104 protein-coding genes and 6 pseudogenes (2 of these 110 running past the window's edge) are annotated in these 113,769 nt (G+C 69.0%); 64 read left to right on the forward strand and 46 right to left on the reverse strand.

The window, feature by feature from the left end:
- Positions 1-563 carry the beginning of a low temperature requirement protein A gene (locus ABZS61_RS08570; RefSeq protein WP_356417398.1) on the reverse strand. Its footprint begins 721 nt before the window's first position, so only the first 563 of its 1,284 coding nucleotides appear in the window; it begins with the start codon at positions 561-563; its stop codon lies beyond the left edge, outside the window.
- 132 nt (positions 564-695) lie between these two features.
- On the opposite strand from ABZS61_RS08570, the pseudogene ABZS61_RS08575 reads away from it, so the two are divergent.
- A pseudogene (locus ABZS61_RS08575) lies at positions 696-1,133 on the forward strand (epoxide hydrolase); the annotation flags it as partial.
- A gap of 137 nt (positions 1,134-1,270) precedes the next feature.
- Here ABZS61_RS08575 and ABZS61_RS08580 read toward each other — a convergent pair.
- From ABZS61_RS08580 to ABZS61_RS08595, 4 genes are all read right to left on the reverse strand, one after another.
- A complete protein-coding gene (locus ABZS61_RS08580) occupies positions 1,271-2,833 on the reverse strand; it encodes a mucoidy inhibitor MuiA family protein (protein WP_356417399.1) in 1,563 nt (520 codons plus the stop codon).
- Between the two features lie 8 nt (positions 2,834-2,841).
- Positions 2,842-4,932 (reverse strand): DUF4139 domain-containing protein, encoded by a 2,091-nt coding sequence (locus tag ABZS61_RS08585; RefSeq protein ID WP_356417400.1) that lies wholly within the window; start codon positions 4,930-4,932, stop codon positions 2,842-2,844.
- Positions 4,933-5,172: 240 nt separating this feature from the next.
- Positions 5,173-5,769, reverse strand: coding sequence for an RNA 2',3'-cyclic phosphodiesterase (gene thpR, locus ABZS61_RS08590; protein ID WP_356417401.1), 597 nt, complete (start codon positions 5,767-5,769; stop codon positions 5,173-5,175).
- A 90-nt stretch (positions 5,770-5,859) separates the two neighbouring features.
- Positions 5,860-6,312: a DUF6228 family protein gene (locus ABZS61_RS08595; RefSeq protein ID WP_356417402.1), complete on the reverse strand. Its 453-nt coding sequence runs from the start codon at positions 6,310-6,312 to the stop codon at positions 5,860-5,862.
- Positions 6,313-6,591: 279 nt separating this feature from the next.
- Between ABZS61_RS08595 and ABZS61_RS08600 the strand changes: the two genes are divergently transcribed.
- The 7 genes and pseudogenes from ABZS61_RS08600 (at position 6,592) to ABZS61_RS08630 (ending at position 13,750) form a co-directional block, all read left to right on the forward strand.
- Positions 6,592-7,026 carry a hypothetical protein gene (locus ABZS61_RS08600; RefSeq protein WP_356417403.1) on the forward strand — a complete coding sequence of 145 codons (435 nt, stop codon included), beginning with the start codon at positions 6,592-6,594 and terminating at the stop codon, positions 7,024-7,026.
- 5 nt (positions 7,027-7,031) lie between these two features.
- Complete coding sequence (locus tag ABZS61_RS08605) at positions 7,032-7,598, forward strand: GNAT family protein (protein ID WP_356417404.1); 567 nt, start codon at positions 7,032-7,034, stop codon at positions 7,596-7,598.
- Between the two features lie 156 nt (positions 7,599-7,754).
- Positions 7,755-8,435: a TetR/AcrR family transcriptional regulator gene (locus ABZS61_RS08610; protein WP_356417405.1), complete on the forward strand. Its 681-nt coding sequence runs from the start codon at positions 7,755-7,757 to the stop codon at positions 8,433-8,435.
- Between the two features lie 37 nt (positions 8,436-8,472).
- The gene (locus ABZS61_RS08615; protein ID WP_356417406.1) at positions 8,473-10,146 is read left to right on the forward strand and encodes an acyl-CoA dehydrogenase family protein; all 1,674 of its coding nucleotides are present in this window, start codon (positions 8,473-8,475) and stop codon (positions 10,144-10,146) included.
- 529 nt (positions 10,147-10,675) lie between these two features.
- Positions 10,676-12,040 (forward strand): hypothetical protein, encoded by a 1,365-nt coding sequence (locus ABZS61_RS08620; protein ID WP_356417407.1) that lies wholly within the window; start codon positions 10,676-10,678, stop codon positions 12,038-12,040.
- Positions 12,041-12,106: 66 nt separating this feature from the next.
- Positions 12,107-12,822: pseudogene (locus ABZS61_RS08625) on the forward strand (dienelactone hydrolase family protein).
- Between the two features lie 571 nt (positions 12,823-13,393).
- Complete coding sequence (locus ABZS61_RS08630; RefSeq protein WP_356417408.1) at positions 13,394-13,750, forward strand: DoxX family protein; 357 nt, start codon at positions 13,394-13,396, stop codon at positions 13,748-13,750.
- 143 nt (positions 13,751-13,893) lie between these two features.
- Here the strand turns inward: ABZS61_RS08630 and ABZS61_RS08635 are convergent, their stop codons facing one another.
- Together ABZS61_RS08635 and ABZS61_RS08640 are read right to left on the reverse strand one after the other, a co-directional pair.
- Complete coding sequence (locus ABZS61_RS08635) at positions 13,894-15,030, reverse strand: PQQ-dependent sugar dehydrogenase (protein WP_356417409.1); 1,137 nt, start codon at positions 15,028-15,030, stop codon at positions 13,894-13,896.
- Positions 15,031-15,423: 393 nt separating this feature from the next.
- Positions 15,424-15,858 (reverse strand): MarR family transcriptional regulator, encoded by a 435-nt coding sequence (locus tag ABZS61_RS08640; protein ID WP_356417410.1) that lies wholly within the window; start codon positions 15,856-15,858, stop codon positions 15,424-15,426.
- Positions 15,859-15,973: 115 nt separating this feature from the next.
- On the opposite strand from ABZS61_RS08640, the gene ABZS61_RS08645 reads away from it, so the two are divergent.
- From ABZS61_RS08645 to ABZS61_RS08655, 3 genes are all read left to right on the forward strand, one after another.
- Positions 15,974-17,101: an NADH:flavin oxidoreductase gene (locus ABZS61_RS08645; protein WP_356417411.1), complete on the forward strand. Its 1,128-nt coding sequence runs from the start codon at positions 15,974-15,976 to the stop codon at positions 17,099-17,101.
- Positions 17,102-17,487: 386 nt separating this feature from the next.
- Complete coding sequence (locus ABZS61_RS08650; protein ID WP_356417412.1) at positions 17,488-18,441, forward strand: GNAT family N-acetyltransferase; 954 nt, start codon at positions 17,488-17,490, stop codon at positions 18,439-18,441.
- Positions 18,442-18,876: 435 nt separating this feature from the next.
- A complete protein-coding gene (locus tag ABZS61_RS08655) occupies positions 18,877-19,122 on the forward strand; it encodes a DUF2283 domain-containing protein (protein WP_356417413.1) in 246 nt (81 codons plus the stop codon).
- A gap of 107 nt (positions 19,123-19,229) precedes the next feature.
- On the opposite strand, the gene ABZS61_RS08660 is transcribed toward ABZS61_RS08655, so the two are convergent.
- The gene (locus ABZS61_RS08660; protein WP_356417414.1) at positions 19,230-19,562 is read right to left on the reverse strand and encodes a hypothetical protein; all 333 of its coding nucleotides are present in this window, start codon (positions 19,560-19,562) and stop codon (positions 19,230-19,232) included.
- Between the two features lie 333 nt (positions 19,563-19,895).
- Here ABZS61_RS08660 and ABZS61_RS08665 point away from each other — a divergent pair, with 333 nt between their 5' ends.
- Complete coding sequence (locus ABZS61_RS08665; protein ID WP_356417415.1) at positions 19,896-20,636, forward strand: hypothetical protein; 741 nt, start codon at positions 19,896-19,898, stop codon at positions 20,634-20,636.
- 201 nt (positions 20,637-20,837) lie between these two features.
- Positions 20,838-21,434: a hypothetical protein gene (locus ABZS61_RS08670; RefSeq protein ID WP_356417416.1), complete on the forward strand. Its 597-nt coding sequence runs from the start codon at positions 20,838-20,840 to the stop codon at positions 21,432-21,434.
- Positions 21,435-21,597: 163 nt separating this feature from the next.
- Here the strand turns inward: ABZS61_RS08670 and ABZS61_RS08675 are convergent, their stop codons facing one another.
- A complete protein-coding gene (locus tag ABZS61_RS08675; RefSeq protein WP_356417531.1) occupies positions 21,598-22,116 on the reverse strand; it encodes a pyridoxamine 5'-phosphate oxidase family protein in 519 nt (172 codons plus the stop codon).
- Positions 22,117-22,664: 548 nt separating this feature from the next.
- On the opposite strand from ABZS61_RS08675, the gene ABZS61_RS08680 reads away from it, so the two are divergent.
- The 3 genes from ABZS61_RS08680 (at position 22,665) to ABZS61_RS08690 (ending at position 25,097) form a co-directional block, all read left to right on the forward strand.
- Positions 22,665-23,213, forward strand: coding sequence for a carbonic anhydrase (locus ABZS61_RS08680; RefSeq protein ID WP_356417417.1), 549 nt, complete (start codon positions 22,665-22,667; stop codon positions 23,211-23,213).
- A 204-nt stretch (positions 23,214-23,417) separates the two neighbouring features.
- Positions 23,418-24,089: a HEAT repeat domain-containing protein gene (locus tag ABZS61_RS08685; protein WP_356417418.1), complete on the forward strand. Its 672-nt coding sequence runs from the start codon at positions 23,418-23,420 to the stop codon at positions 24,087-24,089.
- 3 nt (positions 24,090-24,092) lie between these two features.
- Positions 24,093-25,097 (forward strand): MerR family transcriptional regulator, encoded by a 1,005-nt coding sequence (locus ABZS61_RS08690; RefSeq protein WP_356417419.1) that lies wholly within the window; start codon positions 24,093-24,095, stop codon positions 25,095-25,097.
- 94 nt (positions 25,098-25,191) lie between these two features.
- On the opposite strand, the gene ABZS61_RS08695 is transcribed toward ABZS61_RS08690, so the two are convergent.
- The gene (locus ABZS61_RS08695; protein ID WP_356417532.1) at positions 25,192-25,896 is read right to left on the reverse strand and encodes a 2-phosphosulfolactate phosphatase; all 705 of its coding nucleotides are present in this window, start codon (positions 25,894-25,896) and stop codon (positions 25,192-25,194) included.
- A gap of 310 nt (positions 25,897-26,206) precedes the next feature.
- Positions 26,207-26,641, reverse strand: a complete 435-nt coding sequence (locus ABZS61_RS08700) for a VOC family protein (RefSeq protein WP_356417420.1) — start codon at positions 26,639-26,641, stop codon at positions 26,207-26,209.
- Positions 26,642-26,756: 115 nt separating this feature from the next.
- On the opposite strand from ABZS61_RS08700, the gene ABZS61_RS08705 reads away from it, so the two are divergent.
- From ABZS61_RS08705 to ABZS61_RS08715, 3 genes are all read left to right on the forward strand, one after another.
- Positions 26,757-27,191 (forward strand): pentapeptide repeat-containing protein, encoded by a 435-nt coding sequence (locus tag ABZS61_RS08705; protein WP_356417421.1) that lies wholly within the window; start codon positions 26,757-26,759, stop codon positions 27,189-27,191.
- A 111-nt stretch (positions 27,192-27,302) separates the two neighbouring features.
- Positions 27,303-28,079 carry a GPP34 family phosphoprotein gene (locus tag ABZS61_RS08710; RefSeq protein WP_356417422.1) on the forward strand — a complete coding sequence of 259 codons (777 nt, stop codon included), beginning with the start codon at positions 27,303-27,305 and terminating at the stop codon, positions 28,077-28,079.
- Positions 28,080-28,251: 172 nt separating this feature from the next.
- Entirely contained in the window at positions 28,252-28,647 is a 396-nt protein-coding gene (locus ABZS61_RS08715; RefSeq protein ID WP_356417423.1) for a hypothetical protein, read from the forward strand.
- Positions 28,648-28,880: 233 nt separating this feature from the next.
- Here ABZS61_RS08715 and ABZS61_RS08720 read toward each other — a convergent pair whose 3' ends face one another.
- The 4 genes from ABZS61_RS08720 to ABZS61_RS08735 form a co-directional block, all read right to left on the reverse strand.
- Positions 28,881-29,819 carry a sigma-70 family RNA polymerase sigma factor gene (locus tag ABZS61_RS08720; RefSeq protein WP_356417424.1) on the reverse strand — a complete coding sequence of 313 codons (939 nt, stop codon included), beginning with the start codon at positions 29,817-29,819 and terminating at the stop codon, positions 28,881-28,883.
- A gap of 10 nt (positions 29,820-29,829) precedes the next feature.
- On the reverse strand, positions 29,830-31,020 hold the full coding sequence (locus ABZS61_RS08725) for an FAD-dependent oxidoreductase (RefSeq protein ID WP_356417425.1): 1,191 nt from the start codon (positions 31,018-31,020) through the stop codon (positions 29,830-29,832).
- Positions 31,021-31,195: 175 nt separating this feature from the next.
- Positions 31,196-31,882 (reverse strand): SMI1/KNR4 family protein, encoded by a 687-nt coding sequence (locus ABZS61_RS08730; protein WP_356417426.1) that lies wholly within the window; start codon positions 31,880-31,882, stop codon positions 31,196-31,198.
- Between the two features lie 233 nt (positions 31,883-32,115).
- Positions 32,116-32,535 (reverse strand): hypothetical protein, encoded by a 420-nt coding sequence (locus ABZS61_RS08735; protein ID WP_356417427.1) that lies wholly within the window; start codon positions 32,533-32,535, stop codon positions 32,116-32,118.
- Between the two features lie 357 nt (positions 32,536-32,892).
- Between ABZS61_RS08735 and ABZS61_RS08740 the strand changes: the two genes are divergently transcribed.
- Both ABZS61_RS08740 and ABZS61_RS08745 read left to right on the forward strand, forming a co-directional pair.
- Positions 32,893-33,384, forward strand: coding sequence for a DUF2975 domain-containing protein (locus ABZS61_RS08740; RefSeq protein ID WP_356417428.1), 492 nt, complete (start codon positions 32,893-32,895; stop codon positions 33,382-33,384).
- Positions 33,384-33,605, forward strand: coding sequence for a helix-turn-helix transcriptional regulator (locus ABZS61_RS08745; protein ID WP_356417429.1), 222 nt, complete (start codon positions 33,384-33,386; stop codon positions 33,603-33,605). The genes ABZS61_RS08740 and ABZS61_RS08745 overlap by 1 nt, the downstream gene beginning before the upstream one ends.
- A 335-nt stretch (positions 33,606-33,940) precedes the next feature.
- Here the strand turns inward: ABZS61_RS08745 and ABZS61_RS08750 are convergent, their stop codons facing one another.
- Entirely contained in the window at positions 33,941-34,642 is a 702-nt protein-coding gene (locus ABZS61_RS08750; RefSeq protein WP_356417430.1) for a hypothetical protein, read from the reverse strand.
- Between the two features lie 476 nt (positions 34,643-35,118).
- Between ABZS61_RS08750 and ABZS61_RS08755 the strand changes: the two genes are divergently transcribed.
- Complete coding sequence (locus ABZS61_RS08755) at positions 35,119-37,179, forward strand: phosphocholine-specific phospholipase C (protein ID WP_356417431.1); 2,061 nt, start codon at positions 35,119-35,121, stop codon at positions 37,177-37,179.
- 400 nt (positions 37,180-37,579) lie between these two features.
- Here the strand turns inward: ABZS61_RS08755 and ABZS61_RS08760 are convergent, their stop codons facing one another.
- A complete protein-coding gene (locus ABZS61_RS08760; protein WP_356417432.1) occupies positions 37,580-38,344 on the reverse strand; it encodes a crotonase/enoyl-CoA hydratase family protein in 765 nt (254 codons plus the stop codon).
- 314 nt (positions 38,345-38,658) lie between these two features.
- Between ABZS61_RS08760 and ABZS61_RS08765 the strand changes: the two genes are divergently transcribed.
- Together ABZS61_RS08765 and ABZS61_RS08770 are read left to right on the forward strand one after the other, a co-directional pair.
- Positions 38,659-39,198 carry a hypothetical protein gene (locus ABZS61_RS08765; RefSeq protein WP_356417433.1) on the forward strand — a complete coding sequence of 180 codons (540 nt, stop codon included), beginning with the start codon at positions 38,659-38,661 and terminating at the stop codon, positions 39,196-39,198.
- Between the two features lie 58 nt (positions 39,199-39,256).
- Entirely contained in the window at positions 39,257-40,255 is a 999-nt protein-coding gene (locus ABZS61_RS08770; protein ID WP_356417434.1) for a hypothetical protein, read from the forward strand.
- A gap of 98 nt (positions 40,256-40,353) precedes the next feature.
- Here ABZS61_RS08770 and ABZS61_RS08775 read toward each other — a convergent pair whose 3' ends face one another.
- Together ABZS61_RS08775 and ABZS61_RS08780 are read right to left on the reverse strand one after the other, a co-directional pair.
- Positions 40,354-40,896 (reverse strand): DUF1707 domain-containing protein, encoded by a 543-nt coding sequence (locus ABZS61_RS08775; RefSeq protein ID WP_356417435.1) that lies wholly within the window; start codon positions 40,894-40,896, stop codon positions 40,354-40,356.
- A 350-nt stretch (positions 40,897-41,246) separates the two neighbouring features.
- Positions 41,247-42,695 carry a glycoside hydrolase family 76 protein gene (locus tag ABZS61_RS08780; protein WP_356417436.1) on the reverse strand — a complete coding sequence of 483 codons (1,449 nt, stop codon included), beginning with the start codon at positions 42,693-42,695 and terminating at the stop codon, positions 41,247-41,249.
- A 412-nt stretch (positions 42,696-43,107) separates the two neighbouring features.
- Between ABZS61_RS08780 and ABZS61_RS08785 the strand changes: the two genes are divergently transcribed.
- Positions 43,108-43,728 carry a hypothetical protein gene (locus ABZS61_RS08785; protein ID WP_356417437.1) on the forward strand — a complete coding sequence of 207 codons (621 nt, stop codon included), beginning with the start codon at positions 43,108-43,110 and terminating at the stop codon, positions 43,726-43,728.
- 564 nt (positions 43,729-44,292) lie between these two features.
- On the opposite strand, the gene ABZS61_RS08790 is transcribed toward ABZS61_RS08785, so the two are convergent.
- Both ABZS61_RS08790 and ABZS61_RS08795 read right to left on the reverse strand, forming a co-directional pair.
- On the reverse strand, positions 44,293-46,056 hold the full coding sequence (locus tag ABZS61_RS08790) for a ThuA domain-containing protein (RefSeq protein ID WP_356417438.1): 1,764 nt from the start codon (positions 46,054-46,056) through the stop codon (positions 44,293-44,295).
- Positions 46,053-48,875 carry a carbohydrate-binding protein gene (locus tag ABZS61_RS08795; RefSeq protein WP_356417439.1) on the reverse strand — a complete coding sequence of 941 codons (2,823 nt, stop codon included), beginning with the start codon at positions 48,873-48,875 and terminating at the stop codon, positions 46,053-46,055. Before ABZS61_RS08795 ends, ABZS61_RS08790 begins: the two co-directional genes overlap by 4 nt.
- Positions 48,876-49,330: 455 nt before the next feature.
- Between ABZS61_RS08795 and ABZS61_RS08800 the strand changes: the two genes are divergently transcribed.
- From ABZS61_RS08800 to ABZS61_RS08810, 3 genes are all read left to right on the forward strand, one after another.
- Positions 49,331-49,501, forward strand: coding sequence for a hypothetical protein (locus tag ABZS61_RS08800; protein ID WP_351181839.1), 171 nt, complete (start codon positions 49,331-49,333; stop codon positions 49,499-49,501).
- A gap of 59 nt (positions 49,502-49,560) precedes the next feature.
- A complete protein-coding gene (locus ABZS61_RS08805) occupies positions 49,561-49,683 on the forward strand; it encodes a hypothetical protein (protein WP_356417440.1) in 123 nt (40 codons plus the stop codon).
- A gap of 365 nt (positions 49,684-50,048) precedes the next feature.
- The gene (locus ABZS61_RS08810) at positions 50,049-50,873 is read left to right on the forward strand and encodes an AraC family transcriptional regulator (protein WP_356417441.1); all 825 of its coding nucleotides are present in this window, start codon (positions 50,049-50,051) and stop codon (positions 50,871-50,873) included.
- Here ABZS61_RS08810 and ABZS61_RS08815 read toward each other — a convergent pair.
- Entirely contained in the window at positions 50,849-52,120 is a 1,272-nt protein-coding gene (locus ABZS61_RS08815; RefSeq protein ID WP_356417442.1) for an alpha-L-fucosidase, read from the reverse strand. The genes ABZS61_RS08810 and ABZS61_RS08815 overlap by 25 nt on opposite strands.
- Before the next feature lie 359 nt (positions 52,121-52,479).
- On the opposite strand from ABZS61_RS08815, the gene ABZS61_RS08820 reads away from it, so the two are divergent.
- Genes ABZS61_RS08820 through ABZS61_RS08835 form a run of 4 tightly spaced genes read left to right on the forward strand, consistent with a single transcriptional unit; the run spans position 52,480 to position 55,980 of the window.
- The gene (locus ABZS61_RS08820) at positions 52,480-53,865 is read left to right on the forward strand and encodes an enolase C-terminal domain-like protein (RefSeq protein ID WP_356417443.1); all 1,386 of its coding nucleotides are present in this window, start codon (positions 52,480-52,482) and stop codon (positions 53,863-53,865) included.
- On the forward strand, positions 53,862-54,617 hold the full coding sequence (locus tag ABZS61_RS08825) for an SDR family oxidoreductase (RefSeq protein WP_356417444.1): 756 nt from the start codon (positions 53,862-53,864) through the stop codon (positions 54,615-54,617). The genes ABZS61_RS08820 and ABZS61_RS08825 overlap by 4 nt, the downstream gene beginning before the upstream one ends.
- Positions 54,618-54,631: 14 nt before the next feature.
- Entirely contained in the window at positions 54,632-55,669 is a 1,038-nt protein-coding gene (locus ABZS61_RS08830; protein WP_356417445.1) for an aldo/keto reductase, read from the forward strand.
- Positions 55,669-55,980, forward strand: a complete 312-nt coding sequence (locus ABZS61_RS08835) for an L-rhamnose mutarotase (RefSeq protein WP_356417446.1) — start codon at positions 55,669-55,671, stop codon at positions 55,978-55,980. Before ABZS61_RS08830 ends, ABZS61_RS08835 begins: the two co-directional genes overlap by 1 nt.
- 21 nt (positions 55,981-56,001) lie before the next feature.
- Here ABZS61_RS08835 and ABZS61_RS08840 read toward each other — a convergent pair whose 3' ends face one another.
- Entirely contained in the window at positions 56,002-57,195 is a 1,194-nt protein-coding gene (locus tag ABZS61_RS08840) for an Ig-like domain-containing protein (protein ID WP_356417447.1), read from the reverse strand.
- A 190-nt stretch (positions 57,196-57,385) separates the two neighbouring features.
- Here ABZS61_RS08840 and ABZS61_RS08845 point away from each other — a divergent pair, with 190 nt between their 5' ends.
- The 6 genes from ABZS61_RS08845 to ABZS61_RS08870 all read left to right on the forward strand — a co-directional run bounded on the left by ABZS61_RS08845 (position 57,386) and on the right by ABZS61_RS08870 (position 63,900).
- Positions 57,386-58,558 carry a peptidoglycan bridge formation glycyltransferase FemA/FemB family protein gene (locus ABZS61_RS08845; protein WP_356417448.1) on the forward strand — a complete coding sequence of 391 codons (1,173 nt, stop codon included), beginning with the start codon at positions 57,386-57,388 and terminating at the stop codon, positions 58,556-58,558.
- Positions 58,555-60,216, forward strand: coding sequence for a murein biosynthesis integral membrane protein MurJ (gene murJ, locus ABZS61_RS08850; RefSeq protein ID WP_356417449.1), 1,662 nt, complete (start codon positions 58,555-58,557; stop codon positions 60,214-60,216). The genes ABZS61_RS08845 and murJ overlap by 4 nt, the downstream gene beginning before the upstream one ends.
- A gap of 79 nt (positions 60,217-60,295) precedes the next feature.
- Positions 60,296-60,979, forward strand: a complete 684-nt coding sequence (locus ABZS61_RS08855; RefSeq protein WP_356417450.1) for a response regulator transcription factor — start codon at positions 60,296-60,298, stop codon at positions 60,977-60,979.
- A complete protein-coding gene (locus ABZS61_RS08860) occupies positions 60,976-62,496 on the forward strand; it encodes an ATP-binding protein (RefSeq protein WP_356417451.1) in 1,521 nt (506 codons plus the stop codon). Before ABZS61_RS08855 ends, ABZS61_RS08860 begins: the two co-directional genes overlap by 4 nt.
- Before the next feature lie 79 nt (positions 62,497-62,575).
- The gene (locus tag ABZS61_RS08865) at positions 62,576-63,157 is read left to right on the forward strand and encodes a hypothetical protein (RefSeq protein WP_356417452.1); all 582 of its coding nucleotides are present in this window, start codon (positions 62,576-62,578) and stop codon (positions 63,155-63,157) included.
- A 341-nt stretch (positions 63,158-63,498) separates the two neighbouring features.
- Positions 63,499-63,900, forward strand: a complete 402-nt coding sequence (locus ABZS61_RS08870; protein ID WP_356417453.1) for a hypothetical protein — start codon at positions 63,499-63,501, stop codon at positions 63,898-63,900.
- 284 nt (positions 63,901-64,184) lie between these two features.
- Here the strand turns inward: ABZS61_RS08870 and ABZS61_RS08875 are convergent, their stop codons facing one another.
- Positions 64,185-64,595 carry a hypothetical protein gene (locus ABZS61_RS08875; RefSeq protein WP_356417454.1) on the reverse strand — a complete coding sequence of 137 codons (411 nt, stop codon included), beginning with the start codon at positions 64,593-64,595 and terminating at the stop codon, positions 64,185-64,187.
- A gap of 488 nt (positions 64,596-65,083) precedes the next feature.
- The gene (gene nadE / locus ABZS61_RS08880) at positions 65,084-65,914 is read right to left on the reverse strand and encodes an ammonia-dependent NAD(+) synthetase (RefSeq protein WP_356417455.1); all 831 of its coding nucleotides are present in this window, start codon (positions 65,912-65,914) and stop codon (positions 65,084-65,086) included.
- A gap of 273 nt (positions 65,915-66,187) precedes the next feature.
- Here nadE and ABZS61_RS08885 point away from each other — a divergent pair, with 273 nt between their 5' ends.
- The 4 genes from ABZS61_RS08885 to ABZS61_RS08900 all read left to right on the forward strand — a co-directional run bounded on the left by ABZS61_RS08885 (position 66,188) and on the right by ABZS61_RS08900 (position 69,756).
- Positions 66,188-66,748: a hypothetical protein gene (locus ABZS61_RS08885; RefSeq protein ID WP_356417456.1), complete on the forward strand. Its 561-nt coding sequence runs from the start codon at positions 66,188-66,190 to the stop codon at positions 66,746-66,748.
- 153 nt (positions 66,749-66,901) lie between these two features.
- The gene (locus ABZS61_RS08890; RefSeq protein WP_356417457.1) at positions 66,902-67,783 is read left to right on the forward strand and encodes an alpha/beta hydrolase; all 882 of its coding nucleotides are present in this window, start codon (positions 66,902-66,904) and stop codon (positions 67,781-67,783) included.
- Positions 67,784-68,043: 260 nt separating this feature from the next.
- Positions 68,044-69,219, forward strand: a complete 1,176-nt coding sequence (locus tag ABZS61_RS08895; RefSeq protein ID WP_356417458.1) for a serine hydrolase domain-containing protein — start codon at positions 68,044-68,046, stop codon at positions 69,217-69,219.
- A gap of 57 nt (positions 69,220-69,276) precedes the next feature.
- A complete protein-coding gene (locus tag ABZS61_RS08900; RefSeq protein WP_356417459.1) occupies positions 69,277-69,756 on the forward strand; it encodes a DUF4265 domain-containing protein in 480 nt (159 codons plus the stop codon).
- Positions 69,757-69,759: 3 nt separating this feature from the next.
- Here ABZS61_RS08900 and ABZS61_RS08905 read toward each other — a convergent pair.
- Positions 69,760-70,156 (reverse strand): annotated as a pseudogene (locus ABZS61_RS08905) (transposase); the annotation flags it as partial.
- Between the two features lie 169 nt (positions 70,157-70,325).
- Between ABZS61_RS08905 and ABZS61_RS08910 the strand changes: the two are divergent.
- A complete protein-coding gene (locus ABZS61_RS08910) occupies positions 70,326-70,811 on the forward strand; it encodes a protein phosphatase (RefSeq protein ID WP_356417460.1) in 486 nt (161 codons plus the stop codon).
- 108 nt (positions 70,812-70,919) lie between these two features.
- Positions 70,920-71,816, forward strand: coding sequence for a hypothetical protein (locus tag ABZS61_RS08915; RefSeq protein ID WP_356417461.1), 897 nt, complete (start codon positions 70,920-70,922; stop codon positions 71,814-71,816).
- 91 nt (positions 71,817-71,907) lie between these two features.
- Here ABZS61_RS08915 and ABZS61_RS08920 read toward each other — a convergent pair.
- Positions 71,908-72,072, reverse strand: a pseudogene (locus ABZS61_RS08920) (IS5/IS1182 family transposase); the annotation flags it as partial.
- A gap of 170 nt (positions 72,073-72,242) precedes the next feature.
- Here ABZS61_RS08920 and ABZS61_RS08925 point away from each other — a divergent pair.
- From ABZS61_RS08925 to ABZS61_RS08935, 3 genes are all read left to right on the forward strand, one after another.
- Positions 72,243-74,432, forward strand: coding sequence for a discoidin domain-containing protein (locus ABZS61_RS08925; RefSeq protein WP_356417462.1), 2,190 nt, complete (start codon positions 72,243-72,245; stop codon positions 74,430-74,432).
- Between the two features lie 225 nt (positions 74,433-74,657).
- On the forward strand, positions 74,658-76,832 hold the full coding sequence (locus ABZS61_RS08930) for a discoidin domain-containing protein (RefSeq protein ID WP_356417463.1): 2,175 nt from the start codon (positions 74,658-74,660) through the stop codon (positions 76,830-76,832).
- A 180-nt stretch (positions 76,833-77,012) separates the two neighbouring features.
- Complete coding sequence (locus ABZS61_RS08935) at positions 77,013-77,642, forward strand: DUF6368 family protein (protein ID WP_356417464.1); 630 nt, start codon at positions 77,013-77,015, stop codon at positions 77,640-77,642.
- Between the two features lie 234 nt (positions 77,643-77,876).
- On the opposite strand, the gene ABZS61_RS08940 is transcribed toward ABZS61_RS08935, so the two are convergent.
- On the reverse strand, positions 77,877-78,554 hold the full coding sequence (locus tag ABZS61_RS08940; protein WP_356417465.1) for a helix-turn-helix domain-containing protein: 678 nt from the start codon (positions 78,552-78,554) through the stop codon (positions 77,877-77,879).
- A gap of 180 nt (positions 78,555-78,734) precedes the next feature.
- On the opposite strand from ABZS61_RS08940, the gene ABZS61_RS08945 reads away from it, so the two are divergent.
- Positions 78,735-79,565: a class I SAM-dependent methyltransferase gene (locus ABZS61_RS08945; RefSeq protein WP_356417466.1), complete on the forward strand. Its 831-nt coding sequence runs from the start codon at positions 78,735-78,737 to the stop codon at positions 79,563-79,565.
- A gap of 116 nt (positions 79,566-79,681) precedes the next feature.
- On the opposite strand, the gene ABZS61_RS08950 is transcribed toward ABZS61_RS08945, so the two are convergent.
- Entirely contained in the window at positions 79,682-80,314 is a 633-nt protein-coding gene (locus tag ABZS61_RS08950) for a helix-turn-helix domain-containing protein (protein ID WP_356417467.1), read from the reverse strand.
- A 63-nt stretch (positions 80,315-80,377) separates the two neighbouring features.
- On the opposite strand from ABZS61_RS08950, the gene ABZS61_RS08955 reads away from it, so the two are divergent.
- The 3 genes from ABZS61_RS08955 (at position 80,378) to ABZS61_RS08965 (ending at position 82,041) form a co-directional block, all read left to right on the forward strand.
- Positions 80,378-80,668 (forward strand): hypothetical protein, encoded by a 291-nt coding sequence (locus tag ABZS61_RS08955; RefSeq protein WP_356417468.1) that lies wholly within the window; start codon positions 80,378-80,380, stop codon positions 80,666-80,668.
- Positions 80,669-81,003: 335 nt separating this feature from the next.
- Positions 81,004-81,297 (forward strand): hypothetical protein, encoded by a 294-nt coding sequence (locus ABZS61_RS08960; RefSeq protein ID WP_356417469.1) that lies wholly within the window; start codon positions 81,004-81,006, stop codon positions 81,295-81,297.
- Between the two features lie 255 nt (positions 81,298-81,552).
- The gene (locus ABZS61_RS08965; RefSeq protein ID WP_356417470.1) at positions 81,553-82,041 is read left to right on the forward strand and encodes a hypothetical protein; all 489 of its coding nucleotides are present in this window, start codon (positions 81,553-81,555) and stop codon (positions 82,039-82,041) included.
- A gap of 603 nt (positions 82,042-82,644) precedes the next feature.
- Here ABZS61_RS08965 and ABZS61_RS08970 read toward each other — a convergent pair.
- The 3 genes from ABZS61_RS08970 to ABZS61_RS08980 form a co-directional block, all read right to left on the reverse strand.
- Positions 82,645-83,193, reverse strand: a complete 549-nt coding sequence (locus ABZS61_RS08970) for a tellurite resistance TerB family protein (protein WP_356417471.1) — start codon at positions 83,191-83,193, stop codon at positions 82,645-82,647.
- Positions 83,194-83,366: 173 nt separating this feature from the next.
- Positions 83,367-84,830 (reverse strand): FAD-dependent oxidoreductase, encoded by a 1,464-nt coding sequence (locus ABZS61_RS08975; RefSeq protein ID WP_356417472.1) that lies wholly within the window; start codon positions 84,828-84,830, stop codon positions 83,367-83,369.
- 277 nt (positions 84,831-85,107) lie between these two features.
- Complete coding sequence (locus ABZS61_RS08980; protein ID WP_356417473.1) at positions 85,108-85,722, reverse strand: TetR family transcriptional regulator; 615 nt, start codon at positions 85,720-85,722, stop codon at positions 85,108-85,110.
- A 320-nt stretch (positions 85,723-86,042) separates the two neighbouring features.
- Here ABZS61_RS08980 and ABZS61_RS08985 point away from each other — a divergent pair, with 320 nt between their 5' ends.
- Both ABZS61_RS08985 and ABZS61_RS08990 read left to right on the forward strand, forming a co-directional pair.
- Positions 86,043-87,641: a GMC oxidoreductase gene (locus ABZS61_RS08985; RefSeq protein WP_356417474.1), complete on the forward strand. Its 1,599-nt coding sequence runs from the start codon at positions 86,043-86,045 to the stop codon at positions 87,639-87,641.
- A gap of 21 nt (positions 87,642-87,662) precedes the next feature.
- Positions 87,663-89,081 (forward strand): lipase family protein, encoded by a 1,419-nt coding sequence (locus ABZS61_RS08990; RefSeq protein WP_356417475.1) that lies wholly within the window; start codon positions 87,663-87,665, stop codon positions 89,079-89,081.
- 150 nt (positions 89,082-89,231) lie between these two features.
- Here ABZS61_RS08990 and ABZS61_RS08995 read toward each other — a convergent pair whose 3' ends face one another.
- Entirely contained in the window at positions 89,232-89,573 is a 342-nt protein-coding gene (locus tag ABZS61_RS08995) for a peptidoglycan-binding domain-containing protein (protein ID WP_356417476.1), read from the reverse strand.
- Between the two features lie 227 nt (positions 89,574-89,800).
- On the opposite strand from ABZS61_RS08995, the gene ABZS61_RS09000 reads away from it, so the two are divergent.
- A complete protein-coding gene (locus ABZS61_RS09000; protein WP_356417477.1) occupies positions 89,801-90,361 on the forward strand; it encodes a hypothetical protein in 561 nt (186 codons plus the stop codon).
- 135 nt (positions 90,362-90,496) lie between these two features.
- Here ABZS61_RS09000 and ABZS61_RS09005 read toward each other — a convergent pair whose 3' ends face one another.
- A complete protein-coding gene (locus tag ABZS61_RS09005; protein WP_356417478.1) occupies positions 90,497-90,991 on the reverse strand; it encodes a contact-dependent growth inhibition system immunity protein in 495 nt (164 codons plus the stop codon).
- A gap of 421 nt (positions 90,992-91,412) precedes the next feature.
- Here ABZS61_RS09005 and ABZS61_RS09010 point away from each other — a divergent pair, with 421 nt between their 5' ends.
- Complete coding sequence (locus ABZS61_RS09010; protein WP_356417479.1) at positions 91,413-91,673, forward strand: hypothetical protein; 261 nt, start codon at positions 91,413-91,415, stop codon at positions 91,671-91,673.
- Positions 91,674-91,965: 292 nt separating this feature from the next.
- Here ABZS61_RS09010 and ABZS61_RS09015 read toward each other — a convergent pair whose 3' ends face one another.
- A complete protein-coding gene (locus tag ABZS61_RS09015) occupies positions 91,966-94,182 on the reverse strand; it encodes an MMPL family transporter (protein ID WP_356417480.1) in 2,217 nt (738 codons plus the stop codon).
- Between the two features lie 310 nt (positions 94,183-94,492).
- Positions 94,493-94,693, reverse strand: a pseudogene (locus ABZS61_RS09020) (VWA domain-containing protein); the annotation flags it as partial.
- Positions 94,694-94,914: 221 nt separating this feature from the next.
- Here ABZS61_RS09020 and ABZS61_RS09025 point away from each other — a divergent pair.
- Positions 94,915-96,000, forward strand: coding sequence for a hypothetical protein (locus ABZS61_RS09025; protein WP_356417481.1), 1,086 nt, complete (start codon positions 94,915-94,917; stop codon positions 95,998-96,000).
- A 220-nt stretch (positions 96,001-96,220) separates the two neighbouring features.
- Here the strand turns inward: ABZS61_RS09025 and ABZS61_RS09030 are convergent, their stop codons facing one another.
- Both ABZS61_RS09030 and ABZS61_RS09035 read right to left on the reverse strand, forming a co-directional pair.
- Complete coding sequence (locus ABZS61_RS09030) at positions 96,221-96,544, reverse strand: nuclear transport factor 2 family protein (protein WP_356417482.1); 324 nt, start codon at positions 96,542-96,544, stop codon at positions 96,221-96,223.
- A gap of 152 nt (positions 96,545-96,696) precedes the next feature.
- On the reverse strand, positions 96,697-97,275 hold the full coding sequence (locus ABZS61_RS09035) for a GNAT family N-acetyltransferase (RefSeq protein ID WP_356417483.1): 579 nt from the start codon (positions 97,273-97,275) through the stop codon (positions 96,697-96,699).
- Between the two features lie 137 nt (positions 97,276-97,412).
- On the opposite strand from ABZS61_RS09035, the gene ABZS61_RS09040 reads away from it, so the two are divergent.
- Positions 97,413-98,075: a hypothetical protein gene (locus ABZS61_RS09040; protein WP_356417484.1), complete on the forward strand. Its 663-nt coding sequence runs from the start codon at positions 97,413-97,415 to the stop codon at positions 98,073-98,075.
- A gap of 296 nt (positions 98,076-98,371) precedes the next feature.
- Positions 98,372-99,883 carry an oxidoreductase gene (locus tag ABZS61_RS09045; protein WP_356417485.1) on the forward strand — a complete coding sequence of 504 codons (1,512 nt, stop codon included), beginning with the start codon at positions 98,372-98,374 and terminating at the stop codon, positions 99,881-99,883.
- Here the strand turns inward: ABZS61_RS09045 and ABZS61_RS09050 are convergent.
- The 3 genes and pseudogenes from ABZS61_RS09050 to ABZS61_RS09060 all read right to left on the reverse strand — a co-directional run.
- Positions 99,880-100,001, reverse strand: a pseudogene (locus ABZS61_RS09050) (IS5/IS1182 family transposase); the annotation flags it as partial. The gene ABZS61_RS09045 and the pseudogene ABZS61_RS09050 overlap by 4 nt on opposite strands.
- A 340-nt stretch (positions 100,002-100,341) precedes the next feature.
- The gene (locus tag ABZS61_RS09055; protein ID WP_356417486.1) at positions 100,342-102,699 is read right to left on the reverse strand and encodes an FtsX-like permease family protein; all 2,358 of its coding nucleotides are present in this window, start codon (positions 102,697-102,699) and stop codon (positions 100,342-100,344) included.
- Entirely contained in the window at positions 102,696-103,403 is a 708-nt protein-coding gene (locus ABZS61_RS09060; protein ID WP_356417487.1) for an ABC transporter ATP-binding protein, read from the reverse strand. Before ABZS61_RS09060 ends, ABZS61_RS09055 begins: the two co-directional genes overlap by 4 nt.
- Before the next feature lie 215 nt (positions 103,404-103,618).
- Between ABZS61_RS09060 and ABZS61_RS09065 the strand changes: the two genes are divergently transcribed.
- Positions 103,619-104,929, forward strand: coding sequence for a histidine kinase (locus ABZS61_RS09065; RefSeq protein ID WP_356417488.1), 1,311 nt, complete (start codon positions 103,619-103,621; stop codon positions 104,927-104,929).
- Positions 104,926-105,606, forward strand: coding sequence for a response regulator transcription factor (locus ABZS61_RS09070; protein WP_356417489.1), 681 nt, complete (start codon positions 104,926-104,928; stop codon positions 105,604-105,606). The genes ABZS61_RS09065 and ABZS61_RS09070 overlap by 4 nt, the downstream gene beginning before the upstream one ends.
- Positions 105,607-106,081: 475 nt before the next feature.
- Here ABZS61_RS09070 and ABZS61_RS09075 read toward each other — a convergent pair whose 3' ends face one another.
- A complete protein-coding gene (locus tag ABZS61_RS09075) occupies positions 106,082-106,972 on the reverse strand; it encodes an LLM class F420-dependent oxidoreductase (RefSeq protein WP_356417490.1) in 891 nt (296 codons plus the stop codon).
- A gap of 587 nt (positions 106,973-107,559) precedes the next feature.
- On the reverse strand, positions 107,560-108,165 hold the full coding sequence (locus ABZS61_RS09080; protein WP_356417491.1) for a GPP34 family phosphoprotein: 606 nt from the start codon (positions 108,163-108,165) through the stop codon (positions 107,560-107,562).
- A 443-nt stretch (positions 108,166-108,608) separates the two neighbouring features.
- Here ABZS61_RS09080 and ABZS61_RS09085 point away from each other — a divergent pair, with 443 nt between their 5' ends.
- The 3 genes from ABZS61_RS09085 (at position 108,609) to ABZS61_RS09095 (ending at position 110,401) form a co-directional block, all read left to right on the forward strand.
- Positions 108,609-108,941: a glycosyltransferase gene (locus tag ABZS61_RS09085; RefSeq protein ID WP_356417492.1), complete on the forward strand. Its 333-nt coding sequence runs from the start codon at positions 108,609-108,611 to the stop codon at positions 108,939-108,941.
- Positions 108,942-109,408: 467 nt separating this feature from the next.
- On the forward strand, positions 109,409-110,062 hold the full coding sequence (locus ABZS61_RS09090; RefSeq protein WP_356417493.1) for a hypothetical protein: 654 nt from the start codon (positions 109,409-109,411) through the stop codon (positions 110,060-110,062).
- Positions 110,063-110,239: 177 nt separating this feature from the next.
- Positions 110,240-110,401, forward strand: coding sequence for a hypothetical protein (locus ABZS61_RS09095; protein ID WP_356417494.1), 162 nt, complete (start codon positions 110,240-110,242; stop codon positions 110,399-110,401).
- Positions 110,402-110,523: 122 nt separating this feature from the next.
- Here the strand turns inward: ABZS61_RS09095 and ABZS61_RS09100 are convergent, their stop codons facing one another.
- Positions 110,524-111,267 (reverse strand): phosphotransferase, encoded by a 744-nt coding sequence (locus ABZS61_RS09100; protein WP_356417495.1) that lies wholly within the window; start codon positions 111,265-111,267, stop codon positions 110,524-110,526.
- A gap of 145 nt (positions 111,268-111,412) precedes the next feature.
- Here ABZS61_RS09100 and ABZS61_RS09105 point away from each other — a divergent pair, with 145 nt between their 5' ends.
- Positions 111,413-112,174, forward strand: coding sequence for a PIG-L deacetylase family protein (locus ABZS61_RS09105; protein ID WP_356417496.1), 762 nt, complete (start codon positions 111,413-111,415; stop codon positions 112,172-112,174).
- A gap of 116 nt (positions 112,175-112,290) precedes the next feature.
- Here ABZS61_RS09105 and ABZS61_RS09110 read toward each other — a convergent pair whose 3' ends face one another.
- Together ABZS61_RS09110 and ABZS61_RS09115 are read right to left on the reverse strand one after the other, a co-directional pair.
- On the reverse strand, positions 112,291-112,419 hold the full coding sequence (locus tag ABZS61_RS09110) for a hypothetical protein (RefSeq protein WP_356417497.1): 129 nt from the start codon (positions 112,417-112,419) through the stop codon (positions 112,291-112,293).
- A gap of 652 nt (positions 112,420-113,071) precedes the next feature.
- Positions 113,072-113,769, reverse strand: partial view of a hypothetical protein gene (locus tag ABZS61_RS09115; RefSeq protein ID WP_356417498.1) — the 3' portion only. The gene runs 256 nt beyond the window's last position; only the last 698 of its 954 coding nucleotides appear in the window; its start codon lies beyond the right edge, outside the window; it ends in the stop codon at positions 113,072-113,074.

Genomic DNA, 113,769 nt, shown 5'->3' on the forward strand with positions numbered 1-113,769 from the left:
AGCGGCGGTTGCGTGAATCCGACCACGACCCAACCGAGCTGGGCGGTCACGATCCAGCGGATGTTCGCCGTGCATGCGGCACGGTACGAGGGGGATTCCCGGGCGGCGCGCCACCACTGCAGCACCATCGCGATGCGCATGACGACGTATCCGAGCACCATCACGCGCAGCTCAAGGTGTCCACCCTCTTCGACTGAGTGGAACATCGCCGGCAGGCCGAGTGAGAACACGACGACGCCGATCATCTGCACCATCGTCAGCGCCCGGTCGAGCCAGTCGTCGGTACTGAAGGCGGAGGCGAACCAGCTGAAGCTGATCCACGCGACGCTGATCGCGAACATCGCCAGTACGAACGCGGTGACCGCCTGCCCCGGATGTCCCTCGGCCGCCATCTCGGCGAAATGGGAGGCCGCCGTGCCGACCGCGACCACGAAGGTCAGATCGAACAGCAGCTCCAGTGGGGAGGAGGACCGGGCGAGCTCTTCCGGGTCACGGCCCGTCATGGGCACCAGGCGATGTGCCAGCTTGCCTACGCCGGTCCCGGCGGGGTGCGCGGAGTTCATGGACGGCATTATCTTTGCCGATGCCCTGCTTTGCGATGACCCCCACGGCCCGGGGAGTCCCGGGTGTTGCATGGTCAGATCTCCCTATCCATGACGGATCTGCCGCCGGGACTCGCCAGACATCCAAGACTGCGGACAAAACCCCAGACCGCGGCCTTCGGCCTCAACGACTCGCCGGCCGGGCTCGCCGCGTGGATCGTCGAGAAGCTCCGGGCATGGAGCGACTGCGACGGCGACGTCGAGCGGCGATTCACGAAGGACGAGATCCTCACGAATGTCACCCTGTACTGGCTCACGGGGACGATCGGCTCGTCCATGCGCATGTACCGCGCGAACGCCGCGATCCCGCCCACCCAGCACGCCCGCCGGGTCGAAGTGCCCTCCGGATTCTCGCTCTTCCAGGGCGACGTCGTCCGCCCACCGCGGGCGTGGCTCGAGCGCACGACGAACGCCGCGCGCGTGACCGAGCCCCCGCGCGGCGGGCACTTCGCGCCGTTCGAGGAGGCCGAGCTCTACGCGCAGGAGCTGCGTGCGTTCTTCCGCCCCTACCGGGCGGTGGCGACGGACTGAGAGCCGCGGAGCGTGGAGCCGCCCGTCCACCGTGGCGCAGAAGCCTGCCTGCCCCATGGGCGGCGGGCAGACGGGGCTTCCGCGTCGGGCCCGCCACCGGTGCTGCGGCAATCCGCGCAGCTGAGCACGGAGCTCGTTCAGAGCCCGGTGACCTTGGCGCTCGCCGACAGCTCGTAGACAAGGGTGACCGTCCGGTGACCGTTGGGCGGGAGGGCGACGTCCCAGCGGGCGATGCCCTCGGCGTCGACCGCATCGGGCGCGGGGGAGCAGGCTTCCTCGCGCATGCGGACCTCCACCGCGGAGACTTCGGAGATCGGGAGCCGCTCCCGCAGGGCGACCACTTGGTCGCCCCGTTCTCCGGGTGCGGAGAACCGGGACAGGTGCAGTTGGATCGTGCGAGTGATGACGGTCCGCTGGGTGATTCCGGTGGAGTCGCGTGACTCCTCGGCATGCCGGACCACCCGGTGGTCGTCACAGCTGCCGAAGGCGAGCTCCACGGGGGCGCCTGGGGCGGTGAAGTCCAGCGTCCCGCGGCCGCTGAATCCGCTTCCGCGGACGAGATCCACGGGTCCGGCGAGCAGCGCATGGCCGGCCAGGTTGTCGAATCGCACCACCCGGGTGACCAAGGGGGACAGCTCGGGAGAACAGGCGTACTCACTGTGCGCGGCCGTGGTGAAGGTGGACAACGGCACGCGGTGCGCGTGGCCGTCACCGGGCACGGAGACCGGCGCAGGGGACCGCAACACCCGTGCTTCGCCGCCGTCGTCCACTCCTGGCAGGCCGAGCACCGGGGACGGACCGAGCTTCCCGATCTCCTCCTCGCGCAGCTCGATGTCGACCGTGCGGCGCTCCGCGACGGACCGGTCCGTGAGGGTCAGCCGATCCTCCCCCAGGCGCGGCGGATCGGTGGCGAGCGCCGAGCGGGCCGTCGACAGCGTCAGCCGTACATCCGACCAGTCCTCACCGGTGCGCTGCCAGACCATCGCGTCGGTCTCCAGCGTCAGCGAGTCCCCGTCGAGCACGGCACGGTAGGCGGGACGCCACAGCGCACACGGGGTGAGGTGGCTCAGGCGCAGCCCGACGGGCCCCGCAACCGCCGTCTCCACGGTCAGCTCGACATGGCCGACGAGTTCGGCGGGCTCGTCCTCGGATACGTAGAGGGCTTGCTGTGCCTCCCCGAGTTCGTCGGCCAGCGCAGCCAGCCGGGCCTGCGCGGTACGGAGTTGCTCGCCGCACGAGTCGCGCTCGCCGTCCACCCGGTCCAGTTCGCGTGCCCAGCGGGGTCCGTCTGCCTCTCCGGAGCCCGCACCCTCGCCGATCTCCCGCAGCAGATCGGCGGCGAGGTGGCCGAGGAGGTCGCGGCGGGTCTGCAGCCGGTCGCGCCGCTGTGCCAGGGCGAGCTGTTCCTCTTCGAGCGCGTGTACCCGCCGACGCAGGGCGGAGTCGTCATCGGCGTCCGGCTGCGGCCCGCGCGGCGTCCAGCTGCGGGTCAGCCGCACGTCGAGTACGGCTGCCGCGTGATCGGCGGTCAGCTCGGCATGGAGGGTCCGGTCGACGGCCATCGCGCTGACCGGTCCGAGACGCAACCGCTGGACCCCCGCCTCCAGGTCGAGCACGGCGGCACGCTCGACGTGGGCGCGATCCTCCAGACAGGTGACGGCGGTGACGGGCAGGGCGATCGGCTTCGGGGCCGTGGTCATGGGATGTGTCAGCTCCTGCGGTTGCCGCCGATGAGGGCCTTGCCGGCCGGGATCCGGATCTCGTAACCGCCGTCGAGCACGGCGGAGCCGCCGACGGGCAGGTCCACCCGCCAGACGCGGGTGCCCGGGGCATGGCTATCGGGCCCTTGGCCGTCTTCTGGTGTCGTCCAGTCGGCGCGCTCCACGATCCGGACATCCGGTTCGGAGGTGACGGGCACCCGCTCCAGGACCTCGAGGGTGATGGGCGTCGAGAGGCGGTTGGCCAACTCCACATGGACGCGGTGGTCCAGCACGGTGATGTTGTTGCGCAGGCCCGAGGTGGACTCGTGGAGGTTCGTACGCCGGGTGACCTGAACACCTTCGGCCGGTCCGAGCCCGACCTGGCAGGCGCCACCGGGGGCGACCGTGGGCAGTGCGGCCGTCAGCAGGAAGTCGTCGTCGACAGTGACCTCCACCGGGCCCGCGAGCAGCGCCTGATCGGTGGCGTTGGAGAGTACCAACGTCGCGTACACGGTCGGCTCCACGGACGGCAGGCACAGGTACTCGGTGTGCAGACCGACCGGGATCTCGCCGACGGTGATGGTGTGCCAGGTGCCGTCCGAGGGAATGTCGGCGCGGGCGGCGGGGTCGAATCGGTGGTCGAAGGAACCTGCCGACTCGCGGGGCCGCACGGAGTGCCCGGGCAGCCGCAGCGCTGCCACCGATTCGGCGCGGCGCCGGTACTCGGCAGCAACCGGGTCGAAGGGAGAGCCGGGGAACAACCGGCCCCTGCGACCGCCCGGCTCGTCCGCGCCGCAGAGTACGAGGCCGGCGTAGTCGAGCTCGGTCCCGCTCGGCCGCGGCGGACCGGCCGCCGTTACAGGCGGTGGCTGCGCTGCGGCTCCACCAGGAGCCGCGGGTGCCATGGGGGCGAGGGCAGCGAAGGGCCGGCCACCGGAACTCCTGCTGTCGCCCTGCGCCTGGACCGGCTGCGCCGAGGCGGGCATTGCCGCGCCGGTGAAGGCCTCCGGGAAGGCGCCGCCCGTACCGCCTGGGACGGGGAACGCACCGGTGGGCGCGCCGTAGGCCTGGGGTGCAGGCGGCGGTGGGGGTGGCGGAACCGGCCAGGACGGGGCGGCGACGGCGACGGCGACGGGCACTGCGGTGGTCGTGGCCGGGCGAGGGCCCGCCCCGTCGTACCCGGCGAACAGGTCTGCGAGGCCCGCCGGGGGCTCGCGCCAACCCGAAGGCGCGGACGCGGGCTGACGGCGTCCGATCCGGATCGAGCGGAGCCTCGGCAGCTCCGTACCGCGTCGCAGGTCGGCCGTGGCCAGGGCGATGGACACGTCGGTCCAGTCCTCGCCGGTGCGCTGTGCGACCGAAGCACGCAGCACCAGACGGCCGCTGCGGTCGCCCTGACGGTGAGTGAGACGGTACGCCGGCACCCAGACGGCGCCCGGCACCCCGTACTCCAGTTCCAGTTCGACCTCCGTGCCCGGATCTGCGTCACCGGTGCCTGAGGCATGGACGATCAGGAAGGCCGAGACCGTGGTCTCCACGTGTACCGACGGGGTGTCCGTGGAGGAGCGGGCGAGCCTGTCACCGGTGATGTCGAGCTCGTGCTGGATACGGCGCAGCGCCTCTTCCGACTCGCCGAGGCGGGTGTGCAGTCCCGTCAGCCGCTCCTCCACGAAGTCGGCGAGCTCCAGCCACGCGTCGACCGGGGTGCGACGGTGCGGGTCCTCCCGCCTGCGGGCCGGCGGAACCGGGTGCAGTGCCCTGACCTCGTCGATCAGCCCCAGAAGGTGCTCCCGGCGACGCTGGGCCGCCGCGTACTCGTCGCGCAGCCGCTCGACCTTGCGGTGCAACTCGTCGGGCGCGGGCGTGTCGAGCGGCTCGGCCTCGACCTCCACCCGGGCCTCACTGACGCGCACCCCTGGGGCGCCCAGAACACGGACCCGTAGCGACCCCGGGTCGAGCGAGCGGGGGAGACCTGTCACCCGCACCCTTCCGTCCGGCGGCACGCTGCCCCGGGCCAGGCGCCGGCAGACAGCGCCCTGCTCGTACACCACCACGGAATCGAGGGTCGACCCCCACCTCTGCGCTGCCTCGGCCGTCATGTCTTCCGCTCCCCCCGGTCAGTGCTGGGCGAAGCCTACGCCCGGTGGACCGACGCATTCGCGTCGAGTCCTGAGGTCGGTGGACTGCCGTTGCGTGTGGTGGAAGAGCGCTGTCCATGACCGGGGTTGCGGCGGTGACGGTGCCGGGAAAACGGATGCACGCCATCGACCAGGGAGGCGCGGTGGCGAGATCTCCTCCATGGTGCATTCCGAAGTGTGGATCCGGCCGTGCAGGTTCGTTCAAGCTCCCCTGGCGTACCCGCTGCCGAGCGCCCAGGCCTCGATGTCGCGGTAATGGATCGGTCCACGGCTGCGGCCGACGTTGCTGCCGACCAGGTGCAGGCGTTCGGCAGGCCAACGGCGCCCGGTGAATCCGGCGAGCCCTGCGGCGATCTCCACCGCCGAGGATCGGTCGCCTCGGCGCGCACGGGCCAATGTCAGGTGCGGGCGCAGGGGCCGATCCTCGAAAACAACACCGCAGCTCTTGACTGCGGTACGCACATCGGTCGCGAGCAGGTGCAGCTCGTCGAGGTCTCCGTCGATTCCGCTCCACAGCACCCGGTCGTCGAAGCTGCCGCTGCCGCGCAGTACCAGGCGAGGTGGTTGGTGGTGCGCTGCGAGTTCGGCGAGAGGCGCGCGCAGCAGCGGAACCGTCTCGGCCGGGAGCTCACCGAGGAACGCCAGGGTGATGTGCCAGTCCTCGATGCGATTCCACCGCATCTGGGCGTGCGTGTCATAGGCGGGGCGCAGCTCCCGGGCGAGTTCTTCTTTCGCGTCGTCGGGCGGGGCGAGGGCGATGAACACGCGAACGGTCGCGGGTTGAGTCTGTTCGTTCACATCGGACTTCGTACCGTATCCGGTCGGCCGATGCGAAAGCCGGGGTGGGACGCGGTGGGGCAGGGTGGGACGCGGTGAGCCTGTCTGCCGTCACTGCTCACCGGCCAGGAAGTGCCGGACACCGGATGCGAGCGTGGCCATCTGCTCCCCGGCCTCGAGCCAGGTGGTCACCGAGGCGCTCCATCCGCCGACGGCGTCGGGCCATGGGCGGACCGTCCAGGTAAGCCCGACGTGACCCCCTGACCTGAAGGCGGCCGACACCGTCAGGTCGCCGTCATCGGTCCGCCAACTCCGTTCGCCGTCCCATCCTCGGAAGTCCGCGGCGAGTTCTCCGAGGAAGGGTGCGAGGTCGCTGTCCCAGGCCCAGGCCACCACTTCGTCGACGCGGGCGGTCAGACCGGGAGCCCGCAGTTCGACGGCGTAGTGCACGGAATCCTGGTCGAAGCTGAACCGGTCGCAGAGCGTCACGCCGACGCTGAGGTTGTCCATGCTGCGGACGGTCACGACAGGCTTGCCGTCGATGCCGCGGTCGGGAGAAGTCATGCACGGAACGCTAGGTCGGCGCTGTCTTCCGCGTCATCCGACTATGGTCGCCGGCGGAGTGGAGTACGGCCTTGACGATCTCGTGGACGTGGCCCAGCGTGACTCCAGCGATCGGGATCGGCGCGACGCTCCGGTCAACCAGGGTGCTGAGGCGCTGTTGCACGTCCAGGGCACCGCGGACGTGCAGGCCGGGAAAAGGAGATCGACAGGCCCGGTTCCGCGGGTGAGTATGCGAGGGCGGTCACTCCAGCCGCCCCAGCCCAGCCGCCCGGAGGCTCCATGGGATCCAGAGACGCCGACATCGACTTCGCCTTCACCTGTCCGACCACCGTGCGCGCCGTTCTGGACGCCCTGGCTGCGGCCGGTTGGTCCGCCGTGCACCAAGGGGACCGCGTCTGGTACATGGTCAACGAGTGGGGCGACAGTGCGGCAGACCGTATCGACGACGTGCTGGGGGAACTGGACGCGACGGCGAACCAGCCGTACACCGTGGCCCTCGACACCTACCACTCGGAGGCGAAGACAGGCGGCATGCTCATGTTCCGATCGGGTCGTACGGATGCGTTCTTCCTCCCCACGATCGACCGTCGGTGCATTCCTGCGGCGCCGGAATGCAGGGACCGGTTTGCCCGCTCGGGCGCGGTCGCGTCTCAGCGCTACTGTGTCGCATTTGAGTGCATGGCCGACAGCGCCTGCAACCGACGAGAGGGGTAGGTGCCATGAGTGAGATGTGGACCGGCGAGAAGGTACGACTGCGAGGCGTCGAGGCGGATGACTGGGAGTGCTTCCGTGACCTGGCCCAGAACACCGTGGACGTCCGCAATGCCGACCAGGTCGAGCCCCCGCGCTCGGACGGGAGCTTCCGTTCCTGGACTGCTGAACGTGCGGGGCGTCCGCCGGGGGGTGAAGCATTCCGGCTGGTCGTCGAGGTGCTGGACGACGGTGCGTTCGCGGGGGCTGTGACGGTCGGAGAGACCGACACACGTGCCGGACGTTTCAGGACCGGAATCGAGATCAGCCGGAATCACCGCAGGAAGGGGTACGCGGCTGAGGCCACCGAACTGGTCCTCACCTACATGTTCGCCGAGCAGCGCCACAACAAGTGTGAAGTGGAGGTGTACGCGTTCAACGAGGCCTCCCTCGCCCTCTACCGCAGGTTGGGATTCGTGGAGGAGGGGCGGCTTCGGCAGCATGAATTCTTCGCAGGCAGCTACCACGACGTCGTTCTGTTCGGGATCACCGCCGCCGAACACTGGGACGCGCACCCGTACCCGAGTCTGCGGTGACCGCGTGCTGGTGCGGAAACTTGACCGGCATCGGCACCGACCAGCGGATGCGTTCCACATGCCGCGTGGCTCGTGGGTGAGAGAAGCTCGATGGGCGGGGAGGCCCTGCTCCGACGGATGCTGGCGTGAAGATCTGAACAGTGGTTCACTTGTTGCATGGCCTACCGCAAGACACCCGCCGTGCAGGACCGCCTCGCCGCCGCCAGGGAGCATCTGGTGGAGCAGGCGACCGCCGTCGTGGCCGATGTGGGTTGGGCGAACGCATCCGTCACCGTGGTCGCGGCGGCGGCCGGGATGTCGGTCGGCTCGGTCTACCAGCACTTTCCTTCCAAAGGTGCGCTGGCCGTCGAGGTCTTCCGCCGCGCGTCGGGACGTGAGGTCGACGTGCTCGGCAAGGTCCTCAAGGAGGGCGGCCGGGACCCGGTCGAGCGCCTCGCGCTCGGCGTAGGCGTCTTCGCCCGCCGCGCCATGGAGTCACGCGGTCTGGCCCACGCCCTGCTTGCCGCCCCGGCCGAACCGGCGCTCGGCCAAGAGCGGCTGGCCTTCCGGCGCCGCTACCGCGAGGTGTTCGCCGAGGTGATCCGCGCGGGCATCCACGCAGGTCTGCTGCCGGACCAGGACTCGGAGGTCACCGCAGCGGCGCTGACCGGCGCAATCGGCGAGGTGCTCGTCGACCCGCTGTCCGCTCCCGCCGAAGGCGCCGACGCCGACCAACTGGTCACCGAGCTGGTGGCGATGGCCCTGCGCTGCGCGGGTGCTGCCGCACCGCTCGACGCCACGGCCGACGCCAGGCCGAACGCCAGGGCCGACGCCGACGCGGACGCCGACCAACTGTGACCACGCCCGGGTACGACCCCGAGTCCGGAGGACCGTGATGACCACGACAGCAGACGCAGCACTGCGCAGCGACCCCACCGCGCGCACCCACGAGGTGACCAACCAGCCGCCGCCGCTGGTCGGCCACGATGTCGCCGACGACGCCGTACTGCTGGAGGGAGTCCGCCGCGAGGGCGCCGGGTGGTACGTCGAGGACCTGCACCGCGTAGGCCGGCTGGCCGGATCGGAGCAGGTCCAGCGCTGGGCCGAGGAGGCCAACCGCAACGAGCCGGTGCTGCGCACCCATGACCGCTACGGCAACCGGATCGACGAGGTGGACTTCCATCCGTCGTACCACGCGCTCATGGAGGTGGCGATCAGCGAAGGCCTCGGTGGCGCACCGTGGGCCGACGCTCGGCCCGGCGCCCATGTGGCGCGGGCGGCGGGCTTCATGGTGTGGAGTTCGGCCGAGCAGGGGCACGGCTGTCCGGTCTCGATGACCTATGCGGTTGTCCCCGCCCTGCGCTCGGCGCCGGAGCTGGCGGCTCTCTACGAGCCGCTCCTGACGAGCCGGACCTACGATCCCGGTCTGCGCACGCCCGCAAGCAAGAGCGGCCTCCTCGCGGGCATGGGCATGACGGAGAAGCAGGGCGGCACCGACGTGCGGGCCAACACCACCGTCGCCACCGAGCAGCCCGACGGCACCTGGCGGCTGCGGGGCCACAAGTGGTTCACCAGCGCCCCGATGAACGATGTCTTCCTGGTGCTGGCACAGGCTCCGGGAGGACTGTCCTGCTTCCTGGTTCCGCGCGTGCTTCCGGACGGCAGTCGCAACACCTTCCGCATCCAGCGCCTGAAGGACAAACTGGGCAACCGCAGCAACGCCAGCAGCGAGCCGGAGTTCGACGACACCGTTGCCTGGCCGGTGGGCAGTCAGGGGCAGGGTGTGCGGACCATCATCGACATGGTCACGATGACCAGGCTCGACTGCATCCTGGGCTCTGCTTCCGGGACCCGTGCCGCGCTCGCGCAGGCCGCCCATCACGTCAGGTACCGCTCCGTGTTCGGCTCCAAGCTGATCGACCAGCCGCTGATGCGCAACGTCATCGCCGACCTCGGCATCGAGTCGGAGGCGGCGACCACTCTGGCGCTGCGGATCGCGGGAGCGACCGACCGTGCGCAGCGCGGCGACGCGGGGGAGCGGGTGTTCCTGCGGCTGGCCACGGCGGTCGGCAAGTACTGGGTGTGCAAGCGCCAGCCGGCGGCGGTCGCCGAAGCCCTGGAGTGCCTCGGCGGCAACGGCTACGACGAGGCATCGGGGATGCCCCGGCTGTACCGGGAGGCCCCGCTCAACGGCTTGTGGGAGGGCTCGGGAAACGTCAACGCACTCGATGTGCTGCGCGCCCTGACCCGTGAACCCGAGTCCCTCGACGCCTTCAGTGCCGAGATCGAGACTGCCGCGGGTGCGGATGTGCGACTCGACGCGGCCTGGCGGCAGTTGCGCGACGAACTGGTGCTCACCGAGGACGCGGCCGTGCGCGCCCGCAGGCTGGTCGAGCGCATGGCGCTGGTGCTGCAGGGCTCCCTGCTCGTCCGGCACGCCCCGGCAGCCGTCGCGGACGCGTTCTGTGCCTCGCGGCTGGCCGGTGACCAGGGTCTGGCCTTCGGCACGCTCCCTGCCGGCACCGACCTGTCCGGCGTCATCGCCAGGCTGCCGGGGGCTGCCGGCTGAGTTCGCTTTCGTGGACCCGGGTGATCTGACGGGGCACGGTGCCGGCGCGCAGTTCGCGCAGGTCCGGGATGTGGTTGTTGAGGGTGCCGGGGGAGACGCCCAGCAACGCGGCGATCGCTGTGATCGAGCGGCCGAGGTCGGGCGTAGGTCGCGTGCGGCGCGGATGACTTCCTCGGTGGCGACGCTCGGGCGCCCGCCGACCCGGCCGCGCTCGCGGGCGGCGGCCAGGCCCTCGTGCAGCGAGGTGAAGCCGATCCCGGCTCGCGCAGTTCGGCGACCAGGTTCATGAGGTCCTGGAGGCTGCGGCCGTACCTCCGGCACCAGGCACCCCGCACCCGGCGCCCGTCAGCGGTGAGCGCGTCGAGCTGCCACTTCAACTTCTGCCCGCCGGTCGAGACTCGCGCGTATCCGAGGCTGATTTCGGTGCGGACTATGGTTCGGCGACGAGGCGGCCCGGCTCGGTCATGCCCTCACGTGTGATGGCTCCGATGGGCGGCCGTGTCAGTGGTGAGGGCTAAGGTGCGCTGTCGTGGACGCTGCTGATCTTGACTACCGGGCCCGAACGTTGACGGGCTGTATCCCTCCGCTGCTGGTGGCGCGGCTTCTCGAACTCGATCATGAGCGGGAAGTGGAGTTCCAGGCCGGCCGCGGGGAGTGGTTCTGCGCTCTGGAGTGGGCGCGGCTGCTCGGGCATCGGGGCCGGCGCGAGCAGGCGTTGGAGGTGCTCGCTCCGTACGTCGCCACGAACTGGTGGTCGGCGGTTCGAGCGCGGGCGGAACTGTTGGAGGATTGGGGCCGGGTGGAGGAGGCGATCGCGCTCGCCCGCCCGTACGCCGAGGCCGGTGACCGACTGGCGCTGGTCTTCTTCGCGCGCCTGCTGTCCCGCCACGGCCGTAGCGGCGAGGCGTACATGCTGCTGCGCGCCGGGATCCAGGACTGGTTCCTCGCCGAGTGCCTGGTCGACGTCGCCGAAGCGGCGGGCATGGACGAGGAAGCGGCGGCCCTGTTGGAGGGCCGGGTAGAAGCAGCGGCCCCCGCTTGCGACGACCCCGACTGCACCGACCTACGGATAGAACCGGCCAACGCAGTCGGCCTGTTCGCCACGATCAGGGAACGGCAGGGCCGAATCGAGGAGGCGATCGCGCTGCTGCACACCCGCGAGGCCACCTCCGTCAACGGCCGTGACCAACTGGCCGACCTCCTGGCCCGGCACGATCGGATCGCGGAACTGCGTGCGTACGCGGCGTCCGAGTACCACGGGCACGCCGTCCAGCGCCTTGCTGAGGTGCTGGAGGAACGCGCTGACGTGGAAGGCGCGATCGCCGCTTACCGTGCGTTCGGTGCTACGCCGGACGGAATGTGGCATGTGGCTGTCCTGCTGTCCGAGCTCCTGGTCCGGCACGGCCGGGGTGACGAGGCGATCGAGGTGATGCGCGCGCTCGCCGAACGGCCCGGCGGCGCGGAGGACTGGATCGTCCACACTCTCTGCACCCTGTATGCCGACCACGGTCGGCCCCGAGACGGCCTGGCCCACCTCGATGGCCTCAGGGCTCGCCGCGGAGACAAGGAGGACTGGGACTTCTTCCGCATGCGGCTTCCACTCATGGCCGACTGCGGCCTGCTCGATGAAGCGATCGCGCAGGCGCGGGCACACCCCGAAGGCGACACCTGGTACGCGGCCCGGGTCCTGTCCGACGTGCTTGCCGAAGCCGGCCGCACCGAGGAAGCCGCCGAAGTCCTCGAACGGCATCCGACGTTCAACAGCTCTCCCCGTGCTGAGCGCCTCATCCACCTCGGCCGCATCGAAGAGGCCGTACGAGTCCTCCAGCAGCCGATGCCCAAACCGACCACACCCGCCTGGGACGGTGCCTACTCCGCCGAACCACCGTTCTGACAGCTCGGTCTGGATCCTGAAGCCCTGAGCGCCGGGCACGTCCTGTATTCCGAAGAGACACCTACGCTGCCCTGCCGGCGGCAGAACACCGGCCGGACCGGGCTCGACGATGTCGACTGCCGGCCCGCAGTGCTGCTCGGACCAGAGGGCATGGGGCTCAGCGACGTCGAGCGCCGCCGGGCCGATGCTCTCGCACAGCTGGGATACGTAGCGCTGGCCTTCGACCTTCACGGCGGGCGCTATGTGGGCGACCCCGAGGAGATGCTCGCCCGTTGCATGCCACTGCTCGCGGATCCCGACCGGATGCGGCGCATCGGCCACGCGGCACTCGACGAGTTGCGCACCGAGCCCCGGACCGACCCCGACCGGATCGCCGCCATCGGCTACGGCACCGGGGGCGCCATCGCGCTGGAACTCGGGCGAGGCGGCGTCAACTTGCGCGCGATCGGGACCGTCAACGCAACTACCACGGGCCGACCGGGCGAGGCGGCGCGCATCCGCTGCCCGGTGTGGGCCGGGGTCGGATCGGAAGACCCGATCATGCCGCCCGCGCAGCGGAACGCGTTCACCGACGAGATGCAGGCCGCGGGCGTCGACTGGCGCCTCGCGGTCTACGGCGGCGCCTTGCACGCCTTCCACCACCCGCCGGTCGACCACCCCGTGGTCCCCGGGGTCGGCTACCACCCACAGCACGCGCAGCGAGCCTGGCGCGACGTCGTCGACCTGCTTGCCGAGTGCCTGTCGTGACGGAGGACCTGGGGGCGGATGTGCGATCGCGCTGACCGGACTGCCGGAGGACGCGCCGAGCCCCAGCGCATCCCCGCTCGGTCCAGCCGGTAGCAGATGTTGCGGATCCGAATGCGTCGGGAGCACAACGCAGTTGGACGTGTACTCGCGCGATTCCCGATCGGTTCGCCTGGCGCGACAGGGCCGCGTGGCCGACTCCTGATCGCACCGAGGAAGTCGCAGCGGCTCCACGACTTGGTCGCCGTCCGCAACTTCCTCGACCTCGAAGGCTTCCCCCCTCATGCCCAGGAGGTCATCACGAATGCGGCAAGGCCGAGCACTTCGTTGCTTTCACTGACATGCCGCGGCCGTCATCTGCTGTCGCTACCTTGCCGGAGGTGCCGCCGACGGGCCACCTGCCTCAACGCAGGAGAAGCACCGATCCCAGCCCCGACAGCGCCTTCGCCCGCGGGGGTGTTCAGCGGACAACTGGCTGCGTCGAGAGCGCCGGCATGCCCGGCTGCCCACCCGGTGTCACGAAAACGAGTCGATGGTTCGTCATGCAGGAGAGCGGCATCCCGCGACGGACTGCTCAGCAACGCTTCGCACCACAGAAACGGAGAAATCGTGTTCGCCGCCTATGTCACGGTCACCATCCTCGGCGTGCTCTTCAACGGCGCCGCAGCCGTCACCTACCTGATCGGCCACGAATACCCCAAGACCCAGGCGGACATGAAAGGGCTGCCCCGGAAGTGGGTGCCGGTGCTGGGCATGCTGCTGGCGGCGGGCACCGTGGGTCTGCTGGCCGGGCCGGCCGTGCCCCTCCTGGGGACTCTCGCCGCCTCGGGCCTCGTGCTGTACTTCGTCGGCGCGATCATTGCCCACCTTCGGGTGGGCTCCCGCAACATCGTGGGCGGGATCGTGTTCCTCCTCACCGCGGTGGCCGTCCTGGCACTGGGCCTCGCCCACCACGGCGCCTGGTAGTCGGGGCTCGGAGTCCGGCACAGAGGCCCGACTCCGGCCCGACCCCCGAAAGCGGCCCCCAGCGGTCAGGAGAACCCTGAGGTGATCCGGTCAAGCCGGGGGCCGCATGCCGTTCCGTCGACGGCCTCGATATCCGGTGGTCGTTACGCCGGGTCGATGCGGGAGATGCTGCCGGCTATGCCGAGCACGTACAGCTCGCCCTTGCAGCCCTGCACCAGCGAGACGGTCTCGCCGCCGTTGACTCCGAGGTCACTCACGCCGGTCACCTTGCCGTTCTCCATATGCAGGGTGCGGACGGTGCCGTCGCAGTAGTCGCTGAACACGTACTGACCCTTGAGGTCGGGGATGGCCTTGCCTCGATAGACGAATCCGCCTATCACCGAGCAGCCCAGCCCGGTGCGGTCGTACTCGTGGACCGGCGGTACGTGGTTCGCAGGCTCAGTGGCGCCCCGGAAGGGGTGGGTGCCCTCCATCTGGGACCAGCCGTAGTTCTCACCGCCCTTGCTGCTTGCCGGGGCCCAGTCGATCTCCTCCCAGTCGCTCTGGCCGACGTCACCGATCAGCAGGTCGCCGGTACCCGCGTCGAAGGAGAACCGCCACGGGTTGCGCAGCCCGTAGGCCCAGATCTCGTCCCTGGCGTCGGGGTCGTCGACGAACGGGTTGTCCGGCGGGATCGCGTACGGCTTACCGCCGCTCGGGTCGATCCGCAGCATCTTGCCGAGCAGTGTGTCGAGGTTCTGCCCGTTGCCGTGCGGGTCGCCGCCCGCGCCGCCGTCGCCGAACGCGATGTAGAGGTAGCCGTCGGGGCCGAACTTGATGTCGCCGCCGTTGTGGTTCGAGTAGGGCTGCGTCTGGGTGAGGACGGTGCGTCGGGTGTTCGGCTGGATCTTGCCGCCCCGTACGGCGAACTCGTCGACGGTGCTGGTTCCTTCAAGGTTCGTGAACGAGATGTAGAAGTGCGCGAACCTCTTGTCGAACGCGACGCCCAGCAAACCGCGTTCGCCATCGGTGGTGGTCTCACCGGAAATGTCGAGGACGGGCTCACCGAGCCCCTTTGCGCCCAAGACCCTTACGGTGCCCGCACGTTCGGCTATCCAGACCGTGCCACCGGGTCCCGCGGTTCCGGCTGACGGATTCTGGGCCGTGGCGACCTTCTTGAGCGTGACCTTCGCTGCCTGACGTGGCGCGGCGGGCTCGTCGGCGGACGCCGTGGTCAAGGCGAGGGAAGCCACGAGGCAGATGGCGCCGATGATCGCCGAGCTTCTGGTGCGAATTTTCACCGTGACTCCTAGAGGCGGCGCATGGGGAGGTCACCCGGCTGCCCGGGGGAGAGACAGGTGGGGTCGCCCGCGCCAACACGCAACCTGGGTGGGGGGAAGAGTGTGCTCCTGGCCACGCATGAGAATACTGGGACAGCGATGGTTGGTATAGACCAAGGCGGCGTCCATCTGCCTCGCACCGAACCGGCGGACGCCGCTGCGGCGGGCGGGCGGACGCACGCCCCTGTGGCCGGTGGACGCATGCCGCTGTGACCGGTGGACCGCGTTCCTGGTCGAACGCTTCACGCCGTCAGGAGGGCGGGGAGGCGGGAGGCGGGAAGGGTTCGGCCGGCAGCAGGTCGCCGCGGCCGTGGAAGTGTGAACGTATCTCGGCGTCGGTCGCACGCCCCCGCTTCAGGAGCCGGACCGGGGGACGAAGACTGTTTCCAGCAGGGTGTGGAGGGACTCCCGCTCCTCGTCGCTGAGCCTGTCCAGACCCTCCTGGGTGGTGCGCATCTTCGCGCGAATCGTGTCGGCGACGCGCACGCCATCCGCGGTCAGGAGGACGTTCTTGATGCGCCGGTCCGAAGGGCTGGGTTCGCGGCGCACCAGGCCGCGCTTCTCCAGTCGGTCGACGATCCCGGTCATGTTGGAGGCGTCGCAGGTGAGGGTGTCGGCCAGGGCGCGCATCGCGGCGGGGCCCCGGCGCAGCACGGTCAGTGCCTTGCCCTGGCTCGCGGTGAGGTTCTCGCTGGCTGCCGCGACCGTGAACTCGCCGTAGTAGGCGCCGAGGGACACCGAGAGCAGCTCCATGAGCCGAGCTGTGTCGACGCGGGCAGTTCCTGTCATGGGAGCCACTTTACCCCAGGAAACTTGACAATCTCAAATATTTAGATCTACCGTCTTCTCATTGCTTGAGGTTATCAACCATCAACGTTATCAAGTACCTGCGAGGAGCACCTCCGTGACCGTCACCGCGTCTTCGGCCCACCGTGCGGCCGAGATCCTGTCCCGGCCCGTCACGCTGAACGGCCTGACCGTCCCGAACCGCATCGTGATGGCGCCGATGACGCGCATGTTCTCCCCGGGCGGCGTCCCCGGTGAGGACGTGACGTCGTACTACGCCCGCCGTGCCGCCGCGGGTGTGGGCCTGATCGTCACCGAGGGGACCTACGTCGGCCACGAGTCGGCCGGGCAGAGCGACCGTGTGCCGCGATTCCACGGTGAGGATCAACTCGCAGGCTGGTCGAAGGTCGCCGACGCCGTGCACGCGGCAGGCGGCACGATCGTCCCGCAGCTCTGGCACATCGGCATGGTGCGCAAGCAGGGTGATGCACCCTACGCGGACGCCCCGGCTGTCGGACCCTCCGGCATCCGCGTCGACGGCACCGAGGGCACCGGCAAGGCGATGACCCGACAGGACCTGGACGACGTCATCGGCGCGTTCGTCGAAGCCGCCGTGGCCGCCGAGCGCATCGGCTTCGACGGCGTCGAACTGCACGGTGCCCACGGCTACCTCCTCGACCAGTTCCTGTGGGCGGGGACGAACCGTCGTACCGACGCCTACGGTGGCGACCCCGTGGCCCGTACGAAGTTCGCGGCCGAGATCGTGGCAGCGGTCCGCGAGGCCGTCTCGCCCGGCTTCCCGGTGATCTTCCGCTTCTCGCAGTGGAAGCAGGAGGCGTACGGTGCGAGGCTCGCCCGGACCCCGGAGGAGCTGGAGGCGATCCTGGCCCCGCTCGCCGCGGCCGGCGTCGACGCCTTCCACGCTTCCACCCGCCGCTACTGGCTCCCTGAGTTCGAGGGCTCGGACCTCAACCTGGCGGGCTGGACCAAGAAGCTCACCGGCAGGCCCACCATCACCGTCGGCTCGGTCGGCCTCGACGGCGACTTCATCCGCGCGTTCGCGGGCGAGGGGGCTGCGGTCGGCAGCATCGACAATCTCCTCGACCGCCTGGAGCGCGACGAGTTCGACATGGTCGCCGTCGGCCGCGCACTGCTCCAGGACCCGGAGTGGGCGGCGAAGGTCCTGGCCGGCCAGGTCGACGGGATGAAGCCGTACGACGCGGCGGCGTTGAAGACGCTGAGCTAGGTGCACTGCCCTGCCAGGTTGACCAACGTCCCTGGGCAGTACACCTAGTCCCGCGACGCGGACCCGCCGCCAGTACAAGCGGGCAGGGCGGAAGCCGAAACCGAACACCGGGGCTCGGCCGGCAGGCAGCTGTCGCGCGGGGAGCCGCAGACCCCTGGCGGCGGCACATAGCCGCAGGCAGGCGGCAGCCGGTGATCCTACGTGCATACCCGGAGCGCGAAGGATCACCGGCTTCCTCGTCCGTACTCCCGGAGTCGGCACCGACCTTCAGCAGCGCCGACAGCGCACACACGCATGTTCGGCGTGTTGTGCTGTCGGCTGCCGTGGGAGGCGGTGCCCGGAAAACCTTTCGACGACCCTGTGGAGTCCTGGCACAGTGGCGCACCATGCCGAAATTTGAGCGTGTGACCGCCGCGGACGTCCAGCTCATGCAGGGCCTCGCGCAGCGTGTCACTGCCACCCGCCCGGACCTCGTCAACAGCGACGCGACATTCGGTGAGTTGGCTTGGAACTGGGGCAAGGGACACGCCGCCGACGGCGCATACTGGCCGCGTCGCCTGTGGTTCTCCGGTGGGGATCTGGTGGCGTGGAGCTGGGCGTGGCTTCCGCACCGGGTGAGGCGGAGCGACGGGTCGGTGAGGGACATCAGCGGCGCCTATCTGGCGTATCAGGTACACCCCGACCACGCCGGGCTCGTCGACGAGGTCATCGACTGGTACGACGGTACGGCGGCGGGCAGCGAGCGTACGGTGATGCCGAGCGCCGCCGACGAGTTCGCCCTGAAGCGATGGGCGGCGCACGGCTACGGGACCGACCCGGACTCGCTCGGCGACGCCGGCTCCTGGACCCAGCTCAATCAGCGCGACCTCACCGACCTGGAACAGGCGGTACTGCCAGAAGGGTTCCGTTTCCGCACCGCCGCCGAGGCCGGGCCGAAGGCCGCGGTCCAAGCCCATCTCGACGCCTGGGCTCCCTCGACGTACACGGCCGAGGGCTACGAGGGCGTCCGGCAGACTGCGGCCTATCGCGGCGACCTGCACATCCTGGTGGAGGCGCCGGACGGAACGATGGCGTCCTCGACGATCATGTGGCTCGACGAGGCGAACAAGACAGCTGAGTTCGAACCGGTCGGAACGCATCCGGACTACAGGCGTCTCGGGCTGGGAAGGGCGATGCTCCTCCACGGGATGCATCTCGCCCGGGCGGCGGGAGCCACTCGCGCGTGGGTCGCCTGCTTGGGTGCGCCGGGTCATCCGCAGGCGCGCGGGCTGTACTACGGCGTCGGATTCCGGGAGTTCATGCGAGACGCGCCGCTCATCAGGACCAAGACCGCGGGCTGAGGACCGGTCGTTCGGGCAGCCCGTCGAGCCCATTCGGCTCGGGTGACGACCTGATGGAAGGGCGCCCCTGCTCGGGCGAAGCACAAGAGTTCGGGGGAGGAGAACTCGACGTGGGGAAAGGGATGAGCGTGTCCGGCGAGCGGCTCGACTCGGAGTGGATGCGAGGCTGGTGTGAGCAGACTGCTTCAGCAGTCAGAACTCTGACCTCGTCGTTTCTCAGGACTCACGGGTTTCCCCACCGGGTGAGAACGTCGCCGCTCTCGCAACGGACGAGGGTCGGGAAGAGGTGGACTCGTCCACGCCGGAGGGGAAAAAGAATCTTGTGAAGCCTCTGGTGGAGACGGTTCTCTTGGTCGAAACCCCATCTACCAAGGGGTTCACCACGTTGTCAGCCCAACTGCTCAACAAGTCAACCGGATTGGAAAGTGGTTCACTGTGACAGAGGTCAACGTCACCTACGACAAGTCCGTGGACGCAGCGTACGTGTACTTCACCGAACCCCAGGTCCGCGTACGGTCTGCGCACACGTATCCCTGCGAACCGGTGGACGTCGACGGCATGATCAACCTCGACTTCGACGAGCACGGCCGCCTCATCGGCATCGAGGTGTTGGCGGCCAGTTCAAAACTGCCCGAGTACCTGCTCAAGTCCGCGGAACGGCTGGATGCCGACGGAAAATGAAGCAGTCAAGCACGGCGATCGCGCCACCCGCTGCGCTCTGCCGCAGGTTGGAAAAGGCTCAGTGCACGGCCAGCCTGTCGGTGCGCATGGCGATACCGCGCCACTGCTCAGTTGCACTTGGGGGGTCGTGCATGTGCTTCGGATACGAGTCGAGCCAGTAGGTGGAGGCGCTGCCAGTACGGGGGGTTGTCTGTTGCGCTGAGCAACGGCAGGACCTGTTCCATGTCGGTGATGCAGGTGTGCAGGATCCTGCGGCGTTCCACATCGAGGTGACCGTTGTTGTTTCGCCAGGTGGATACGCACCCAGAGATGTCGGCGTCGAGGAGTACCAGGTCAATGGCCGCCCGCTCCGCGCCGGCAAGTCCAGCGGGGAACGGCGCCTGCAGGTGTTCCTGCCACAAGCGGGTCACGACGGCTTCGGGCTCATTCTCTCCGTTCACCGGTTCATCACACCATGCCGGTCGATCATGTCCGGGGCCAGATGATGACGGCTGCGGCGGTGCCGACGCCGCTTGCGGGCGAATGTCCACGGCCTGCCCCGTTCCGGCAGGTCGCGCCAGTCGATGCCGGTCTGTACCCGGTGCAGATTCCGTCGATCACCTGCCGGTGATCCGGCACCTACCGCAACGGTCGTTGCCCACAGGCGGGAACGGCCGCGGCCGCTCCCGCTCCCGCTCCGGAACTGTCGGTCCACCCGCCCCAGGGCTGAAACAGCGATCCGCCGACGTGACAGCCGTACGGGCGGACAAATCCCACGGCTTACGCTCCTGGGTATGACCAAGTTCTTCGCCACTGTGTGCCTGCCGCCGACCGCTCCTCGGAAGGTTCCCCAAGCCGTAGCCGCCGTCATGGCCCCCTACGACGTCAACCTCACCGAGGAATGGAATCCCGTCGGCCACTGGGATCGGTGGGCCATACACTCCAGCACGGGCAATGCCTACCTCGTGCTGCCTCAGCACGACGGCGACCGCAAGCTCGTCACGGCCTCAACCGTGCCGCGCAGGAAAAGCAAGCTCGAAGCCCTCGGGCCGCTGGAATGCTACGGGGGGCCCCGGGGTCTGCTCGACTTCGACGGTATGCGGAGACGAGCGGCACGCGAGCATGACGCCCTGCTCGCCGCTTGGACCGAGCTGACCGCGATACACCCGCCGGCCCGCCCGCTCGCCGACTTCCTCGCTCGCCACGAGGCCGACTCCGCAAGGTACCCCCTGGCCGACGCCAGGAAGGATCATCTGGCCCAGCCGCTGGTGCAGGACGTGGCGCAGCGGGCCGTCGCAGGGGATCCGCACTTCGACACGTCGTTCCTGCTCAACGACCCGGTTGCGTACTTCGCGCAGGAACACGACGATGCCCGGCTGTGGTCGGTCCGGTGCGCCGTGCCCGGCTTCGCTCTGGTCACCCTCGATGGCGAGTGGACGGACGCGGACACCGAAGGCCACTGGGAACAAGCCAACCGCTATCTCGACGACCTCGACCCCCAGGCCGTCGTCCTCGACCTGCTCTGTCACTCCTGAGTCGACGGACCGGGCCGACCCACGGAGACCGGCCCCGCGGCTGCCCGGCGGAAACCCACGCATCATCGCGCGGACAGGCTCCAGGACCGTTTCCGCGTCCGGATCATGGGGCGGGTCGGCACTCTTCGGCATCCCGGCACCTTGTCAGACGCGGCTGTTACGTTGACGCGAGGATCTTGCTTCGACGTCTGGAGACGCCGTATGTGCGATGAGCGGCTCGCCGAGTTCTCCCGCGACCGGTTGGACGGCCGCCCCATACCCGACGATCTGCGCGTGTTGTTGGTGGCGCAGTGGGAAGGCCGCACCGACTTCACCCGTCTCCTCCACCTCGACTTCTTCGAGGCGGGTGAGGTCCACCCGCTCCTGGACACCAGCTACCTGAGCGGAAAGGAACTCGCGGACCCGGAGATGCAGGCCGTCAACGCCGCAGCCGCGGAGATGGCCACGTACGTCAAACTGGTGGCGAAGGGTGGAAAGGGGTGGATCGGTTACTGGCTGCACCCTGACGAACCCGAGGACCGCGCCTGGCATCTCGTAGAGCTGGACACCGAGTTCACCTACTGGGACATGGTCGGCCTCACCCTGACCGAGGGGTCCGCAGCCGAGCAGGCAAGCTACCAGGACGAGCCCGACGAGCGAATAGCGTTCACACAACTGGCGGCCGAACTCGCCGAGCTCGGCCTACCGCTGAGCACCCAGGACTACGACGCCCTCGATGACACCACGCCCACGGTGAACCCTGAGGAACTCATGGAGAAGTTGACCGAAGCCGAACGCGACAAGCGCGGTCTTCGCTGAGCGCCGAGACACCAGCACTCCGGGCCGCGACGGGAGGCGCTTGCCGTCTCCGCAGGTAGGTGCGGTCGGCGCGGTCGGCGCGACAGGAGTACGCCGAGTACGCCGCGTCGCCGAGTACGCCGCCAGGTCGGTTGCGCCGACGTCCGACCGGCTCGCGCACCCGCTATCGGCCCGCCCGGTTCCAGAACTGACGCGGCGCGAACCCTTCGCGCCGCAGCCAGTGTTCGGTATAGACGATCCGCTCCGCCTCGACCACCACGAGAGGTCCGGACGGAGGTTCGTCAAGCGCGCGCGACCGCTCGACGTGGTCGGATTGCCAGCGGAATGCAGGCCAGTAGTGCGCGAAACCGGGGTCTTCCTCCGACAGAACGCGAGCCCGCCCGAAGACCTGAGCCCCTCGACTGCTGGCCTGCCCGACCAGCGGGGCGAAGATGCCCACTGACATCCGCGGATCAACAGCGATGTTTTTCATCTTCGGCGACGCCAGAGCCGTGCTGAACATGAGGGCGAAGTCGAGGTGGAAGTACCGCACAGGCGTCGCGAGCGGCCCATTCGGGCCTGCTGTCGCGATCACGCACATGTTCTGCGAAGACAGGAGGTTGAGTATGCGCTCTTCCAGTCGCTCCCGATCGAGGCGCTTCGTCGGGGACGGGCCGGCCAGCCACTCGTTGGTCACAGGCATGATCGAGTGTCCCACGCTTCGACCCTTTCCGGATGTCCCAGCCTTCGACGAAGTAGCACTGCACAGGGGGTCACCGTTTGCCCGACTCAGTCCTCGAAACTCGGCGTTCCACCGGGCGCGTTGTGAACTCCATGCCTCCCCGAAGCTCGGCGTTCCGAGTGACTGGCGAGGCACGTACCCCCACCGCTCCCGCTCCGGGCCTCGAGCACCGACCAGTAGTCGGTGTGCGCCGGGTCTGTGGGCCGTCTGTGGCAACGCAGCCCGCTCCCGCTTGCGCCTGTGTCAGGTCGCCCGCGCCACGCTGAACAATTGCCCCTGGTCGAGGCACAGGGACGTGTCTGGGCGGCATCGAGGGGAATCCGGTGAACAGAGCAGGACGCCGTACGGATCGTGGGTGGCTGGGCGGTGACCTTGCGGGCGCAACCGTGGCGCACGCAGGGTGCTCGCCGACAAGGGCGGCCCCGGCGGCGGCGGGAGCTTCGCCGAATCCGCGCCCGACCACGCCCACCGCGGCTTTCGCGAGGCTGATGGAAGGTAACGGGCGATGGGTGAGCGGAAACCTTCAGCACCCCGACCGGGATCCGGACCGGCGTCAGCTCCTGGCCCAGGAGCAGGAACCCTTCGGCGCGATCCTCTCGTGCATCGACTCCCGTGTGCCGCCTGAGCTCCTCTTCGACACGGGGTTGGGTGACCTCTACGTGATGCGTACGGGCGGGGAGGCGATCGGCCCGGTGGTCACCGGTTCAGTGGAGTACGGGCCCATGACCAGTGGCACCACCCTCATTGTGGTCCTCGGCCACCAACGCTGCGGCGCTATCAAGGCAGCGTACGAATCCATTCGTGACAGCAAGCCGCTGCCCGGCAACCTGCAGGCGATCGTCGAAGCTCTGCGCCCCGCATACGAACGGGCAGCCGAGGAAGGCGGCGCGGACCCGGTCGAGGCCATGGCCCGCGCCCAGGTCACGTCGACCGCTGCCGACCTGCGCTCCAACAGCGACCTCGCCCCCCTCGTGGGAAAGGGCGAACTTGCCGTGGTCGGCGCCTACTACTCGCTCGACACCGGCAAGGTGGAGGTCCTGGGCGGCGCGCCTTCATGAACCTGTCGGACGAGTCGGACGGCGCTGCCACCCCGGAGTTCGCTCCAGTCCCGCAGCACGGCAGGCGCAGCCCTGTGAACAGGACCGCCACGCCGACCGGGGGCACGCTCGGGAGGCAGCAGGCGAGTGGCGCTCACAGCAGCGGACCGGTTTGACCTTGACACCGTGACAGGGTCTTCACTCCTTGCCAAGGAGGTGGTCTCGATGACGATCACGAATCAGGACACGGATGCGGTACGGGTTCTCCTGGGGTTGGAGGACGATCGTTCGTCCGTGCGACTGCGGGCTGCTCTGGCGGCCGGTACGACGCCCGACCCGCGCTTCGTCGCCAAGCTCATCGAGCGCTGTGCGGTCGAGCCCGAGTTCTTCGTCCGCGACATGTTGACCTGGGCACTCACCCGGCACCCTGTGGCCATGACGCTTCCCGAGCTGCTGCGGGAAGTCCGGTCGCAGCGGGGGCAGGCACGGAGCCAGGCCCTGCACACGCTGTCCAAGATCGGGGACCCGCAGGCGTGGCCGGCCATCACGCGAACGCTCCTGTCCGACGCCGACGAAGAGGTGGCGCGGAGCGCCTGGCGGGCCGCGGTCGTACTCGTACCGGAAGGCGAGGAGTCCGGCTTGGCCACGGTGCTGGCGACGCAGCTCGGGCGCGGCGGGCGGGAGACGCAGCTGAGTCTCAGCCGGGCCCTGGTCGCCCTGGGTGAGTCGACTGTGTCTGCTCTGCTCGCTGCGACGACGGCCACCGATCCGCGCACGCGGGCGCACGCGCTCGCCACGGAACGACTTCTGCGCGACCCGGACGCCGGATTCGAGTCCGCCATCGAGGAGGCGAAGCGCGTCGTGGCACTCGGCGGGTCCGCCGAGGAGGGACGATAGGGCGTGTTGATCGGTGAGGTGGCGCGACGGTCCGGGGTCAGTGCCCGCATGCTTCGGCATTACGAGTCGCTGGGTCTGGTGCGTCCTTCGGGCCGTACCGGCTCCGGCTATCGGGAGTACTCCGGCGAGGACATCCGGCGGATCTTCCACATCGAAAGCCTGCGGTCGCTGGGTCTGTCACTGCGTGAGATCGGGCGCGCGCTCGACGACCCCGGCTTCGCACCCTCGGTGCTCGTCGGCGACCTCATCCGTCAGACACGCGAACGCATCGCCGCGGAGACCGAACTGCTCACACGGCTGCGCCGGATCGACGCAGCGGACCCTGCCGGCTGGGAGGACGTCCTCCAGGTCGTCGTGCTCCTCCAGGCACTCGGATCGAAGAGTGCCGACGCGCGCCAGCGCGCGGCTCTCTCCTCGGCCGGCGAGGTTCCGGTGCCGGTGGAGGCCCTGGTCGAGGCGGCACTGAGCGAGACGGACCCGAACGTTGCCGGGGCCCTGCGATGGGCGCTGGCGCGATCGGGCGAGGGCGGCTCGGCACTGCTCGCGGAGGGCCTCCGCTCACCTGCGGCGGCGGTGCGGGAGCGTGCCGTTCAGTCCCTCGCCGAGATGCCCGACGGCGATGCCGCCGCGGGGCTGCGGGACGCCCTCGCGAACCCCGACGCCGTGGTCCGCGGGTATGCGGCTCTGGCGCTCGGGGCACGTGGCACGGCCGATGCGGTTCCGACGCTCATCGACATGATCGTGGAGGGAAGGAACGACACCGATGCAGCCGACGCACTGAGCGTGCTGGCGAGCGACACCGCGACGGCGGATCAGATCGCGACCGGCCTCATCGACCGCCTCTCCCACGACACGGCTGAAGCGCCTGCACGTGGACGGTTGACCCAGGCGCTGGCGGGCATCCCGGGGACGAGGGCGTCACGGGCACTCGAGGAGCTGTCGCACGACGTGGACCGTGCTGTTGCGGTGACTGCGGCGTACCTTCTTCAGCTACGCGACGCACGGTGACGGACCGGTCTGCCGATCTCACCCGGCTCGGCCAAGTTCCGCCGTCACGTCCCCGCCGCACCCGGCCCCGACCCTGAGCACAGAACCTCAGCAGCTATCGGACCGGGTCCTCGGCAGGCTGTGGAGACAGTGGGTGTGGGTGCAGGACCATGAGTGAGGCCTCCAAACTCGCCACCATGGCAAAAGGGAACCGGTCGAGCTCGAGACAGAGCGCGACGTCATCGGGATGGACTCCTTGGCGCACGCCCTCCGCGAGTTCGGCTGCGGCGCGCGACGCGGCAGCGCGGCGGAGGAACTCGGCAGCATCCGTCTCGGCCCCAGCGGCTCTTCGAGCGATGTACTGAGCGCACGCCAGGTCTTCGTCGGCCCGTCCGTCTTCGCCAGTGACCACGAACGTGACGCCGGCGCTCCCACGCGTCCGAAGGAGCCGAGCCGTTGCCTCCGCCACCACGAAGCCGGCGCACAGCACCAGCGACGCATCCTTGACCGCAAGTGCACCTACCGTCCCTGCAGTGGTCTTCTGCACAACGGTCCGTCCGCCGAGATCGATGGACCGCAGCATGCCCGGCGAGTTGACGGTGTCGAACCCGGGCGCGGACGGACCATCCTTGATCGCCACCCAATCAGGGTGGCGGGCCTTGAGGGCCAGGGCTTCGTCCAGTGACTCAGCAAGAACGATCTTCTCCGCGCCCTGGGCGAAGGCCCAGGCAGCCACGGTGAAAGCACGCATGACGTCGACCACGACCGCCACGGGCGGGGTTTCGACCAGATCGGGGATACCGAGGAAACGAGTGTCCATGCCGGTCATGATCGTGCACCCCCGACACCGAAGCGCCCTGATTTTGGTGCGCATCACCGCGACAACCGCGGAGGGCGACACTCCGGCTGCCTCAGTTGCGCAAGCAGTCCGCAACGGAAAAGCCCGCTCGGGGGCAAGATGGGTCACCCACACGGTTCATGACGGCGCCACAGCCGAACCGAATGAGTGGGATGAGTACTTCGACGAGCGCAAGGCCGAACTCGCCACCTGCGCTGTCTCTTGCCGGACATACTGGCTACGTCGGGGTGTGGGCGCGCATCCGACCCGGAAGGTGCCCTGTTCCCGGCACTCAGTCGAGACAGAACTCGTTGCCCTCGACGTCCTGCATCACGAGGCACGACTCGTTGTCGTCATCGGCAAGCAGCAGCCGCACACGTACCGCGCCGAGCGGGACCAGCCGCGCGCATTCCGCCTCGAGCACGGCCAGACGCTCTTCACCCACGAGCCCGGTGCCTACCCGCACATCAAGATGCAGCCGGTTCTTGACGACCTTCCCCTCGGGAACGCGCTGGAAGTACAGCCGAGGGCCCACACCCGAGGGATCACTGCACGCGAACCATGAATTCCGCTCCTCAGGCGGCTGCGAGCTGTTGAAGTCGTCCCACGTAGCAAAACCCTCCGGGGGCGGCGGTACGACGTACCCCAACACCTCGCACCAGAAACGAGCGACACGCTCAGGGTTTGCGCAGTCGAAGGTGATTTGGACCTGCTTGATCGACGCCATCGGTCCACCATAGAGGCCGGATCCTTCGTAGTCGCCACGAGCCCGTCCTCAAGCGTTCTGCGAACTGCGGCAAATCCGGGCGACGGGCAACGACCCGGCTGAGACGCTGGCGCACATGACCACGCCGCTGACCGCGAGACAACGACTTGCAGCGCTGCACATGTACGCGGCTGTGAAGAGTGAGGACTTCACCGGCCTGAACCTTGCTTCCGCTCGCACGTCTCGACTGCGCTTCACCCGCTGCTCGTTCACCGGGGCAGACCTGCGCCAGGCCACCCTGGACGGGTGCTGGTTCACGTTCTGTGACGTGAGAGGCGCAGACCTGCGCGGGGCGTCGTTGCGTGGGGTCGGCCTCGCGGGATGCGACCTGCGCGGTGCTGACCTGCGCGACACCGATCTGACCGACGCCACGTTCGGAAGCGTGAACACCGGCATGCCTCCGTTCGGGCTGACCGACGTCACCGGCGCCCGGTTCGGGGGAGCGTCCCTGCGCAATGTCCGAGCAGAAGGCGTCATCGGATGGCCACCCGCGCGTGGAGGGAACGGGTGAGGTTCGTAATCTCCGGCCAGGTGCCGGTGGTTCATCAGCCCCCCGAAGTCCGGGAGGAAGCCAGTCGCGGAAGTATCCCGTCCGCAGTACGTCCGCGCCTACTGTGACCCCATGACCATGGGGGACGAGCTGCTTCTACTCGCTGTGGGGACCGGCCGAAGGCATCCGCGGATTCGGTCCGAGAGCCGGCTGCGGATCGCCCTGAGTGCCGCGGAGCTGGCCGAACTGTGCCTGGCCGGCCGGATCGCCTTCGGTACGCGCCGGATCGAGATCCTCGACCCCGCGCCCGTCCAGGACCGCCGCCTCAACAACGTCCTGCTCGGCCTCGGCCGGACCGTCCCGCCGCCCTCCCTCCACGACTGGCTGCGCCTGACGCCGCGGTCCCTCGTCACCGAATACTTCTCCCGTCTGGAGGACCAGAAGGCGCTGAGGTCCCGCCGCCGACGCGACGCGGGCGGGCGTACCCGGCACGACATCCTCTCCGTCGACCTGCCCCGCCGCCGAGGCGTGCTGGACCGTATTGACGCGGTGGCCCGCTCGGGTCCCCGGACGCCGCGTGCCGACCCGCGCGACCTCGCGCTTGCCGTCCTGGTCCGGGTGGCGGACATCGCCCCTGCCGTGTACCCCGGTGTGCGGGGTGCCGCATCCCGGCGGCGCCTGGCCGCCCGGACCGCGACCGACGCCCTCCTCGCCGCCACGCAGGCCGCTGACCCGTTCGGCGAAGGAGACGCCGGGGCTCCGGCCGCCCAGACCTTCCTCCCCGGAGACCAGCTCGCGAAGGAGCTCGCCAACCTCTACTCCGACGTCACCACCGGCGACCAAGGGCTGGCCCACTCCCTGGACTCGGGCGGCTGGTCCGACAGCGGCTCGGGCAGTCACCCGGACTGAGGCAGAGGCAGAGGCAGAGGCAGAGGCAGAGGCAGAGGCACTGGACCGGGCTGCGATGAGGGCTCGGGCGGTCCGAACCGTGAGGGTGACGAGTGGTTGTGCGACTGCCCGTTCCTTCGACAAATAGAACCCGCCAAGGTTGACAGCCGGGTGCGTTACTAGAGTCGGACGCATGGAAACAAGGGTGCTTCGCGCAGTTGAGGCGGACGGGACGGCCTGGGACGACCCGTCCGAGGATCAGTTGCACGACCTGCTTGCTGACCTGAGCCTCGCAGGGCGATTCGTCGTCGTGTGGCGGCTCGATCTGGAATCTGCCGACCAGCACTACATGCAGGTCTTCCTCAACGACGACCTGAGCTATCAGGTGGAATACCGCGAGGGAGGGCCGGACAGGCACTTCCAGACATGGGTACCCCGCGGGCGCGGGGTCTTCGCAGTGGAACCTGTGGCTGAAGTGCTCCAGGGCTGGGCCTGCGAGCGGCCCGGTTGGCGTGGGGCTCTTTCCTGGGTCCCGTGGTCACCCGCGAAGCCATGCGCCCGCCACCACCCCCTCACAACCACTCATTGAGGGCTTCGACCAGAACAGTTGCTCCGCAAGGGCAGCTGGTTTGTCGTACTCGTGACCGTTCGGGCCCGGCCGCCGAAACAGTCGGGACTTCGAGCGATGGTCGGCCGAAAGAGATCCGAACCGCGCGACGAGTCCGATTCGGGAAACCGACGTGTCTTTGCTCCGGCGCTGCTGTGCACTGTGGGGCCGGACGAAAGGGCGCCGTCCGCGTCACTGGATTCCGATCTCTCTGGTCACCATGCGTCGATGACCGGCGCGTCGGATTCGTGCTGCCGCCAGACCTCGCTGAGGCGCCCGAGCCGGTCCGCGGCGGCGATGCCGCGAAGGGACGCGACCTTGCCGTCCCGGACTTCGAACGCCACGGCACCGACGACCCGGTCGTCGAGCACCGCCAGGACGGCCGGGGTGCCGTTGACCAGCGCGATATGGATCGAGGGCGAGCCGCCGGCCAACCGTCGCTTCGCCGGTGTGGGCTTGAAGCCGGCCCGCACGAAGGAGGCGACCCGCTCGCGCGTCCTGTACTCCAACAGCCGCTTGCTCAGTCCGGCGCCGTCCGAGACCGCCGTCACGTCGTCGGTGAGCAGCGCCACCAGGCGCTCGGTGCGCCCCGACGTGGCAGCCGCGAGGAACTCCTCGACGACCCGGCGCGCGGACGCGGGGTCGGCCTCGCTGCCGCGGGGGCGCTCCGAGGCGACCCGGATCCGGGCCCGGTGGGCATGCTGCTGGCTCGCGGACTTGCTGATGTCGAGGATGCCGGCGATTTCGGCGTGGCTGTACGAGAAGGCCTCACGCAGGACGTAGACGGCCCGCTCGACGGGTGACAGGCGCTCCAAGAGGGTCAGTACGGCCAAGGAGACCGATTCGCGCTGCTCGAAGGTGTCGGCCGGGCCGAGCATCGGGTCTCCCTCGAGGAGCGGCTCGGGCAGCCAGGCACCGGCCACTCGCTCGTGGCGCGCCTGCGCCGATCTGAGCCGGTCGAGGCAGACATTGGTGACGACCTTGGTCAGCCACGCTTCCGGCACCTCGACCCGCTCGTGGTCTGCGGCCAGCCAGCGCAGGAACGTGTCCTGCACGGCGTCCTCGGCGTCGGCGGCCGAGCCGAGCAGACGGTACGCGAGCGAGGCCAGCCGGCCCCGGCCGGCCTCGAACGTCTCGACGGCTGCGCTGTCCATGCGGATCAGCCTATGCGGCGGCCCTCACGCCGGCCCGGTCGGGCGCGGCGGCCAGGCGGCGCCTGCGCTTGGGCATGCCGAAGGTCGGGTGGGCGATCCCCCACCCCGCCCCCTTGAGCACGCCAGACTTGAGCCGTGCGGCGGTCCGGCCGCCCAGGTACCAGGACTTCGCCCGGACGTCACCGTCCACCATCTGGAAGATCGCGTCCCGGCGCCCGAGGCTGATGTGGTTGCCGTAATACTTCAACCCGGTGGTCGGGATCTTGCTGCCTGTCAGACGCGCGATGATCGCGGCGGTCGCCTGCATGTTGGTGAAACCGGCCGAGGCGCAGGACATCGGCAGCGGCCGGCCGTTCTGGCCGATCGCGTAGGCGCTGTCACCGGCGGCGTAGACGTCCGGGTGCGAGACCGAGCGCATGGTGCGGTCGACGACGATCTGGCCGGTATCGGCGACCTCCAGGCCGCTGGCTGCCGCGACGGGGTGCACGGCGAACCCGGCCGACCACACGGTCACGTCGGCCGGGATGGATGTGCCGTCGGCGGCGATCGCCATGGTCGGCTCGACGGCTTCGATGCTGGTGTGCTCGTGGACGGTGATGCCGAGTCGGTCGAAGGCCTGCCTCAGGTGACGGCGGGCCTTGGGGGAGAGCCAGGCGCCCAGCTCGCCTCGGGATGCCAGCGAGACCGAGAGGTCGGGCCGGGACTCGGCGAACTCGGTGGCGGTCTCGATGCCGGTCAGCCCTTCACCGACGACCAGGACGGTGCCGCTCTCGCCCAGGCCGGCCAAGCGGTCGCGCAGACGCAGCGCCGAGGACCGGCCGGTCACGTCGAAGGTGTGCTCGGTCACGCCGGGAACACCGTGGTGGGCCACGGAGCTGCCGAGCGCGTAGAGAAGTGTGTCGTAGGCCAGCTCGCCATCGCCTTCCTCGCCGGTCACGGCGACGGTCCTGCACCCGGGGTCGACGCCGGTGACGCGCGCCAGGCGAAGCCTTACCCCGGTGCCCGCGAATATGTCGGCGAGCGTGCTGAAGGCGAGGTCCTGACCGATCGCGAGCTGGTGGAGCCGCATCCGCTCAACGAAGTCGGGCTCGGCGTTCACGACGGTGATCTCGGTGTCGGCCGGAGAGAGCCGACGGGCCAGGTTCCCGGCGGCGAAGGCCCCGGCGTATCCGGCGCCGAGTACGACGATGCGGTGCTTCATGACGTTGCTCCTGTCTCGTTCGCGTGCCCTTTGAACGAGATAGCGCCCGGATTGCTGACAGGAGCTGAATGTGACGTGGGTCACTGATCGAGGTGGGTGGATGGGCCCGGCAGGCGCTCCGGAGCCGCAGGCATCGCTTGCTGGGAGCGGCTTTCACGCGGTCCTCGATACGTTGTCAGGTATCCGAACGCGACGTCAGTGCCGCATACTCGGCCCGCTCCAGCCAGGTCATGTACCAGCGGGCAAAGGTCACCGGTTTCCTGTCATCGTCGAGGAGTGGCACGAGGTCGACGTCGTCCACTCGGCCGTCGGACCAGATCGTCCCTCGGTGGCGGCCACTGATGACCAGCCACTCCCGCTGGGCGCAGCCCAGATGCGAGATCGGGATGGCGCCGGCGGTCCGCTCGGGCGCGAACAAGAGGGCGCCCCACTGCTCATCCCATGCTTCGAAGGCGTCGTCGAAGGCCTCGATCTCATCAAACCCCTCTTCCTCGGGGCGCTGGGCCAGGAGTTCCTCGAGCGCCTCGGGGTCCGGACCCTGGTCAGGGAACGGCTCGGCGAGCATGGAGAGGTCGGCCAGGTCGGCGCCGTCGCCTTCCCAGCGCCACCGGCTCTGCACATGCCGCACGGGGAAAAGGCCGTAAGCGGGACCGGCGCCGCCCGCAGCGACCTGGAGGAGGAAGGCCCGGTACTCCTCGGGCAGCCTCACGCCTATGTGCTCTTCGAGCTCGGCGAGACCGCTTTCGGTGAGCGGCTTCTCCAAGGCCCACCGGTGCCCGAGCGACCCGAACACCTCACTGCTCGTCGGCTGAGCGCCCAACGCGCCGACCCGTTCGCGGATCCCTGCCCACTGGTCAACCATGCGCAGACCATATCCGCCGCCACTGACACCGGCTGGTTGCCGGCCCTGCCGCGTGCTGCCAGGCCACGGATCGCGCGCAGGCAAGTGAAGCGCTCAGCCGCAGCCGCCGGGTCCGCTTCCTCGACGCTCAAACTTCTGCCGGTACTCGTCGCTGGTGAGTGGCCACGCTTTCACCGGCCGCCGTAGCGAAGCCCGGCCACGTATGGTCGTGACCGGGCCGGAGTTGCGGCTGATCAGGATTCAGGGCAGAGCGTTTTGCGCAGCCCGAAGTTGAGGTGGCTTCCGTCGTCGTCGGTCAGCGTGATGCCACCGTAGGAGAACCGCTGCGCAGCGCTGTGGTCAGGATCGGTCGCGCCCCCAGTGAGAGCCGCGCACTGGTTGCGAGCCGCGGCGATGGCCTTGTCCTCGTCGTGGACGAGGTTGCCGTTGACGTCGTGAATTACCTCGAGGACGGCGGACCGTTCGGCGCCGGTGGGCTCGGGAGGCAGGTCGACGTCTTTGGCGGTGCCACTGCTGTCTGCGGCACTCGACGCCTCGGGTGCGGTCTTCTTGACGGTGCCCGTCTTGTTGTCGCCGTCACCGTTGTCGCTACTGCACCCGACAACGGTGACGGCGAGTATGGCGGCGACGGCCGCGGTGGTGCGTATGCGCATGATTCCCCCTGGTGTGACACGAGTGGACTCATGCTGTGGCAGGCGGGGCCGGGTGGAGTAGCGGTTACAGGGCCGTGACTTGCTGCGGACGCGTCTGAAGCGATCCGCTCCCGCCTGCGGTCACTGGTGTTCAGGACGGACTGCCGTGCTGGTGCCCGTTCCGGCGTGGACGGGTGGCGTCCGTCGTGCGCTCAAGTGAGGTCGACCTCGACAGGGCACAGACGGTGCGCACGAGCGCCGCGCCACGGGAGCTGCGTCTCGCTACGGCGTAAAGCGGCTACCCATTCTCGCCCCAGTTCTTGCCCAATCTATCGATATTCGATAGATTACCATCGTCATTCGATGGAAGGGTGGGTCATGGGAAAGCTGGCAGTGCGTGCGCTGCGCGCCGTGCTTGCGGTGGTGTTCGTCGGCACGGTGTGCGTGCAGGTGTTGATGGTGTGGGTGTTGGTCAGTGGGAGCGACCCGGAGGACGGGTCGCTCCCACTGACCCCACTGCGCCTGATCACCGTCCTCGGCATGGTGTCGGCCCAGGTTGCCCTGGTCTGCGTGTGGCGGCTGGTGGCGATGGTGCGACGCGGAACCGTGTTCTCCGACACCGCCTTCCGGTACGTGAACGGCGTGATCGGCGCGATCGTGGCGGCTGCCCTTCTGTGGTTCGCGGTCACGGCCATCAATGCGCCGGGCCAACGGGACGACCCGGGCGTCACCGTCATCATGGGCGGGGTGGGCCTGGCCATACTGGGGGTCGCTCTCATCGTTCTCGTGCTGCGGATGCTGCTCGCCCAGGCTGTCGCGCGCGACGTCGAAGCAGCGAAGATGCAGGCGGAGTTGGACGTGGTGATCTGATGCCGATCGTCGTCGACGTCGACGTGATGCTGGCCAGGCGGAAGATGTCCGTGGGCGAGCTCGCGGAACGCGTGGGGATCACTCCCGCCAACCTGGCGGTACTCAAGAACGGCCGCGCCAAAGCGGTGCGCTTCGCCACGCTCGCCGCGCTCTGCGAGGTGCTCAACTGTCAGCCGGGCGACCTGCTGCGCTGGGAGGCCGAGGATGCCGCAGGCGAATGACGTGCCCCGGGGCGGGGGGAGTGAAACGCCTGGCACCACCGGCCCGTGACACGGATCGCCGATCACGGGAAGCACCGTCCCGACCCTGTTGGGCAGATTCCGTCGACCTGCACCGCGCCGCACCGTGCTGGTCAACGGTCGCGACGTGCGAACGTGAGCTCCCGACCACAAGCCCTCGTCCTCCCAGCGCGGACAGGGGGGTTCGTCGTTGGGAGCTCGGCTTTCGGGAGCAGTCCGCCTTCTCGACCGGGACGGCTTCACCCCCCCACGAGGCCGGTTCTGTGCTGCGACAACATCTCCACCGGATTTCACGGCAAGGGGTCTCGCCCGGTGATCTACGCAGGGATGAGAACGGTCACCCATTCCGCTTCACGCGGCCGGTAGCCGTAACGGTTCCTCAGCCCAGACACGATCGCAGGGACGTGGCCGGCCCCGTAAACGATCGCCACCCGGATCGGCTCGTCGCCGCGCTCCGTGTGGATCTCGCCGAGCGCGTCGAGCAACCGCTGGTCGCGCCGATCCGTGATCGCGTGTATCACCGGGTCGTCGGCCGCCATCTCCGCCCGCAGCGTCGACGGCAGATCCTCGACCTCCAGGTCTTCATCGAGGAAGGCGCGCGGACCGCGCAGCGCGAACACCAGGCCCATCACGGGAGCCGTGACCATGAGCATCACGTACATCCCACGCGGCAGTGTCTTCAGGTCCGCGCTCGCCTCCGCCCCGGTCACATCCGGGTGGATCACCTCCGCGCCCTCGGACAGGAGCAGCTCATCGCGCTGCTCCTGCAGACCGTTGCGCCGCCGACGTGGGGCGAACCGGTAAGCAAGCGTGAGGGCGCTCACTGCGACCGATCTCCCTCGGATTCCCTCCATGACTATGAGGTCGCATTCCCTGAGCCTGAGCCGGATCTGTGAGTAGAACGTCGGCGAGGCCACATGCAGCATCGGGAAGATCACGAATTCAAGTGGTGTCCCTCTCCGCCTCATGGTGATCACAGCAGATCGGACGGCATACCCGGTCACCTCGATGATCTGCATGATTCCCCCGCGAACCTGGCCCGGTTGCTCTTCCACCCTTACCAGGACACGAGCCCGCCCAAGGCCGTGGTTCCCTTCCGGCGCACTTTGCCGTCGGGCTGCGGAGGTGCCCCGACGGCACCATCCGATCGAACGCTCCCTCGGTCGCCTCACCGACGGCGATGCCTGGCCACCCGGCTACCGGAAGGCCCGCACGGTGACCTGCCGGCTTCCTGGGCGGCAGGGTTCAGAGACCGTACGTTCGTGGCGGAAACTGACCCCTGCACAAAAAGCTCACAGATGGGCCCTGTTGTGCGCGGACGTGTTACCCGTACCCTCCCACCAGCCGTCGGCGTGGGCAGGTCCGTGCAGCAAGGGAGGCCTTTCGTTCTCCAGGTGTACGCCGTCGTGTCACGTACCCACCCCCGGCCGGCACCCCGGGACCGCTGTCCTTGGGGCGCCCCTGATACCCCCCATCACCCCAGAGGTCGTCACCCATGACAGAGCTTGACCGTCGCAGGTTCCTGCAGATCGCCGGAGGCACCGCCGCTCTCGCCATGCTGAACGAGAGCATCGCGAGGGCCGCTGCCATTCCGGCGCAGGGCAGCACAGGAATGATCCAGGACATCGAGCACGTCGTCGTCCTGATGCAGGAGAACCGTTCCTTCGACCACTACTTCGGGGCGATGAAGGGGGTACGAGGCTTCGGGGACCCCCGCCCCGTCCTCCAGGACAACGGCACGTCCGTCTTCCACCAGTCCGACGGAACGAAGGACATCCTCCCGTTCAACCCGCAGGTCGACGACCTCGGGATGCAGTTCCTGGAAGGGCTGGACCACGACTGGGCCGGCGGTCACCAGGCCTACAACAACGGCAAGTACGACAAGTGGGTACCGGCGAAAACGGCCACGACCATGTCGCACATGACACGGAACGACATCCCGTTCCACTACGCCCTCGCCGACGCCTTCACCGTGTGCGACGCCTACCACTGCTCCTTCATCGGAGCCACCGACCCCAACCGCTACTACCTCTGGTCGGGCCACACCGGCAACGACGGCACGGGTGGCGGCCCCGTACTAGGCAACCAGGAAGCCGGCTACGGCTGGAAGACCTACCCCGAGCGGCTGGAGTCGGCGGGGGTCTCCTGGAAGGTCTACCAGGACATCGGCGACGGACTGAACGCCGCCGGATCCTGGGGCTGGATCAACGACGCCTTCCGGGGCAACTACGGCGACAACTCCCTGCTGTACTTCAACAACTACCGCAACGCCCAGCCAGGCAGCGCCCTGTACGAGAAGGCCCGCACCGGCACGAACGCCAAGGCGGGCGACGGGTACTTCGACCGTCTGCGCGCCGACGTGGTCAACGGGACCCTCCCGAAGGTCTCCTGGATCGCAGCTCCCGAAGCCTTCAGCGAGCACTCGAACTGGCCGACGAACTTCGGCGCCTGGTACATCTCGCAGGTCCTGGACGCGCTGACGGCGAACCCCGAAGTCTGGTCGAAGACCGCCCTGTTCCTCACCTACGACGAGAACGACGGCTTCTTCGACCACGTCGTTCCGCCGTACCCGCCGGCCTCCTCCGCCTGGGGCCTGTCCACGGCGGACGTATCGAAGGACCTGTACAAGGGCGGCGGGGGATACGCGGCGGGTGCTTACGGGCTCGGCCCGCGTGTGCCGATGATCGTCGTCTCTCCGTGGAGCAAGGGCGGCTACGTCTGCTCCGAGACCTTCGACCACACCTCGGTGATCCGCTTCATGGAGAAGCGCTTCGGGGTGCAGGAGCCCAACATCTCGCCCTGGCGCCGCGCCGTGTGCGGCGACCTGACGTCAGCGTTCGACTTCACCCGCGCCGACGCCGCCCCCGCCCCGCTGCCGTCCACGGCCGGGTACGTGCCGCCGGACAAGAACCGCCACCCGTCCTACCACCCGACCCCGCCGGCCACGGGCACCCTCCCGAAGCAGGAGGCCGGCTCCAAGCCGACCCGCGCCCTCGGCTACAGCCCGTACGTGGATGGCCGGGCCACCGTCTCCACCGGCAAGTTCACCCTGACCTTCGCCGGCGGCCCCACCTTGGGCGCCCACTTCCACAGCACCTCGGGCAACCGGACGGACGGCCCCTGGCCCTACACCGTCGAGGCGGGCAGGACCCTCTCGGACACCTGGAGCACCAGCAGCTCCACCGGCAACCAGATCAATCTCACGGTCTGGGGCCCGAACGGCTTCGTGCGCACCTGGAAGGGCCCGGCGAAGAAGGCCGGTCCCGAGGTCACCGCCCGTCACGTCGCTACCGGCGGCAACCTGACACTCAGCATGACCAACTCAGCCACGTCCGCGGTCAACCTGACGGTGAGCAACACCTACGGAGGCGCGGCCCAGACCTTCAAGGTCAACCCCGGTGCGACCGTCTCCCACACGGTGGACCTGCGTACCACCGCCCGCTGGTACGACGTCAAGGTCGTCTCCGACGCAGACCCCACTTTTCTCCGCCGCTTCGCCGGCCACGTGGAGACCGGCGCCCCGGGTGTCTCCGACCCGGCGATCAGGACAGTCTGAGGGGTCCTCGGGGTGCTCAGCAGCCGCAGTTCCGGGACCGGCGGGTCGCGCTCACCGTGTCTGCGCCGCCAGCTGGACCGACCCGCCCACGATGCGCGGGAAGGGAAGCTCGGCCTGGACGACGGAGCAGCCCGTACACGACGGCTGACCGGCGGCTGCCCGGACATGACCGTGGTGGGTGATGTCGCTCCGTAACACCTGGTCAATGGGTGTTGCGTCAGCAGCTGCGGACACACAAGGGAACTCCGCAGCTGCTGGCAGCCAGTGAGGCGACCAGTAGGTCACAGCAGGTGCCTGCCAGGCAGGGCGAGATCGCCGGTGCCTGTGACGGTGATCTCCAGCGGGGGTTCCGGAAGGCCGGCGAACAGGCGGGTGGAGCACGATCCGGTCGAGCGCGCCATCAGCGTTCGGTGAACGATCCGTGCCGTCCCGCCCCGGCCGAGAACCGTGCCGCGCCTCCCAGGCTGTCGCCCAGCACGCGCATCCCGTGCCGGAGCTCGACCTGCATCGCGGCCCGCTCGTCGAGGCCTTCGTGGTCGAGGACGGAGCTCCGGTCGGCCCGGAGGCAGGCCTGCGGGAAGGCGGCGATCGAGGCGGCCAGTGCCTCAGCCTCCGCGCGTGCCCGGCCCGGCGGGACGACACGGTTCGCGAGTCCCATCTCGTACGCTTCGGGGGCCGCGACCGGGCGGCCGGTCAGGATCATGTCCATCGCACGGCTGGTGCCGATGAGGCGGGGGAGACGTACGGTGCCGCCGTCGATGAGCGGTACGCCCCACCGACGGCAGAAGACGCCGAAGACCGAGTCCTCCTCGGCGACCCGTAGATCGCACCAGAGTGCCAGCTCCAGACCGCCGGCGACGGCATGGCCTGCCACCGCCGCGATCACCGGCTTCGACAGCCGCATCCGCGTCGGACCCATCGGCCCGTCGCCGTCCTCGGTGACGTGGTTGCCGCGTTCCGTGGCGAGCGCCTTGAGGTCCGCTCCAGCGCAGAACGTGCCGCCCTCACCCCACAGGACCGCCACCCGGGCCGTCCCGTCCTCCTCGAACGCCCGGAAAGCGTCGGTGAGTTCGGCAGCCGTCGGACCGTCCACGGCGTTGCGGACCTCAGGCCGGGACAGGACGACGGTGGTGACGTGCTCTTGGCGTTCGATCCGGACCGGCATCGCGAGGACCCCTTCGTGTGACGAAGCCAGCAGGTTACTCCCGAGTCACACCAGGGGGTCAGGAGGCCAGGTCCCCCACCTCACGGCCCGAGCTCAATGGGCGTACCGGTGTGGGACCGATCGACGTGAGCCCGAGCCGGCAGCGACCGCCAGGGTCGCGGCGAAGGCTGTTCCCCGCGCGCGGTGGGTGAGCGGCCCGTCCGGTCCACGCGCCGGGCAACCCCATCCCGCCGAACCCCTCACCCCGTCACCCGCCCGGATCTACCATTCGGTCAGGACGGCGACGTTCTGCCCACATCCCCGGGGAGCCACTGATGACGACACCGGCCACCGACCACACACCTGACTATCCGCCGCGGACCCCGCCCCCGCCGAAGCGGCCGGTCTCCCCGCCCCGCCCGGACACTGCGGGTCTGCACGAGGACGTGGCGGAGGGGCGGATGCCGGCGCGGTCCGGGCGGCGCGGGGTGGGGATGGTGAACCGGCGAGGTGCGAACTGGGTGCTGGAGTCTGCACCGTGGTCTGCGGGAAAGGCCCGGACCGCGGTTGTCGGCCAGCTTCGGAAGTGGGGTTACCGGCCGGCCGCGGGCACGGTGGCGGCTGTGGAAGCGGTCGTGACGCTCCTCGTCGACGAGGCCACCACCGACCCCGGAACCCGCATCACCGTCCATCTGTCCGACCAGGACGGACAGGCGTGCATTCTCACCCTCTCCCACAGCATTTCCCTGACCTCGGGTCACGAGGACGGTGGGGACGATGTTCTGCACCGGATCACCGCCCAGCCCTCGGTCTCCGGATGCGGGACGGACACCGGGCCCGACGGTCGCCGCACCTGGGCCGTCGTCGGGCTCTGACCTGGTAGCCGGAAAACCTCTGGTCCACCCGAGACCCTGGGGCCGATACTCGCTACCCATGAGGCGTGACGATCCCGGTCGAGACATTTCTTCCAACCCGGCATTAGGACGGGTACTGGGGCGGCTCGGCGGCCCGGAGCTGATGGACCTGCTGAGCGATGGCCTGTCCGGGGGTGATCTGACCACCCTGCTGCTCGAGGTCTTCCGGCGACGTGCGGACCGGCTCACGCCCGCGGAAGTGATGCGGCGCTACCGCAGCGATCGATTCGTCGCACCGGCTCCGACCGGCTTCACTGCCCTACGGCGCACCGAAGACGCCTTGCTGTCCGCATTGCCCGACGCGTTCGAGATGCTCGTACTGGCCCCGGTCCTGCCTCTGGCAACTCATTCGTCCGTCGCGACCGTCGATCCCCGCAAGGTGATCGCAACGGTTCGCGGCAGCGAGGTCGCCGCTGATCCGACGAACGCCTTGGCTCTTGAGGCATCCCTGCGACGATCCCTGGCCCTCGCGGCTGCTCCTCGTTCACCCGCGCTCGTCCGGCTGGCAGCCAGTCAGCGAGTGACCCGTGCACAACACTTCAGCGCTCCCGGGATGCTTGCCCACTTTCAGATCTTCGGTCTGGTGACCGCCGGCCGAGACACCGGCAACCGGCGTTTCGAGCACCAGCAATTGGCTGAACACCTGCGGTTCGCAGTCGCGGCCCTGACTGCCGTCGGGGTGCAGCACACCCAGATCCGGCTTACCGGCCTGGAGGACGCGAGCCGTCCGGTCATCGAACGGATACGCGGTGACTTCGCCGAACTGCCAGGCCTCACCGTGCTCGAGGACCCCGACCGGGCGACCGGACGCGGCTACTACACGGGAAGTTGCTTCAAGATCTACGCCGGTGTCGAAGACCAGTACCTGGAAGTCGCCGACGGCGGATTCGTCGACTGGAGCCAACTCCTCACCGGCAACCGCAAGGAACGCCTCCTGATCAGCGGCTTCGGCGTCGATCGCATCGCCGATATCCGCCGAACAGGAACGGCCCCAGGGGATGCCGGCCCGATCACGTGACCCGAGCGCCTGCCACGCGACCCGACGAGGTCACAGCATCAACCGTCGAGCGGAGACGGAGAGGTGACGGACACGTGGTCCTGGAACCGGACGGGACCTCAGCGCCGCGCGTGGCGGATCTTCAGTCGCCCGAAACCCATGGTCCCGGAGATCCGGATCCTCGGCACGCCGAGGCGGGAGTGCCGGCGGGCCTTGTAGCGCGTGTCCTTCCACCCGGTGTGCAGATCGTCCACTTCGACGATCGCGTCGCGAGGCACCGTGATCCTGGCCTTGCCGGTGCCGAGCTGCAGCTCGATGTCGACCACCGAATACTCGATGACCGCCCGGGACAGGTCCAGATGCACGCTTCCGTATGCGGACTCGACCTTGAGGATCCGAGGTACCCGCCATGCGCCGCGCCGCCGGATCCGTCCGCCTGCGGCGCCGATCGTGGACGTGGTGGCCGCCTTCTCCTCCGGAAGCGAGGCCAGAGGCGACACGAGTTCGCTGCGGGTCCGGGCGATGAGCACGTGGTGGAGGCGTGCGTCCAGATCCTCGTGCGAGAGGTGCCCTTCTGCGTACGCTTCCTGCAGCCGCCGCACGGCCGTGTCCCGGTCGTCCTCGCTGATCAGTGACGGCAGGTCGTCCGGCAGGGAGGTCACTGTCTCACTCTAGTGCAGTGCCGACGATGCGAACATGCCAAGTTCCCCGGCCGAAAAGTCGTGTGATCCGGGGCCCAGGATCACCACGCCGGGCCGGTAGCGGGACATCGACACAACGGTGATGGACCCGCTCCGGTCGGGCCAGGGAGCCAGCCCGGGACGTGCCCACGAGGTCCAGGGAGTTCCCCCTGGTCCCAACTCGCCCCGGCCGCCGTTTTCGGTGCTCCGTCCGGTCGTGTCGGTGAACGAGTCGCCCAGCGGCATGACGCGTACGGCGGATGCTGCCGCGACGGCCTGCCCGGTGGACGCCGACGACTGCTCGGCTTCCGTACGGGTGGCCGAAGCGCCTCTCAGCCCGTAGCGGCGTTGAGGAGATCAAGGGCGCTCTGCTGGCAGCCGTAGTCGGTGGTGGTGTTGCCCCCGGTCCAGTGCGGGCCGTACTGGTCGAGCGCGTTGCGGTTGCGGTCATAGGCGCTGGTCGCCCAGCGAGTGAGCGCGGCGGCATACGGGCGGTCGGACAGTTGGCGGTTGAGGGTGCCGAGGCCGCGCACGTAAGCACCCTTGAAACTCGGGCCGTCTCCCGTGCAGCTGTCGCCCTCGCCGGGTTCGCGCAGGACGCCGTCCGTCTGGAGCCGGACGGAGGAGGCGTCGGCAAGGCCGCGGGCAGTCGTCAGGAGGCCGGAGTCACCGGTGGCTCGGTGGAATTCCGTCAACGCGCCCAGAATGACGCCCTGGTTGTACGTCCAGGTGGGCTGGCCGTTGTTGGCGCAGGAGTCGCTGAGACCGTCGTTGATCATGCGGTCGCCGTTGATCATGCCACTCTGCTGGAACCAGCTCCATTCGTTCCTCGCCCGCTCCAGGTAGACGGTGTCACCTGGAATGCGGTTGTGCAGAGCTGAAGTGAGCTGGAGGAAGAGCTCGTTGGTGATGGCGTTCTTGTAGTTGCCGTTCGTGCTCCACCGGACCCCGCCGCCACAGGTGTTGTTCCAGTTGGCGTACATGTGGTCCGCGTCGGTCCGAGCGGTGTCGAGGTACCGGCGGTCGCCGGTCAGGTCGTAGGCGGCGATCCAGGCGAGGCCCCACCACCCGGTGTCATCGAGGTACTCGTTCCTGAACTGCCCTCCCTGCGCGTTCAGGTTCTTCTCGTAGGTGTCGGCGATGGCGTAGGTATAGCTGCCCATGCCGGTGATCCGGATGTTGTCGATGATCGCGGTCAGCGCATTGGCGCCTGTCCACCAGCCGTTGCTGCCGAAGAGTTTGGTGCCCCGGTCGAACGACATCATCAGGGCGGTGGCGGCCGCGGTGCTCCTGCTGCCCGCGTTCCAGTTGGTGCGTGCCCAGGGCGTGCACGCGATGGAGCCTCCTGCCGGCTGCCCGCAGGCCCGAAGGGCGCCGACGCCCTGGGTGTTCCACTCGTCGACGTTGTACATCTGAGTGCGCCAGCCTCGCCCTCCGGCGGGCACCGCGGTGTCGCCGAGACGGCTTCCCGACGCCCAGGTCCGGCCGCCGTCCATGGACCGGTCCAGCCAGACGTGGTCGCCGGGTCCGCCGTTGTCGATGGATGCCCATCCCATGGCGTCGTCATCGTCGAAGTGCAGCGCGATGGATCGCGAGGAGACCGCGACGGTCACGGGGACGCGGTCCTGGGGGCTCAGTCCCGGATCCCGCGCGTCGCAGTACTTGTTGCACACGGCCGCCGGCGCCGCGGCGGCGGCCGAGGGCAGCCCGCCGACCAGTAGGGCGGACAACGTTGTCAGCCCGGCGAGGAGGGCGGTGGATGCGGTTCTCGGTTGCTTCATGGAGGAGGCTCCTGAAACGACTGGTCACGGTGTGGGGGTGCGCCGTCCACAGGAGAGCGCTCTCTGAAGCTAGCCAAGCGTCATGGTCACGTCAATGGTTCGCGCGCTGCCCGCCGTAACGCGGTCGTCGGCCGAGCTCGTTGACGGTGAGGCCGTGGCGAACGGCATTCGGAAGGCACATCCTCCTGCGCGTCATCGACGACGTGGTGCAGGCGTTGCACGGTTTCACGCCAACGCCAGGAGTTGCAACGCCTCGAGGTCCGCACCCTCGGTGAACTCGGGGCCCTTCGGTGGAGTGCCGTGAGAAGCCATCTTCCGTGGTGAATTGGTATCTCTTGGACCGTTGTCGTCGTTGCGGTCGGTAGCATCGGCCTCAACAGGCGTTTGAGACACAGCGAAAGCCGAGGACTGCATGTCCGAAAATACTCCTACGTCCACCATCAGCGCGGACTACACACAGCGGATCACAGAGGATCTCGCGGCGAACCGGCGGGAACAGGACCGGGCGCGTACCGAGTTGACCCGGCTGCAGGACGAACTCATCCAGCTGGAGGAGGGTGAGCAGGTCCTGGTCAAGATGCAGGAGGTGCTGGGCGGTTCCGGAAAGCCGGAGGTGCGCAAGGGCAAGGACACCAAGGAGGCGTCCGTTCCCGCCGCTCGCCGCTCCAAGGGCAAGGAGGCATCGGTGAAGAAGGGGCGTGCGTCGAAGTCCCCGGCGCAGGCTGCCCAGGAGGTTCCCGCCAACGGGGTCGCCGCATCCAAGGGCTCCGGAGAGCCGACATGGCGTGAGTTGGTCACCGGATATCTTGCCGGGCAGAGGGAGCCGAGGTCTGCCGCCGAGGTAGCCGCTGCCCTGACCGAGTCGTACCCGCAGCGCAAGACCCAGGTCGCGGTGGTGCGCAACACGCTGGAGCAGGGGGTCGCCAGTGGACTGCTGGAGCGCTTCAAGCAGGGTCGCTCCGTCTATTACAGCCCTGTCCCGGAGTCCGCTTCCGTCTCGAATCGTGACGGTGCCGGGGAAGCCACACCGTAAGGTCCCGCCTCAGGAACTGCTTGATGCCGATGGTCGAATGTCTGTGCGGATGAGCCGTTGAGGTCGGCCGCGACCTGTGCGCCGTCGGAGCAGACGTTCGGCCCAGTTGCGGGCCCGGTACGCGAGTTCAGCGCCGGCAATTTCAGGGTCGGTGGTTCGATCGCATGCCGGCCGGGGTTCGCGCCGGGGACGGCGAAGGCGCGTTTCCGCTCGGCCCTGTGCAGCTGTACGCCCAGGCTCCTACGTCATGGCGCACTGTGCGAACCCCCTACCGGTCGGCGCACTTGTAGTACCCGGGTGTGTCGGTGTGGTCGGTCGACATCGAGCCGGATCTGTCGAAGATCTTCGCCGTGACGTCGACGGTGGCCGAACGGTCCGCAGCGCCCCGCTGTCACAGGCACACGTGGGTGGCCGCGTGGTCAAGATTCGCACCGCGGGTTTCCTCTCCGGAGAAACGGCGGCGGGGCGCTTCGGCGTCACGCTCCCGCCGCCGTCACCGGCCCGGTACTGCGGCCGGTTCCGTCGACACCGCCTCCCGCGGTGACGACGGAGTCGAGGGGGTGATCAGGGAAGAACCCACTTCTGGTTGGCACCGGTGTGGCATGACCAGAGGTGGACCTTGGTGCCGTCCGCGGAGGAGGTGCCAGCGGCGTCCAGGCATTTGCCCGACTGAGGGTTCCTCAGCGTGCCGTTGGCCTGAGGCACCCACTTCTGGGCGCCGGTGCCGTTGCAGCCGTAGAGCTGGACCTTCGTGCCGTCGGCCGATCCGCCGCCACTGATGTCCATGCACTTGCCCAACGCCCGCAGTGTGTCGTCCGCGCCGACCGTCCACAGCTGGGCTGCCGACCGGTTGCACGTCCACAACTGGATCTGCGTACCGTCCGCGCTCGCGCCGTTCGCGACATCGAGACACTTGGCGCCGATGCCGGTGACGGCACCCGCCCGTGGGCCGGTCGGGGCTCCGAGTTCCTTGATGCGGATGTTGCGGAAGGACACGTCGTCGCCGGTGCCGTGGTTCTGCAGGCCGATGTGGCCCTGCTGGAGGCTGCGGGCGGGATCGGTCTGGGTGAAGTCATTGATCTTGCGGCCGTTGAGGAAGACCTGGAGCCGTTCGCCCTCTACCCGGATCTCGTAGGTGTTCCACTCTCCCGGCGGGTTGAGCGCTGCGTCGCGGGCGGGCAGGTCAGCCGATTTGAAGCCGTAGACGGATCCCGTGGTGCGGTCCGCCGAGTCCGTCGCGTCGATCTGGATCTCGTAGCCGTTGTCGACGGCCGACCACGGGTCGTCGGAGGCCGGGAAGCCGACGAATACGCCGGAGTTGTCGTCGCCGGCCTGCCGCCAGTCGAGCTTCAGTGAGTACGACGTGTACTCCTTGGCCTCGTACCAGAACAGACCGAGGCCGCCCTGCGAGGTGAGGGTGGCGTCGGACTCGGCGAAGGAACCTGGTCCGGCCTGCTTCCACCCAGTGGTACCAGAGGCGCCGTACAGGGCCGTGTAGCCCGTCTCCGGTCGGCAGTCGGCCTCTGTCAGGCGCGCGGCCCAGCGGATTCCGCCGAGCAGATGGCGGCGGAAGGCGGGATCGGTGTAGGAGTCCTCGGTGTGGCCGCCGCCCGTGTAGAAGGCACGCCCGCCCTCATAGTCCTTGCACCAGGCGATCGGGTGGTCACCGCCCATCGCACCACCGCTGTACGTGGACTCGTCGAGCGAGGCCAGGACGTGTGCGGTCGTTCGCGGGTTGGTGCGGTAGTCGTACCACTCGTCGGTCCGCTGCCAGGTCCGGCCGAGGTGGGAGGTGGCGTCGTGAGCACGGTCCTCCACGGTCACCGTGGCCGGCTGGATCTGCGGGTGGGACCGGAACAGAGCACCGGCAAGACCGCCGTACCAGGCCCAGTCGTACTCGGTGTCGGCCGCCGCGTGGATGCCGACGTAGCCGCCGCCGGCGCCGATGTACCCCTCGAACGCGGTCTGCTGCGAGGCGTTGAGTACGTCGCCGGTGGTGGAGAGGAAGACCACGGACTCGTAGCCGGCCAGGTTGGCGGGGGTGAAGGCAGCCGCGTCCTCGGTCGCGGTGACGGTGAAGTTGTTGGCGGCGCCCAGCTCACGTAAGGCCGTGACGCCCTCGTCGATGGAGGAGTGGCGGAAGCCGGCGGTCTTCGAGAACACCAGCACGTCGTACGCCGGGTCGGCCGCGGCCGCCACCGAGGAGTGCATGTCAGCGGGTGCTCCGGGGTCGGATTCGGCGGCAGCGGATACCGCTGCCGGCAGGACGGCGGTGCTCAGGAGCACACAGGCGGCCCAGCAGGTGGAGCGGATGAACCGTCGACTCATGGCAGGATCCACTTCTGGTTGGCGCCGGTGTTGCAGGTCCACAGCTGGATCTTGGTGCGGTCCGCGGAGGCCCCTCCGGTCGCGTCAAGACATTTGCCCGTTGCCGGGTTCTGCAGAGTGCCGTTCGGCTGCGGCGCCCATTTCTGGGCTCCGGTGTTGTTGCACCCGTACAGCTGGATCTTCGTTCCGTCGGCTGCCTCGCCCCCGCTGATGTCCAGGCACTTGCCGAGCGCGCGCAGAGTCCCGTCCGCGCCGACCGTCCACTGCTGGGCGACCGTCCCGTTGCAGCCGTACAGCTGGATCTGCGTGCCGTCCGCACCGGCTCCGGCGGCCACATCGACGCACTTGCCGTCGATCCCCGTGATCCGGCCCGTCCGAGCCTGCGTCGTCTCGGTGGTGAAGGTGAAGTCGTCGATGTCGAAGAGGGATCCGCTGCCCCCCTTGAAGACGAGGTGGAGGGTGGTGGTGCCGGCGGGACGGTTGGTGAGGTTCGCGGACACGTCCTGGAAGGATTCCCAGCTCCCGGTTGCGGGGACGACCGCTGATCCGAGCAAGGTGCCGGTGGGCGAGCCCGCGCGCACCTCCAGGGTCCCTCCCGCGGCGCCGGAGGCGATACGGGCGGTCATCTTGGTGGCGTTGGTGAGAAGGTACGGCTTGAACGAGATCCAGTCGCCGTTCTCGATGTAGCCGACCGCCTTGCCGCCGTGTGCCGCCGTCTTGTCGACGATCGTGACACCGGCGGAGTCCCCGAAGTGCTCGGCCTGGCGCTGGCTGCCCTGACTGAGGTTCTGGTCGTGGGTGGTCAGGGCGGGCTGTCCGTTCGCCCCTCCGTCGGTGTACTCGGCGTCCCACACACCGAAGATGTTCGCGTTCGGGTCGTGCTCCCCGTCGGCGATGGTCTTGAGTGTGCCGGAACAGCCCGTGGCGGATGTCTGCAGGTGGCCGTGGCTGTCGTGTCCGATGATGAAGTTGACCTTGACCCTGGAGCAGTCGATCGTGCTGTCCTCGGGGTCGGTGACGGTGACCTTGAAGGGGACGGCGGCGCCCATGTCGATGATGGTGCCGTCGGTGGGCAGTTCGAGGGTGACACTGGGCGCGGTGTTGCCGACGGTGATGATCACCGAGGCGTTCGCGGTTCTGCCGGTGCCGTCGGAGACTGTCAGTTCTGCGGTGTAGCGGCCGTTGGCGGTGTAGGTGTGTGAGGGGTCCGCCGCGGTGGAAGTGCCGCCGTCACCGAACTTCCATGCGTAGGTGAGGGGATCACCGTCGGGGTCGGAGCTTCCTGCGGAGGAGAACTTCACGGTGAGGGGGGCTTTGCCGGAGGTGCGGTCTGCGGCCGCCTTGGCGAGCGGGGCCCGTCCCCCGGTGACGTATTCGATGCGGTAGACCGCGGCGTTCGCGTCCCCTTCGAAGTAGCCCGTGCCATAGTCGAGCACGTAGAGGGCGCCGTCCGGCCCGAAGGCCGAATCCATGACCTGGGTGCCCTGCCAGGGGAAGGCGTTGATCGATTGCACGGTGCCGTCCGTGCCCTGCTCTATGCGCTTGATCCACTTGCGGCCGAACTCGCCGGCGAAGAAGTCGCCGTCGAAGTGCTGGGGGAACTTGACGGCCGAGGTCGAGGCCGCGTCGTAGCGGTAGACGGGCCCGCCCATGGGTGACTCGGAACCACTGCCGAACTCGGGGACCGAGCCGCCGTCGTAGGGGATCCAGGCGGGCTGGGCCGGAGGGAGATCGGTGAGGCCGGTGTTGTTCGGCGAGGTGTTCCTGGGGGCCGAGCAGGAGAAGGCGGCCCCGGACGTCGAGGTGGCGAAGTCGTAGTCGACGTACGCACTGTTCTTGCCGACGCAGTAGGGCCAGCCGTAGTTGCCCGCTTGGGTGATCCGGTTGAACTCCACCTGCCCGGCAGGTCCGCGACCTGCGTTCGCGGTGCCGGCGTCGGGGCCGTAGTCACCGAGGTAGACGATGCCGGTGGGCTTGTCGACGGACATCCGGAAGGGGTTGCGGAAACCCATGGCGTAGATCTCGGGCCTGGTCTTCGCGGTTCCCTGCGCGAAGAGGTTGCCCGACGGAATGGAGTAGCCGCCCGCCGCGTTCACCTTGATGCGCAGCACCTTGCCGCGAAGGTCGTTGGTGTTGCCCGCCGAACGCTGGGCGTCGTACGCGGGGTTGCGGTTCGACCGCTCGTCGAGGGGGGCGTACCCGTCGGAGGCGAAGGGATTGCTGTCGTCGCCCGTGGAGAGGTACAGGTTGCCCTGCGCGTCGAAGTCGATGTCGCCGCCGACATGACAGCACAGACCACGGCTGGCCGGGACGTCGAGGACCTTCGTCTCGGAAGCCGTGTCCAGTGTGCCGTCGGTCCTGAGAACGAAACGTGAGAGGCGGTTGACGCCGTTGAACGGCGTGAAGTCGGCTGCTGAACCGTTCGCGGGGGCATCCCCGGTGGGCGTCGTGAGCTTCGGGGCGTAGTAGAGGTAGACGAAGCGGTTGGCGGTGAAGCCCGGGTCGACGCCGATGCCCTGGAGACCCTCCTCGTCGTGCGAGTAGACGTCGAGCCGGCCGGAGACCTTGGTGGTGCCGGCGGCGTCGGTGAGCCGCAGGGTGCCGTCCCGCGAGGTGTGCAGGACGGACCTGTCGGGCAGGACGGCGAGTGTCATCGGCTCACCGGTCTCGGCCACCCCTTTGGCGAGGGTGACCTGCTGGAACTCGTCGGCTGCCGCAGGTGCGGCTTCGGCCGGTCTCTGCTGGGTGGTGAGGGTGCCCGCGGCGGCGAGCAAGGTGCAGGCCACTGCCGCGAGAGCTCGGGTGAGTCTCCTGTGCACGCGAATCCTCCGTGTGGTGACGGGGTCGGGGTGGAGCACAGGCGCGCGCCGTCGCGCCGGGAGGCCGGGCGCCCCAGGGGGAGGGGAGGGCACTCGGTCCTTGTCGTCCGGTTCAGATCAGGAAGGTAATGGCTTTTTCTCCGGCCAGATACCCCTTTGACGCGCCGAGTCGCATCTTTCTCTTGTGGAGAGACAAAGCTGCGGAAGAGCGTCGGGCCCCCGGGCGCGCTCGCCGGCATTCCGGGGGCCGTGCCCCTGTACTCGCGCGTCGTCGTTGTCGGGGTCTGTACGGGGCCCGACACGATCCGGCTCTCCCTCGCCGTGAACACGTACAGGGGATATGCCCGGCCCGGATGTCGACCGGCGCGGCTCACCTTCTTCCGCGGGAGCTCTCCGCAGGCCTGCTTCCTGACTTTGGGGGCACACGTGTTCCAACTACCGGAAGGAGTCACATCATGCTGGCGATAGCTGCGGCAGTACTGTTCTTCATCGCTTTTCTGATCAACGCCGCCGACATAGCGACCAACGAGGTCTTCGCCTCGGTGAACGTCATGCTCCTGGGCCTGGGCCTGTTGGCCCTGCACGTCGCGGGCATCGGCAACGGGTGGCGAACGCGCCGACGGTGACGCCGCCTGACCGGCTGTAGGCACACCTCGGACCCTCGCAGAGAAGGAGAGAGCTTGCGATGACCCCGTTCATGACGACCACAGCTGCAGACGCCGCAGCTGCTCCCGCATGGCTGCACGTGTCGGTGATGGCGGCGGCTGTCCTGATCCTCATCTACAGCCTCGCCCGGCGCAGCAGCTGACCCGGCCACCCGAGGCAGGGTGCCGCTCGTCCGGCCTCGTCGGCGTGGAGGTGTGCAGCGGTTCGCCTCGAAGCGCTCGCCAGGCGCTCGCTCCGAGGACAGGCGGCGGGGACCGGGCAGGTCCCCGCCGCCGAGTGCGTCCGCAGCCACTACCGCGAAGAGGTGAAGCCCCGCAGGGTGTCCAGGTCGTAGGTGGTGGCGCCCAGGGTGAGTTCGCTGCCCGACGTGGTGGCGGTGGGCGGGGTACCCCTGATCAAGCTGGGCATCAGCGCCCATTCGGGGAGCACCGGCCCTGCGAGGTACATCTGGACGGAGCGAGCCGTCGGCAGTTCACCGCTCTGTCAGGCCACTGGTAGATTTTCATGGTGAGTACGACCGAGCCGAACGGTTTCCACGTCCAGCTCTGCCTGGACCTGCCGCCCCGTGTCGCGAACCTCGGCGTGGGAGTGCACGGGACCACCGGCCTGCACGACGTCTTCCGGCTTCCGGACCTGTGGCAGCTACACCTGTACCGGTACGCCGCCGACCTGACCGTCGACGGTGTGGCCCATGCCATCAGGCCCGGCCGGGTGAGCCTCGTGCCGCCCGGGGCGGTCGTGGAGTTCCGCTACGGCGGACGGTCCGAGCACCTCTACGCGCACTTCGAACTCCCGGAGTCCGGCAACCCGTTGACCGTTCCCGTGATGCAGGACGCCGGCGCCGAGACGCCGATCCTCACCGACCTGCTGCAACAGGCCATCGCGGTGGCCCCGCGCAACCCCGCCCGGGCGGCGGCCGAGGTGTGGGCCGCGTTGTGGCGGGTCGCCGGCCTGGCGGCGCCCGCGGGCGGGGTGGAGGAGCGGGGGCACGCCGCAGCGGCCGCAGCCGTCGCGCACATCGAGGCCCACCTGGCGGGACCGCTGACCGTGCCCGAGGTGGCCGAGGCCGCCGGGATCTCGCACAACCACCTCATCCGGCTGTTCCGGGCCGAAACCGGCGGCACGGTGGTGGCCTACATCCGCCGGCGCAGGATGGAACGGGCGCGGCACCTGCTCCGGGAGTCGACGCTGTCGATCCCCGCCGTGGCCGTCCTGGTCGGTATCGGCGATCTGCAGGCCTTCAACAAGGCGTGCCGGCGTGAACTGGGCGCGGCCCCGCGCGCGATCCGCGCCGGCAGCGGCCGGTCTCAGTCGCGGCCCGCGCCCCGGTAGAGGTCCGGTTCTCCGTCGAGTTCCACGGCGAGAACGGTCGCGTACGCGTCGACGTCGGCGCTCACCGGGGCCTCGATCCAGGTGACACCGGGCACGTCGCCGAGGCCGCCGATGACCTGGTGGGGCAGTTCGGTGCCTGTTCCGATCACCCTCACGCGTTTGACCGGCGTCCGCAGGCCACGCAGCCCGATGGTTTCGCGCGGGGTGTCGAAGCAGATCAGATAGAGGGTGCGGCGGTCGGCGGACAGCGTGCTCGGTCCGTAGTGGTGACCGGCGGGCAGGCCGGCCACGGTTCCGTACACGGCACTGCGGTGCTTGTCGATCCAGCCGCCGAGGCCCTCGAGGCGCTCGACCTGGGCGGCCGGGATGGTGCCGTCCTCCCGCGGGCCCACGTCGAGCAGCAGATTGCCGCCCATGCCGATGGTCTCCGCGAAGTAGCGCACCAACTGGCCGACCGACTTCTGGTTGTCGTCCTGGTGCTGGTATCCCCAGGAATCGTTGACGGTCAGGCACAGCTCCCACGGCCCGTCGGGCGCCCGGAGCGGAACACCCTGTTCGGGTGTGGCGTAGTCGCCGTAGCTCATCATGCGCGCGTTGAGGACGGTGTCGGGGCTGCCCGCGAGGATCTCCTCGGAGAGCTCCCGCATCTTCCACTGGTCCTCGCTGCGTTCCCACTCGCCGTCGAACCACAGCAGGTCGGGTCGGAAGCGCGTGACGAGCTCGCCGACCTGGGCGTTGCGGTACGAGAGGAAGCGCGCCCAGGCCTCGGGGTCCTCGAGACCGTCCTTCGGTGTCACATAGCGGTTGGTGCCCATTTCGTCATTCGGCGGGTCGGGGTGCACCACGCTCGCGTAGTCGGGGTGGTTCCAGTCCGAGTGGGAGTAGTACAGGCCCACCTTGAGCCCCTGCTCCCGCAGTGCCTCGGCATATCCGGCGATCAGGTCACGGCCGGCCGGGGTGTGCTGCACGACGTTCAGATCACCGTGCCCGGTGTTCCACAGAGCCACCCCGTCATGGTGCCGGGCGGTGAGCACCGCGTACTTCGCGCCGGCCTTCGCGAACAGCTCGGCCCACGCCTTCGGGTCGTAGTTCGAGGCGGTGAAGCCGTCGAGCTGCTTCATGTACTGCTCGTGGGGGACTTCTCCCGAGTAGAAGGACCAGGACTCGGGAACTCCGTCGACGGCGTAGATCCCGTAGTGGAGGAAGATGCCCAACTTGGCATCGGAGAACCAGGGCTGCATCGGCATGTGCTCACGCTAGGCAGGGAGCCGGGTCCCGCGCGTGGGGTGTAGTCACCATCGGTGGTTCGTTTTCACGCACCGAAGCCCGCTCCCAGGAAGTGGCCGTGCAGGGAGACGGAGAGACATCCGATGGTTGTCGAGGGCGTGCGCTGCCGCTCAACCGGCGGACGGAGTGCGTGGGTTGGTGGGGTTGCGGGAGGCGATCCCCTGCCTGTGGTCGGGTCATTCCTGGGGTCTGTGCTGACGCCTGGCCCGTTTTGGGGCTTGACTGGGAATAAAGATCCGATGAATATTCATCTCGTTCGCTGTGGGCCCGGGCTCGGCAGCCAGCGCCAGACCTTCGCACAAGCCTGAGAGGCCCGAACGTGACCTCAACCGATACGAGAATCATCGCAGTCGACACGTACGACATCCGCTTCCCCACGTCCCGGGAACTGGACGGCTCGGACGCCATGAACCCGGACCCCGACTACTCCGCCGCCTACGTGGTGCTCCGCACCGATGCGGGCGACGGACAGGAGGGCCACGGCTTCACCTTCACCATCGGGCGTGGCAACGACGTCCAGGTCGCCGCGATCGACGCGCTGCGCCCGCACCTCATCGGACGGTCGGCCGACGCACTGTGCGCCGATCCGGGATCCCTGAACCGCGACCTGATCGGGGACAGTCAGCTGCGCTGGCTCGGCCCCGAGAAGGGCGTGATGCACATGGCCATCGGAGCCGTCGTCAACGCGGTCTGGGACCTGGCGGCCAAACGCGCGAGCAAGCCGCTGTGGAAGTTCCTGGCGGACGCCGAGCCCGAATGGCTCGTCTCCCAGGTCGACTTCCGCTACATCGTCGACGCGCTCACTCCCGAGGACGCGCTGGCGCTGCTGCGCCGCGCCCGCGAGGGAGCCGCCGGCCGCGAAAGCGATCTGCTGGTACGCGGATACCCCGGCTACACCACCTCGCCCGGCTGGCTCGGCTACTCCGACGAGAAGCTCACCCGGCTCGCGCGGCAGGCCGTGGCCGACGGCTTCACCCAGATCAAACTGAAGGTCGGCGCGGAACTGGCGGACGATGTCCGCCGCTGCCGTGCGGCGCGCGCCGCCGTCGGCCCCGACATCCGCATCGCCATCGACGCCAACCAGCGGTGGAACGTCGGCGAGGCGATCGAATGGACCAGGGCGCTCACCGAGTTCGACCCGTACTGGATCGAGGAGCCCACCAGTCCCGACGACGTGCTCGGCCATGCTTCGGTACGCAAGGCCGTGGCACCCGTCAAGGTCGCCACCGGCGAGCACGTCCAGAACCGGATCATCTTCAAACAGCTTCTCCAGGCCGACGCCATCGACGTCCTTCAGATCGACGCCGCACGCGTCGGCGGTGTCAACGAGAACCTTGCGATCCTGCTGCTCGCCGCGAAGTTCGGCGTGCCGGTCTGCCCGCACGCGGGCGGCGTGGGCCTGTGCGAACTCGTCCAGCACCTGGCAATGTTCGACTACGTGGCACTGTCCGGCTCGACCGAGAACCGGGTCATCGAGTTCGTCGACCATCTGCACGAGCACTTCCTCGCCCCCGTACAGGTGCGCGAGGGCCACTACCGGGCTCCGGACACCCCGGGCTTCTCGGCCGAGATGCACGCCGGCTCGATCGCCGAGTTCAGCTACCCGGACGGCCGGTTCTGGACCGCGGACCGAGCGGCACACCGTGCCGGTCAGGCCGCACACGAAGCCGCACCCGACACCGTGCAGAAGGAGGTCCTGGCATGAGTGAGCTGAGCGGACTCAAGGCTGTCGTCACCGGAGGAGCGTCGGGCATCGGTCTGGCAACCGCCGGACTGCTCGCCGAGCGCGGGGCCCAGGTGGCCGTGCTCGACCTCACCCCCGAAGCCGTCGCCAAGCCGTTGCGCGGCTACCGTGCGGACGTCAGCGACGACACCGCGGTACGCACCGCCGTCGCGGCCGCCGCCCAGGACCTCGGCGGGATCGACATCCTGGTCAACAACGCCGGTATCGGCGCCGCCGGGACCGTCGAGGACAACGACGACGCGCAGTGGCACCGCGTACTGGACGTCAACGTGCTCGGGATCGTGCGCACCACCCGCGCGGCCCTGCCGCATCTGCGGTCCTCGTCGCAGGCCGCTGTCGTCAACACCTGTTCGATCGCCGCCACCGCCGGGTTGCCGCAGCGCGCTCTGTACAGCGCGAGCAAGGGTGCCGTCCTCTCCCTGACCCTCGCCATGGCCGCCGATCACGTACGCGAAGGAATTCGGGTCAACTGCGTGAATCCGGGCACCGCCGACACCCCCTGGGTCGGTCGGCTCCTGGACGCCGCGGACGACCCGGCGGCCGAACGGGCGGCGCTCGACGCCCGGCAGCCGATGGGCCGCCTGGTGACGGCCGACGAAGTGGCCGCTGCGATCGTGTATCTGGCAAGCCCGGCTGCCGGATCCGTCACCGGCACCTCGCTCGCCGTCGACGGCGGCATGCAGGGCCTGCGCCTCCGCCCGGTCCGGAACTGAAGGGCGGCAGGCACATGCGACGCACCGCGCTCGGCACGAGCGATGTCGCCGTCACCGACTTGGCCTTCGGGGCAGCGGCGATCGGCAACCTCTTCTCCGCGGTGGACGACGTCCAGGCGACGAACGCGGTCGACGCCGCCTGGGACGTCGGCATCCGCTACTTCGACACCGCCCCGCACTACGGCCTCGGCCTGTCCGAGCACCGGCTCGGCGCAGCACTGCGCACCAGGCCCCGCGACGAGTACGCCGTCTCGACCAAGGTGGGCCGCCGCCTGGAGCGGACGGAGGCGGGGGGCGACGACCTCGCCAACGGCTTCGCCGTGGCCGCCACCCACCGCCGTGTCTGGGACTTCAGTGCCGACGGGGTGCGACGCAGCATCGAGGCGAGCCTGGAGCGGCTCGGCGTCGGCCGGATCGACGTCGTGTACCTCCACGACCCGGACGACCACGAGGAGCAGGCCTTCAAGGAGGCCTATCCGGCGCTGGAGCGGCTGCGCTCCGAAGGAGTGGTCGGCGCGATCGGTGCGGGCATGAACCAGGCGGAGGTGCTGACCCGTTTCGTGCGCGACACCGACGTCGACGCGGTGCTGTGCGCCGGCCGCTACACCCTCCTGGACCAGAGCGGCCTCGACGAGCTCCTCCCGGAGGCGGACGCGCGCGGCAAGAGCGTCGTCGTCGGCGGAGTCTTCAACTCGGGGCTGCTCGCGGACCCGAGGCCGGGTGCCACCTTCGACTACGCGACCGCATCCCCGGAGGTGCTGGCCCGTGCGCTGCGCATGAAGGCGGTCGCGGACCGGCACGGCGTCCCACTGCGTGCCGCCGCCCTGCGGTTCCCCTTCGGGCATCCGGCGGTGGCGGGCATCCTGGTCGGTACCCGCTCAGCGCAGGAGGTCCACGACGCCGCCGACATGCTGGCGCGCACCGTCCCCGACGAACTGTGGGCCGAACTGCGGGCCGACGGACTGCTGCCGGAGCACGTCCCGGTCCCGGTGGCGGTGTGGGAGAACGAGGCGGAAGCGGCCACCGACGCCCGTACGACCGAGGAGCCGTGATGAGGATCGCGCTGCACACCAAAGTCCGCGCCGACAGGATCGAGGAGTACGACGCGGCGCACCGCGAAGTCCCCGAGGAACTGACGACGGCGATCCGCTCCGGCGGTGCCACCTCCTGGACGATCTGGCGCAGCGGCACCGACCTCTTCCACCTCCTGGAGTGCGAGGACTACGCCGCGCTGCTGGCCTCGCTGGAGCAGCTGCCGGTCAACATCGCCTGGCAGGCGCGGATGGCCGAACTCCTCGACGTCGTGCACGACTACTCGGCCCAGGGCACGGAAGCCGGCCTGCCCGTCGTGTGGGAGCTGTGAGCGCCACGGGGGTCCCCGGCGTCAGCGCAGCGCGCTCTTGGCCTGCCACTCGGCCCACGGCACGTTCCAGTCACCGAAGCCGTTGCCCGGGGCGACGACGCCCTTGGTGTCCTTGCCGGTGATCTCGAACGGGTCGCCGGGCCGTACCTGGGCGTAGAGCCAGGCGGCGTCGGTGTCGCTCATGCCGATGCAACCGGAGCTCATGTTCGCGTTGCCGAACCACTTGTTGTTCCACGGCGCCGCATGCGCGTACATGCCGGACCAGGTCAGCCGCATGGACCGGTCGACCATCTTGTCGTAGGCGTCGCCGAGGCCGACAGTCTCGGAGTTCATGTTGATCGTGCCCTCCTTGGCCATCAGGACGGCGGTCCCGCGCCAGGAGCGCTTGTCGCCCCCCGGGGTACCGCCGGAGACGGGGATACTCCGGACCGTCTGCCCGTTCCGTTCCAGGGTGAGCTGCTTGCGGTCGAGGTCGACCTTGACGATCTGGCTCCCGCCGACGGTGAAACCGGTCGAGTAGTCGCGGACGAACCAGCCGCCGCCACCTGAATCCGTGCCGTTCAGCTCGGCGCTGAGCGTGACCTTCGTGCCGGGCTGCCAGTACTCCTTGGGCCGCCAGTCGATCCGGTCGCGGCCGGACCAGTCCTCCAGCCAGGACCAGGAGCCCTCGGTGGGATTCGAGGTGGTCAGCTTCAACTGCCGTTCGACGGCAACCTTGTCGGTGACCGGGTTGTCGAAGACCAGCGAGATCGGCTGCCCGATGCCGACGACCGCCTTCGTACCCGGCCGCCAGTCGACCTTGTTGACCTTGTCGGCCTCGGCCGTGGCGAACACGGACGTGACGGTGCTCTTCGTCCCGCCCTTCGTGGTCGTCGTGGCGGTGACCGTGTACGAGGTGCCGGGAGCCGCCTTGCGTGCAGAGACCCACGTCGCTCCGTCGGCTGCCACCTTGCCGACGAGCGTGCGCCCCTCGTCGTCCGTGACGCCGACCGAGGTGAGCGTGCCACCCGCCGCGGTGACCCTGACCGTGCCGCCGGCCTGTACGCCGTTGCCCTTCGGCGTCACGGTCACCCTCGCGGGGCGGTCCTCCGCGGCACTCGTACCGCCGCCTTTGGCGTCCTCCGCAGCGGCGCCGGAGCCTGCTCCGGAGGAGCAGGCCGCGAGCGGGGCCAGCAGTACCGCGACCGCCGCGGTGCGCACACATATACGGCTCAACGGAGTCTCCGTTCATGGTGGTTCGTCTGTGGATACCGAGACAGTAGAACCAGGAAAGCCCAGGTGAGCGGCGCTGCGGCCATGTGACGACGACTGCAGAACAACGGTCATCGTCCGGTCACATTCGCCGCGCGGAGCGGTCACGGACGGCTGTGAGCATCCTGTGCACTCCCACAGAGAGGCTCACACCGTGTCAGCACTGCTCGTGACGGCTGCCCGCGGCCCGGAAACCCCGTTGGGGCTTATCACCGCCCAGACGTACCGCTCGTTCCTGAGCTCCGGCGCGGGGTCCGACCTGGGTGCAGGATTCCTGCAGTGCCCCTCGTGGGCCCAGGTCAAGGACGGCTGGCGTTCCCAGCTGGTGGGCTGGGGGCCGGACCCGGCGGCCGGCCGGCTGACCGGCGTCGCGCTCGTCCTCCTGCGTCAACTCCCAGGAACCCGCAAGTACTTCGCCTACCTTCCGGAAGGGCCGGTCGCCGACTGGGCCGACCCGGGCATCGACGGTTGGCTCGACCCGCTTTTGAGGCACCTGCGTGCCTCCGGAGTGTTCGCCGTACGGATCGGCCCCTCGCCGGCGTACCGGCGCTGGAACGGTGCACGGCTCAAATCGGGGACCGGGCCCGGCCGCAGGCTCTCCGACGTCCTCGCGAGCGAGGTGGATCCTCTCGGCACGGCCGTCGCGGAACGGCTCCGGGCCCGGGGCTGGAACCGGTGCGGCGGCGAGAACGACGACGACGCGCAGCCGCGCCACGTCTTCCGGATACCGCTCACCGGGCGCACGGCGGACGACCTGTGGGCGGGACTCAACCAGGAGTGGAGGCGCAACGTCCGCAGGGCGCAGAAGTCGGGCGTCGAGGTGGTCGTGGGCAGCGCGGCGGACCTGCCGGAGTTCTACCGGCTGCTGCGCATCACCGAAGAACGCGACGGCTTCCGCCTCGGCCGTTCCCTGGAGTACTACGAGCGTCAGTACGCGGCCCTCAACGCGGAGGAACCGGGCCGCATGCAGCTCTACCTCGCCCGTCACGAAGGCGAGATCCTCGCGGCCCACACCATGATCCGCGTCGGCCGACGGATCTGGTACCAGACCGGCGCCTCCGCCGACCACCGCCGTGAGGTCCGGCCCTCCAACCTCCTGCAGTGGCGCATGCTGCTGGACGCCCAGGCACTCGGCGCCGACGTCTACGACATGCGCGGGGTACCCTCCACCCTCGACCCCGACGACCGTCCCTACGGGCTGCTGCGCTGGAAGCTCGGCACCGGGGGCGAGGTCGTCGAAACCCTGGGGGAGTGGGAGAGACCGGTGGACGGCACGGCCAATCACGCGCTGTACCGCGCGTTCCAGACCTATCTGGCGCGACGATGAGTACCACCGCCACAGCCGAGCCGACGGCGAAGCAGCCGTCCGCGCTGCGCAGCGGCGCGATCATGGCGGCCGGGTCGGTCGTCTCACGCGCCACCGGATTCCTGCGGTCCGCGGTCGTCGCCGCCGCGCTCGGCCTCGGGATCGTCGCCGACGGGTACGCGGTGGGCAATTCGGTCCCCACCATCGTCTACATCCTGCTCCTCGGGGGCGCCCTCAACGCGGTCTTCCTGCCGGAGCTGGTCAGGGCGGCGAAGGAGCACGCGGACGGGGGCGCGGCCTACACCGACCGGCTGCTCACCCTGTGCGTGCTGGCCCTGCTCCTCCTCACAGGTGCGGCGGTGTGGGCGGCGCCTGCGATCGTCGGGTTCTACTCGGACTACCCGCCGGACCAGCACACGATGACGGTTGCGCTGGCCCGGTACTGCCTGCCGCAGATCTTCTTCCTCGGTCTGTTCACCCTGCTCGGACAGGTGCTCAACGCGCGCGGCCGCTTCGGCGCCATGATGTGGACACCGGTCCTCAACAACGTCGTGGTCATCTCCGTGTTCGGCCTGTACCTGGCGACCGGTGCGGGCGGGGAGCTGACACCGGGGGAGCGATCCCTCCTCGGGTGGGGCACCACCGCCGGCATCGTCGTCCAGGCGCTCGCCCTGCTGCCGTCGCTGCGGGCCGCCGGTTTCCGGTTCCGGCCCCGGTTCGACTGGCGGGGCAGCGGCCTGACCCGGCCCCTGCGTTCCGCGGGCTGGCTCGTGCTGCTGGTGCTCAGTAACCAGGCCGCGTACTGGGTCACCACCCGGCTCGCCACGTCCGCCGGTGCCCGCGCCGCCGCCGAGCAGATCGAGGGCGCGGGGTTCAGCGCGTACAACAACGCGTACACGCTGTGGATGGTGCCGCACGGCATCGTCACGGTCTCCCTGGTGACGGCGCTGATGCCGCGCATGAGCCGGTCGGCGGCCGACGGCGACACGGCGGCGGTCCGGCGGGACGCCGGATACGCGCTGCGCACGAGCGGAGCGCTGATAGTGCCCGCAGCGTGTGCGCTGCTCGCCCTGGCACACCCCGCGACGGCGCTGGTCTTCCAGCACGGCAGGACGGGACCGGAGGACATCGCCGTGCTTGCCGGGATCCTGATGGCCTTCGCTCCCGGACTCATCGCCTTCTCCGGCCAGTACGTGCTGTCCCGCTCCTTCTACGCCCTGTCCGACACACGCACCCCGTTCCTGCTGAACCTCGTGATCGCGGGCCTCAACGCGGGGCTGTCGTGGGCGGCGTACCAACTCCTGCCGTCACGCTGGGCGGTCACCGGTATGGCAGGCGGCTACTCGCTGGCACTGTTTGCCGGCTGGGCCCTGACCGCCCTGGTGCTGCACCGCCGCCTGACGCCAGGCAAGGCCCCCGGCACCGCATCGCTCCGGCCGCGGCTGTGGCGCTCCGCCACCGTCGCCGCCCAGGCCGGCATGCTCGCCGCCGCCGTGCCCGCCACCCTCCTCGGTCTCGGCGCCGCCCGGCTGTCGGCCCCCGCCGGGCCTGCCGTCGCAGCCGGAGCCGGTGCGCTCACCGTCGCAGCGGTCTTCGTCCTGCTCGCCCGACCTCTACGCCTCGCAGAGGTCGACTCCCTCGTCTCGGGCGCGGTCGCCCGGATCCGCCGCCGGCACTGAGACCAGCGGAACCGTGAAGCGCACCGAGAGCGTGAACCCTCCTGACCCATTCACCACGACCCCCAGGGAAGCCCCGCACATGCCCCGCGTGCTCCTGATCGAAGACGACCCCTCCGTACGCGAGGGTGTCGAGCTGGGACTGCGCCGCCGCGGCCACGAGGTCCGCACGGCCGCCACCGGGGAGGCCGGACTGGCCGCACTCCGGGAGTTCCGGCCCGACCTGCTCCTGCTGGACCTGATGCTGCCCGGCATGAACGGTGTGCAGGTCTGCCGCCTCGTACGGGAGGACAGCCAGCTGCCCATCATCATGCTCACCGCCCGAGGCGACGACTTCGACGTCGTCATCGGCCTCGAGGCCGGCGCCGACGACTACATCGTCAAACCGGCCCGCACCGAGGTGATCGAGGCCCGCATCCGCGCCGTGCTGCGCCGGATGGAGACCCCGGGCAGCGGTCGGCCCGCCGTCGAGTTCCACGGAGACCTCGCCGTCGACCGCGCGGGCCTGACCATCGCCAAGTCCGGCGAACGCGTTGCCCTGGCGCCCTCCGAGATGAAACTGCTCCTCCATCTGACGGCCGCGCCGGAGCAGGTGTTCAGCCGGCAGCAACTTCTCGAACACGTGTGGGAGCACAGCTACCACGGTGACGCCCGCCTCGTCGACGCCTGCGTCCGCAGGCTGCGCAACAAGATCGAGGACACCCCGGGCAACCCGCGCTACATACAGACCCTGCGGGGCTTCGGCTACCGCTTCGGACCCCTGTGAACGCCGGCCGCACGAGTCGCGTGCGCCGGATCGCCACCTTCGGGTTGCGCACACGCCTCGTCCTCGCGTTCCTGCTCGTGGCCGCCGTCAGCGCGGGGACGACCGCGGCACTCACCTACCGAGAAGCGCGCAGCGCCGTCCTCGTCAGCGCCCAGGACACCGCGGTCGTGTCCTTCCGCGAACAGGTGGAGACACTCGCACCCTCACTTCCCGTCGATCCCGAGATACTGCGCGAACTGCTCTTCGTCCTCGCGAGCAAGGCGAAGCCGCACCCGTGGATCATCTTCGCCGAGTACGGCTCGCTGCGTGTCTCATCGAGCACCAGACCCACCTCCTCCGTCATCACCCCCGAGCTGCGCCGCACCACCCTGACGTCGTCGCACGGCAGCTTCGAGCGGGTCGTGAAGGACGGTGTCCCGTACCTCACGATCGGAGTGCCCGTCCTGACGAGGACCGGCGGGGACGGCACCGTGCCGACCGGGCTGGTCCTGTTCGCCGTGATGCGGATGAGCGAGGAGCAGGCCAATGTGGAGGCCCTGGTCACCGCCGCACGCGACGGTGCTCTGCCCGGCCTCGCCATCGCCCTGGTGCCCGCGCTGATCGCCGCGCGCAGTGTGCTGCGCCCGGTTCGCGAGCTGCGCAGGGCGGCCCGCTCCATGGGCAGTGGCCGGCTCGACGCGCGGATCAAGGTCTCGGGGAGGGACGAACTGGCGGATCTGGCCCGTACGTTCAACGAGTCGGCGGGGCAGCTCGAGAAGTCGGTCGAGGAACTGCAACAGGCGGAGGCCCGTGCCCGTCGGTTCGCGTCCGACGTCTCGCACGAACTGCGCACCCCGCTCGCCGGGATGCTCGCCGTCACCGAGGTGCTCGACGAGGACGCGGACGGCCTCGACCCGGATACGGCCCAGGCCGTCCGGCTGATCAGCGCGGAAACCGGCAAGCTGGCGGTCCTCGTGGAGGACCTGATGGAGATCTCCCGCTTCGACGCACGCGCGGCCGAGCTGAACACCGACGAGGTCGACGCTGCGGAGACCATCGGCAGGACACTCCAGCGCCGGCGCTGGGACGACCGCGTACGCACCGATCTGCCGGACGGGATCCGGGCCCGTCTCGATCCGCGCCGGTTCGACGTCGTCGTCGCCAATCTCGTCGGCAACGCGCTGCGGCACGGCTCGGAGCCGGTAACGGTCCGGCTGAGCACGCGGACGGCCGCCGACGGGGAGACCACGCTGATCCTCGAGGTCGCCGACAGCGGGCCCGGCATACGGCCGGAGGTGCTGCCCCACATCTTCGACCGGTTCTACAAGGCCGACGCGGCCCGTACCCGATCGGCGGGCAGTGGTCTCGGCCTGGCGATCACCCAGGAGAACGTCCGGCTGCACGGTGGCACAGTCCACGCCGGGAACGGACCGGACGGCGGTGCCGTCTTCACGGTCGAGATCCCCCTCGGTGAGTCCACCGGGCACGAGCGAGGCCATGGCATGAACGAGTCCCGCAGCGACGAGGCATTGGCATGAACCGACCCCGCAACGAAGAGGCAGGGCAACGGGCGCGGGCGGCGGAGCCGTCACGCAACGACACGGAGAGGACAGCGGGATGAGGGAGCGCCTGCGAACAGCTGCATTGCTCGCGGCCTGTCTCCCGCTCGCAGCCTGCGGTATCCAGGAGACGGACGTCATCGCCGCCGGGGGCGCCGCGACCATCGACGTACTCCCCGCCCGTCAAGTCCGGATGCTCCTGTTCTTCTCCCACGACTCCGTGCTGATACCCGTTCCCCGGACAGTCGGCGAGAGCGACTTCACCGGAGACGAGAGCGGCCAGGACAGCAACGGGGAGGACGCCCGGCCTCCCACGGAGAAGACCATCGCCGCACTGCTGGTCGGCCCGAACGAGGCGGAGAAGCGGGCGGGCATGGTCAACGAGGCATCGCTACCCGCCCCCGGCACCCCGGCGAGGCCGAAAGTGATCGAGGACGGGGTGGACGTCACCATAGAGGCCCCGCTCGACGGGCTCACTCCGCCCGCCGAGCGGCAACTCGTCTGCACGGTGGCGTTCGCGGAGAGCACCGACGGCACGGTGATAGTGACCCTGCGGGGCACCGACGGCGCACGTACTCCCGCGCGCTGCGATCCCCGGTCCGCGCTCGTACCGACCGCGTCCGTGAAGGCCCCGCGCTGAACCGACCGGGAGCGGGGGAGTTGAGGTGTCGTCACTGACGGGTCCGGGGCGCGCGGGCACGCCGAGTAGGTGTGCCGGCGGGCGTACACCGCCGGTGAGAACGAACGGTTCGTCGGCCGCTCCGGACGCGCGGCACCGGTGAGGACCATCTGTCGGTCGGCAGGCCGCTACCGGTACGAGGGACGTGCCACGCGGGGCGAGGACGGCGCAACCGCCTGACTACGACGACCCACGCCTGCATGCGGCGGCGGGAGAGGGATATGAGCGGGAGAACCAAGGGTCCGACGGCAGGGCAGCGAAGGATCAGGGCGACACACTCCGCACTGCGACACCTTGGCGCCATGCATCTGAGCGGAGCCCTGCTCCTGCTCACGTTCTTGGTGCCGCCGTTGTGGATGCTGGACGTCGGCTATACGACCCCGCCGGGCGATCCCACCGCAGATGCCCCCTTTGCCCTCCTCCTCGCTGTGCCGCTGGCATGCGCGAGCTTCCATGTGGCGGTGCAGATCCCGGCTGGGCTTCTGGGAGCCTGGCTGGGCAGAAGCCGCACGACACCGGTCGCGTACGGAAGCGCGGTCATGGTGGCAAGCGCACTGAGTCTGCTCGTGTTCTGGGGTCTGGGGTGGGACACCTGGGGCAGCATCCTGCCGGCATGGGCTGACGCCACGGTGCGCGGATCGATCGGCCTGGCCGGTTACATGTGGGTCATGCGAGCGAAGCCTCGTTCCGTCCGGCACAACTGAGGCTGTCCCGCAGGTCATGGGAGGAGCCGCAAGGGGGACCGTGTGGTGGAAGACGTAGGCCCGCTTGGCGTCGCGGGGACGACCGCACGGGAGGTCTTGATCCGGTCGGTGGTTCGCTCGACCTCGTCAAAACGCCGGAGTGCTCCTGGTGGAAGCCGGTGGGCCCGCCGCCTGCGCTGCCTTGTCCAACCGGCCCGGCGGGACGGTTGGCTACCGGCCGACCGGCTCACACTTCTCCTCCGCCGAGGCAACCAGGAGCCCTCGGGGCGAAGGGATGGCCGGTGTCAGTCGGGCGTGATGCCGTAGTGCTCACGGACCTCGCCCACGTTCGGCACGGCGGGGAACCCGACGTCGCCCGCACTGACGATGATCGACCCGTCCTCGGTCACGTATTTCTGCGGGGTCCCCCAACGGTCCTCGAGTTCGGGCGATGCGGCATAGGCGCGGAGGGCCGCATCCACCACCGAGATGGCCTCCTCCTCGGTGGACGCCTCGATCACCACGTCAGCACGTTGCCAGCCGCCGCCGAAGTTGTTGCTGCAGTCCCATTTCGCGGAGGCTGTGCCGGGAACCGACATCGTCACCTCAGTGAAGGCCTCCTCGCACTCGGCGGCACTGGACGTACACGCCGAGACGGGGAGCACCAGCACGGTCGCCATGGCGGCCGGCAACCGCATGTGCGCGATTCGTATCACTCTGTCATTCCTCTCCGAGCGTTCGCGTACCTCAGGAGCAGAAGCCCGGAGAACAACCGTGCCGCGTGGCCCGAGTTCCTTGCCCGCCCCAGGCTGAGCGGCACGGCGAATCCGCCGCCGACGGCCCGCGCGAGAAATCCGGTGGGCGAGCCGACGCCGGAGGGGGACCTGAGTTCGGCCGGTGCGGTCTCCTCGGGCATACGGGAACGGTAGGTCAGTGGGGGAGTGGGACGGATGGGTGCGGATACCTGGTGAGGAGGGGTACGCCTACTCAACTGATGTGCGTGCGCAGGGCCGAGGGCCGGTGCGTGTGGGGATTTGCCCCTTACCCGGAGCGTTGAACACGCCCTCCAGCAGCGCCCGTTGCTCGTCGGTCAGGTCACTGGCCGATGCGAGCGCCCGACCGGACGCCCCACCCGTCTCCGAGCCCGACCGACGGGCGGCCAGGTCCGGGACGGGTGGGACCGTCCACGATGAGCGCACGCTTGTCAGGGGGCTACGGGCAACTGGCGCTTGTGATCGGTGAGGCGGTAGCGGCTGGTGATCGTTTCGAAGACCCGCTCGTCCACCGGCTTGCCCTCGAGGAAGTCGTCGATGTCGTCGTAGGTGACGCCGAGCGCATCCTCGTCCGCCTTGCCCGGGTCGAGGGTCTCCAGATCGGCCGTCGGCAGCTTCCACACCAGCTCGGCGGGCGCGCCCAGCGTGTCCGCGACGGCGCGCACCCGGCGCTTGGTCAGGCCGGTCAGCGGGACCAGGTCGGCGGCGCCGTCACCGAACTTGGTGAAGAAGCCGGAGACCGCCTCGGCGGCGTGGTCCGTGCCCACGACCAGGCCGTCATGCGCTCCGGCCACCGCGTACTGGGCGATCATGCGCTGCCGGGCCTTGATGTTGCCGTGCACGAAGTCCTGGTGGTGGGCGTCGCGGAAGGTCACGCCGGCGGCCAACGAGGCTTCGATCGCGGCGTCGCTCGCGGGCTTGATGTCCACGGTCAGCACCTGGTCGGGGCGGATGAAGGAGAGCGCGAGCTGCGCGTCGTGCTCGTCGGCCTGGGTCCCGTAGGGCAGCCGCATCGCGTAGAACCGCGCCTCGTGCCCCGCGGCGCGGGCCCGATCGACGGCGAGCTGGCACAGACGACCGGTGGTGGTGGAGTCGACGCCGCCGCTGATGCCGAGGACCAGGGAACGCAGACCGGTCGAGGTCAGCCGCTCGGCGAGGAAGGCCACCCGGCGCTCGATCTCCCGTTCGGCCTCGAAGGTCTCTGCGACCTGTAGTTCCTGGGCGATCTTCTGCTGCAGGGCGATGGACGCCGGCTCGCTCACGTCTGCTCCTTGTTCCGGTTCACGATGTGCTGTCGCGGCACCCTAACTTCAATCGCGGTGCGAACGTCTACCGGCCCGCACACCCACGGACCGGGAGGTCCGGCCATCCGTCGGCTCGGAGTCGTCCACGGCTTCCGGCAGCAGACGTCGGAACGCGGACTCGGGCTCCTTGGCGAACCGGTCGATGCCCCCGCTCCGGACCGGCTCGGGAACCGTTCACCCGGATTCTGCGTGACCTCCTGACGTGGTGCAGGCCGGGGTTGAGGGGACCGAATGAGAGCGCGGACGACGGTGAGCGTGCTGGTATCGACCTGTGTGGCGCTGGTGGCGTGCGCGTGCGGTCCGGATGAGGCGAAGGAGGATGCGGGCGCGAAGCCTCCGCAGCCGACCGCGTCCACGTCGGCCGACGAGCCGCCGGCCACGCCCTCCGCCTCCGCCCGGACCGGGAAGCCGTCGGCCGAGCCGACCGGCGACCGGTCCGCGCCCAGGACGAAGGAGGGCGCGATCCAGCGGTACGAGCAGTACCTCCACGCCCTGGGGCGTGAGGACATCGACACGGTCTGCGACGTGGCCGGACCCGCTGCGAAGAAGGCACAGGACCAGGGGCTCGGACCGTGCACGTCGACGTACGCCGCCGTGTTCCAGATGATCTCCCCGGCGCAGAAGGAGGCCCTGAAGACCGCGACGGTCGACCCGCAGCGCATCGCCGTGCGCACGCCCGCCAAGATCGAGATGCCGGTCGAAGCGGTCAGGTCCTCCGCCTCCTTCTCCGAGAACGACCTCGGCAGCTACACACTGGAGTACCTCGAGAGCACCTGGTACATCACCGACTGAACCCGACGCGCCGTGTGCGGAGCTGCCTGACGGGTGGCCCCCCGCGCACGCCGTCCGGCGACCGGTCGCTGCACCCTCGGCTGCCGAACGCGCTGGTCACGCGTAGCCAATACCCGGGTGCGCGCAGACAGGCGATGCTGGGACACTCCCACCATGCCGATGATCGAAGCCGCGCCCGGAGTGTCGATCCAGTACGAGACCTTCGGTGATCCAGCTGATCCGGCTGTCCTGCTCGTGATGGGCTTCAGTGCCCAGATGATCGCCTGGCACGAGGACTTCTGCCGTGCACTCGCAGAGCGTGGACGCTACGTGATCCGGTACGACAACCGCGACTGCGGGCTGTCCACCACGTTCGACGAGCACCCCGTCGATACGGGTCGGCTCATCGACGCTGTGAGCTCAGGAGACATCTCGTCCGCCCTGGCGATGGTCCCCTACACGCTGACGGACATGGCCGACGACGGTCTCGGCCTGCTCACCGCGCTCGGAATCGAACGAGCTCACGTGGTCGGATCCTCGATGGGCGGCATGCTCGCCCAGACGATGGCCGTCAACCATCCGGCGCGCCTGCTGACCCTGACGTCGATGATGTCCTCGACCGGCGAGCTGGACTACGGCCGGTCCAGTGCTGAGGCCCAAGCAGTGCTCTCCAGCCCGAAGCCACCGGACCGAGAGGGGTACATCGCAGCGGCGGAGAGAGAACTGACGTGGGCCTCCAAGCGGTACGGCGACCCCGCACGTCTTCGCGAGCTGGCTGCCGAGAGCTACGACCGCGCTCACTACCCGGCCGGAGCCGGGCGGCAACTCGGAGCAATGATTCTCGCCGGCTCACGCGCCGACGCACTCCGCAACCTCCGGGTGCCGACCTTGGTGATCCATGGTCTGGACGACACGTTGATCGACCCCGGCGGCGGAAGGCGCACGGCCGACCTGGTACCCGGAGCGGAACTCCTGCTGCTTCCCGACATGGGGCACGACCGTCCCCGCGAACTCTGGCCCGAGATCATCGACGCCTTGGAGGCGCACACCCGCTGAGCACTCCCTCTCGCAACACGTCCCGGAGCCGGGGACACTTCCGCCCGCGGTCCCACTGCACATCGAGCGGGCGGTCCACCGACATTGGCGGACACGAGTGCGGACCACGTGATCGGTAGGCCATCAGGGAGGAGACGCCGTACCGGGCCTCGATGTCGCCGCGCCCCGCTGTCGGCTGGTTGGAGCAAGGCCGCGCGCAGGTTGCTGACCGGCGGGTGAAGCTGGACGTCCCACTGCGCTCACGTTCCAGGAGTCCTTCCGTGCCAGTTCCCGGCTCCCCGCAGGTCCGCCTCCCCCTTGTCGCCCTTCTGGCCGCTGCCTGCTTGGCGGGGCTGGTGCACGCCCCGGCCCAAGCCGCCGCGGACATCCCCGCCGACGACAACCGCGCTCTGCGACGGCAGTTGCAGGAACTCACCACGGCGCCCGGCGGACCGCCCGGAGCGATTGCCGTCCTCAAACGCGAGTCCGGCACCGAGGTCTACCGGGCCGGCGTTGCCGAGGTCGGCACCGACCGCCCCATCGAGGCCACTGACCACATGCGCATCGCCAGTACGGCCAAGGCGTACAGCGGCGCGGTCTCCCTCCAACTCGTCGACCGCGGGAGGCTGCGTCTGAACGACACCATCGGCAGGGTGCTTCCCCGGCTGCCGCGCGCATGGCACCGGGTCACGCTGCGGCAGTTGCTGAACCACACCAGCGGACTCCCGGACTACACCGCGGACCCGGATTTCCTGACCCTGCTGGCCGAGAACCCGCGTCGCCACTTCGACTCCCGCCGGCTGCTCGACTTCGTGGCCGACAAGCCGTTGGTGTTCCGTCCGGGGTCCCGGTACACCTACTCCAACTCCGACAACATCGCCGTGGCGCTGATGTCGGAGGCGGTGACAGGCCGCCGTTACGAAGATCTGCTCGCCCGGCTCGTGTACCGCCCGCTGGATCTGCGCAACACCAGCCTGCCGCAGGGCTACCGGATGCCCGAGCCGTACATGCACGGCTACGACGTCACCCCGCCCGACCCGCCCGAGGACGTCAGCGAGGCACTGAGTGCGTCGGGCGTGTGGGCATCGGGCGGCATCATCTCGACGCCGAAGGACATGACGGCCTTCATCCGCGGTTACGCCGGCGGAAGGCTGATCTCCGACCGGACACGCCGACAGCAGCTGAACTGGGTGAACGGTGCATCCGAACCCGCGGGCCCCGGTCAGAACAAGGCCGGTCTGGCCATTTTCCGGTACAGCACCCGCTGCGGCGTGGTGTACGGCCACACGGGCAACTTCCCCGGATACACACAGCTGGTCGCAGCCACCCCGGACGGGAAGCGGTCGCTGACCGTCTCCCTCACCACCCAGATCAACAAGCTGAACAAGCCGGAACTGCTGGAGCGGCTGCGGACCGTGGAGGAGAACTTCGTCTGCGCGTTGTTGCGCAAGCGGTGAGCTTGCCGTTCAGCCTCTGCCTCACGCCCGGTGCGAGTTGGCTGTACCGGTCAGCGGATGATGGTCGGCATGGCGAGCGTGGTTGAGGAGATCAAGGTCTGGTTCCGGTTCGTGCCCCGTGAGGGGTGGTTCCCGCAGGACACCGAGGGGCTGTGGGCGACGGATCTGGGAGACAGCAGGGCCCGGATCGCGAACGCTCCTTTCCTGCAGGACGGGGTGGCTGAGGGCGACGTGGTACGGTACCGGACCGACTCCGACGGGCTCCGCTGGGCTGTTGGGCAGATCAGCTCCTCCGGCAACTGCACGATCCGCGTCGTGCCCGTGCCCCTCGGCAGAAGCCCCCGGGCAGTCCATCAACGACTTTCCGTATTCGGGCTCGGGGGCGAGGTCTTCAGTGAAGACTTTCCGATGGTGGCCTTCACCGTGCCGCCAGGCACGGATTTCGCCGGAGTCAAGGCGCTCCTGGCCCAGGGACAGGCCGAGGGATGGTGGCACTACGAGGTCGGATGCGGCACCGACGAGTGGTGGAATGCCTGAGCTCTATCCGGTTCGTCGGGGTGTGGTGCCGACCTTGTGGTGTGCTGGTCGGGTGTAGGACTCGCCGCTCGCGAGCACTCGTCCGACGTCGTAGCGGGTGGCCGGCCGCCGGTTCTTCGAGCCGGGCGCGCGGCCCGGGCCGGGACGGGTGGTTTCGGTGCACAGGCCGGCGTGCCGGTCCTCGCGCGCAGGTTCCTGAACTTCCGGCGGACTCGGTAAGTCCGTTCGGTTCCGCCGGTCGGCGGAGGTCCCGTGTGAGCGGGCGGGCGAGCCGGAGTCGGGCGTGTGCCGCCAGGACGAGCCAGGTCCGGCGATTGGCTGCGGCGGAGTCGCGGAGCTTGGGCCGGGTCCAGCCGAGGGTCTGCTTGAGCAGGCGGAACGCGTGCTCAGGGTCGAAGCGTCATCCTTGGTCGGAGCACAGAATCGTGCGAAGGCCGCTCGGAGTCTTCAGGATTTCCAGGTGGGGGACCAAGTTCGACGGGCGTTCGAGTCGTGTGGCGGGCCGACGCTCACCACATTGTCTCGGCGGAGGGAGATCGCAAGTGAGGACACGTCAGAGGGACCGCGGCGTGCCCGAGCCACACGCCCCCTGGAACGAGGTCGTGCCAGGACTCTGGATGGGTGGTCACCACTGGACCGATGCCTCGGGGGAAAGGCGTCCAGTGATCGTCGGGACGGAGTTCGGCCTGGTCATCAGTCTGTACACCCGCCCCGGTCACGGACCCGATCCGAGCGTCGACCACCTGGTCGCCGAGATTCCCGACGGCCCGCTGGTCGCCGCACAGATCCACAGCGTCCAGCAGCTCGCGCACACGGCCGCCCGGTCCGTCAAGGAGGGGCGGACCGTATTGGTCCGCTGCAACGCCGGCTACAACCGCTCCGGCCTCGTCATCGCGCAGACGCTCATCGAGCTCGGCCACGAAGCGCCGACGGCCATCCACACCGTCAGACAGAGACGATCCCCCTCGGCCTTGAACAACAGGCTCTTCGAGGAGTACCTCAACGCCGGCCTCGGCGTCGCCCACCTACTCGCCGACCTGGAGACGCTCAGCTGACCCGAACGAGGTCAGAGAACAAGGTGAGTTGTCTGAGCCCTTCATGACATGACCGGCCCGGCGGCGGGTGGCTGACGATTCTGTGTTCAGCGGCTTAGCCTCCAGTTCATGAACCTGGATGCCGAACTGAGTGCTCTTGCTGTCCAAGAGGATCTCCCCGCCGACCTCGTGTGGCGATTGCTCCGGCATCCGCAAGCACGTCGCTCGGCGGCACTTCTACGCAGCGACTTGACGGCAGAGTCGATGGAGGAGGTCATCCGGCTCGGCTCCGCACGTAGTCTCGCCGCCAACTCCTCCGTGCCTGCGGAGGTCAGGGCCCGCTTGGCGGAGCATCCGGAACTGTCGGTGCGGGCCGCGGTAGCGGCGAGCGTCGCAGACGATCCGCCGGGGCTTCTGGCACGCCTGGCGGGTGATCCGGATCCATCCGTGCGTACGTTCCTCGCGATGAACGAGCATCTGCCCGCTGAGCTCCTAGCCCTGCTGGCCGAGGATGCCGAGCCGAGTGTGCGGTCGTCCGTCATCGGAAACTGGAGGCATGCGCCGGAGCCGGTGCGTCGGGCTCTGCTGACAGATTCCGATCCGAACATCCGCAGGTCTGCCGCTTCGGCGTACTCACCGCCCACTGATCTGGTGCCCGTCCTCCTTGCCGATCCGGAAACCCGTGCCATCGCCGTCCGCTATACCGACCCGTCACCCGAGCTGGCCGCTGACCCGGATTCCGGCGTTCGCGAGGCTGTGGCTGCCCACCCGAATCTGCCCGCTGAGCTCCGAGACGTGCTGGCCGCAGACGGGGATGTCTTCGTTCGCAACGCGATCGCAGACCGCCAGGACACGCCCTCGACTCTGCGTGAGAGCCTCTCGGCCGCCCTGGAGACCGACGACCCCTGGGTCGAATGGATCCAGTCCTCCGCCCGAACCCCCCACACATGCCCGCCACCCGCACCTGCTCCACCCAGGCTCACGCGCGAGCAGGCAGAAAGCCTGCTCGCCCGCGCCGGCCTGTAGATGTACGGTTCTCCGGTTCAGGCAGCCTGGACCGTGGTCTTTGCTCGTCCGCGCTCGATCCGGATTCCGGGACTACGGCCGTTGCGGCGCGTCATGAGGGTGATGGCGCCCAGGTGATGAGGGCTTCGGAGTGCTGGACCAGCCGCTCATCGTCGCGGGCATGGCGGCGGGCGTGCATAAGCAAGGCCGGCGTGCGCTCGACCACCCAGCGGCGAGGCAGGACGACAAATCCGGTGGAGCCCTCGGGCCGACTGACGGTCTTGATGGTGAGCCGGAGGCGGCGACCCGTCGCGCGGACGAGTAAGTAGGCCGTCTTAATAAAAGGTAAAAGAAAAGTCGCGTCAGGGTTCTTGACCTCACAGGTGGGGCGCGGGAAGGTTCCGGAGAGCGCTCTCCCGCCGGTTCGTTTCTTCAAGGAGCACCCTGATGCCCGCAGTTGGCATACCCCCCATAGCGGCACCGCCGCCCAGAACTGCCCGAAAGGGGCTCGTCGGCGCAGTGGTCACTGCACTGGCCGCAGCCCTACTCGCTCTGACACCCGCTACGGAGGCCGACGCGGCGCCCGTGCTGCTCTCGCAGGGCAGGCAGGCGACCGCATCCAGCCAGGAGCACTACGGCACGCCGGCCGGCAGCGCCGTCGACGGTGATCCCGGCACCCGCTGGTCGAGCGCCGCCTCCGACCCCCAGTGGCTGAGCGTCGACCTCGGCGCCCCCGCCGCCCTCGACCGGGTCGAGCTGAGCTGGGAGGCCGCCTATGCGAAGACGTACCGCATCGAGGTGTCCTCGAACGGCACCGACTGGTCGACCGTCTACTCCACGACCACCGGAGCGGGCGGCACCGAGACGGTCGACGTCTCGGGGACCGCGCGCTTCGTCCGCATGCTCGGAACCGCACGCGCCACCGGATACGGCTACTCCCTCTGGGAGTTCAAGGTCTTCGGCAGCACCGACGGCGGTACGGGACCGGTCATTCCCGGCGGGGGAGACCTCGGCCCGAACGTACACGTCTTCGACCCGTCCACACCCGGCATCCAGGCCAAACTGGACCAGGTCTTCAGCGAGCAGGAGTCGGCCCAGTTCGGCAGTGGCCGACATGCCTTCTTCTTCAAGCCGGGCACGTACGACGACATCAACGCGCAGATCGGCTTCTACACCCAGATCGCGGGTCTCGGCCTGAAGCCGGACGACACCACGTTCAACGGTGACGTCACCGTGGACGCCGGCTGGTTCAACGGCAACGCCACCCAGAACTTCTGGCGTTCGGCCGAGAACCTCGCCCTGAACCCGGTCAGCGGCACCAACCGCTGGGCCGTCTCCCAGGCGGCCTCGTTCCGCCGGATGCACGTGAAGGGCGACCTGAACCTCGCCCCGAACGGATACGGCTGGGCCAGTGGCGGCTACATCGCCGACAGCAAGATCGACGGCCAGGTCGGCCCGTACTCCCAGCAGCAGTGGTACACCCGCGACAGCAGCATCGGCGGCTGGACCAACGGCGTGTGGAACATGACCTTCTCGGGCGTCGAGGGCGCTCCCGCGAACAGCTTCCCCGAGCCCCGGTACACCACGCTCGAGACGACCCCGAGCTCGCGCGAGAAACCCTTCCTCTACATGGACGGCAACGAGTTCAAGGTCTTCACGCCGGCCAAGCGGACCAACGCGCGCGGCACCACCTGGGCCGACGGCACCCCGCAGGGGACCTCCATCCCGCTCAGCAAGTTCTACGTCGTCAAGCCCGGGGCCACCGCCGAGACGATCAACGCCGCCCTGGAGCAAGGGCTCAACCTGCTCTTCACCCCCGGCATCTACCACGTCGACCGGACCATCAACGTGAACCGGGCCGACACCGTGGTCCTGGGTCTCGGGCTCGCCACCATCATCCCGGACAACGGTGTGACCGCCATGAAGGTCGCCGACGTCGACGGTGTGAAGCTCGCCGGCTTCCTCATCGACGCCGGACCGGTCAACTCGCCGACCCTGCTGGAGATCGGCGGGCAGGGCGCATCGGCCGACCACGCCGCCAACCCGACCACCGTCCAGGACGTCTACGTCCGCGTCGGTGGCGCCGGCCCCGGCAAGGCGACGACCAGCATCCTCGTCAACAGCGACGACGTGATCATCGACCACACCTGGGTATGGCGTGCCGACCACGGTGAGGGCGTGGGCTGGGACACCAACCGCGCCGACTACGGCGTACGGGTCAACGGCGACGACGTCCTGGCGACCGGCCTGTTCGTCGAGCACTTCAACAAGTACGACGTCGAGTGGTACGGGGAGCGGGGCAAGACGATCTTCTACCAGAACGAGAAGGCGTACGACGCCCCCAACCAGGCCGCCATCCAGAACGGCGACACCAAGGGCTACGCCGCCTACCGGGTCGACGACTCCGTGAACACCCACGAGGGCTGGGGCATGGGGAGCTATTCCAACTACAACGTCGACCCGACGATCCGTCAGGACCATGGCTTCAAGGCCCCTGTGAAGCCCGGCGTCAGATTCCACAGCCTGCTGGTGGTCTCCCTCGGCGGCAACGGCCACTACAACCACGTCATCAACGACACCGGATCGCCCACCTCGGGCACCTCGACGATCCCGTCGACCGTGGTGTCCTACCCCTGATGAGCCACTGGTCCGCCCCGTCCACCGGAGCGGACCGGACGTAACGCCCTCCGGGCCGGGGTCCGTCCCCGCGACCCGGCCCGGAGGGGCGCACGGACACGTGCCGCCCCGCCAGATGTCCCGCCCCGCCGGACGGACGGGCAGGCCTCCCCACTCTCCGGGTGGCTCAGGGATCTTCGTACGCACCTCCCGCCACCCGGAACCCCCGACCTGTCAGGAGTCGATGTGTCACAACTCTTCTCACACCCGACGCCGGCACGCCGCCGCGTCGGCGTGCCCCTCATAGCCCTCGGCGCGCTGATCGCGTCGTCCCTCACCCTCGCCGCCTCCCCTCCGGCCCAGGCCGCCGAGACCTTGCTGTCCCAGGGCAGACCCGCCACGGCCTCGTCCCAGGAGGGCGAGGCGTTCGGAGCATCCGCAGCGGTGGACGGCAACCTCACCGGGACCCGCTGGGCCAGCCAATGGAGCGACCCCCAGTGGATCCAGGTCGACCTCGGCAGCAAGCAGGACCTGAGCCGAGTCGTCCTCACCTGGGAAGCGGCGCACGCCAAGAACTACGAACTCCAGGTCTCCGACAACGGCACCGACTGGCGCGCCCTGAAGACGGTCACCGGAAGTGACGGCGGCACCGACGACACCGCCGTCTCCGGCGCCGGCCGCTACGTACGGATGCTCGGCACCTCTCGCACCGGTGGCTACGGCTACTCGCTGTGGGAATTCCAGGTCTACGGCAACGGCGACGGTCCGCCGCCCACCACCGGGGGCGCGGTCGCGGTGACCGGATCACAAGGCAGATGGCAGCTCACCGTCGGCGGCAAGCCCTACCAGGTCAAGGGGCTCACCTGGGGGCCGTCCGTCGCTGACGCGGCCCGCTACATGCCCGACCTGAAGTCGATGGGCGTGAACACCATCCGGACCTGGGGCACCGACGGCTCCAGCAAGCCCCTGCTCGACGAGGCAGCCGCCAACGGCATCCGGGTCGTCAGCGGCTTCTGGCTCCAACCCGGCGGCGGCCCCGGAAGCGGCGGCTGCGTCAACTACGTCACCGACACCGCGTACAAGAGCAACTCGCTCACCGAATTCGCCAAGTGGGTCGAGGCCTACAAGAGCCACCCCGGTGTCCTGATGTGGAACGTCGGCAACGAGTCGGTTCTCGGCCTCCAGAACTGCTACAGCGGTACCGAGCTGGAGAACCAGCGCAACGCCTACACGTCCTTCGTCAACGACGTCGCCAAGAAGATCCACTCCATCGACGCGGACCACCCGGTCACCTCCACCGACGCATGGACGGGCGCCTGGCCCTACTACAAGCGCAACGCCCCCGACCTCGACCTCTACTCGATGAACTCGTACGGCGACATCTGCGGCGTCCGCGGTGCCTGGGAGCAGGGCGGCTACACCAAGCCCTACATCATCACCGAGGGCGGACCGGCCGGCGAGTGGGAGGTCCCGGACGACGCCAACGGCGTACCCGACGAGCCCACCGACGTACAGAAGGCCGACGGATACACCAAGGCGTGGGGCTGCGTCACCGGGCACCAGGGAGTGGCCCTCGGTGCCACGCTGTTCCACTACGGGCTGGAGCACGACTTCGGCGGCGTCTGGTTCAACCTGGTGCCCGACGGTCTGAAGCGCTTGTCCTACTACGCGGTCAAGAGGGCCTACACCGGATCGACGAGCGGCGACAACACACCGCCCGTCATCACCGACATGGGTGTCACCCCGGCATCCGCTGCTCCGGCAGGCAAGGAGTTCACGGTCCGCGCGGACGTACGGGACCCCGACGGCGACCCGGTGACGTACAAGATCTTCCTCAGCGGCAACTACGCCAGCGGCGACAAGCGGCTCGTCGAGGCCCAGTGGCGGTCCACCGGTAACGGGACTTTCGCCGTCACCGCGCCCGAGAAGCTCGGTGTGTGGAAGGTGTACATCCAAGCCGAGGACGGCCGCGGCAACGCCGGGATCGACACGAAGTCGGTCAAGGTCGTCGCACCCCCCGTCGACGGCACCAACGTCGCGCTGAACAAGACCACCACCGCCTCCTCCTCCCAGGCGTCATACGGTGACTGCCCGTGCCCGGCCGCCCTTGCGACGGACGGGAAGACGGAGACGCGCTGGGCCAGCGACTGGAGCGACCCCCAGTGGATCCAGGTCGACCTCGGGGCGCCGACAGCGTTCCGTAAGATCCAGCTGGTCTGGGACCCGGCCTACGCCAAGTCCTACGACGTGCAGGTCTCCGACGACGGCACCAACTGGCGCACGATCCACACGACCGCGGCGGGCAACGGAGACATCGACACGATCGACGCCCCCACCACCGCCCGGCACGTACGTCTCCAGCTGAAGGCCCGAGGCACGGACTGGGGTTACTCGCTGCACGAGTTCGGCGTCTACAGCTGATCACAGCGCAGCAGCGTGCCGTAGGACCGGCAGGGCCCGGCCGTCGCCACCACGGGGCGGCCGGACCCTGCGCTCACGCGTACATGCCCCACGGATCGAAACCGATGCGAAGGGCCTCCCGAGAGCGAACCCAGGAACAATTCTGAGCAGTCACCGGGCCGATCAATCTAGGCTCTCAGCATGTCTGGTCCGACCTTGGTGATCGAGTTGGCCGAGCCGCTCTCCACGGCTGCGCTGAGGGAGTTCCGCGCGTTGATGGTGGGGCTCTCCTCCCACTTCGACGAGAAGCGGCCCGGGTTCTTCGACGTCAACGTGCCCGCGGAGCGACTGGGCGTGGAGGACGGGAGAGCGAAGGACTGGCGAAAGCCGTTTCCGCTTCCGCTCCTCGGCAAGGCCTGTACGGACGAGAAGCTCACGGGCCTCGTGGGATACAACCCGCAGCGCGAAGACTGGCGTCGGCCCTTCCTGGTCTACCTGATGGGGCCGGGTATCGGCGACGAGAGCATCTTCGAGGCCGAGCACGCGGACCAGCCCGAGGTGGAGACCGTCCTCGGCTTCAGGCCGACCCATGCCGTCAATGTCAGCGCGTGCTGCAATCGCGAGATCGACCACGTGGCCACGGCCCTGCTGACCGCCGCTGTCATGGACGTCATCGGTGGCGTGGCCAACGTCGAGCTCATGGACGGACAGGAGACGGTGGTCGCGGACCTTCCGGGAGTATCGGGGACAGCGGAGGACTGTATGGCTCTCGGAACGGCCGATTTCGTGCGGGCCTGGGCCGGACACCCGGCCTTCCGGCTGGTCACATAGCCCAGGACGGATAACTGCTTCTCCTCCCGGCACGACACCCCACGGCTGCTGGACGCTGCCTCATGGACTCCGACCGTTCTGATCTTCAGGATCCACGTGGGAACGGCACGATCGGAGGCGTCCAAGCTGTTGGAGGACCTGCCGCGGGCGCCTCCGGTCGTGGAACTCCTGGGCAGGTTTCCACGTGCCGGCGCGGCGCCGGATGCGTACCACGCGGGCCCCCGGCCCGACCGGCTAAGCAGGCCGCGGCACAGAGGCGAAGGGAGGCAGGGCGAACCAGTTGGGAACCGCTCGTCGCAGCGTCTCCGGTCCCTGCACTGCCACGGCCCCGGAGCGCAGAGCAGCGGGCCATCCCAGGTCGCCGCGCCAGACCTCGATCATGTGACGCAGACTCGCGGAGACGGTGACCGTCACATCGAAGCCCGGATCCACATCGCATACGTCGGCTTGGGCCGCCGTGATCACCAGCCACCAGTGGCGGGCGTGTGCGGCCACGTCCGAGAACACGAACCGGACCACAGTTCGCCCCGCCGGAACGACACCGTGGTCGATACGCCGGTGCATGTCCCACATCAGCAGCTTGGGATCAAGGTCCGCGTTGCCGAGCTCACCGATCCACCGGATGCCCCAGACACTCAGTGCCTCGACCACCGGCCGGAGCTCATGGCCCGCCGGGGTCAGGACGTAGCGCACCTGATGGCCTTCGGACCGCCTTTCCACGATTCCTGCGCGCACGAGCTGCTGCAGTCGCTTGGACAGCAGCGTGGGCGACATCCGAGGCACACCGCGCCGCAGCTCGTTGAAGTGTTCGGTCCCCGTCACCAGTTCGCGCACGATGAGCAGCGTCCAGCGTTCGTCGAGCAGTTCCATCGCTTTTGCGACCGGACAGAACTGGTAGTACGAGGACCCCATAGGTACAGGCTAGGACCCTGGTGAGGGCTCGGCCACCGCCCGGGGACGAAGCTACGGACGCCGACGGATCGGGTACCGGTACAGATCCCGTACTGGAACAGGCACGCGTACCTTCCTAGCCTTGGTCCTACGGGGTGGTGACGAACCCGGCAGGGCCACGGAATCCGGAGGCGAGCTGTCATGACCGAAGCAATCGACGCAGTAGAGGCCGACCGAGCACTCAAGACGAAGCACCGCAAGATGTGGGCACTGGGCGACTACCCGGCCTTGGCCACCCAGCTCATCCCGGACCTCGGACCCGTTCTTGTCCAGGAATGCGGCATCCGCGCCGGTCAGCGCGTCCTGGACATCGCGGCCGGGTCGGGCAACGCCGCGATTCCCGCGGCTCTGGCAGGGGCGAGTGTCGTGGCCGGCGACCTCACGCCCGAGCTCTTCGAAGCAGGGCGCAGGCTCGCCGCCGAGCGGGGCGTGGAGGTGGAGTGGCGTGAGGCCGACGCGGAGGCCCTCCCGTTCTCCGATGGAGAGTTCGACACCGTCATGTCGTGCGTGGGAATCATGTTCGCCCCGCATCACCAGGCCAGCGCAGATGAGCTGATCCGTGTCTGCCGCCCGGGCGGCACGATCGGCCTGCTCAACTGGACTCCGGAAGGATTCATCGGCCAGATGTTCGCCACGATGAGGCCGTTCGCACCCCCGCCTCCGCCCGGTGCGCAGCCCCCGCCGCTGTGGGGCCGGGCGGAACACGTCCGCGGTCTTCTCGGCGACCGGGTGACCGATGTCGAGGCGCATCGGCGGACTGTACGGATCGGCCGTTTCGGGAAGCCGGCGGACTTCCGTGAGTACTTCAAGGCCAACTACGGCCCGACCATTGCCACCTATCGGAACATCGCTGACGACCCCGACCGTGTCGCCGCGCTGGACGCCGGTCTCGACACTCTCGCCGAGAGGGCGGGCGCAGGCGCCATGGAGTGGGAGTACCTGGTGGTCACGGCCCGTAGGCGCGACTCGTGACGGTGACGGACGAGCACGCACAGGGGAAGCCGGCACCGTGCAGCCCGTAGGGCCCGGCCGGCCGCCCCTGTCACCCTGTTGCCGGGGCGGTCCTGCGGTGGACCCAGTGGCCGAGGTCAGGTGAGCAGCAGTCGACACCAACCGTCAGCGAGCCAACGCTCGAACCGCTCGGGCGGCCAGGCACGGTCCTCGACCAGCAGGCAATAGAACTCGGGCGAATTGGTGGCCCAGATGACGTCGGCCACTTCCTCCAGGTCCAGCCCGTGGCGTAGCTGTCCCGTCGCGGCCAGGTCCCGGGCCAGCAACCGCATGTTCTCCGCACGGCGCCGTGCGATGCCCCGCCAGACCTCCGCGGCCTCCGGAGGCCCCGCGCGGGCGACGCGCAGAAGTGGTGCCAGCCGGGCGTGCATCTCTCTGACGGCCCGTGCGTAACGGCGCAGCTTGAGTGCAGCGTCCGGCTCGGCACGCATCTCACGTACGTAGTCCCGCTCGGCTGCCGGAACGGCGTCGCCGGTGCCCGAGATGGCGGACTCCACCAGCTGCAGGAACAGCGCCGGTTTGCGACCCGCCACCGTGTAGACGGTGTCCACCGAGACGCCCGCGCACTCGGCGAGCTGCGCCATCGTGGTTGCTGCGTAGCCGCGTTCGGCGAACAGCTGCGTCGCCGCGTCCAGGATCGCCTGCCGGGTCGCCTGCGCTGCCGCCCGCCGGCGGCTCGTGTCGTACTGCCTCTTGACCTGTTCGTCCACGCGGTCGATGCTAGTCGTATTCATCCGAAACGGCTTCGGTTGAATATGAAGGATGTGGTCCCTGTGACGTACGCGTTCACCTTCGAGGTGCCGATCGACGCCGCAACCTACGCACGCATCAAGGAGGGTCTGGGGCCGGAGAAGCCGCCGGGGTTGGTGGCTCACCTCGTCCAGCGCACAGCTGGTGGGCTGAGGTACACCGATGTCTGGGAGTCGGAGGCCGACTGGAAGCGGTTTGCCGAGGAGCGTCTCCACCCGGTCGTGGACCGAGTGGTCACCGCGGCGCTGGGCTTTCGTCCGCCCGAGCCGTCGGTTGAGCGCCTGGAGATGGTCGACGCCTGGATCGGTGCCTGACACCTGACACGTCGCCTGACACCTGACGCATTCGGACAGTGTCCCGTGGAGAACAGGTGGTCGTCCGATCCGATGGGGCTCCAGCGGGAGAACCGGACGACCATGCTCTCGGGTGGCCCCGCGGCCGGCTGACGAACCTGGGGGCGTTTTCGAAAGTGGGTGCGAACAGGCTCCTGTAGCACCCTCCAGGTGCTCGTCGAAAACCCGCCGGGCGGCTCGCTTGCAGCCTTCATGAGGGCGTTTCAGATATTCACGAGTTGTTGGATTGTCGATACTTTGCGTGATGACAGTGGGTCGTTGCAGAGGCGGCTCGCGGCATCGAAAGGACCGACAGTATGAAGCGACGCACGGCTACAACCCTGGGGGCACTCGCTGCCGCCGCAGTGCTGGCCCTCACGGTTCCAAGTTCTGCGTATGCGGCCGAAGGTGTGCTGATCATCAACGGTGGCGAGTACAAGGACCCGTCCGGCTGCTACTCGATCACCTGGTACCCGTCGTCGGTGACCAACCACACCGATGCCATCGCTGAGGTGCACTCCGGCCCCAAGTGCACCGGGCTCGTCGAGGAACTCCTCTATCCGGGCAAGACACACCACTCCGAGACTGCGGGAAGCGTCTTCATCCTCTGATGCCCCGATCGGCCACCCGCCGGCTTCGTGGTGCCCGCGTCCACAGTCTGGCGGCGGGTGGTCTGCGCGCATGCCCACGTCTGTGGGGTCGGGTGGGGAGCGAAGGGCGTGCGCGAGGGGGCGGGCCGGCGGAGGCCGCCGGCCCCTGAGGGCCTGTCCGGTGCCGACGAGCAGGCCCTCCCCTGAGGGCCTGTCCGGTGCCGACGAGCAGGCCCAGGTCCTGGAGCTGTCAGCGACTCCACCTATCGTGTCGCCATGACGGTCCCCGAGGTTGTTCCGATCGCGCGCGAGCCCGACTATCGCACCAGGACGATCGGTCAATACGGGGGAGGACAGTTCCTCGCTTCGGTCATCTACGCGTCCCCCCAAGGGTTCAGCCTCGGCGAGGGGTGGGAAGATCAGAAGCGCCTCTATGCCGTACTGCACCGCTTCACCTCTGAGGGGCAGCATGTCCACTCAGACATCTGGTGCGCCGGAACCTGGGCCGAGCAGCAACGGCGCCCACACGGCAACGATTCCGTTGTAGCCCGAGCGGAGACACGGCTGGCAGAGTTGCTCGACCGTCTTCCCCAACTCGAGTACGGGGACATTGCGATCCGCCCCTTCCAGCTGGCTGTGGACGGCGTCGTCTTCGGCTTGATCACCGAACGCCACGAAGAGGGCGAAGGGGATGACGACTGGGCCGAGCTCTACCCCGACAGGCTCGGGTTTGCTGCTCCCTGGGACGGTATGTACGACACGTGAGTGGCCAGGCCACCTGCCTGCATCGAGCTGAGGGAGGCAGGCGCCGAACGCCATGAGGCCTGCTGCCTCAGATCGGTCGTCCCACACAGTCTGAGGCCCTCCTGGTCGCGGGCTCGCCCATGCTCACCGCTACCGAGGCGGGGGACCGATCATCCTCACACGATCTCGGCAGCGCGGGCATTTCCGGTCGGCAAGAACCATCGCGCGATCGCCGCCCGCCACGACCGACTCGGCTACGTCTTCCTCGGCAGGTTCACCGGAGCCACCGTCACCGTCAGGCTCCGCGCGTGACCGAGTCGTAGGACGCTCGACTCACCGAGGCACCTGGTGACGGCGCCGGTGCCGGCGCCCAGCCGGCGGCCGCGAGGAATGCATCAGGGCTGGGGAGACCACCGTCGGTGGCGGCAGACCACTCGACCGGGAGCTGAGACATCGACTTCCGATTGCGGCGCGGATGCCACAGCCGGTCAGGTCTCCATCAGCCATGATCGGCCGGACAGCTCCTGATCGCCGCACAGCTCCTGAGCGGCGATCAAAGGGGCCCCTTCCGGCTCCCCTGACGTGGCCCTCCGCCGGTGGCCTCGGTCCCGGTCCGCGGGCTGATCAGAGCTGGAACTCGGCGGGGGACAATCCCAGCGCTGTGCAGGCCTCCCGGATGATCATGTGCTCGGCCTGGGAGAAATCTCCGTCAGCCCTGGCGATGACGATGCCGGTCTGGATCACCGCCCTCGCCTCGGTCGGCTTCTTCGCGGCCTTGGCGATGTCCTGCATCGCCTCGGCCTTACCCTGCTGGAAGTTGTGGGTCAGCTGGTCCGCATGCTTGTTGAAGCGCTGGCGCAGCTGCTCCGGAGGGAAATTCTGCAGCACGTCATTGCTCAGGATCATCGACTCGACGTGCTGCCGCTCGGCCGGGTCCACACGTCCGTCCGCGGCAGCGACCAGCGCGCACATGGCCATGCTCGCGTCCCGGTACGCACCACTCTTCAGCTCGGTCTTGAGGGAGCCGAGCTGCGTCTTCAGCGCACTCACCAACTGGGCGCGTGGACCACCGCCGGCCCCTCCGCTGCGCCTCGGTCCGTGGGTTGCCCCACGGCCGCCCTGGGCCTGCTGCAGAGTCTTGGCCTGGTCCTTGAGCCGGTCCCACATAGGCATGGACGTCACCTCGCTGTTCCGTGAGTCATCGGTCGCGCATCCGCTCGCGCGTTCACCCGACCAACGGCTGCCGCCAGGCAAAGGTTCCGCAAAATCCGCAGCCCGCCCGCTTGCACGGCATTCCTCGGCAGGCCGGCGATGCGCCGAGCGCCGTGTCGCTCATCGGGCTGCGTCTATTTCGTTGAACTCGGTCGATTCAGGCCCGCGTAGCGGTGTGCCACTCCGCCGGGAAGCAGGTATTCGACCAGCAGGTTGCCGGCGCGGCGTGATGGCAGCCCCATGTCGTGCAGGAGTTCATCCGCGCAGTGGATGTCGTAGGGGCCGAAGTCGTAACCGCCGGAGCCTGGCAGTACCTGCTCCTGCCAGGCCAGGCGGGCGTCGGTGTCCTCCTGCATCTCCTGCTCACCCGGGGCGGTGCGCAGGGTCGCCCGGAAATGGCTGGTCAGCCAGTGCGCGGTGAGTTCCACGCCCATGATGTTGTTGAATACCTGCCGGAAGCCGACGAACCCCAGCCGGTCGGTGCCGGGTGGCACGATGCCTCGGTAGAGCCGCAGCCGTCCGTCGGCATCGTGCACGCGCACGCTCGGGTCCAGGAACGGGAAGACTCTGTGGTGCCCCGTGGCGAACACGATGACATCCGCCGCCACTTCCTCGCCGGTCGCCAGCCGTAGCCCCTCGTCGGTGTACGCCTCGACGGCACTGACCTTGGCGGCGATCAGGCCGCGCCGAACGGCCCGCGCGTAGCCGCGTGGCATCACTCCCGCGTGGGCCAGATGGAAGGGGAGCGCGTGCGCGGGCCGCAGCTGCCTCGGTAACCGGTACAGCCCGGCGGAGAACAGCATGTCGCGCGTGATGAGCCACCACAGAGCACGCTTGACCCGCTCATCGATGCGGTCGATCGGGGGGACGCAGGCGGGATCGTGGTAGCGGGGCAGGAGCGCCTCACCGAGCCGGGTGAACAGAATCCACTTGTAGCCGACCAGACCGAGCAGCAGCCGCTCGGGGATCATCCAGTTCACCTTGCGCTGCACGATCGTGGCCGAGGCCGCATCGGGTGCGGCGCGGGTGACCAGGTCCAATGCGGACTTGCCACCGCCCACGACGACCACGCGCCGCCCGGCGAATGTCCCGGCCCGCACCTCGCTGGAGTGCAGCACGGTCCCCCGGAACGACTCGCGCCCAGGCAGCTCGGGCAGTTGAGCATGATGATGAGCCCCGCTGGCGACAGCCACGTAGTCGAATGTCTCGCGATGAAGGTCCGCCGCCTTGTCCCCGGCGGGCCGGGAGCCGACCGACCATCCGGAGGCGCCCACCCGCCCGGGTCCGTCCACCGGCCGGACGGAGATCACCTCGGTACCGGGCCGGACGCAGTCCAGCACACTGAAGGTCCGGGCGTAGTTCTCCAGGTAGCGTTGTGTGTCCGCCGCGCCTGCGAAGTGCAGGCGGTTGGGCAGGTCCGCGAACTCGAAGAGGCGGAGCGCGGACTGGTTGGCCAGCCCGTCGTAGCAGCCCTCCGACGACCAGATCCCGCCGACCTGCCGGTACTTGTCGAAGACCGTGACGTCGAAGCCGTTCTCCAGCAGCACCTTGGCGGTGACGATCCCCCCGGGGCCGGCCCCGACCACACACGCTCTCATCAGCTGTCACTCCCCATGGGCGATCGCCGTGTCCAGCTCGCTCATCATCCCGGTTGCGGACCTCCATGCCCAGGGCGCCCTCCGAACCTGAGGCAGTCGGAAGCTGAACGAGCACGGGGTCGCAACTCAGGACACGACGCGGCCGAGATCGTTCCTTGGCGGCAGCCAGCTGCCTGGGGCCCTGTCGGCGGTGTCGGCGACGCAAGCGGCTGAGGCCGGAGAGCTCCTCCGCGTCTTCCGCGTCGGGACGCCGGCCTTGCGGTACCAGCGGCAGACGTCAGTAGGGGAGGCCCTCCGAGGCCGCGTGCAGGGCGGCGAGCAGACACGTGGCGATTTCGCTGCCCGACGCGCCGGGTTCCTCCGCGTACTGGCGGGCGAAGTCCTCCGAGGCCGCGCGGAGCGCGCCGTTGAACGTTGCCGCGTGCACCCGGATCCGGAGGTCGTCGGCGCTGACGCCCGACCGGTCGGCGAGGAGTTCGCCGAGGACGGGCAGGGCGTCGTCGTGGGCCTGGAGCCAGACGGAGCGCAGGGCCGGGTCGGTGGACGTCATACGGATCAGATCGAGGATGACGGGGGTCACGTCCGGTAGTTCTCCGTCGCGCAGGGAGCGCGTGACGAAGTCCACCAGGCTTGTGTCCGTCGGCCACTGGCGCAGTTGGTGGATGGCGAACTCGAGCCCTGCGGAGAGCAGCGGCAGCACGCAGCTCTCCTTGGTGGGGAAGTGGCGCCACAGGGTGCGGGAGGAGATACCGACGCCCCGGGCGATCTGCTCGCCCGTCGTGCCGGTGACGCCTTGTGAGGAGAACAGGCGGACGGCCTCGGCGGCGATCTCGAAGCGGAGAGCGGCCTTGCGTCGCTCGGCGAGCGACGGCCTGGCATCTGCCCGAATCATCTGCTCGCGTACCGCTGATGGCGCTTCGTGCACCCTCGCACCCCCGGCTCTCGTCCCGACACCGCAGCATAGCGAGACATTCAAAAATGGCGCACGCAGACGTCTTGTCACTGAGTGACACTCAGACCTACGCTGCCGTAAGTGACCAGCGAGTAACAGCACTGTTCCTGCCCGTTATTTGTCATGCACAGGCTGTTTGTCATGCGCGGGCATCGAACGGGCGCAGTCGACCAACAAGGCGCGGCCCGTCCCGGCAACTCGGTCGGCCACAACGTTCCGACGGCACCAAGCTGCCTTCCCCCACACAAAAGGAGCCGCTCATGCCCACTCCCAGCAGGCGCGCCCTGCTCACCGGTGCCGCCGGGCTCGCGGCCGCGAGCGTCCTGCCGCCGACCTCCGCGGCGGCCGCGCCGACCCGGGTGGGACTCGCCAGGGAGCAGCACCGGGCCGTCGTCATCGGCTCGGGCTTCGGCGGCGGCGTTGCCGCGCTGCGGCTGGCTCAGGCCGGTGTGCCGGTGACCGTACTGGAGCGCGGCCGCCGCTGGCCCACGGGGCCGAACGCGGAGACCTTCCCTCGAGTGTCCGGTCTCGACAAGCGGGCGCTCTGGTACGGAACTCTCCCGGCGGCTGCTCGGCCGCTCGCGCAACTGCTCGGCACACCACTGGACTTCGCGCCGTACGTGGGTCTCCTGGAGCCGGTGCTCGGGCAGAACATCCTGGGTGTCTGCGCGGCCGGGGTAGGAGGGGGCTCCCTCGTCTACCAGGGAATGACGCTGCAGCCTTCCGAGGCGGTGTTCACCACCTGGCTGCCTCAGGAACTCGACTACCGGCGCATGAACGAGATCCACTACCCGCGGGTCGCGGGCATGCTCCGGGCGGCGACCGCGCCTGACGCACTGGTCGGTTCACCCCGCTACTACGCGGCGCGGGTCTTCGCCGAGCGGGTCCGTCGGGCCGGGTACGGCGTGGAGAAGATCCCCATGCCGATCGACTGGGACTACGCCCTGGCCGAGCTGCGCGGCGAGATGCGGCCGTCCTACACGAACGGGGACTGCGCCCTCGGCGTCAACAACGGCGGCAAGCACTCCGTCGACGTGACCTACCTCCGACAGGCCGAGGCGACCGGGAAGGTGACCGTGGAAACCCATCACAACGTCACCTCCGTGGCGCGGGCAGCTGACGGCCGGTGGGACGTGCATGTCGACCGCACCGACGACGCGGGAACCGTGCTGAAGCAGAAGGTCCTCTCCACACGAGCGCTTGTCATGGCGGCCGGCAGCCTCAACACCAGCAGACTCCTCGTCCGCGCCGGGGCCACCGGCGCCATCCCCGATCTGCCCGACGGTCTCGGAGAAGGGTGGGGAACCAACGGCGACCGCATCTACGCCTGGACGAACCTCCAGGAGGACTTCGGGGCCGAGCAGGGAGGTCCGGTCGTCTACGGCAGCAAGGAGTGGGACGACCCACGGACCGCGAACACGATCATCCAGGCGTCGCTTCCGCCGCTCGGTATCGACGCACGGACGACCATGCTCGTCGGCTTCGGGGTGAGTGCCGACCGCGGCCGGTTCCGCTACAACGCCTCCACCGACTCCGTGTCACTGCACTGGCCCTTGGGCGGCGACGCCGCCAGCCACCGCACCATCCATCGGCGCGTTACCAAGGTGTCCAAAGGGCTCGGCGTCCTCACGGACACGAACGCCCTGGTCAACAGCACCTGGCACCCGCTGGGCGGCGCCCCGATGGGCACAGTCTGCGACCTGGAAGGCCGCGTGCTCGGCCAGCGCGGTCTCTACGTCCTCGACGGCGCCCTGATCCCAGGTACGACCGGCGCCTGCAACCCGTCCATGACCATCGCCGCCGTGGCCGAACGAGCCATGGACGCGATCACCGCGCACGACATCGACACGATCATCTGACCGAAGAACGAGGAGCACATCATGAGCCGCAAGAGAACCCGTTCCCGTTCCACCCTCACCCCCGCCTTCGTCCCCGCCCCCACCCCCGTCCCCGCGAACTCTCGCAGCAACAAGGCTGGACGACGCCTCCTGGCCGGCGTTGTGGCCGCAGGCACCGTCTGCGCCTGCCTGTCGGCGGTACCGGCCTCCGCCGCCGTACCGGAACCCGTCGTCTCCCGCGGGGTCACCATCCCCGCCTTCTACACCCCGCCAACCGAACTACCCTCCACCAACGGCGAGTTGATACGTACCGAGGGCATGCCGCTCGGGCTGAGCATCCCCGGCCTGGACGGCCGGCCGATGCCGGGCACCGCAACCCGCCTGATGTACAAGTCCACCGACTCGGCCGGGCTGCCCGTCGCCGTGACGGGTGCGTACATCGAACCCTCGGCCGCCTGGAAGGGAACCGGCCCACGCCCCCTGGTCGCGGTGGCCTCGGGCACCATGGGCCAGGGCGACCAGTGCGCGCCGTCCTTCGCCCTGCAGAACCCGCTCACCCTCAACGGCGACACCGTGTCCGTGGGCTACGAGGCACTGGCGATCTACCGTCTCCTCTCCACCGGGGCGGCGGTCGTCGTCACCGACTACGTCGGCCTCGGAGCCACCGACCGCCTGCACACCTACGTGAACCGCCTCGACCAGGCCCACGCCCTGCTCGACGCGGCCCGCGCAGCCCGCGCCGTGCCCGGCGCATCGATCACCCACGCTTCCAGGACCGGCCTGTACGGCTACAGCCAGGGAGGCGGCGCCAGTGCCGCCGCCGCGGAACTCCAGCCCTCCTACGCGCCCGACGTCCCGCTCGCGGGAACCTACGCCGGCGCACCCCCGGCGGATCTGACCTCGGTCATGAGGGGCATCGACGGCAGTGCACTCGCCGGTGCGCTGGCCTGGTCGATCAGCGGCTTCGCCCAGGCCGACCCCGACCTGCGCGCGGTCGTCGAAGCGAGTATCAACGCCACCGGCAAGGCCGCCCTGGCGGACGCGTCGACCATGTGTGTCGGCGACGCGCTGTTCGGTTACGGCTTCGCGAAGAGCAGCAAGTGGACCACCAGCGGCAAGTCGATGGGGGACATCATCGCCGCCGAACCCCGCGCGAAGGCGGCCCTGGACGAGCAGCGCATCGGGACGCTGAGGCCGTCCGGGCCGGTACGTCTGGCCACCGGTATCCAGGACGACATCGTTCCCCACGCTCAGGTCCGGCAGCTCGCCCTCGACTGGTGCAGCAAGGGCGCCAACGTCACGTACGACGCCATCATCCTGCCGAACCTGGGCGACAAGATCCTCACCAACCACCTTGTACCGCTCCTCACGGACCAAGGTGACGCCATCTCCTGGCTGACCGACCGCTTGTCCGGCAGGGCGGCCACCTCCAACTGCTGGACGATGCCCATTCAGCTCTGACCTCTCCAGGAATGGCCACCGCGTCCACCGGAGCGTCGTTCCGGTGGACGCGTCTGCGCCGAGTCCCGGCGTACAGCCGCTCACCCGACTGCCTTTCCAAGGGGTGCTCCTGGCCGTGCAGGAGCCGACAGGACCGCGGGACGGCTCGCGTCAGCGGGTGCCGAGCAGGGTGCGCCAGGTCTCCGGGCCGATGACGCCGTCGACCTGCACGTGGTGGGTCGTCTGGAAGGCGACCGCTGCCGACTTTGTCCTGGAGCCGAACTCGCCGTCGACCGTGAGCCCGTAGCCATAGACGTTCAGCTGCGTCTGGGCCGCCTTCACCGCCTGGCCGGACGTGCCGTGCTGCACCGTAGCGATCAACTGGGACCACGTGTTCGGTCCGATGACGCCATCGGCGGCCAGGGACCGGGACTTCATCACGATGGCAAAGGGTTGTTGCCCGCGGGGGTGCCGCACTTCGGAAGAGCGGTCGGTCGTGACGAGATCGGTCACACATCCCGGCCATTGTCGAGGTCACGTCACTGACTGATGCGGCTTCCACGCAGCGCTGGGCCTGGACCTGTGAGGCCGAGGCGTCCGTGCCCCCCGACGTGCCGCGAGCAGATGGGCGTCTCAGGTGGAGTCGGCAAGGAGCGGAGTCGGAACCGGGGCCAAGGCGCCCCTTGACGGGTCGCTGGATCGGGTTGTGTCGACAAATCCGTGTGAACGATCATCAGGCGGTGAACACGGAACACTGGGCGGTGCTGGCGAACCCGGAGCGGGAGCAGTGGGGGTACGTGCCCCGCCAGACACTCGGACCGCTGAGCTTCGGCACCGATCGACAGCAGGCCGTCGCAGTCATGGCGGAGCACGGGTTCACCGGATCCGAGAGCGAGATGGAGCGCTGGAACTCACAACGGGCCCAGTGGCGCATCGAGTTCCGCAGGATCGAGTCGGACGAGCGGCGACCCGCCGTGAAGTGCTACTTCGTCGAAGGTGTGGGCTTGACGGGTGCGCTCGTCGACGGGTTGTGCGGGCCCCAAGTCATCTTTCACGGGGTCCGTCTGATAGGCCGTGTGCCGTCGCAACTGGACGCGGAGATGGAGGCTTGTGCGCTGGAGCGAGGCCTGGGCATCTGGTACTGCCTGGGGGGCGACCTCAGCTGGCCCGACTTCGAGTTCGACCGAGGCGCACAGCGCGCCGGTGATGCGGTCGTGAGTTGGGCTTCGTTCTTCCACACAAGTGGCATCGCGGGGACCTCTTGGGACATCACTCCGGCTGAGGTCTGGCACCACCGGTAGGGCAACCCCGGCTCCGGAACGAACTGGGAACGGACCTGGGCGGTGAGTCCGGGGCGACGGACGAGGGCGGTGCCAACGCCGACGATTGCCAGGAACTCATCGGCCTCGCGTTCATGAAACCGGCGAAGTCGCCGCCTACTGCCACCGAGTCTCCCCTTCGGATCGTCGATGCCTGGCGGATCCCTTCCCCCGCGCCTTCATCGGTTCAGCGACGGAGTCGGGCCGCGCGACGAAGCGGGCTAGCTCCTCGGCTCCGCCGCGGGGCAGGTCAGCGACGGCTGTCGTCGGCAACGCAGTGATGACGGCACGCAGCCCCGCGTTCAGGTCCGGCAGCATGGCCCAGGCCGAAGCAGGGGTCCTGACGGCAGCGAGCAGCAGATCGCCCTCGTAGAAGGAGGCGTCAAGCAGCGGCTCCTCGAGCAGCAAGGGCACTGCGAGTGGAAGGACGTAGGACAGTGCCACCTGCTGTGAAATGAGGATGCGCATGTCCGCCGGACCGAATTTCCCCAAGGGCACAAGCCGCAACGCATGCACTTTGCGCATCAAGTCGGTCGCGTCAGCGGCAGGGGGCGTCCAGCGCGGCCGGTCCAGTTCATCGAGTGTGCGGTCGAGGTGCAGGAGATGGTCCATGGCGTCCGTTCTCACCAGAACGGACAGGGAACCTCGACTCGGGTCACGGGCGTGAACGCCAAGGACTGTGATTGATCAGCCCGGCCACTCCGAACCGCCCGAGCCGGTCGGTGACCCGCCCGCTGGTGGAGCGGCGAGCCGACATGTTCGCCGATCTCCCGGATGGACGACTTTTCGCGTCTCTCCGCGATGTGATCCCTGATCACCCGCATGATCTCAGGAGGCCGCTCGCGTCGGTCCCTCGCCGACACCGTCACTGAGCTCCACCCCGACAAGCCCTCGACCCTCCGCCACCGGATCTCTCCGATGCGGTCTCACCCCGACGCATGGCAGGCACCACCCACCCCGCAGGGGGCCGGCGCATTCCCACCGGCCCCGACACCGACGGCCCACAGCCGACCTCACCATTCAGGAGCAGCCTGTGATCACCGAGCAAGAAGCCCGCGACGCCATCCGGCACGCCCTCGGCGACGCCGCCGGCATCACCATCGAGACCTTCCCCGCCGGGAACCTGTCGATCACCATCACCAAGGGCGAACACGCGGCGACGATCGACGGTCATACCGAAAGCGGCTGGGGCTGGAGCATCGACCCTGTCGAGGACGACGGATTCTCCGGCCACGAGAACACCGCCGACACGCTCGAGGAAGCTCTCGTGAGCATCCACGCCGCCCTCATCTGAAACGACAAGAGCCGGCAGGGCGTGGCCCGGAGGCCACCGCACCCGTGCGGGGGAGCACGCCCTGTCGGCCAGGCATCCTTCGATACGCGTCGTGCCGTGGCCGTGGCCGCTGGGCCTGGGCTGAGGCGGCGATTGCGCCGATGACGCCTTCCGTCGTGTCGAGACACGCCGCCACCCTTGTCGATCCAAGGGCGGACGGCCTCCCCCTCGTAGCCGCCGGCGTCGAACTGGTGGTGCTGTCGGATGCGTCCCGTCTGCGCCATGGCGGGGCAGAACCCCGGGTGATCGTCTTTCAGGTCGTAGCACCAGGGAGCGGTTGAGGCGCCGGCCCGTCTGCCAGGGGTTTCTGATCGGCCGCCGGCCGGTCCGGCCACCAGGAGCGGTTGCCGAGCAACGCCAGCGCGGACGGCAGGACCAGCGCACGCAGCACCACCGCGTCGAACAGGACCGCGACCGTGAGGCCGACCGCGATCTGCTTCATCTCGATCCGGTCGATGAAGAGGAAGCTGAGGAAGACCGAGACCATGATGACGGCTGCGCTGGTGACCACACTCGCCGATCCCGCAATGCCGTCGACCACTGCCTGCCGGGTGGGCACCCCCTCGCGTACGGCCTCCCGGATCCTGCTCACCACGAAGATCTGGTAGTCGGTGGAGAGGCCCACCAGGATCGCGAAGACCATGAGCGGCGTTCGCGATCCGACGAAGCCGAGCGATTCGAACCCGAACGCGCCCTCTGCCCATGTCCCCTGGAAGACCAGGGTCAGCACACCCCAGGAGACCATCACCGTAGCCAGATTGAGCGCCACACCCAGGAACGCCAGCGCAACGGAGCGGAACGCGGCGAACATGATGGCGAGGGTGGTCAGCGACACGAAGACGATCACCCAGGGCAGTCGGTCCTCCTGGTGCGCCGCGTAGTCCACCCCGCCGGCGATCTCACCGGAGACCGCGACCTCCACACCCGTTGCCGCCCCGCCCACGGTGTCCGGTATCAACTCCGTACGCAGCCGCTCCAAGGAGCGCGTCGCTTCTGCCGAGTTCTGGGCATACGGAACGGGAACCCTCAGCATGGCCGTACGCCCGTCCACGGCCACGGTCAGTTCCGGCGTCCGGTCCTGGGCGAAGAGTCCGTCGCCCCTGGTCCGCTCGGCGAGTTCCCGCAGCAGGGCTGCAGGGTCGTCGGCCCGTACCAGGACGAGGTGCGCAGGCCCTTGAGACGGGTACGCGGCCGTCAGCCGGTCGCACGTGGACACCGCCACCAAACTCTTGGGGAAGGTCTCCTTGCCCTCCGTGCCGAGCTTCATGTTCAGCGCGGGCAGGGCCAGCGCGGCTGTCGCGGCGGCACCGAGGAGCAAGGCGGCCAGTGGGCGGCGCACCACGGGTCCGAGGAGGGTGGTCCACGCCTTGTTCCCTCTTCCGCCCGAGCCGCTGCTCCCGTCCCGGTCCTCGTGCGGTCCGCGACGGCTCCGCCGCCCGTCCATCCGGTGCCCCAGCATGGCGAGCAGCGCCGGAAGCACGGTCAGAGAGCCGGCCACCGCGACCAGGGTCACCAGGATCGCGCCGGTGGCGATGGACGAGAAGATCACGTCGTCCACCAGGTAGAGACCACCGAGCGCGAGCACGACGGCCAGCCCGGAGTCGACGACTGCCCGCCCCGAAGTGGCCGCGGCAACCTCGACAGCAGCCACATGGCTGAGCCTTCCGCCCGAACGCTCACGCTCCTCGCGGGCCCGCTTGAGGTAGAAGAGTGAGTAGTCGACGCCGACGGCCATGCCCAGCATGAAGATCACGCTGATCGCCGCGCCACCCGCGTCCGGGAACACCCACGACGCCAGACCGTACAGGCCGACGGCTCCCGCGAAAGCGGTCAGCGCGAGCAGGACCGGGACCCCGGCCGCCAGCACCGCACCGAAAACGACGAACAGGATGAGGAACGTGACGGGCAGACTGATGGCCTCGGTCCGCTGGAGGTCCTGGCCCATCTTGTCGTTGACCGCAGTCGAAATCGACGCGCTGCCGGTCTGCTCGATCCGCAGCCCCTCGTGCGCCTCCTGTACCGCCTCCGTCTGTTCGAGGAGACCCTCGACGTCGTCCTTCGCGGTCTCCTTGTCCCCGCGGAGGGTGACGGCCACGCGCAGCGCGGTGCCATCGTCGGCCCGCACAGGATCGGCGACCCGGACGACGGACGGCAGGGAGGCCATCCGCCGTCGAATGTCACCCGCTGCGGCGCGGGCGGCGGATTCGTCGAAACGGCCGCCCCCGTCCCGAGCCGTGATGAGCACCTGCTCCTCCGGAGCGGGCGTGAGACCACCGCGTGCGGCCATCGCCTCGGCCCGCCCTGCCTCACCGACCCAGAAGTCCTCGAACGTTCCCTTGTTGGTACCCACGGCCATGCCCGCACCGAGGCACACGGCCACGAAGAGCAGCCACCCCACGATCGCCCGCCAGGGATGCGTGGCGAACCACCTGGCTGTCCGGACCGTGATCGGTTGTTGCTCGCTGCGCACGCGGGTCCCTTCCCAGGAACAGAGATTCTCTTGCTCGGTCACCTTCCTCGGGCGTGGCCGCGAACGCACTGGTGCTCGCAACCGGCTCTTGCTGTGGTTAGCCCCACCCCTGGTGCCGGGCCCTCTGCCTGCAAGCGCACTCGAAGCCCTCGCCGCCTCCGGCTGACCCACCCAGCCTCTCGTCGGCGTCGGGCAGCTCCTGGCGCCGGATTCTCTGCCTGCTCCGGCCCAAACCGTGCGAGGCGAGAATATAAGCCCCAGCTGTCATCACCCACCGTTCCTGACGTTCTCGGGCAGGAACCCTGGGACATCACCGCACGATGTGGGCGGCGCGGGCGGCGGTCAGCCAGTCGGGGAATTCGTGGAGCAGCCGGTCGAAGAGCTGGTGGTCGGCCGTCGTCTTCGGGGCGGGGCCGGCGTGGAAGAATCCGGCGTTGTCGACGACGCGGCAAGCCGGTACGGCAAGGGTGTCCAGCCTCCGCAGGAACGCGAACTCGTTGCTGCTCGGGTCATCGGGTGCGCGTTCTTGCATCTTGTGCAGGCTGATGGCTGGCGCTTGCTGCACGCCGTTCGTTGCGGTCACCCTTCATGGTGACGCCCCGGCGTTGACGAGGGGCAGCGTTTACCCGATGCGACCGAGACACATCTGATGCCGGCAGCAGAAGGCGGTCCAAGGAATTCCAAGGTCCTGGCCTGATGACGCGGGGCCGGCCCCGGGCCTAGGGTGTGCCGGTGATCTTCAAGAGGAAGCAGAAGGGCACGCGTCTCGCCGCCGCCGTGTCCGAGCTGGAGGATGCGGTTGCCGCTCGCGACGGCGACCGTACCGGTCGTGCCTTCACTGCCATGATGCGCGGCGCGCAGTCGGCTTCGGATGCTGAACTGATGCCGGCAGGGCCCCGATTGGCGGCGCTGCTCCCCGCGTTCCCACCCACGGGACCGCGGTCCACGCTGGCGATGGCGGTCGGCTTCTGCGTAGAGCGCACGGCCGACCCGGCAGCCTGTGCGGAGCCGATCCTCGGTAGCGTTCACAAGGACCTGCTCGACGCCCTGGAGTTCGCCCGCCGCTGGACCGCCGACGGTGCCGAGGACGAACTGCCGGAGCCGGACGAGAAGATCATCGACGACGCGCTCCTGGCACGCCTGGGCGGCGACGCGTACGAGGCCACGCGGCTGGCGCTGGCCTGGTGCTCGGCCGAGGAGTGGCAGCCTCCCGCGCTGGCCGTCCTGTGCCGTAGCGCTGAAGTGCGCCGTCGGTACGCGCCCGCGATCCTCCCCGCCTGCCGCGAATTGGAGGCCCTGGAGCGGCACGACCTCAAGTGCCTGTCCTACGCGCTCGCGGTTCTGGACGACGAGCCCCTGCTCGTGCTGCACGGGCCGACCGGGACGGGATTCGAGGTGTGCATCGGCGGCATCGGGGACAACTTCCAGTTGCACACGCTGCTCGCCCATGTCCTTGTGGGCGGCGGCCATGTGCCCGGCACCAGGCCTTCGGCGGAGAGCGTTCGTCTGGCCACGGACCCCCAGCCCGCACGGGGAAGCACCGAGACCGTCGCGACGGGCACCTTCGAACTCCTCGCCCCGGACGGCGCGCGAATCTGGAACGAAGGGCTGCCCGACGACATCCCCGTGGTGGAGGGACGCCGCCTGCTCGTGCTCGACGAGCCGATGTACGAACGCAGTTGGAACGCCGACCGATTCTTCCCGCACCTCCCCGGCACGGCTGTGCTGACCCGAGTCCTGACCACGGATGAGACGCGGACCTGGTTCGCCCGCACCTCGGCCGGTTCCAGCTCGCAGGAACTCAAGGGGAACCGATGAGTACAGCCCGGTAGCCCAGGCGCCGGGAGGCTTCGCGTCGGACCGATTCGGTCATGTCAGCCTGATCGGATGGAGTCCTTCGTACCGCACCATGGACGGATGGCTGCCAGGGCATGCTTCATCCCATTGCCTGACGTGCCGCGCAGGACGAACTCCCTGCCGTCCGCCCTGCCACTTCCTCGTCACCCCTGCCGCGTCGAGCGCCTTTGTCAGGAACCACTCAGGCTTGGCCCGTTTCGAACCGGCTGATGTGGCCGTCGGTCGTCACATCGAACCGCCACGCGGTGCGCATTTCTCCCCAGGTGTCGTTCCGATAGTCGACGATCAGGCCGCGACCGCCGTCGGACTCGGACGCGATTGCCATGTGGCCGCTGGAAGAGAAGATCTCTCTGTCCGCCCATTCGGCGAGATTGCGGTTCGAGCCGTCGTCGGACATGGTCGCGCCGGGGGCGAGGAGCGCTTCGAACGCATCCCGGTCCCCGGCGTTGACGGCGGAGACGAAGGCGCGGACGGCGGGGTCGGTCAGCTGGGCCGGGTCGAGCACAGGGGCCTCCTGGTCGTGCGTGTCTACGGTGCGCGTGTGCGACCAGGGAACACCGTGGACAGGGCCGGGACGCCGACCCTCACTCATTCGCGTCTCCACCGCGTGTCACCGCATCACGGACACCGGCCGACTTCCATGCAGGCCGGCGTTCCCTACTCCCTCGGGCACCTCGTGCACCACGTTCGACCGGCCTGTTTGGGTGAAGGCCACACGCCGAACCACTGCTCGGCGCCGAACTCCTCGAACCTCTCCACCTCGGTGAACCCCAGCTTGGCCGCGAGGCGCATCGAGCGGCCGTTGGCGCTCTGGGTGCAGAGCACCACCGACTCGCCGGGCAGCGCGTCGGCGAACCAGGCGAGTGCCGCCGCACACGCTTCGGCGGCGTACCCGCATCCCCACGCTTCCGGCAGGAATGTGTAACCGATCTCGGCCTCACCGGCATCCGGCCGGACGTGCCCCGGACGTTCTGCATCGCGCCGATCGAGCGTGACCATGCCGATCATCGCTCCGTCGAGATCGATCACGAAGAGGCCGTGGCGCCGTCCCGGCACCTCTGGCACCGCGCGTTCGAGCTCATCGCGCGGTCGAGGGCCACCGAGGTAGGTGTGCACCTCTTGCGAAGCGAACAGTTCGATGAACGCCGCACGGTCTCGGGCCTCGGACTCGCGGAGCACGAGCCGTTCGGTCCGTATCGGGGCAGGTGGCCAGGCCACGGGTCCGAGTCCGATCATGACGGGCAACGTATCGCACAGCCGTGGGAGTGATCCGAAGGAAGGGGCCTGAGGAGTGCGGGGGACGTGTGGTGGGGGAGGGCAGGCCGGTGCGGCGGGGCGCCCCTGTGGGTTGGTCATGGACATCGTTCTGCGTCGTGAAGGGTGACGTTCTGCCTGTCATTCTCGCCGAGGACTCGGTCGGCGATCGTGACATCGTGGGGATCATGGGCCACTCCAAGGCATATCCCGTCCTCAGAAGCAGCAGTCCAGCAGATACGTTCGCGCTGGCTCAGCGGCTGCGTACATTGATGTCCTGGCAGAAGCCGACCGTCCGTCTGGGCGCCGAACTGCAGACGATCGACGACGTGTTGCGCATGGTGCACATACTGCCGAACGCTCTTTACGAAGCAGAGGGGGCGCCGTTCGACCCGGAGTGGTCGACTCACGAATTCCGGGCGGATACGTTCCCGGCGGACACGGACGAGTTCCAGGCCTTGCTGCCGCTCATCCTGGATGTCGAAATGCCGGTGGATGAGCTGGAGGAGTCCTTCGTCCAGGCCCTCGGCGCGGGGCCAGCCACGATCGACTGGGCAGGTGCCTGGCCGGACGTCCCGGAACTCGGCCTCGTGGCGGACCCCATGTTCGAGGGGATTCAGGCCGTGTTCAACAGTGACGATCTCGACTGGGAGCGCCCCGCTCACGACCACACGGTTTTCGTGCACCTGTCGAAGGGGAGCGCTTTCCCCACCACGGGGGCGGAGTGGCTGGCAGGGCAGGTCGGCGCGCGAGTGCTCGGGGGACCCCTGCTCGGTTGGTGACCGGACACGGACACGCAGGGCGGGGCGGGCGCGATGAGACCTCGATCTCCTTCGCGGGTGTGGCTGACGCGCAACCGTATCGAGACCGCAGCCCACTTGGGCACCCTGGTGACGTCGCGGCTCGCTGCACGGTCGCGGAGCAGGACACTCAGGACTCCAGCGAGTCGGACGCGTTGTCGTGCCCGGGGACGCGACCGCACGCGGCGTTCGGATTGTCTGTGTACAAGAACTCCCAACAGAATGAAGTGATTCCTGGTTGGTGTACGACCGGGTGAGAAGATCATTACCCTGCATAGGTGCTGTCATATACCGAGTTGACCCCTCCGGAGCGTGAGCTGTGGGACGCCTTCCCCGAGGGGCGGCCAGTCGATCTGCGCACGGGCGCGCCCGACGCGGACGCTCCCTCCGCGGGTGCTCGTTGGGGTCCTGAACGCACGGTCCGCGCGGCCGTCGTAGCGGCGCTGTTGCTCGGCGCGAACGACCATCGGTCTGGTGGTGTAGCCGCCCTGCGTCTCGCCGGGACGCGTATCACCGGCCGCCTCGAGTTGTCCGGGGCGGAAATCTGTCACGCGTTCTCGCTGAAGGGCTGCCGACTGGACGAGGCGGTGCGGCTGCACGGGGCCACGACGCGGGCGATCGAGATCACGGACAGCTGGGTTGCGGGGATCGATGCCGAACTCGCCCGGATCGAGGGCGGCCTGGATCTGAGGCGGTCGGCCATCGAAGGCGGCTCCCTCATACTCGTCAATGCCCGTATGACCGGGAACCTCCTGCTTGAGGATGCCAAGATCTCAAGCCCGGAAGAATGGGCCGTGCTCGCGGGAGGCCTCGCCCTGGACGGCGGCGTCTTCGCCCGGCGGCTCACCACAAGAGGCGGCTTCCGGGTGCCTGGCGCGCGGCTGACCAGCGGCCTGTTCCTGCAAGGCGCGCGACTGGAGAACACCGGGGGCGTCGCGCTTGCCGCAGGTGGTGTGACCGCCTCGACCGTGGACTGCTCGCAGGGATTCATCGCACAGGGAAGTGTGCGGCTGCGCAGGGCTCGCATAGAAGGTCTGCTGACCTTCGGGGGAGCCCGCCTGAACGGGGACGCCGCAGTCCTGGACTGCGTGGCGATGCAGGTAGGGGAATTCGACTGCCGAACCGCAGTGCCGCTCGCGGGGCTGGTGGACCTCCGGTCCGCACAGGCCACCTGGTGCCAGGACAGCGAGCGGAGCTGGCCGGAGAGGGTGCTTCTGGAAGGCTTCACCTACGGCTCCATCCGATTCCTGGATACGCCGTACACAGCGGGCCAAGGCGAAACACCCGTCAGGGACGAGGTGGCCCGCCGCCTGGCGTGGGTCCGTCGGAATCCCGGTTACGCCCCGCAGCCGTACGAGCAACTGGCGGGCTGGTACCGCCAGATCGGCCATGACGACGACGCCCGCCGCGTGCTTCTGGCGAAACAGCGCCACCGGCGCCTCACCCTGTCCCTGTCGGCACGGGCGTGGGGGCGCCTGCTCGATGTGACCGTCGGCTATGGCTACCGGCCTTGGTTGGCAGGCGTCTGGCTCCTGACACTGACCATGCTGGGCACCCTAGCCTTCAGTACCCACCCTCCGATCCCGGTGAAGCCGGGTGAAGGCGCTCCGTTCCAGCCTCTGGTCTACACACTCGACCTCTTGATTCCCATCGGTGGTCTGGGACAGCGCGGGGGGTGGTACTGGTCGGACGACGGCCTCCAGTGGTTGGCCTACCTGCTGATCGCCTTCGGTTGGATGCTCACGACCGCCGTCCTCGCCGGTGTCACCCGCACCCTGCAGAAGAACTAGCGATCGACAGTCGAGGCCAACCGTCGCCAGCAGATGAGTGCGCACCCCAAGGTGAGGAGGGCTTCGTGGATATCGTCGCGGACCTACCAGCGGATCGCAGGCGGCGGTACCAGTGAAGGTGGCCAAACGCGCTCCACGACCCCGCGTTGAGTGCCGAGCCCTGACCGTTGTCGGTACCCATGCAGGCGATCAGAGGGTTCACGTCGACGGGGCGGCCGAGCCGGGGGCAGCGCTTCTTCGGCATGCTCCGACGATCCCGCCGCCGCAGTGAGGCCGGTGCCCGTCGGGCAGCCGTCGATCGCCGTCGCGGCCGAGTCATCGACGGGCCACCGGCCGCTCCGCAGCGCGGCGGCCAGCCCCCCACCTCCGCAGAGCGGCGGCCCGCCCCCGCCGCCGGTAGTTGCGGTGAGGGTCGGGTCGGACGCCGCAACAGCTCACGGCCGACATCTCCTTGCGGACTATTCGCTGCGCAGAGCCGTGGCGGTCCGGGCCCTCGCAGCCCAGCCGGCGGGCAGGAGGGCGCCCAGGGCGGCAATGAGCAGGCCGCCGAGTGCGAGCGGGAGCAGTTCAGCCCCGTGGTAGACGGCGATGACGGAGTCGGGGAGGCGGAGCCCCACACTGTCGCCCATCGCGGGGAGGACCCAGCCGTGCAGGGTTACACCCAGCGGCACGCCCAGAGCGCCGGCGACCAGTCCGGTCAGGGCGACCGAGGTGAGGACCATCGCGATGGTCTGCCGGGGGGTCATGCCGAGCGCCTTGTGGATTCCGATCTCCCGGACACGTTCGCGGGTGTCGAGCAGCACGCCGTTCAGCACACCGAGCGCCGCGACGGCGACGAGCATCAACGTGAGGATCCCCGACAGCGCGTTCAGCGTGACGACCATGTCGCCACCGGCGTCCAGTCCGCCGGTCCGAGCACTGGCCCCGAGCGGTGCCAGGTCCTCGTTCAGCGCGTCGACGTAACCGGTGACGTCGGCGCCTGACGTGACCGCGATGTGATGGCTCGTCTCCGTCAGGTCGGGATGCCCCGCCGCGAGGGTCGAGGCGTCGGTGAAGACCTGCATGCCGTCGTTACGGGGGTCAAGGACCTCACCGACGATCCGGACCGTGACCGGCCCTGCCAGGCCGCCGATTCCGTTCAGGGTGACGGCCTCGCCGATCCGGATGCCGGAGGCGGCCAGGAACTGGGTGGGCACCACGGCCTCGCCGGGCTCGTCGATCCAGCGGCCCGAGACCATCGTGTAGCCGCCCCAGGAGGCATCGCCGGTGAAGGCGATCACGTCGACGATGCCGGTCGCCCCGGACACGGTCGCCCGTACCGTCGCCGCGCTGTAGTACTTCCGGGTTCCGGTGGCGGCCTCGATGGCCGCGGCGACTGCGGCGGGATCGGCCCTGGGCTGCTTTTCGAGACCGGTGGCCTGCGGGCCGAACGCCGGCAGGGGTGGGGCCACGGAGACGTCGGCGACGTCGTGGGCCTTCGCCTTCATCACCTCGCCGAGCGACGCGACCAACCCCACGGTGAACGTCACGGCGATGGTGCCGAACAGGACCGCCGTGCCCATGGCCAGCGCGCGAGCGGGCCTCGCGAACGGCCGTGCCAGGCCCAGGGCGACCGACTGCGGCAGCGGCAGCCCGCCCGTCAGGCGTGCCGCCCACCGGCCGCGCTCCGTCGACGCGGCATGCCCGACGGCGAGCGCGTCGACCGTGCGCAGCCGGCCGGCCCTCCAGGCACTCGCCCACGCGGTCGCCGCCACGAGGCCGAGAACTCCGGCGATCACGGTCAGGTCGACCCAAGGGGCGATGGCCGGCGAGGAGACGCCGTAGACCTCCCCGGTCTCGGCCAGTACCGGCACGGCGAGCAGATGGCCGGCGAAGACGCCGAGGGCCGTGCCGACCGCCGCCGGGATCAGCGCCTGGGCCACGTAGGCACGCACGATCTGGGCCGGGGTGAAGCCGACGGCCTTGAGGATGCCGATGCGGCGCCTTCCGGTGCCCACGGCCGATGCGACGACGTTGCCTACGGTGAGCACCGACATGACCAGGCCCAGGGAGCCGAAGGCGATGAGGAACGGTACGTAGACGGCGGTGTCGCGCTCCGCGGTCTTCTTGACGGTGAGCCAGGACTGTTCGCCGACGGCCGCTCCTGGAGGGAGGGTTTCCGTTACGGCCCTGCCGCCTGCACCGATCTGCGCGGCAGTGTCGGCTTCGGTGAAGCGGTAGAGCATCTGGTAGCCGCCGCTGCCGGGCGCGGTGAGCGCCGCCATCTGGCCCGGGACCACCCAGGCGTCGGCGGTCTGTGTGACCGAGCGGGCCGTGCCGACCACCTTCAGCGTCGGATCGCCCGGCAAAGCGTCAAAGACAAGCTCCATGCCCATGGTCGGGATGAGCGCGGATCCGGCGGACAGGACGATCTCGCCGGGGCGGGCGGGCCACCGCCCGTCGATCAGCGTCAACTCGTCCAGATCTCGGCCGGGATCGCCCCGGCCGACCACGGTCATCGGCCACGCGGGGCCGGACCGACTCGCCCGTGGGGTGACCGTCGCGGTACGGAGCGGCCCTGCTGCGCCGCTCACCCCTTCGGCGTCCCTGGACTTCGACAGCTGCCCGGCACGCACCTTGCCCGCGTCGAACTGCACGGACAGGTGCGCGCCGTGCTGTTCGGCGAAAGCATGGTCGAAGGGCGCGCCGGACACCACCAGCAGCGACCCACCGAGGATGGACGCGGCCACCCCCATCATCGTGGCGAGCCCGATCACCAGCGTCTGTACCCGGCGTCGTCCCACCCCCGAGCGCACCACCTTACCGAGCGCGCTCATCGGACGGCCTCCGCGACGACGGCGTGAGATCGGACGTCCTCGGTGATCCGGCCGTCGGCGATGCGGACCGTACGGTTGGTGCAGGATCGGGCCAGGGCGGGGTCGTGGGTGACCACGAGGATCGTCTGGCCCTCGGCATTGAGCTCCGTGAGCAGCCTGCTGACGTCCTGTCCGGCGGCCGTGTCCAGAGCCCCGGTCGGCTCGTCGGCCAGGAGCAGCGGCGGCCGGTTCATCAGCGCCCTGGCCACCGCGACGCGCTGGCGCTCGCCGCCGGACAGCCGCCCTGGGTAGGCGCGGGCGTGCCGGTCGATGCCGAGGGTTTCCAGGAGTTCCGCCGCCCGGCGATCCGACTCCCTCCGTCTCGTGCCCGCGAGCCGCGCGGGCAGTACGACATTGTCCGTGACGGTCAGATCGTCGAGCAGATTGAAGAACTGGAAGACCATGCCCACCTTCGACCGCCGGTAGAGCGCCGACCCGGCCTCGCCGAGCCGGTCCACCCGCACGGAGTCCACGGTGACGGTCCCCGTATCGGGCCGGTCGAGCCCCGCGATCAGATTGAGGAGCGTGGACTTACCGCTGCCGGAAGGCCCGAGGATCGCGACAGCCTCGCCCGGCTGCACGGTCAGCGACACCTCATGCAGAGCCGGTGGACCGTCGTCGTAGCGGCGGCTCACCTCGCGTAGTTCGATCACCGGCGTGGTCATGGAAGGGCTCCTTCGATACGGGCATCGGTCTCCTCGGACGCTAAGAGCGCGCCCGGCAACTGCGCGTCGCCCGCCCGGACCCTTTGCCGTACCGCATCGGGATGATCTGCCGGAGCGTCATCCCTGCGATGTAGGCGTCCGATGTATGCGAGGCTCCGGGAACGACCACTGAGGCGGACTCCGAAGGTTCGGGCGACGGCAACAATGAGCAGGTGATGAACGCACGTACGACGCTGGAGAGGCTGCGGGAAGCCGCGCGTCAGACCGTCCGCGAGGCCGGGCTTCCCGGCAGCCCGCCGCCACGACTCACCCGGCGCGCCTGGCAGTTCGACGTGCTGGTGGCTCTGACGCTCGGCATCGCCACCGTCTACTACGGCATCGACAACGCCGACAACGTCGTGGTGCGGGAGATCGCACCCGGCGTGGAGCGCATCGTGCCTCGCCCGAACGGCCCCGGCGGCATGGCCTTCATGGTGACCCTCGCGTTCATCGCCTCGGCCGCCCTGGTGCTGCGCCGCCGCTACCCGCTCGCCGTCCTCTGCATCGTGACGGCCGCGACACTGGCGACACCGCAGAGTGTCCTGAGGCTGACCTTCTACGCTTTCGTCATCGCCGTCTACAGCGCCGCCGTGTACAGCCCGTACCGGGTGGCGACCCTGGCTGCGCTGCCGGTGTCGGTCGTCCTGGTCGGAACCTCGGGGAACTCCGTGACACCGATCGTTCCCAACGAGTACATCGCCCTGCTGATCCTGGTCCCGATGGCGGGGGCCTCCGTCGGCCTCCGTACCTGGAAACGCCGAACCGACGAGGGCCGCACCCGGCTCTCCGCCCTGGAACGCGCACAGGCCGAGGCACTCCGCCGGGCCGTCGAGCACGAGCGGGCCAGGATCGCCCGCGAACTGCACGACGTCGTCACGCACAACGTCAGCGTGATGATCATCCAGGCGGGGGCCGCCCGCAAGATCATGAAGACCTCTCCGGAGCAGGCCGGTGAAGCATTGCTCGCCGTCGAGGCTGGTGGGCGGGCGGCCATGACCGAGCTGCGTCACGTCATGGGACTGCTCACCATGAGCAGTGAGGACGAGGGAGCATGCGGGGGTGCGGACATCGCGGGTACGGTGGTGGAGCTCGCCCCGCAACCCGGCCTGGACCAGCTGGAGACGCTGGTCGGACGGGTCCGGGACACCGGACTGCACGTCGACCTGACGGTGACCGGCCCGCCCCGCCCCCTGCCGCCGGGTGTCGAACTCGCCGCCTACCGCGTGGTCCAGGAAGCCCTGACCAACACGGTGAAGCACGCGTCCGGCGCCACGGCCGCCGTGACCGTCGCATACGGCCCGGACCGGCTCCGGGTGGAGGTCACCGACACCGGTGGACGCCCCGGCGCGGGCGCGGTCGCGGGGAACGGCCGGGGCCTGATCGGTCTGTGCGAGCGCCTCGCCGTCTACGACGGAACGCTGGACACCGGCCGGCGTCTGACCGGCGGGTACCGTGTGGAGGCCCTGATCCCCTTGGAGACGACGTGACCGAGCCGCCGCGTGTGCTCCTCGCCGACGACCAGACTCTGGTCCGCACCGGATTCCGGTTGATCCTCGGCGCCGACGGCATCGACGTCGTCGCCGAGGCGACCAACGGAGCCGAAGCGGTCGAAGCGGTCCGCCGCACGAGACCCGACGTGGTCCTCATGGACGTCAGGATGCCCGAGATGGACGGCCTGGAGGCCACCCGCCGCATTCTCACCGGCGCCCTCGACACACCCCGCGTCATCATCCTGACCACCTTCGACCTCGACCGGTACGTCTATGCGGCTTTGTCCGCCGGGGCCAGCGGATTCCTCCTCAAGGACGTCACCCCCGAGCACCTGACCGCGGCCGTCCGCACGGTCCGTACCGGTGACGCCCTCCTCGCGCCCGCCATCACCCGCCGCCTCGTGGAGCGGTTCACCCAGCGCGGCAGCGACACCGCGGCCCTCCACCGTGACCTTGCCTCGCTGACCCCGCGCGAACTGGAAGTACTCGGCCTGCTGGCCCGAGGGCTGAGCAACGCCGAACTGGCCGCCCACCTCCACCTGGCCGAGACAACCGTCAAGACGCACGTCGCCCGCATCCTCGCCAAGCTCGGACTCCGCGATCGGGTCCAGGCCGTCATCGTCGCCTACGAGACAGGGCTGGTCAGCGCCGGCGGGGGTGAGGCCGACCAGTAGCCCATCGGTCAGACGCGGACGGCAGTTGGCTCCAGAGCGGGTGATCCCGCCGGTCGTCATCGCCGCGGCTCCACTCACGAGAGAGGGCTCCGGCTCAACTTCTGTGACGCTGAAGGTCGTTGCCGGTCCGGTGCAGCGGGGCGTTGGCGATGAACCGCGCGTTACCGGGTCAGCCCCGGTTCGATGAGTTCGAAGGCAGTCACACGACCGCAACCGAGCAGGATGGGACGGGGCCGACCGGATTCGAACCGGCGTCCTCCCACATGCGGTGAAGGCGTGACAACCGCTGCGCTACGAGCCCCATCCCGCTCCTGATCCTACGAGTCACCAACGCTCCACCGCTCAGGCTCCCACAGAACTGCTCGGCGGCGCACGGCGGCATCCTGATGGAGATCACGCCGACGCCGTGCTCGACGCCACGGGCAGGTGGTCAGTCATCACTCTTGACTGACCGGCCTGCCGTGCGAACCGTCCGCTACAGCTCGTCGGCGAAGACCCCCGCCAGCTCACGCCATTCGGCCCGGGGCAGGCCGGCGCCGCCCTCGTCGGCGGTGAGCACCTGGAGCGCGACGTGGTCGGCGCCGGCGTCGAGGTACTCGCGCGTCCGGGCCCTCACACGCTCGGCGTCGCCGAGGGCGAAGAGGGCGTCGAGGAGGCGGACGCTGCCGCCGCCCTCGAAGTCGCTCTGCGCGAAACCCAGGCGTAGCAGGTTGTCGGTGTAGTTGGGCAGCTGGAGGTACATCCCCAGCATGTTCCGCGCAGTGGCGCGGGCCCGGTCGAGGTCGGTGTCGAGCACGACCGTCAGCTCCGGGGCGAGCAGCGCGTCGGGGCCGAGCGCCTCGCGTGCCTCCGCGGTGTGCTCGGTGGTGACGAGATAGGGGTGCGCGCCCAGTGCCCGGCCGGTCGCGAGCTTCAGCATCTTCGGTCCGAGCGCGGCCAGGACCCGACGTCCGGAATCCACGGGCGGGGCGGCGGCGTCCAGTCCGTCGAGGTAGGCCACCATCGCGCTGTAAGGCTTTGCGTACTGCGGAACCATCGGGCCGTGGCTGACGCCCAGACCGAGAACGAATCGGCCCCGCCCGCTCGCGTCGAGCGCCGCGATCCGCGCCGCCACCTCCTCGGCGGAGTGGTCCCAGATGCTCAGGATGCCGGTGGCCACCGTGACCGTGCGGGTAGCGGCGATGACAGCCGCAGCGTCGTCGGGGGAGGGACTGCCTCCGATCCAGAGTGTGCCGTACCCCAGCCCTTCGAGTTCGGCGACCGCCTCCGCGATCGCCCCCTTTCCCGCGTCGTCTCCCCGCGCCCCGTGCAGGGCACCGCTCCAGATGCCGACTCGTCCGAATCCCTCGCGCGTCTCAGAAGTCATAGTGTGATCAACAGGCGTGCGTGTCCGCTATTCCCGGCTGCGCAGAGATTCATCCGGATGGATGGAGCGCAGCAGCGCAGTCCTCCACAGCGCCTCAGAGGCGGCACACGAGTGTTCCCCGAAGGCGCGGTTCCTCGAGAGCGCAGTGACCGACTGTGATACTCGATTGAACCTGTGACGAAGCGCGTGCACTGGCTTCGTTCGCCGCCTGCAGTGCTCAGAGCTGGGGATCGGTGCCGCATCGGCTGAAGGTGCGGGTCGGCGCTACCCCTCCGGTCGGACAGCAGCTGCATCTCAGAGTGTTTGCCCTGGCAGACGAGGTTCCCTTCCGGGGTGTCACAAGCGGACAGCGCCCGTGGAGTACGCGGTGGGCGCCGCTCGGTGAAGGGCGCTCTGCTTCCGTGGCGTTCGGCCGGTGCTGGACAACAGCGCCGACACTCGCGCCGATACAGTGATGCTGCTGGAGCCGTTGGTTCCGGCAGTGAGTTCGCTCAAGACCCTGTTCGCCACATCGGAGGGGAACAGGCGCTGCGGCTCGGCCGCGCGATCTGCTTACGGCTCAACGTGCCCCCGGACCCGTACTCGGCTCACGGTCCGCGCCAGAGATTGGCGAAGGCCGCGTTCTCGATGGACCGCCTCTGGCGAACGGCCTCCAGCTCCATCACCGCGTCGTGGACAACGGCCACCACCGTCGTCACCGCCTCGTCATCGAGTCCGGACTCGTCGTCGGGCTCGGCGCCCGCGATGCCCACGACCGAGGCGAGGGCGGCAAGGACGGGTTCCTTCTCCTCCCAGCGGTCCGCTGCCCGACGGTGCGCGGGCGTATCGACCGGTTCCACGCGTTCCGAGCCGAAGGGCGACCGACCGGTCCGCTTCCGAGCCAGTTCACCGTCCTCCTCCAGGGCGGCCTGGTACGAGGCCGAGAGATCTTGGCCCCGGCGCCACAGCCAGTCCTCGATGCGCTCGTAGGGCGCCTGCCGCGTGAGGTCTGCCGCCGCCTCGCCCAGGAGCCGGTCCTCCACCGTCGGCAGTCCACCGGGCACGATGCGGTCGCCCTCCACGGCGACTGCCTCCGCACCGATGAGATCGATCAGCTCGGCTCCCGCGAGCGCGAGCGACAGGTCACCCTGCCCCACGGAATGCGTCGAGCCAGGGTCCATGGAGATGATGAAAAGGTCTTTCGCCGTGGTCATGTACGGCTCCCCTCGGAGACATCGACAAAGGTGCGCACCCAACGCCCCGGCACGTGTCCGAGGCCGGTCCTGCGGTGGAGCGACTGCCACGATCAGTATCGCCCCCGCCCACGCAGCCGAAGCCCTTTTGCGAGGCTGCGGAAGTCTCTGCCTGCGCCCTCACCCTAGTAGTGGACCGCATGGTGGTTGACGCCGCTGCTCGGATTGACCACCAGGACGGGGTGCGCGGTGGGCCGTTTCAGGAGCCGGTGTACTTCGCGGAAGCTTCTGACAGGCCAGGTCGCGCACGGCTCGGGACCCTCTACTCGTGATGTGCTCAGTTCTTCGAGTGCGACGTGGCCATTCTCCACAACGGTGAAGGCGAGGCCCGGTGAGCTGAATGGGGGAGCGGCCTGTCATTCTGTGGCCCCTGACTTGCCATCAACTTGGGAGAACAAGCATCCATGCGCACAAGACTCCTCACCGTTGCGGCTCTCGCCACCGCACTTTCGGCCGTCGGCGTGCTCGTAACTGGGCAGGGCGCCGTGGCGGTGTCGCAGTCCAGCTGCGACTACAGGGTTCTGTGGCCGACGGCCGGCGTGTACGAGGAACCGAACCCCTACAGCGTGATCGTGAAGACCAAGCAGGCCGGTGACATTGTCGGCGCCCCCGGCCCTGGCTGCTCCTACGCCAGTTGGGTCGACAACTCGTACAACGTGACCTATGCGCGCGTCAGCACCGACGCGGCGGCCGACGGTGTGGGCTGGATGCGGTACGAGGCACTCGTCCGCGTCTGACGGCCCCTCGGGCCCGTCAGTCCACTCCGCAGGTGCGCCCCTACGCATACCCCCGCTTCCCGTGGACTGGACACCATCCGGTGGGCAATGCTGCCGATGAAGTGGCTGTCGGCCATCCGGCCAACAGCCACAGCGTTCGATCACGGACGCGCCACGGCTATTGCAGCGCTGCCCGAGTTCGTCGGGTCACGACGTACTCGGGCCTCACCCACAGAACTTCCCTGGAAGTTCCGACGAGGTCCTGAACCTGCAGCGCGCGCTGACGCCGGGACTGTTCGCCGAGGAAGCCGATCATTTCACGTCGGTGCGGGCTGCCTACCTGGATCGGGTTCCTGTTGCGCTCCGGTGTGAAGGGCGGTCGCCCGCCGTGTTTCGCGCAATGTTGTGGAAGCATGCGGGCGGGTTCCGCACCGTTGGAGTGACGGCATGCAGGCTTTCGTGTCCTAGGCCGTCCGTAGTCTGTCGCCATGCAGACAACTCTGATGATCTACGACGGCACCACACCGGCCGACTCCGACGTCCCGCGCACCGGGGGCGTGCCGCTGGCTCCTGCAGATTTCACCTGGCCCCTGTGCGGGGACACCTGCGGTGGGCCGCTGCAGTTCTTTGCCCACCTCCCCGTCGAGTACGGCGTCCTGTCCGTATTCGTGTGCCAGAACGACCCGGGCGCATGTGAATCCTGGGACGCGACTTCGGGCGCGAACCGGGTCTACCTGTTCCCCCGGTATGGACTGCAGCCGGTAGCCGTGCCCGAGATGGGACTGACGCTGCTGCCCGCCACCTCTGCCATCCGCACCCACGTCGTGACGCTCGACCCCGAAGAGAGCGACGACCACGAACAACTCGCACCTGATGCATACGACCTTGCCCGCTCGGGATGGAAGCGGGAGCCTGAAGAACGATTCGGGAAGCAGCGCGAAGTGCTGGGATCGCTCGGCGGCAGCCCTTCTTATCTCGAGGACGACCGACTACCCACATGTCCCTCCTGCAACGGCACGACGGAATTCGCGGCACATTTGGAGGAAGGGGAATCCGCGCAGAGAGCGATGAACCTGGGGGGCCAGCTGGGTTACGTCTTCGTCTGCCGCGCCTGCTGCGAAGGTGCCTTCCTCACAGACTGAGCACACAGACAACTGCCGCCACGACGCCGGATACTTCGGGCGCTCTACGCGACCACCACCTCGCTCGGTGCCCAAGCCCACTACGGGCGCCGTCGCGCCACACCACGCAGACCGGCATGCGACCGCCCGGCGCTCCCCTCGTCCCACCGGCCTGTTCGCCCTACGCCTGCTCACAGATTGAGGCTTCTGGTCCGGCCGGTCACCGGGGGCAAGACCGCCGCCGAGCACCACCTGATCGTCGAGGCGCACAGAATCCCGGTCTCCGCGATCACCACCGGCGGCAATCGCCTCCGCTGGGAGATCCGCTACGACATCCACCCGTACGTCACCCCTGACTGAGCCGTCATTTTCCGGCGACGGCTCCGCACGGCACTTCGTCGGGAGCAAGTGCAGGGGATGCACCCCAGGAGATGGCTGGCTCGATGCGTCCGAACTTCTCGCAGCAGCGGGACCGCGCAGCCTCACATCCGGGATCTCAGCACGTCGATCTCACAGCCCGGCGCGGAGGGGTCGAAGCCGTGCTCGACCAGCCAGCGAACCGCCAGCAGGCTTCGCAACGACCACCACGCGCGGATCACGGCGATGTCGATGTCGCTGCCGTAGCCGGCGATGACGTCGCCGAGGTGCTCCTCGTGTCCCAGCGTCAAGGTGGCGAGGTCGTACAGGGCATCTCCCTGGCCCGCCTCGGACCAGTCGATGATGCCTGTGACCTCGTCGTCGTCGACGAAGACGTGCGCGATCTGCAGGTCGCCGTGTATGAACACCGGAGCCCACGGCCGGAGCGCGGCCTCGGCGACCTGGCGGTTGCGGGTGACCAGGTCGGCGGGCAGGACGCCCTTCGTCACGAGCCGCTCGCACTCGGCGTCGAGTTCCGCCGCCAAGCCGTCGAGGCCCCTTCCCCGGCCGGGCCAGGGCGGCAGCGGCGCGTCGTGCAACTTCCGGATGGCGGCACCCGCCGCGGCCCACGCCGCCGGGGACGCGGTCGACGGCTCGCCGAGGCGTCCGAGTGCTGACCCCGAAACCGCGGCGATCGCGAGCACGGGCGGCTTACGCCACAGGACTTCTGGGGTCGGTACCGGCACCAGGGCCATCGCCTCGACCTCGACGTCGATGCGCGCCTGATCGGAGTCCACCTTCAGGAACACGTCGCCTACCCGCAAGGTCGCGCGCTCGGCATGGGCAACGACAACTTTGACCTCTTCCATGGGCGACGAGTATCCCGGGGATGACTGTCTGCGTCGCCGGGTCAAGCGCGTGTGACGGCGCGGCCGGCCGCGTCCTGCTGTCCAGCGGCCTCCTCTCCGGCACGTCACGGCGGACCATGGGCCTCGATGCGGAAGGATGGCCGACATGACAGTGCCTGCCCTGCCAGAGGAGTCCTTCCAGCGCGTACTCTGCGTCGTCGCGCACCCTGACGACATGGAGTACGGCACGTCGGCGGCCGTAGCCCGCTGGACCGCGCGCGGCATCGAGGTCGGCTATCTCCTGCTCACCCGCGGGGAGGCCGGCATGCCGAACCCTCCCGAGGAGACGGCACGCCTGCGCGTCGCCGAACAGCGGTCCGCCTGCGCCGTCGTCGGCGTCAAGCACCTGACCATCCTCGAACATCCGGACGGCGTGCTCCTCTACGGCCTCGACCTGCGCCGCGACATCTGCCGGGAGATCCGCCGGTTCAAGCCCGACGTCGTACTCGGCACCGGTTACGACATCGAGGCCCCCTGGGGCTTCGACCAGGCCGACCACCGCGCGGCCGGGCTCGCGACCCTCGACGCGGTGCGGGACGCGGGCAACCGGTGGGTCTTCCCGGAGCAGGTCGACGAGGAGGGCCTCGAACCGCACTCGGCTCGCTGGTTCATCGTTCCCGGATTCCCCGGCTCCGGCGCGACCCACGGCGTCGAGGTCACGGGTGACCCGCTGCGCCGCGGCATCGCCTCCCTCGAGGCGCACGCCGCGTACCTGGCCGCGCTCCCTGATCATCCCGCGCCCGGGGACCTCATCCCGAAGTTGACCGCGATGAGCGGCAAGGCCATGGGCGTCGAGCACGCCGTTCTGTTCCGCGCTCACGACCTCCAGGCACCACCGGACCTCTTCTCGGAAACCGGGCAGGACTGACTCGGGTCGCCCGGAGGGAATGTGCCGCAAAAATTGTTGAGCCGGGGTCAGTCCGCGAATCAGTAGGATGAGCATCCATCGCCAGCGGAGGGCGCTCGGCCCAATTCCGAGGTCCGTCACTTCGGCTCCAGCATGGACAGCGGGGACGGCACCGAGCCGGTCCGTCCGGAACTGCATTCGGTACGGGCAGGAGCCGTCGGCAGCCGACCGCACAGGGCCAGCGCGTCGTCGTTTTCCTCCGCCATTCCGGCGGACAGAGCGGCTGGTTCGGGGATGACTGTTGAACATTTCCACTAGTGGCGCCAAGGTCGTCACGGGCGTCGCCGGAGTCATGCCGGGATGAAGCTCGGCCACCAGGGCGGGACGTTGGCCGGGCACAGCGGGGAGGGGTAGGAGTCCGGCAAGCCGATCCATGTGACAAGGAACCAGATGGACCACAGAGTGAAGATGAGCCCTGCAGCCTGTGCTGACCAGCGATGACGTCTTCCGAGTGTGCTGTGCAGGATCACCCATGGAACCACAGCGGCGATCCATATCAGAGGCGCAAGAAACAGCAGAGCCATGCTGTTGGCAGCCGCGCTGCCGATGTCACAAGCAGCCCACGCCCTCCCGATCGCAGCGACGGTCACCACCGCGGTCAGCCCACCGAAGAGGACCCCGAAGCCAGTCCCTCTGATCCAGCGGCCGGGAGGATTCGACGGCTCTGCTCCCACGATCATCTCCCCATCTGCCGCGCCGTAGATGCGGAGGGTACCAACGCTCTGGAGCAGTCCGAGGGCTGCCTCAGGTTGCCTGACACTGCTCAGTCGTCGTGGGACCTGCGAAGCCGTCCCCAGCAGATGGCACTGCAACCTGGTAACCATCGACGACGTAACCACGCTTCACGGCCCGGACGGCCTACTGGAAGCTCAGGCGGTGTGGGTGGGCCGGATCGGTGGGGCAGGTGTGCACGCGCATCAGGCCGCGGCCGAGGTAGACACCGACCGGGTCGCGTACGTGCGGGTCGTTGTCGGCAACCCGGTCCTCGATCGGCAGCCAGCTGCGTGAGGCGCCGTCGCACTCCCACTTGTCCACGGTGAGCAGGGGTGGCATCGCTGCCCCGCATACCTGGCAGCCGACCGGAGCAGGATCGCTCAGATGCCAGGAGGCGAAACCTCCGACTTTCCAACCGGGCGCGATCGACAGATCGCTCATATAGCCGACCTCCTCCGGTTCCTCGGCCTGGGCCGCGGCCATCGCCGCCGCGTACTCCTCGTACGTTCCGTAGCTCGCCGATGAGGAAGGACCCTGCTCATCCTCCCCCTCCTCGTCGAGGAGCCCTTCCTCCCACTCGTCGATCTCCTCCTGGAGTCCCTCGTCCAGCAGTCCGACGTACTCGTGCTCCACGATTTGCTCAGGGTGCACGACGCACATGGTCGGGACGCATTCCGCGCGGCCGACCACTGGCTGTTCAGGCTGCGGCCTGAGTACGGCGCCGACGTCGGCGGAGCGCCGCCACTTCAGCACGACGTCGATGGTGCGGCCGTCGCCGTGCACCTCGAAGGGGCACCAGAAGACCTGCAGGAGGTCCTGGCCGACGGGTCCCACAAGATCCG

Source organism: Streptomyces sp. NPDC005566 (assembly GCF_040605575.1).
Lineage (GTDB): Bacteria > Actinomycetota > Actinomycetes > Streptomycetales > Streptomycetaceae > Streptomyces.

Coding starts and splice junctions, on each gene's coding strand:
- ABZS61_RS08580 (WP_356417399.1), bottom strand. CDS start 2,833: ATGACCACGGCCCCGAAGCCGATCGCCCTGCCCGTCACCGCCGTCACC.
- ABZS61_RS08585 (WP_356417400.1), bottom strand. CDS start 4,932: ATGACGGCCGAGGCAGCGCAGAGGTGGGGGTCGACCCTCGATTCCGTG.
- ABZS61_RS08595 (WP_356417402.1), bottom strand. CDS start 6,312: ATGACTTCTCCCGACCGCGGCATCGACGGCAAGCCTGTCGTGACCGTC.
- ABZS61_RS08600 (WP_356417403.1), top strand. CDS start 6,592: ATGGGATCCAGAGACGCCGACATCGACTTCGCCTTCACCTGTCCGACC.
- ABZS61_RS08605 (WP_356417404.1), top strand. CDS start 7,032: ATGAGTGAGATGTGGACCGGCGAGAAGGTACGACTGCGAGGCGTCGAG.
- ABZS61_RS08610 (WP_356417405.1), top strand. CDS start 7,755: ATGGCCTACCGCAAGACACCCGCCGTGCAGGACCGCCTCGCCGCCGCC.
- ABZS61_RS08615 (WP_356417406.1), top strand. CDS start 8,473: ATGACCACGACAGCAGACGCAGCACTGCGCAGCGACCCCACCGCGCGC.
- ABZS61_RS08640 (WP_356417410.1), bottom strand. CDS start 15,858: ATGACAGGAACTGCCCGCGTCGACACAGCTCGGCTCATGGAGCTGCTC.
- ABZS61_RS08650 (WP_356417412.1), top strand. CDS start 17,488: ATGCCGAAATTTGAGCGTGTGACCGCCGCGGACGTCCAGCTCATGCAG.
- ABZS61_RS08665 (WP_356417415.1), top strand. CDS start 19,896: ATGACCAAGTTCTTCGCCACTGTGTGCCTGCCGCCGACCGCTCCTCGG.
- ABZS61_RS08670 (WP_356417416.1), top strand. CDS start 20,838: ATGTGCGATGAGCGGCTCGCCGAGTTCTCCCGCGACCGGTTGGACGGC.
- ABZS61_RS08675 (WP_356417531.1), bottom strand. CDS start 22,116: ATGCCTGTGACCAACGAGTGGCTGGCCGGCCCGTCCCCGACGAAGCGC.
- ABZS61_RS08685 (WP_356417418.1), top strand. CDS start 23,418: ATGACGATCACGAATCAGGACACGGATGCGGTACGGGTTCTCCTGGGG.
- ABZS61_RS08695 (WP_356417532.1), bottom strand. CDS start 25,896: ATGGACACTCGTTTCCTCGGTATCCCCGATCTGGTCGAAACCCCGCCC.
- ABZS61_RS08700 (WP_356417420.1), bottom strand. CDS start 26,641: ATGGCGTCGATCAAGCAGGTCCAAATCACCTTCGACTGCGCAAACCCT.
- ABZS61_RS08705 (WP_356417421.1), top strand. CDS start 26,757: ATGACCACGCCGCTGACCGCGAGACAACGACTTGCAGCGCTGCACATG.
- ABZS61_RS08710 (WP_356417422.1), top strand. CDS start 27,303: ATGACCATGGGGGACGAGCTGCTTCTACTCGCTGTGGGGACCGGCCGA.
- ABZS61_RS08715 (WP_356417423.1), top strand. CDS start 28,252: ATGGAAACAAGGGTGCTTCGCGCAGTTGAGGCGGACGGGACGGCCTGG.
- ABZS61_RS08720 (WP_356417424.1), bottom strand. CDS start 29,819: ATGGACAGCGCAGCCGTCGAGACGTTCGAGGCCGGCCGGGGCCGGCTG.
- ABZS61_RS08725 (WP_356417425.1), bottom strand. CDS start 31,020: ATGAAGCACCGCATCGTCGTACTCGGCGCCGGATACGCCGGGGCCTTC.
- ABZS61_RS08730 (WP_356417426.1), bottom strand. CDS start 31,882: ATGGTTGACCAGTGGGCAGGGATCCGCGAACGGGTCGGCGCGTTGGGC.
- ABZS61_RS08735 (WP_356417427.1), bottom strand. CDS start 32,535: ATGCGCATACGCACCACCGCGGCCGTCGCCGCCATACTCGCCGTCACC.
- ABZS61_RS08740 (WP_356417428.1), top strand. CDS start 32,893: ATGGGAAAGCTGGCAGTGCGTGCGCTGCGCGCCGTGCTTGCGGTGGTG.
- ABZS61_RS08745 (WP_356417429.1), top strand. CDS start 33,384: ATGCCGATCGTCGTCGACGTCGACGTGATGCTGGCCAGGCGGAAGATG.
- ABZS61_RS08750 (WP_356417430.1), bottom strand. CDS start 34,642: ATGCAGATCATCGAGGTGACCGGGTATGCCGTCCGATCTGCTGTGATC.
- ABZS61_RS08755 (WP_356417431.1), top strand. CDS start 35,119: ATGACAGAGCTTGACCGTCGCAGGTTCCTGCAGATCGCCGGAGGCACC.
- ABZS61_RS08760 (WP_356417432.1), bottom strand. CDS start 38,344: ATGCCGGTCCGGATCGAACGCCAAGAGCACGTCACCACCGTCGTCCTG.
- ABZS61_RS08765 (WP_356417433.1), top strand. CDS start 38,659: ATGACGACACCGGCCACCGACCACACACCTGACTATCCGCCGCGGACC.
- ABZS61_RS08770 (WP_356417434.1), top strand. CDS start 39,257: ATGAGGCGTGACGATCCCGGTCGAGACATTTCTTCCAACCCGGCATTA.
- ABZS61_RS08780 (WP_356417436.1), bottom strand. CDS start 42,695: ATGAAGCAACCGAGAACCGCATCCACCGCCCTCCTCGCCGGGCTGACA.
- ABZS61_RS08785 (WP_356417437.1), top strand. CDS start 43,108: ATGTCCGAAAATACTCCTACGTCCACCATCAGCGCGGACTACACACAG.
- ABZS61_RS08790 (WP_356417438.1), bottom strand. CDS start 46,056: ATGAGTCGACGGTTCATCCGCTCCACCTGCTGGGCCGCCTGTGTGCTC.
- ABZS61_RS08800 (WP_351181839.1), top strand. CDS start 49,331: ATGCTGGCGATAGCTGCGGCAGTACTGTTCTTCATCGCTTTTCTGATC.
- ABZS61_RS08805 (WP_356417440.1), top strand. CDS start 49,561: ATGACCCCGTTCATGACGACCACAGCTGCAGACGCCGCAGCTGCTCCC.
- ABZS61_RS08815 (WP_356417442.1), bottom strand. CDS start 52,120: ATGCCGATGCAGCCCTGGTTCTCCGATGCCAAGTTGGGCATCTTCCTC.
- ABZS61_RS08825 (WP_356417444.1), top strand. CDS start 53,862: ATGAGTGAGCTGAGCGGACTCAAGGCTGTCGTCACCGGAGGAGCGTCG.
- ABZS61_RS08830 (WP_356417445.1), top strand. CDS start 54,632: ATGCGACGCACCGCGCTCGGCACGAGCGATGTCGCCGTCACCGACTTG.
- ABZS61_RS08835 (WP_356417446.1), top strand. CDS start 55,669: ATGAGGATCGCGCTGCACACCAAAGTCCGCGCCGACAGGATCGAGGAG.
- murJ (WP_356417449.1), top strand. CDS start 58,555: ATGAGTACCACCGCCACAGCCGAGCCGACGGCGAAGCAGCCGTCCGCG.
- ABZS61_RS08855 (WP_356417450.1), top strand. CDS start 60,296: ATGCCCCGCGTGCTCCTGATCGAAGACGACCCCTCCGTACGCGAGGGT.
- ABZS61_RS08865 (WP_356417452.1), top strand. CDS start 62,576: ATGAGGGAGCGCCTGCGAACAGCTGCATTGCTCGCGGCCTGTCTCCCG.
- ABZS61_RS08870 (WP_356417453.1), top strand. CDS start 63,499: ATGCATCTGAGCGGAGCCCTGCTCCTGCTCACGTTCTTGGTGCCGCCG.
- ABZS61_RS08885 (WP_356417456.1), top strand. CDS start 66,188: ATGAGAGCGCGGACGACGGTGAGCGTGCTGGTATCGACCTGTGTGGCG.
- ABZS61_RS08890 (WP_356417457.1), top strand. CDS start 66,902: ATGCCGATGATCGAAGCCGCGCCCGGAGTGTCGATCCAGTACGAGACC.
- ABZS61_RS08900 (WP_356417459.1), top strand. CDS start 69,277: ATGATGGTCGGCATGGCGAGCGTGGTTGAGGAGATCAAGGTCTGGTTC.
- ABZS61_RS08915 (WP_356417461.1), top strand. CDS start 70,920: ATGAACCTGGATGCCGAACTGAGTGCTCTTGCTGTCCAAGAGGATCTC.
- ABZS61_RS08925 (WP_356417462.1), top strand. CDS start 72,243: ATGCCCGCAGTTGGCATACCCCCCATAGCGGCACCGCCGCCCAGAACT.
- ABZS61_RS08935 (WP_356417464.1), top strand. CDS start 77,013: ATGTCTGGTCCGACCTTGGTGATCGAGTTGGCCGAGCCGCTCTCCACG.
- ABZS61_RS08940 (WP_356417465.1), bottom strand. CDS start 78,554: ATGGGGTCCTCGTACTACCAGTTCTGTCCGGTCGCAAAAGCGATGGAA.
- ABZS61_RS08945 (WP_356417466.1), top strand. CDS start 78,735: ATGACCGAAGCAATCGACGCAGTAGAGGCCGACCGAGCACTCAAGACG.
- ABZS61_RS08960 (WP_356417469.1), top strand. CDS start 81,004: ATGAAGCGACGCACGGCTACAACCCTGGGGGCACTCGCTGCCGCCGCA.
- ABZS61_RS08965 (WP_356417470.1), top strand. CDS start 81,553: ATGACGGTCCCCGAGGTTGTTCCGATCGCGCGCGAGCCCGACTATCGC.
- ABZS61_RS08970 (WP_356417471.1), bottom strand. CDS start 83,193: ATGCCTATGTGGGACCGGCTCAAGGACCAGGCCAAGACTCTGCAGCAG.
- ABZS61_RS08975 (WP_356417472.1), bottom strand. CDS start 84,830: ATGAGAGCGTGTGTGGTCGGGGCCGGCCCCGGGGGGATCGTCACCGCC.
- ABZS61_RS08980 (WP_356417473.1), bottom strand. CDS start 85,722: ATGATTCGGGCAGATGCCAGGCCGTCGCTCGCCGAGCGACGCAAGGCC.
- ABZS61_RS08985 (WP_356417474.1), top strand. CDS start 86,043: ATGCCCACTCCCAGCAGGCGCGCCCTGCTCACCGGTGCCGCCGGGCTC.
- ABZS61_RS08990 (WP_356417475.1), top strand. CDS start 87,663: ATGAGCCGCAAGAGAACCCGTTCCCGTTCCACCCTCACCCCCGCCTTC.
- ABZS61_RS09005 (WP_356417478.1), bottom strand. CDS start 90,991: ATGGACCATCTCCTGCACCTCGACCGCACACTCGATGAACTGGACCGG.
- ABZS61_RS09035 (WP_356417483.1), bottom strand. CDS start 97,275: ATGATCGGACTCGGACCCGTGGCCTGGCCACCTGCCCCGATACGGACC.
- ABZS61_RS09055 (WP_356417486.1), bottom strand. CDS start 102,699: ATGAGCGCGCTCGGTAAGGTGGTGCGCTCGGGGGTGGGACGACGCCGG.
- ABZS61_RS09060 (WP_356417487.1), bottom strand. CDS start 103,403: ATGACCACGCCGGTGATCGAACTACGCGAGGTGAGCCGCCGCTACGAC.
- ABZS61_RS09065 (WP_356417488.1), top strand. CDS start 103,619: ATGAACGCACGTACGACGCTGGAGAGGCTGCGGGAAGCCGCGCGTCAG.
- ABZS61_RS09075 (WP_356417490.1), bottom strand. CDS start 106,972: ATGACTTCTGAGACGCGCGAGGGATTCGGACGAGTCGGCATCTGGAGC.
- ABZS61_RS09080 (WP_356417491.1), bottom strand. CDS start 108,165: ATGACCACGGCGAAAGACCTTTTCATCATCTCCATGGACCCTGGCTCG.
- ABZS61_RS09085 (WP_356417492.1), top strand. CDS start 108,609: ATGCGCACAAGACTCCTCACCGTTGCGGCTCTCGCCACCGCACTTTCG.
- ABZS61_RS09090 (WP_356417493.1), top strand. CDS start 109,409: ATGCAGACAACTCTGATGATCTACGACGGCACCACACCGGCCGACTCC.
- ABZS61_RS09100 (WP_356417495.1), bottom strand. CDS start 111,267: ATGGAAGAGGTCAAAGTTGTCGTTGCCCATGCCGAGCGCGCGACCTTG.
- ABZS61_RS09105 (WP_356417496.1), top strand. CDS start 111,413: ATGACAGTGCCTGCCCTGCCAGAGGAGTCCTTCCAGCGCGTACTCTGC.
- ABZS61_RS09110 (WP_356417497.1), bottom strand. CDS start 112,419: ATGGCGGAGGAAAACGACGACGCGCTGGCCCTGTGCGGTCGGCTGCCG.